Source organism: Halorussus lipolyticus, from assembly GCF_029338375.1.
Taxonomy (GTDB): Archaea; Halobacteriota; Halobacteria; order Halobacteriales; family Haladaptataceae; genus Halorussus; species Halorussus lipolyticus.
This window is the reverse complement of the sequence record NZ_CP119804.1, coordinates 220,751-332,864: the sequence shown is the minus strand read 5'-3', so window position 1 is coordinate 332,864 and position 112,114 is coordinate 220,751. Positions and strand designations below refer to the sequence as shown.

The following is a 112,114-nucleotide window of genomic DNA, read 5'->3' as shown; positions in this document are numbered from 1 at the left end:
CTGCACCGGGAGCATGTTGACGACGCCTGTGACCGCCGCGAGGACGCCGAGGACCGCGAGCGGTCCCTTGACGTTCCAGCGAACGTCGTGGGGGTTGCGCGCGGTGTCGGACCGAGGCTCACCGTGGAAGGTCAGCGCGACCATCCGGAAGGTGTAGAACCCGGTGAAGAACACCGCCAGCAGGCCCATCACGTAGGCCGCGAGCAGAAGCGGCGTGTTCAGGCCGTGGACGAGCGCCTCGTAGAGAATCTCGTCCTTCGACCAGAAGCCCGCGAACGGGACGATGCCCGCCAGCGCGAGCGACCCGGAGAGGAAGGTGTAGTAGGTCACGGGCATCCGGTCTTTGAGACCGCCCATGTCCCACATGTCCTCGTTGTGGTGCATTGCGATGATGACCGACCCTGCACCGAGGAACAACAGCGCCTTGAAGAAGGCGTGGGTCATCAGGTGGAAAGTCGATGCGACGTAGCCGCCAGCGCCCAGTCCGAGCATCATGTAGCCGTACTGGGAGATGGTCGAGTACGCCAGCACCTGCTTGATTTCGCGCTTGACGACGCCCATCGTGGCGGCGAACAGCGCCGTGAAGCCGCCGACGAACGCGATGAACGCGAGTACCTGCGGAAGCAGGGCGTAGAATCCGTAGATTCGCGCGACGAGGTAGACGCCCGCCGCGACCATCGTCGCCGCGTGAATCAGTGCGGAAACGGGGGTCGGACCCTCCATGGCGTCGGGAAGCCACGTGTGCAGGGGGAACTGCGCGGACTTGCCGACGACGCCGCCGAGGATGAGGAGTCCGAGGACCGCGAACCACGCCTGCGGGTCGAGACCGAGGTAGGTCGTCACCTCGGCCGCGCCCTCACCGGCGAGGACTTGCTCGGCGATGTGGGGGAACGATTCGAGGCTCTCGCTACCGATGAACATCGACGTGCCGAAGGTGGCGAAGACGCCGACGAGGCCGACGAGGAAGAAGTAGTCACCGAAGCGGGTGACGAGGAACGCCTTCTTCGCGGCGCTCGGCGGCGCGTCGTCCGTGAACCAGAAGCCGATGAGGAGCCACGAACACAGGCCCACCAGCTCGAAGAACATGAACGCCATCAGCAGGTTGTCCGCGAAGACGAACGACATCATGCTCGCGGTGAACAGGCCGAGACCGGCGTAGTACCGCGGCAGACCGTCTTCGTCCTCGTCGTTCATGTACCCGAGGCTGAAGATGTGGACCAAGAAGGCCACCAGCGAGACGATGACGAGCATCATCGCCGACAGCGGGTCCACGAGGACGCCCAGATGCAGGTCGAAGGTCGCTTCGCCAGCGCCTGCAACCCACGTGACGTACTCGTGGTAGGTCTCGCCGCCCGACACCGTGAGCATCACCCACAGCGACAGCACAAGCGAGCCACCCGTGGCGAGGATGCCGGGAATCGCGCCGCCCTTGGGGAGCAGTCGCGGGGCGAACGCACCGACGAACAACGCGATTAGGAACGATACGAACGGGAGGGCCGCGATGGCCGGAGTCAGTTCGAAGGGGAGTGCTGCCATCGTTTTACCACCTCATCGTAGTCGCTTCGGTTACGTCCACGTCCTTGAAGTTGCGATACAGGACGAGGATGATGCCGATACCGACCGCGACCTCTGCGGCCGCCAGTGCCAGCGTGAACAGGCTGAACGTCTGTCCCGTCAGGTTGCCGTGGAACCGCGAGAACGCGACGAGGTTGATGTTCGCCGCGTTCAGCATTAGCTCGACGCTCATCAGGAACAGCAGTGCGTTCCGGCGGGTCAGGATGCCGAACACGCCGATGCAGAAGACTGCGGCCGACAGCAGGAGATAGTACTCTATCGGTACCATCTACTGGTCACCTCCCTGCTCTCTGCCGCCGTCGGCGACAACCTCGCTCGGTTGGGATTCGTCGGAGTGGGCCCGCAGAGCCGACGTAATCGTGCCGCCCTCGTCGCGGCGGGCCAGCATGACCGCGCCGACGAGTGCGGCGACCAGCACGAGGTCGATGATTTCGAAGGGAATCAGGAACCCTTCGCTCGCAATGGCGTTGTCCGCCGCGATGTTGAACATCGCGTAGCCGATGCTAGCAGTGACGCCCGCGTCACCCGCGAATCCGGACGCGGCCTCGCCGAACTCGGCACCGAGGAAAACCCACGCCATCACCGCGAACAGTCCGAGCGCGGCCACGCCGGGCCACTTCTTGTTGTCGTCTGTATTCATATTCTCGATACCTCCTCTTCGGTCGTAGCCTGGCGCGTCAGCATCACGGCGAACGTGATGAGGATGAGAACCCCGCCAACGTAGACGAGGACCTGCATCGCCGCGAGGAACTCCGCCTGTAACATCACGTAATGAACCGCGACGGAGAGTAGCGCGACACCCAGCAGTAACGCTGACTGCCACACGTCCTGCACCAGGACGACGCCCAGACTGCTCGCTATCGTTACGAGAGCGAACAGCCCGAACGTGAGTAGTTCGTATGCCATCTCAGTCACCTTGAAATTCTGGTAATCGTCCTTTTAACGTTTCGAGACGGACTTACTGGTAGTCCACCTCGCCTTCGCCCTCGCCGATCCACGCGCCTCGGTCGGGTTCCCGCGATTCGAGCGGGTCCATGTCCTTGTACCACGGCACGTTCTTCAACTGCTCTTTGTTGTAGACGAGGTCGCCTTTGGTGTCGCCCGTGAACTCGAAGTTCTCCGTCAGCAGGATGGCGTCCACCGGGCAGACCTCCTCACAGAGCCGACAGTAGATGCACTGTCCGATGTGGAGGTTGTACTGCTCGCCGTTGCGCTGGTCGTCCTGAACGATTTGAATCGTGTCGTTCGGACAGACGTTCTCGCACTGGCGACACCAGATGCAACGCTCTTGGCTGAACTTGTGGACCCCACGGAACCGGGGGCTTACTTCGGGAGCCACGTCAGGGTACTCGACCGTGAACGTGGTCCCGTCCAGTGCGTGCTTCATCGTCGTTGCCATCGATTTCAGTACACCAATCATTAGAGCATCACCCCAACGATGACGGCCGTCAGGACGAGGTTAGCGAAGCTCAACACGAGCATGCCCTTCCAGCCGATCTCGATGAGTTGGTCGATACGGACGCGGGGAACTGCCGACCGCGCCCACTGCGTGAACAGGAAGACCGCCCAAATCTTGACGACGAACCAGACGAAGTTGAGCGACTCGGGAATGAAGGGACCGGTCGGGCCGCCGAGGAACAGCGTGGCGACGATGGCCCCACCGAGGAAGATGTGGATGAACTCGCCGAGGTAGAACAGCACGAAGTACACCGACGAGTACTCGGTCTGGTATCCGGCGACGATTTCGGTCGGGGCTTCGGGGATGTCGAAGGGGTTCCGACCGACTTCCGCGAGGTTCGCCACCATGAACAGGATGAACGCGAAGGGGTTCACGAACGCGAACCACGACGGAATCGTGATGCCCGCGATGGTGAACAGCGGTTCCTGCTGGGCCGCCACGATTTGGCTCATCTGGAGCGTGTCGGTGAACAGCACGACCGACGCCGCCGTGATGACGAGCGGAATCTCGTAGGCGATGTTCTGGGCAATCGCACGCAGACCGCCCATCAGCGAGTACTTGTTACTCGACGCGTAGCCCGCCATCGCCAGTCCCAGCGTGGCGATGGAGGCCACCGCGAACACGTAGGCCATCCCGGTCTCGGGGTCGGCCAGTTGCAGATTGACGCCGAAGATGTGCCCCATCGGGATGACTCCGAAGCCCAACAGCGCCGACGACGCGACCACGAGAGGAGCGAGGTCGAACGCCGGTCGGTCGACGTTATCGGGAATGATGAGTTCCTTCGAGAGGAGTCGAAGCGCGTCCGCCGCGATGATGAGGAGGCCGGCGGGACCGACCCGGTTGACTGCGATTCGGTCGGTGAACGCGGCGGTAATCTTCCGCTTGGCCCACGGGCCAGCGACGGCGGTCATCGTCAGCATGATGTTGCCGACGATGAACGCGGCGATGAAGGCCGCGACGGCCTCCTGCCAGATGGCCATGTTCGAGCCGAACAGCCACTTCCCGATTGTCTCGGGGAGCAGAGGCTCTGCCTGTCCTTGGAGGGGGACGAACATTATCGACCCACCTCCTCGAACGTCGCTCGGTCAGCGCGTACTACCTGCGTCATGATGAATCAGCCCCGTTTGACCGCGGGACGGCCGAGACGGAGGAGTTCTCCGGGCCGGATTCGCGGGAGTTAGTCTGTGGTCCTGTGCGACTGGAAACCGTGTCTCGGGCAACGCCGTTCATTGTTCCACGCTCCGTTGGGAACGGTCGGGGTTGCGGACCCACCGAACGGCACCGTTGCGCCACGCCCATCCGAGACCCACTACGAGAACGCCGATGAAGATCAGCATCGGGAGGAGTGCTCCCGTCAGGCCGACGCCCTCCATCGAGACCGCTCGACGGTAAATAACCGTCCAAGGGAAGATGAGAACGGTCTCGATGTCGAAGACGACGAACAGCAACGCGACCATGTAGTACTGGATGTTGAAACGGATTCGCGTGCCGCCCGTCGGCACTTCACCGCTCTCGTAGGTGGTGGTTTTTCCTTGTTCGGGCACGGAGGGCCGGATTAGGCTGGACACCGCCATCATCCCGAGCGGTATCAACAGCCCCACCAGCGCCAGCGCGCCAATAGCTATCCATGGATTCATGCGGATATTCTCCTACCACGCGGAGATTATGAGCGCACCCCTATAAGCGTTGATTCTTGCGATTCCAACGAATCTGGCCGCCTCAAGCGCGTTTCGCAGGCTTGACGGTTTCTGTCGGGAAACGGAATGTTTCGAGTCGAATCCGACGACTCGCAGGGTTCACAGACGCTACCGAGCGATTGTCAACCCACAGAACTGACGTTAAGCAGATACAACCGGACGAACCCACCGCGAAACGGTCGGAGATGTCGGTTCACGACCGGTTCGGTCGGCCCTCCCGGCCGGTTTCATCGGCGCTACCGGGCGTGGAATTTCGACTGTCGAGCGTTGATTTTACCTCCGACCGGTCCGTGACCGGGGCTGGCCGCGGATGCGCTGTCTCGAAATCCCCGATTGCGTCTGTTCGGCGACTGGAGCCGGAAACAACTCGAAATTGCTAAGGAAAATAAGGAGCGTTCTCTCGCAATTATTTCCAATTTCGAGCGGGGACGACGGAGGCCCGGCACTGGTCGTCGCCAGTCTGCGTCAGTCGCCGTCTGTCACTCGCGCTCGCTTCGGAAACCGGGCGTCCCCTGTTCGTGGAGTCGCCGGGACACGTCGGCCACGCCCGCTTGCAGGTCGTCGTGGTACTCGACCAACTCCTCGCGCAGGTCGTCGTGCTGGCGGGCGAGAATCTGGACTGCCGATAGCGCGGCGTTGAACGACTTGCCCGCGTCCACCGCGACGAGGGGCGCGCCCTGTGGCATCCCGACCACGGAGGGGAGGGACTTCTCTTGGACCGGCACGCCGACGACCGGCAGGGGGTAGGCCAGCGAGGCCGTCATGTTCGGCAGGTCGGCGGACTTCCCGCCAGCGCCCGCGATGATTACGTCGAGGCCGCGGTCCTCGGCAGTTTCCGCGTAGGCGTACATCAACTCGGGCGTCCGGTGGGCCGACACCACGTAGGTCTCGAAGGTGAATCGGGCCTCGGGCGGGTCGTCGTAATCGGTGATTTCCTCGAAACCTAGTTCGGTCAGGGCGTCGTAGGCTCCGGGTCGCCCTTCTTCGGACCCCGCCATCACGTCGAGGTCCGAGTCGCTTCCCATGATGATGCCGATTTCGGGAGTGTCCTCGGGATTTCTGTCGCGCTCTGCCTCCGCTCGGATGTCGTCGATGAGTTGCTGAAGTTCGCTCATTCGAAAGTCACCTCGTCGCGCAAGTCGCGGGCGTCTCGAAGCAGTTCTTCGGTGTCGCTTTCGGCCTCGCCGATTACGGTCAGGTGGCCCATCTTCCGCAGGGGATAGACTTCGTGCTTGCCGTACCAGTGGTAACTCGCGTCGGGATGGGACAGAATCTCCTCGTCGCCCGAGAGGTCGGCGGGTTGGCGCTCCTCGATGTCGCCGAGAATGTTCGCCATCGCAATCGGACTCCGGAGGTCGGTCGCGCCGAGCGGTCGCCCAGTCACGCCGCGAACGTGTTGCTCGAACTGGGAGGTCAGCGCGCCCTCGATGGTGTAGTGGCCCGAGTTGTGGGGTCGCGGGGCGATTTCGTTGACCGAAATCTCCCCGTCGGGAGCCTTGAACATCTCGATACCGTAGACGCCGCGCCCCGACAGCAGGTCCAACACGTCTTCTGCCACCTCGCGGGCGCGCTCGGCGACGGCCTCGTCGGTCCGGGCCGGAACCACCGTCTCGCGCAGAATCTCCTCGCGGTGGACGTTCTCGCCGAGGGGGAAGGTCGCAGTCTCACCCGCTCCCTTCGCGCCAATCACGGACACCTCGCGCTCGAAGTCCACGAACTCCTCGACCATCGCGTTCGCGCCCTCGCCGTCGGTGGTCTCCTCGATTTCGGCCAGCGCCGCCCCGACATCCGCCTCGTCCTCGATGGGGACGTTCCCCCGGCCGTCGTAGCCGCCTTCGCGGGCCTTGAGCATGACCGGATAGCCGAACTCGTCCAGCGCCGCCTCCAAGTCCTCGCGGTCGTCAACCTGCCGGAAGTCGGGCACCGGAATCCCGGCCTCGCGCAGGGCCTCCTTCTGGACCAACTTGTCCTGAATCGTCCGGAGCGTCTCGGGGTCGGGGTGGACCGGCACGTCGAACTCCCAGCCGACCGCCTCCAGCAGGTCGGGGTCGGCCAACTCGATTTCATACGTTAGGTAGTCCGCGCGCGAGGCCAACTCCCGAACGCCCTCCTCGTCGTCGAACTCGCCGACGATTTGGTCGCGGGCGACCGGCGAGGCCGGGCACTCGGGCGTCGGGTCGAGGACCACGACTTCGACGCCGAGGGGTGCGGCCGCCTCCGCCAACATCCGGCCGAGCTGTCCGCCGCCGACGACGCCAAGCGTCTCTGTGTCGCTCATCTACCCGTGAGTTGTGGATAGGTCTGCATAAGATTTGCCAACTCGGACTGGCGATATGCAAGAATGTGGTTACTCGCCCGCCTGTGGTCGGCGGTAGTCCTCGTCGATGAAGAAGACCGTCTCGCTTCCCCACAGGGTCATCTCCTCCTCGTAGGCGCGATAGCCGTCGAGGCGGTCGGCCACCGCGCTCCGGTCGCCAGCACGGGCGATGACGACCGGCGGCGGGTTCGACCCGACCTCGTTCAACTTCACGGTGCTATCGACTTCAGCGCCGTACTTCTCGGTGTACCACGGGAGCGGCAGGCGGTCGTACCAGCCACCGCCCGCAGACCACCGGTCGTTCTCCGTCTCGTCCTCGACGTAGAAGTCGGTCCCGTAGTACAGCACGTCGGTCCCCTCGTTCTGCTTCGAGGCGTAGCGAACTCGTTCGAGCGTGTCCCCGAGGCCGGACGCGGGTTGGCCGTACTGGACCAGTTTGTTCCGCTCGCTCTCGCCGTCGAGGTACTGGTCTGCGGGGTGCTGGTAGGTCGTGGTGACTCCGGTCGCCGCGACCTGTCCGGCGACCAGCAACACCAGCAAGGCCGCCAACGTCGCGCTCACCGCGTCACCATCCGTGATGGCCTCCGCGCCCCATCGGACGAGAATCGCCAACCCGACGCCCGCCGGAATCACCAGCGGCACGACGGCGTGGATGACCTCCCACGGGAAGGCGTTCTCCACGATGACGGGATAGCCCAGCACGCTGACGAAGCCCCAGTAGAAGGTGAACGAAACCACGTCTCGGGGTCGCTCGCCGACGTACCGGTCGGTGACGAACCCCACGACCGACAGCGCCAGCAGTGCGGCCGACCCGGCCCACAGCACCGCGCCGAGCGACTTGAACGTCGAGAGGTACGACTTTTGGTTCCCCTCACCCCACTTGCTGACGAACGACTCCCACGACCCGACAGTGGCCTCCTCGATTACCGCCGGGAACATCCCCGGATTCGAGAAGGCCTTCCAGAGACCGGGGTCGGAGGTGGGTCCTGCCCGCGGCGCGTAGAAGAAAATCACGACCGCGAAGAAGAACAGAATCCCCAGCACGAGGTGGAGACCCCACCGGCCGACCCAGAGCGCGCGCCACGCCTCGCGGGCCTCCTCGCGCAGGAAGGCCTTCCGGTCGTCGGCCCCCGCCACCAACTGAAGTCGGTGGTCGAACAGCAGGACGGCCGCGCCGACCCACGTCACGACGTAGACCAGCACGTTCTCCTTGGTGGTGAACGCCAGCGCGAGCATCAGCGTCCCGAGGTAGAGATACCGCGGTTTCTTCGTGTCGAACAGCCGAGTGTAGAACGCCAGCGCGTACACCATGAACGCCGCCAGCAGAACGTCGTTGCGCATGAACCGCGAGTAGTAGAGGACGACGGGGTTAGCCGCGAAGAAGAGACCGACGGCTATCATCTCGACCCGGCGCAGTCGCTCGCGGAACAGCCACGCGGTCAGCGGCAGTAAGCCCGAAACTACTGCGACTGGGAGGCGAGCGAGGAAGTCGCTCGCGCCGAACCACTGGAACAGGTACTTGTTGACGTGGTAGAGGAAGGGGCCGTGGATGACGGCGTGGTACTCCCAGATGCCGTTTTCGGCGTAGCGCAGAATCCAGTAACCGACCCGTGCCTCGTCCCAGTGAAACGTCCGCGACCCGAGCGCGAACAGTCGGAGCGACAGCGACAACAGCGTCACCGCGAGGACCGCCACGGCAGTCCTCGTGCCGACCGACCGACCGAACGCGCTCGCCGACTCGGGGGTCCACCGCCGAGTCGTCGCGGACTGCTCGTCAGCAGTCATCGTTTCCGGAATCCATCCCGAGGGATACAAGTTTTCCGGAGAACGGTAGTTCTTTTACGCGCCCAAACCTCGGTCCCGACATGGTTTCGCTCGGTCTCGTCGTCTCGCGGTTCAACCGCGAGGTCACCGAACAGATGGAAGAACACGCCCACGAGGCCGCCGCCGACCGCGGTGCCGAGGTGGTCGAGACCCTCCACGTCCCCGGCGCATACGACTCGCCGCTGGCGGCCGACCGACTGGCCCGCCGCGACGAAATCGACGCCGTGGCAGTGGTCGGAACCGTCGTGACCGGTGATACCGACCACGACCAAGTTATCACCGACGCGGCCGCCCAAGGCCTGACCGACGTGAGCCTCGACCGAGACAAACCCGTCACATTTGGGGTCTCCGGACCGGGGATGTCCGGGGCGGAAGCCCGCGAGCGTGTCACCAAGGGCGAAGAAGCAGTAGACGCCGCAATCGAACTCGCGGAGGAACTCTAACATGCACTTCTCAGACAGGATTCAGCGCGTCGAACCGAGCGCAACTCTCGCAATCAGCAACCTCGCCGGCGAACTGGAAGCCGAGGGCGCTGACGTGGTAGACCTGAGCGTCGGCGAACCCGACTTCCCGACGCCCGAGAACATCGTGGACGCCGGACAGGACGCGATGGACGCCGGACACACCGGCTACACGTCCTCGAACGGAATTGCAGAACTCAAAGAAGCCATCGCCGAGAAACTGCAAGCCGACGGCCTCGACCACGAGGCCGAGAACGTCATCGTCACGCCCGGTGCGAAGCAGGCGCTCTACGAGGCCATCCAGACCCTCGTCGACGACGGCGACGAAGTGGTCCTGCTCGACCCGGCGTGGGTCTCCTACGAGGCGATGGTCAAGTTGGCCGGTGGGGACCTCAACCGCGTTGACCTCGCGCCCCACGACTTCCAACTCGAACCCGCGCTGGACGAACTTGGCGAGGAGATTTCCGACGAGACGGAACTCCTCGTGGTCAACTCGCCGAACAACCCCACCGGCGCGGTCTACTCCGATAGCGCGCTAGCGGGCGTTGCCGACCTCGCGGTCGAACACGACGTGACCGTCATCAGCGACGAGATTTACCAGCAAATCACCTACGGCGAGGAGCCGACCAGTCTCGGCACCTTCGAGGGGATGGCCGACCGGACCGTCACGGTCAACGGTTTCTCGAAGGCCTACTCGATGACCGGGTGGCGACTCGGCTACTTCGCCGCGCCCGAGGCGGTCATTTCCCAAGCCGGAAAGCTTCATTCCCACTCGGTCTCTTGTGCGACCAACTTCGTCCAGCACGCGGGCATCGAGGCCCTGCGGAACACCGACGAGTCGGTCTCCGAGATGGTCGAGGCCTTCGCCGAGCGCAGAGAGTTCCTGCTGGACAGACTCGGCGACGAGGACGTAGCGGCCCCCGAACCGGACGGCGCGTTCTACCTGATGATACCCGTCGCTGACGACGACCAGACGTGGTGCGAGGACGCCCTCGAACAGGCCCACGTCGCCACCGTTCCGGGGAGCGCGTTCGGTGCGCCGGGCTACGCCCGCATCTCCTACGCCAACAGCAAGGAGCGTATCGGCGAAGCGGTCGATAGACTCGTGGACGCCGACCTGCTGTAGGCCGGCGTCACGTCACTCCGCGAACGTCGTTCTCGCTTTGTGAGAACTACCAGTTAGATTAAGGGATTTGTCGTCCTATCTACTGGTACGATTCACTATGTACGACACGCTCCTCGTCCCCACTGATGGTAGCGAACACGCCGAGCGCGCCGCCGAACACGCGCTGAACGTGGCCCGCGTATTCGATGCGACAGTCCACCTCGTCAACGTCGTGGACGTGCAGGACGCTGGCGGCCTTTTCAGTGCCGGCGGCGTAGACGAAGCGTTCATCGAACAACTCGAAGACGACGCTCGGGAGACGATTTCGGCAGTCGAGGCACTCGCCGACCCCGGCGACGACGTTCAGACGGCGGTCGTGCGGGGCAAACCCGCCGAGGGTATCCTCGACTACGCCGACGAGAACGACGCGGACCTCGTGTTCATGGGCACTCACGGCCGGACCGGCCTGAACCGATACGTCACCGGGAGCGTCACCGAGCGGGTCGTCCGACTCGCGGACATGCCGGTGTTCACGGTCCGGGCGACCGACCAGAGCGTCGTCGGCGACGGCTACGACGACATCATGATTCCGACCGACGGGAGCGAGTGTGCCGCCACCGCGGTCGCCCACGCCGTCACGCTCGCCGAGAAGTACGACGCCACCATCCACGCGGTCAACGTGATGGACGTGCGAGCGATGACGAGTACCGACGACGTGACGCCCCAGACCACGCTCCTCGACACGTTCGAGGAGCAGGGCGAGACGGCCACCGAGGCCGTCGCCGAACAGGCCCGCGAGGCCGGTCTCGACGCGACTACCGCCGTCCGGAAGGGTATCCCGGCAGTCAGCCTCCTCGACTACGCCGACGAGAACGACATCGACCTCGTTACCATGGGGACCCACGGCCGGAGCGGTTTCGAGCGGTACTTCCTCGGTAGCACCACCGCGAAAATCGTTCGGACCGCGGAGATGCCGGTGCTGTCGGTGCGGTCGCCTGACGCCGACGAGTAGCCCCGTCGGTCACGCTCGTCCGAGGAGCGTCACCCAGTCGTCCTCGCTCACGTCCTCGACTTCGAAGCCCGCGTCGGCGGCCAGTTCTCGCAACTCGTCGCCCCGGTAGAGGGTGAACCGTCGGCGGTCCTCGTCGTACCCGTCGCCCTCCGTCTCGCCGTCGCCCGCCTTGACCGAGAGGAAGACGACGCCGCCCGCTCGGAGGACGCGCCGGAACTCCCGAAGCGTCTCGGCCGCGTCCGCTCTCGGAACGTGGAGAAACGACGCGCAGACCCAGAGACCGTCGAATGAGTCCCGAGGAAAGCCGAGGCTCCGCATGTCCATCCGCGCCACCTCGGCGTCGGGGGCCTCGCTTCGTGCAGACCGGAGGAAGGCGGGCGTGAGGTCCACGCCGACGACTTCGTGACCCCGGTCGGCGAAGGTGGCCGACTCCCAGCCGGGTCCACAGCCAATATCCGCGACTCGGGCGCTCTCGGGGTTGGTTCGGTCGCGCTCGGCGAGAGCGGCGTCGAGATGGTCCAGAAACTGCTCGACTAGCTCCTCGACCACCGAGCGGTCGCCGTGGCGTGCCCGATACTCGTCGGCGACCGACTGGTAGGTGGCGATGGTGTCGGCGTCGGTCATCTATCGGCGGTTCGGCGTTGTGACTCTTGAATCTGGCTCAGCCCTCTCGGGGTAGTCGGACTGGCGGTCCTCGGCCCCGGCACCGGGCGACCACCGGCAGACGGTCCTGCTCGGCCTGTGGCCTGCGCGGGTTGCGACTGCCGAGGTCACACTCGCCCCGCTCGCGTGACCGCGCGAAACGTCCGGGGCGAGTTGGTTCCGTGATGGTAGTTAATTGTTCGCCTCCGAAATCGAGTTCGGGACGCTAGCGAACCTGCGGAGACTCTTAGATAACTATACGTTTGTTTAATAAATATCTTCCATTCTTTTGGGGTTACCGACACCCCGTATCTGCAACGCAGTTTCGGGGCCTACTCCTCCAGACTCAGCCCCGGATGCCATCGCTCAACGCCCGCTTCGGCCTTCTTCTCGTCCATCTTGGCCAGTAGCTTCACCGCGAGGCTGGCGGTTTCGGCGGCGCGGTTCTCGCCCTCGGTCATGAACTCGCCGGTCTCGCGGTTGGCGAACACCGAGCAGACCGCCCCCGACCGAAGCCCGTAGATGTTGGCGAGAGTCATGATTGCGCTGGCCTCCATCTCGATGTTCTTGACGTTGGCGTCCTTCAGGCCCTCCACGAGTTCGTCGCTTCCGGCGGCCTCGAAGCCGTCGTAGCCCGGTCGGCCCTGCCCGGCGTAGAAACTGTCGGCGCTCATAGTGATTCCGGTGTGGTACTCGTAGTCAAGGCGCTCGGCGGCCGCGACCAGTGCAGAGACGACCTCGTAGTCGGCAACCGCGGGGTAGTCTTCCCGGACGTACTCGTCGCTGGTCCCCTCTTGGCGGACCCCGCCGGTCGTGATAACTAAGTCGCCGACCTCCATGCCCTCCTGAATCGCGCCGCAGGACCCGACTCGGATGAACGTCTCCACGCCGACGCGGGCGAGTTCTTCGACCGCGATTGCCGCCGAGGGGCTACCGATGCCGGTCGAGGTCACGCTGATGGGCGTTCCCTCGTAGTCGCCCGTGACGGTCCGGTACTCGCGGTGATGGGCCACCTCGTCGGCGTCGTCCCAGAACTGGGTAATCTTCTCGACGCGCTCGGGGTTGCCCGGCAGGAGAACGGCGTCGGCCACGTCGTCCTCGCCGACCTCGATGTGGTACTGCACGTCGTCGTTGGGGTCTTCGCTGTCACCGGTCATGCCGATTGCTGACTCGGCGGATGCGTATAAAGCCGAGGATGTTGGAAGCGAGGACGCTGGCGGGCGGCGTCTCCGGATAGCGTCGTGTCGCTACTCCAGCATCTCCTCGGTGATGGTGTTGGGCAGGAGTTCGCCGAGTGTGTACTCGGCCGTGTCGTCACCCTCGTCGCAGATGACTGGCATGTCGTCGTCGCAGAACTCCGAGAGGGTCTGTCTGCACATCCCGCAGGGAGTCACACCGTCGCGCCGACCGGAACTCACCGCCAGCGCGTCGAACTCGCGGTGGCCCTCCTTGATGGCCTCGGCGATGGCGACCTCCTCGGCGTGGAGGCTGTTGCTGTAGTTGGCGTTCTCGATGTTACACCCGACGTAGACGCTTCCGTCGGCGGTCAACAGCGCCGCGCCGACCGGGTAGTCGGAGTAGGGTACGTGGGCGTCGGTCTGGGCCTCGCGGGCGACTTCGACGAGTTCGTCCATGGAACCGGACGTTGGGAGGCCCGAGACATATATCTCCCGTCTGAGACCGTAGCGAGGGTTCAAGTGCGAGGACGGGACGAACCCTGTTCGGACGCCTCGTGCGGTCGCTCGGAGTCGGGGCCGAGGACCGCCAGTCCGACTACCCCGAGAGGGCTGAGCCAGATTCAAGAGCTACAGCTCTCTGTCCGCGTGCTGGTCTCGGGCACAATCGGAAAGGCAACGGGACAGCGAACAGTCACAACCTCGCGCAGAACGGAGGACGTCGGGAAGTTACTCCTCGCCGGACTCGTAGTGGTCGCCCGCCGCCGAGGGAATCCGGGTGCGGCCGACGAACGCCAGCACCACGACCACCGTCACGTAGGGGATGATGCCGATGAGTTCGCTCGGGATGTTGTAGCCCAACTGCTGGAGACGAATCTGTAGCGCGTCCAGACTGGCGAACAGGAAGGACGCGCCGAACGCGCCCAGCGGGTTGTAGTTCCCGAACAGGTAGGCCGTGATGCCGATCCATCCCCGGCCGTTGACCATCGTCGCGCCGCCGCCGATGAACTGGCCGACCCGGCCCAAGGCAAGTCCGGCACCGCCGAGGCCCGAGAAGAATCCGGACAGCAGAACGCCTGCGTACCGAACCTTCCGAACGTCAACACCCACGGTGTCGAGCGCCTTCGGGTTCTCGCCGCTGGCCTCTATCCACCGGCCGAACGAGGTCCGATTCAGCGCGTACCACGCCGCCGGGACCGAGACCAGCATCATCACGACCGGCGGGTTGGCCTCGACCACGAGGAGGTCGAAGTTGTTCAGCGTCGCCACCGGTGGACTGTTGACCTGCCCCCAGATGACCTTGCTGGCGAACGGTGCGAGACCGAGGGCGATGAGCCACACCGCCAGTCCCGCGATAATCTGGTCGGCCTTGAACTCGATGCAGATGACCGCGAACAGCAGAGCGAACAACACGCTCGCCAGCACCGCGACGGCGAAGCCAATCCAAAGCTGGAACTGCGTGGGCGTCCCGCCGCTGATGACGCCAGCCACCGCGATGGAGGTGAACGCCGAGATGATGAGCAGGCCTTCGAGACCGATGTTGATGACGCCGCTCTTTTCGGCGAAGATGCCGCCGAGCGCGGCGAACGCGATGGGGACCGTGAGCCGCAGGACCGACCGGATGTAGTTGGCGTCGATGATGTTGACGATTTCGGCGACCGGGCTGGCGGGGAAGAACAGTTCTACCGCTGATAGCGCCGCGACGACGAGGACGCCGACTCCGGCGAGCCAGCGGCGCTTGCGCGAGGGCTCGGCGTAGCTCATCTGTCGTCACCTCCGTGGTCGTCTGCGTCACTTCCATCTGTCGTCTCAGCCCCGCCGTCGGTGGCGACCGAGGGCCGGTCGTCGCCGAACCGGAAGCGTGCGCCGACCATCCGGAAGAACTCCGGCATGGCGATGAACAGGATGATGAGGCCGCGCAGGACCCCGACCAACTGCTTGGGCACCGAAAGCTGGAACTCGATGGCGAGACTGCCGGTCTTGAGCGCGCCGAACAGCAGGGCCGCCGGGACCACGCCGAGCGGGTTGTTGCCCGCCAGAATCGAGACCGTGATGCCGTCGAAGCCCAGCGACGGGATGCCGGTCCGCCAGCGCGAGGCGACCATCAGCACGTAGACCGCGCCGCCGAGGCCGCCGAGCGCGCCCGAAAGCGCCATGCTGGAGACCATCATCTTCTCGGAATCCACCCCGCCGTACTCGGCGGCCTCCGGTTGGACGCCGCTGGTCCGCAGGTCGTAGCCGAACGAGGTTCCGTTGAGCATCCAGTAGATTCCCCCGCCGAGCGCGAGTGCGCCGACCAGTGCCAGCATCGAGAAGACGGTCGTGTCGAAGAACACGGGCTGAAGTTGGGCGAATCCGGGAATCGCCCGAGTCTGGACGGTCTGGCTCTCGGGGTCTTTGAACACCTCCGAGACCAGCGTGAACGCGATGCCGGACGCGACGAAGTTGAGCATGATGGTCGTGATGACCTCGTTGGCGTCGGCGTAGGCCTTCAGCGCGCCCGGAATCGCGCCCCAGAGGCCGCCGACCAGCGCGCCGACCAGCAGGCCCACCGCGATGAGAATCAGTCCGCCGACGACGCCCGCCGGGACGACCGGAGCGACCCAGAGGACCGCCAGCGCGGTGCCGAGCGCGCCCAACACGAGTTGGCCCTGCGTGCCGATGTTGAACATCCCGGCCCGGAAAGCCACTGCGACCGACAGGCCCGTGAACAGCAACAGCGTCGTCTCCTTGAGCGTGATGGCGACGTTGTAGGGCGGCCAGACTGCGCCCTTGAACAGGACGTAGTACACCGAAATCGGGTCGTAGCAGAACGACCCGACTCCCGAGGCCGAGAAGAACGGCGACTGGCAGGTCGCTACCCATCCCGAGACGAGGATGATGAGCGCGCCGACGACGACCGACAGCACCAGCGCCGCGAGGCTGATGAGAATGCGCTCGACGGCCGAGGCGTCCACGAGTCGTTCGAGCGCCCGGTCGGCCCGGCCCTGCCACGAGTCGTCGGGATTGGGGTCGGCCTCGTCGTCGGGTCCGCGGTCGCTCATCGTTCACCCCCCGGAGCGTCGGCGATGCTCGGGGCGTCGTCGGGAATTTCGCCGGCCATCAGCAGGCCGAGTTCCTCCTCGGTGACGCGCTCGGGGTCCACCACGTCCACGATTTCGCCCTCGTGCATGACGCCGAGGCGGTCGGAAAGCTGTTGCACCTCGTCGAGTTTCGACGAGACCAGCAGAACCGTCTTGCCCGCCCGGCGCAGGTCGAGGATGCGCTCGTGGATGAACTCGATGCTCCCCACGTCCACCCCGCGGGTCGGGTGGGAGGCCACCACGACTTCGGGGTCGCGGGCGAACTCCCGGCCGACGATGAACTTCTGCTGGTTCCCGCCGGAGAACGACTCGGCCTCGGCGTCGGCGTTCGGCGGGCGCACGTCGTACTCCTCGATGATGGCCTCGGCGTGGTCGCGGGTGTGGCCCCAGTCGATGCGACCGCCCTCGGCGAACTCGGGGGTGTGTTGGCTTCCGAGCAGGCCGTTCTCCACGAGGTCGAAGTCCATCACGAGGCCGCGCTCTTGGCGGTCCTCGGGAACGTAGGCCAGTCCGGTGTCGATTCGCTCGCGCCGCGAGAGGTCGGTCACGTCCTGCCCTTGGAAGGCGACCCGCCCATCGTCGGGAGCGGTGAGGCCGGTGATGGCCTCCACGAGTTCCGATTGGCCGTTGCCGTCCACCCCGGCGATGCCGAACACCTCGCCCTCGCGGGCCGAGATGTTCACGCCGCTGACCTGCTCGACGCCCCGGTTGTCGGTCACGCGCAGGTCGGAGACTTCCAGCCCCACGTCGCCGACTTCCACGGGGTCCTTGTCGGCTTCCAGCAGGACTTCCCGGCCCACCATCAGCTCGGCGAGCTCCTCCCTGCTGGTACTGTCTGCGTCCACGGTGCCGACGTTCTTGCCGTCCCGGAGGACCGTGATGTCGTCGGCTGACTCCATCGCCTCGCCCAACTTGTGGGTGATGAAGATAATCGTCTTGTCCTCCTCGGCGAGTTCCTCGAACACCTCGAATAGGTCCTCGACCTCTTGGGGGGTCAGGACGGCGGTCGGTTCGTCCAGAATCAGCACGTCGGCCCCGCCGTAGAGTGCTTTGAGGATTTCGACCCGTTGCTGGACCCCCACGCTCACGTCCTCGACGCGGGCGGTGGGGTCCACATCGAAGCCGTAGCGTTCGCTCAACTCCCGAACGTCGCGCTCGGCCTGTTCGCGGTCCATCGCCAGCCCGAACCACTTGCGGGGTTCGTGGCCGAGGACGATGTTCTCGGCCGTGGTGAGTGTATCGACCAGCATGAAGTGCTGGTGAATCATACCGATGCCGGCGTCGATGGCGTCTCGCGGCGTGTCGAACTCCCGAGGCTCCCCGTGGAGGTGGACCGTTCCGCCCTCCGGCTGGTAGAGACCGTACAGCACGTTCATCAGCGTGGTCTTGCCAGCACCGTTCTCGCCGAGGAGGGCGTGGACGCTCCCCTCCTCGACTTCGAGGTCGACCTCGTCGTTGGCGACGACGCCGGGGAATCGCTTGGTAATTCCCTCGAGGTGGACGGCTGTACTCATCTTTTGTCGGTGTTCATGACGTGCCCGCTTAAGCGACCCGGATTCGGGAAGTACGTTTCAGCCGGAAGACGTGTCGTCGGCGTCATAGCCCGACGTTTTCGGCGTCTCACCGCGCGGTTCTGAAATTATACGCCGTTGCTTTATAATTATTTATCTGTCTAAAAGAAATATTTAGTCACTTCTGGGGCGCTATTGCGTCGTCGTGGACGCTTGCCCGACTTGGCTCGGTTCGGTCGGGACTTCGATGTCGCCGCCCACGATTTGCTGTTCGGACTGTTCGAGCGCGGATTTGACTTCCGCCGGAATCTCGCCTGCCAGTCCCTGCCCGTAGACCGCTTCGACCCCGTTCTGTTCGAGGCCGAGGCGGTTGGCCGTCCCGCCCTCGAAGTTGTCGTTGGTCACCCGCCGGATGGACCGAAAGACGGCCTCGTCCACGTGTTTGACCATGCTGGCCAGAATCACGTCGCCGTACTCCGGCAGGCTTTGGCTCTGGTCGGCGTCCACGCCGATGGCGTACCGACCGCTGTTCTGGGCCGCCCGGAACACGCCGTTGCCGGTGCCGCCCGCGGCGTGGTAGATGATGTCCGCGCCGTTGTTGTACATCGAGTTGGCGATAGACTGGCCCTGCGCGGGGTCGCTGAACGACCCGGCGTAGGCCGAGAGGACGTTTACGTCGGCGTTGGCGTGCTGGACGCCCGCCCGGTATCCGGCCTCGAACTTCTTGATGAGGGGAACCTCTTGGCCACCGACGAACCCCACCGTCGTCGCGTCGTTGGTCTGGCCCGCCCCGGCACTGAACTCCATCGTCGTCAGCAGGCCAGCGAGGTGGCCGACTTGGAACGACCCCTGCTGTTCCTTGAAGACGTAACTGGCGACGTTCGGTTGCTCGACCACCGTGTCCACGACCATGAATCGCTGGTCGGAGAACCGCTGGGCGTTGCGCTGGAGTCCGTCGGCCTGCACGAACCCGATGCAACAGATGAGGTCGTAGTCCGGGTTCTGGGACCGGGCGAACCGGCGCTGGAGCGAGGCCACGTCGCTGGGACTGCTCGGTTCGGCGTTCTGGAAAGACACGTCGAACTCCTCGGCGGCGCGCTGGACTCCGGCGTGGGCCATGTCGTTGAACGAGTTGTCACCCAGTCCGCCGGTGGCGTACACCATCCCGACGTTAATCGTCCCGTCCTGCAGGAATCCGGTCGTTCCGACTGCGGCCGCCCCGCCCAATGCTCCCAAAAACTGTCGTCGATTGGTTCTCCCCCACATACCCCGTGAGATTGAGTACCGAACGTGATGAATCCGACGCTTTCTTGCCGGAGAACCCGCGCGAAAACGAGAGTGAGGGTCGAAAGCCGCAGTTTAGACGTTCTCGGGCTTGGTCGGCACTTCGATGTCGCCCGCGACGATTTTCTCTCGGGACGAGTCGAGACTCGACTTGACCGAGTCGGGAATCTCGGACCCGAGGTCCGTGCCGTAGACCGCCGCAACGCCGTCCTTCTCCAGACCGAGCGTGTGGACGGACCCGCCGTCGAAGTTGCCGTTGGTCGTGCGCTCGACCGACCGGTAGACCGCCTCGTCTACGTATTTGACCATGCTGGCCAGAATCACGTCGCTGTACTTGGGCAGACTCTTGGACTGGTCGGAGTCCACGCCGATGGCGAACCGACCCTGACTCTGGGCCGCTTTGAACACACCGTTTCCGGTGCCGCCTGCGGCGTGATAGATGATGTCCGCGCCCTTGTTGTACATCGAGTTGGCGATGGACTGACCCTTGCCGGGGTCGCTCCACGCACCGGCGTAGGCCGAGGAGACCGACACGTCGGAGTTAGCGTGCTTGACGCCCGCTTTGAATCCGGCCTCGAACTTCTTGATGAGGGGGACCTCCTTGCCGCCGACGAAGCCGACTTTCAGGTCGCCGTTGGTCTCGCCGGCACCCGCGCTGAAACTCTCTTTGGAGGTCAGCAGGCCCGCGAGGTGGCCGACTTGGAACGACCCCTGATGCTCCTTGAAGGTGTAACTCGACACGTTGGGCTGTTCGACCACCGTGTCCACGACCATGAAATTCTGGTCGGCGAACCGCTTGGCGTTCTCCTTGAGCGCGCTGGTCTGGACGAACCCGATGCAACTGATGAGGTCGTAATCGGGGTTGTTCGACCGGGCGAACTTGCGCTGGAGGGTGGCCACGTCGCTCGGACTGCTCGGTTCGGCGTTCTTGAACGCGATGTCGAACTCCGACTTGGCCGACTTGATGCCCTTGTGGGCCATGTCGTTGAACGAGTTGTCACCGAGACCACCGGTGGCGTAGACCATCCCCACGTTGGTCGTATCCGACGAGGTGGTGGTCGCGTCCGTGGTGTCGTCGCCGGACTCCGTGGAGTCACCGCCTGATTCGGTGGTCGTCTCGGCTCCACCACTGCCGCCACCGAGACAGCCAGCGAGTCCGGTACCGACGAGACCTGCGCCGCCGATTTTGAGCATCCGCCGTCTGCCATCGTCTATTTTTGCCATCTTACTCTATTGAGTCAGGCAAGACCTGATAAAACCGTCGCTTCAAAACTAAAAACCATGCAAAATACGGGTGGAAATGGATTACAGGTGAAATTTGTGAAGTGGTGGCGCGGGGAAGCAGACCGCGGGACCGGGAGACCCGGAGATTTCAGGCGTGGTCCGCGACTTCGGCCTCCACGACCGCAGAAGCGTCGGCGACCAGCGCGTCCACGTCGTCGCTCTCGGCGTAGATGCGGACGTAGGGTTCGGTCCCGCTCGGTCGGACCAACACCCACGACGAGTCGGGGAAAGTCGCCCGGACGCCGTACTCGGTGGCGACCTCGGCGTCGGGGAACTGTTCGGGAATCGCCGATTCCAGTCGCTCCATCACTGGGACCTTGGCGTCGTCGGGACACGAGACGCTGACCTTTCGGTAGGGGCGCTCGGTGACTGGTTCCCGGAGCGGCGCGAGGCCACCAGCGTCGGCGACGAGTCGAGCGATGACCGCCGCGCTGGTCACGCCGTCTATCCACCCGCCGAACTGGGTGTGGACGTGCTTCCACGGTTCGGCCGCGAAGACGACCTCAGTATTTTCGGTCCCCTCCTCGCGCGCTGTGGCGATGCCCTCGTGGAGCGCACCGAGGCGGACGCGCTCTACTCGACCGCCCGCCGACTCGACCTGCTCGTCGATTCGCCCGGAGGCGTTTGGCGTTGTCACTACTACGGGGTCGTCGGCCTCGCTCTGTCGGGTGTAGTGTGCTGAAAGGACAGCGACCACGGTGTCCTCGTGGACGACCCCACCGTCGCCGTCCACGATGACGATTCGGTCGGCGTCGCCGTCGTGACCGATGCCGAGGTCGGCCTCAGGGTCGTTTTCGAGGAAGTTCCGGAGGTCCGAGAGGGTCTCGGGAGTCGGCTTGCTCTCCCGGCCGGGGAAGTGGCCGTCCACGTTGGCGTTGAGCGTGACGACTTCGGCCCCGAGCGCCCGGAGGACTTGGGGCGTGGCGACGGCGGCCATCCCGTTCCCGCAATCGACCACGACCCGGAGGCCGTCGAGGGGCGCTCCCTGCTGGCGGGCGTAGTCGATGACCGCCTCGCGGTAGGCGTCGAGGACGCCGACCTGCTCGCTTTTGCCCCACTCGTCCCACGCGACCGGCGACTCGTCGGCCTCGACTCGCCGGTCGATTGCCTGCTCGGCCTCCCGGTCGTACTCCTCGCCGTCGGCGAACAGTTTGATGCCGTTGTCGGTCGGCGGGTTGTGACTCGCGGTCAGCATCGCGCCGCGTCGGCCCTGCGAGGCGAACGCGAGAGCAGGCGTCGGGAGTTGGCCCGCCCGGCGCACGTCGGCCCCGGCGCTCTCCAATCCGGCTTCCATCGCGGCCGCCAGTGCGGGGCCGGTCTCCCGACCGTCGCGTGCCACGACGAACTCCTGCCTATCGCGTCCGGCGGCGCGACCCACCGCCAGCGCGAGTTCCGGCGTTACCGTCTCAACCGCGCTTCCGCGGATACCCGCGGTCCCAAAGAGGTCCATACCTGACCTGACGCCCGCGGACACTTAGCTTTCCGCGATTCGACGCTGGCGTCTCGACTCGCCGTCCGTTTCCATGAAAGATAAATCACCGGGGGTGCTACTCGCCGACGTGAACATGGACTACACCGACCCGGAAGGGCTATTCGACATCATCCTCTGGGGTATCGTGCTGATGGCCGCTATCGTTCTCGCGTACCTGCTACTGTTCGGGAGCTTCTGAGTTCGGCCGCGGCTGAATAGTTTCGGTACACCTCGGCAGGTCGAGCAGTCCGGAGTTGTCGGGGTGGAGGAGTTGTCGCCGACGAGCGGCGCGGGGGTCAGAGCTCGACGCCACTCGGGATGAGACTGTGCTGGCGGAGTAGGTTGCCCTCGTTGTTGTAGACGAGGAAAGTACTCTTGTCGTACTCAACAAGGTCGTCGCCGTTGATGCTGATTTCGACGTGGTACCGGCCATCCATGTCGCCGGACTCCTTGCCGTACTCGCGGGCCGCAGTGATGAACTTGAGTACGTCGTCGGCGTCTTGGTTCAGTTCCAGCACGAAGTCACCCGTGATGCGGTTGGTGACGCTGACGACGCCCGCGGTATCGTCGTCGTCCACGGGACCTTGGAGTCTGAACGCCACGTCGGTCTCCTCGGCGTCGAGCAAGTCGTCGTCTGTCCCCGTGAGGCGCTCGCGGAGCGTCGAGGAGGGGCCTTCGAAGTCGATGATTACCGTCGGCTTCTTGGCCTCGTCGTCGTCCTCGACCCAATCGACGTTTCGAACCTCCAGCGTGAAGTAGTCGCGCCTCATTCCGTACGCCCCACTACGTCCCGGCGCGTCATGAACGTAACGCCGCTCCCACGACGCCGCGGCATCGAAGAAAGTCGAACTTACTCGGCCGGGAAGCGGTCGCTCCGGCGATAAATCCGAACGTGAACAGTCCGCTGGTCGAAACGTCCTCACCAAGAGTGACAGGACCTCGGCAGGGGTTCAGTCAATGTCCGGCGCGCGCTGGCGTCTTGCCGAGCGTAGCGAGGCAAGGCTCGTGGGAGCTTGTCTCCCACGGCGCGGCGTTCATGCCGCGCCGAATCGCGCGAGGGATGAGCATCGCAGGTCGGAGCAACGCGGAGACCGAGAAGCGCAGTCGGTTGGGGAGGGTGTGGCCTGTAGTTCCTGTCCGGTGGCGGTGCGGGAACGCCTCGGAGTCGGGAGTAGCTAGCTTCCCGACAACGCCAACAGGACTACTCGCAGAAATCTGTACCAGCGTGCAACAGACGATACCCCGAAATTCAATTTCTCACTCCCTGCGCGCGAGGAGCAACGCCCCGCCGAACAGGTACAGCAGAACCACGCCGACCGGAATCGGCAGGCCGGGGAACCCGCGCGTCCAGAGGAGCCACGTCGCCACGGTCAGCACGCCCCCGGCCAGCGAGAGGAGGACGCCCATCACACCCACCGGGTCGAAGGTCGCGCCAACGCGGTCCTCGAAGCCGTAGAGCGCGAGGCTCAGCAGGAACGCTCCGCCGACGACCACTGCGCCGACCGCCCACGCTTGGTAGGCGACCGCAATCGACTGGCCCTCCTGATACGAGAGGGCACCGAGCGGGGTCATGAGCGTCGTGGCCTTCGAGATGGAGATGCCGAAGACGTACCGGACTTGGAAGAACGGAAAACGAACGAACAGGACGCTACCGACGCCCGAGAGCGTCGAGTAGGTGACGTTCCACGGGAGGAGAACCGAGAACCACGCGAGGACGACGGCTAACTCCTCGGCGTACTCCGAGCGAACCCAGACCATGCGCGAGTGAGCGAAAGCCGGGGAGTAAAAGCTATCGGGACGGGTTAGGGACTACTCCGCATTTGTTTAAAATACATATTTAATTGCTTGGGCAGTGTCTAGGTTGCTCCTCGGTGCTGGGGACGGCTCTAGCATCGTCAAAACGCCTACGGCAGGAATAGAAACACGCCGTAGGCGATGGTCAGCAGGACCGTCGCGTGCTTCGCGCCGTTCTTGATGCTCCCCTCGCCCATCTGGCCCGCCAGCAGACCTGAGAACAGCGCCTGCACCAGCGAGGCGTGGAAAAACAGCAAGGTGTACCCTTCGACGTTGACGCTCGAAATGCCCGAAATCGGGCCGCCACCGCCGACCGGACTCCCGGAGGGCGCGCTCGCGCCGGTCGGCAGGTTCGGGATGAGGATGCTGTTGAGCGCGCCGACGATGACGAGGAAGACGAAAAACGAGAGGTAGATGATGAGGAGATAGGTCAGCATCTCCTGTCGGCGCTGTCGCTTGAGTCGCCGGGTGTCTTGGGCGTCGTCGGCCGCGATGCGAAGGACCCGCGCGATGTCGCCGCTGGCGGCCATCGCGTTGGCGATGAGGGTCACCGTCCGGGTGATGGTCGGCGTGTCGAGGCGGTCCTCGAACCGGTAGAGCGCCGTCTCGGCGTCCACGCCCCACTCGATGTCGGCCCAGAGTTTCTGGACCTCGGCGTCGAGCGCCCCGAGGTCGCTCTCGGTCACTCTGCCCAGACTCTCGACAACCGACATGCCGGCCTCGTTGACGCTGGCGAGGCGGTCCAGAAAGTCGGGCACCCCGGCCTCGATGGCGGCGATGCGCCGCCGATGGAGTTCCTGCACCACCGCGAAGGTGCCGACCACGAACAACACAGCCTGCACCACGAAGTCGTCCACGACCCGGAGCGAGAGCGTCCCGCCGAGGAGATGCGGCCACGCCCGAATCAGAATCGAAAGCAGACCCAGCGGAACCGTCGCGTACAGCACCACGACGGGGTTCTCCCGGAGCGTTCGCGTCGGGTCGACCATCGCCTCCCGAAGCCATCGGACGTTCTCGAAGGCGTCCAAGCGTTCGAAGTTGACTGCGCCCGCGTTTCCGGACTCCGAGGAGCCACGGGACTCCTCGGCGGCGGCGGAGAGCGACCCGCCGTCGGAGCGAACCGAGGACCCGCCGATTGCCCGGTCGCCGGAGTCCGGGCGCTGGATGCCGGTCCGGTCGGACGCCGGGTCGTCGGTCCGGCGGACGCCCGCCAGCGCCACCGCCGAAAGGTCAACGTTCCGGTCCTCTCGGACCGCCCGGAGCGATTCGGTGATGCTGTCGAGGTAGACGACGAACCCGACGTTCGCCAAGGGGATGGCGAAGTAGGTCATCGCCCGGAGGAGCGGCAGGGTGTTGCCCAGCGCCATCAGGCCCATGATGACCAGAATGGTGATGAACAGCAGGGGCGCGACCACGAACACCGAGACGTACCCCTCCGCGAGCGTGGCCAGCAGTTCGAGGAAGGCCTCCTGTTGGGCCTCGGCGTCCTCCTGATAGCGCTCGTACTGGTTTTCGAGGTACGCCGAGATGCTCTGGCCGCTCTGGAGGACGCTGGCGAGGTTGTCGGCGAACTCGCCGAACTTCTCGCTGGGCGTGCGGTCGGCGAGTCGCTCGATGGCCGACAGCATGTCGAGGCCCGCGTAGTCCATCGCCTTGACGACGACCGCAATCTCGCTGGCGGCCTCGCCGTAGACCTTCTGATTCCGGGCCAGCGTCCGCATGATTTCGGGGAAGGCCATCCCGCTCCGCGAGAGGGCGTAGACGAATGCCACGGTCCGGGCGATGCTCTCGTCTATCTTGCGCTCTCGGGCGTTGGCCCGGTAGGTCAGGTTCTCCCACCGGAGCCAGTAGGTCAGGCCGCCCGAGGCCACCCCGAGGGTCGCACTGCTGGTCAACAGGAGCGCGAACAACTGGCCGGCCGAGAGGTCCGGAAACACCAGCAGGCCCGCCAAGAAGTGGATTTGGGAGGGCAAAGTCGCCCGCATCGTCTCGGGGGAAATACGGAGAATCGCCAGCACGCCCGCCACGAGGTAGACCCCGACGACGCTCCCGACCACCGCGGACAGACCGGTGTAGAGCAGGGTCTTCGATGCGAACATCCGGTAGGTCTCCTCGGCGTGGAGCGCCTGCAAGAGTTCCCGGCGTCGGCGCTGTCGCCTGCCGTGGTCCGCTATCCACCCGCCGAACGCGGTCAGCGCGACCCGAGTGACGAACAGGTTGACTCGGGGCGAGATGGGGACGGCCGCGACCGGCGCGAGGAGGGCGGCCACCAGCACGAGCGGCAGGTACGCGAACATCAGTCGAACCCGGTCGAAACCTCGCCGTCGAGGTCCAAGGTGTCCAGCACGCGGTCCGGATGTGAGTAGTACTCGTTTATCATCGCGGTGAACCGCCGATAGTCCGAGACGCCCTGCTCGCGGAGATACTGGAGGACCCGCTTGCGGTCCCGGAGTTCCTCCAAGAGTTCGGCCCGCGACCACCCGCGCTCGTCCTGAATCTCGTCCAGCACGCTACTGTCGTTGCGCCGGAAGGTGTCCTCGTTGGCGTTCCACGAGAAGGTGGTCGAGTAGTCCAAGTCGCCGGTTCGCTGGTCGATGCCCTCGATTTCGGCCAGCACCCGATTCCGGCGGACCCGCTCGTCGCCGACGTAGGTCAGCGTCTGGACCGAGAGGATGTCGAGGCTCTGAATCATCGCCCGCGGGACGTTGATGGGTTCGTTTTCGAGGCGGTTGATGACGGTCTGCACCGAGTCGGCGTGCATCGTCGAATAGGTCGTGTGACCCGTGTTCATCGCCTGAAACAGCGTCATGGCCTCCTCGCCCCGGACCTCGCCGACCACGATGTACTCCGGGCGGTGGCGCAGGGCCGACCGAAGCAGGTCGTACATCGTGATGTTCGCGCCTTCTCCTCTGCGCTCCCGCGTCACCGACGAGAGCCAGTTGTCGTGATAGAGCGCCAACTCGCGGGTGTCCTCGATGGTCAGCACCTTCGAGCGCGGCGGGATGAACATCGAAATCGCGTTCATCGAGGTGGTCTTGCCCGAGGCGGTCCCTCCGGCGAAGATGAGTGACTTGTTCGACTCGATGGCAAGCCAGAGGTACGCCATCTGGTCCAGATTGAACGTGCCGTAGTTCACGAGGTCGATGGGCGTGAACGGTTCGTCGGCGTACTTCCGGATGGTGAACGCAGAGCCTCGGGGCGTGACCTCCTCGCCGAGTGCCAACTCTGCACGCGAGCCATCGGGCAGGGTGGTCTCGACCACGGGGTCGCCGATGCTGACGTGCCTGCCCGACTGCTGGGCGAGGCGGACCACGAGGTTGTCCAACTCCTTCTTGGCGTAGACCACGTTGGTCTCGATGTCGGTGTACTCGTCGTGGTAGACGAACAGCGGGAGGTCGTAACCGTCACACGAGATGTCCTCGATGTGGGGGTCGTGCATCAGGGGGTCCAGTTTGCCGAACCCGCGGAAGGAGCGAAAGAGGTAGTAAAAGAGGCGGTAGAAACTGGCCTCGTCCACCTCGACGCCGTACATCGAGAGGAGTTCGCGTAACTCGTCTTTCAGCACAGTCTCGGGGTCTTTGCTACCGGGGCCGTCGGCGTCTTCGTCCTCGTCGCTCCCGTCGCTTCCCGCCTCGCGGGCCTCGCGGCGGTGGATGAGCGAGTCCCGCATGTCCGAAAAGAGGCGTTCGAGGAGTTCGACTTCGAGGTCGTCCAACTCGGGTTCCACGACGACGTACTGGTACTCGTTCTCCACGTCGTCGTAGTTGATGGAGACGAACGCGAAGGGGGCGTTGACCCAGTAGCGGTCCACCTCGTCGTAGCCGTCGAGACCGGAGAACGACACCAGCGCGCCGTGTTCGGCCGGGTCGTACTCGTCGGCGTCGATGGCCGACCCGCGGAGGACCTCGGCGGTCCGGCGGAGTCGCCGCTCGAACTCCTGAATGCGAACCCGCACGTCGTCGGTCCACTCGGAGAGGGGAGACTGGGACATGGTGAGTCAGGTGCGGGTAGCCGGCGGTCCACCGGCCGCCCGTGACAGTTCACGCGCCACATCACAGCGGGGGTACTTAAATCACCGGTCAGCGGTGCGGGTCGTGTTCGGAGACGCCGTGACGAGACCGACGAGAGGACGGCCTCGCGCAGTTCGCGGTCTCCGACACAACGCGCACGTAGTCACAATTTATAATGCGGTGTAACTTTCATCGGAGTCGTTTTCACGCCCCGTCACCCACCCAAACGCATGGATGGGGCGAACCGAGGCCATCGAGACGACGCCAACGCGACCGAGCGCGCCGACGTACAGGCGACCTACGACTACATCGCCGACCACTTCGCCCAGACCAGAGAGTACGCGTGGCCCGAGGTCGAGGAGTTCGTTTCGAAGCACGCCGAGAGCGCCCCGACGGCGCTCGACCTCGGGTGTGGCAACGGTCGCCACGCCGAACTGCTGGCCGACCACGCCGACCGCGTGGTTGGCGTGGACGTGAGTCGCGGACTCCTCGACACCGCCCGCCAGCGCGCCGCCGACCGGGGTTTCGACGCGGACCTCGTGCAGGCCGACGCCGCGAGGGTTCCGCTCCGGGACGCGACCATCGACCTCGCGGTCTACGTCGCTACCCTCCACCACCTCCCGACTCGGGAGGCCCGCGTCGAAAGCCTGAACGAACTCGGCCGCGTCCTCGGGCCGGATGGCCGGGGCCTCGTCAGCGCGTGGAGTACCGCCCACGACAACTTCGACCGAGAGCGGGGTTTCGACACCACCGTAGACTGGACGCTCCCCGGCGGCGAGACTGTCGAGCGGTTCTACCACATCTACTCGCCCGACGAGTTCGAGGCCGACGTGGCCGCGAGTCTCCTCGAACTGGTCGAGTTCGAGATTTCGAGCGGGAACTGCTACGCGGTGGTTCGCGGGACGAAACAGTAAGGCCCTTATTGCCGGACGGCAAAGGAGGAAATGTAGCTACGCGCCGGTGGTGAGCAAATCCGGAGGATTTGCAAGCCTCGGCGCATAAGCGAACGAAGTGAGCGCAATGCGCCGGTGGTCTAGTGGTATGACTATGGCCTTCCAAGCCATCGACCCGGGTTCAAGTCCCGGCCGGCGCATTTCTGGCGAACGAAGTGAGACGAAATGCACAGAGACTTGAGCCCTGCCAGTCGCATGCTCGCGTAACCGAGCGGAGCGAGGTGAGCAAGAACGTCTGGCTCCGGTTCAAGTCCCGGCCGGCGCATTTCTGCGACGAACTAATCGGCGAGCGACTGCTGATTACGGTGTCCGAATGTCCTGCATCCCGCCACAACCCTTACTCCCTTCTCTCCCGTGGCTCCGACGCCAGCATGCCCGACAATCCCGAGAAACAGACGAGGTGGACCAACAACAACTCGACCTCGCCCGGCAGGTGGGCGACGGGACCTGCACCATCGACGTTCGAGTCGAACCGCCGACATTCAAGCGCCACGACGAGGAGAACGGCGACCGATACGGCGAGTCGGTCGAAGTCAGGTTCGAGGACGTGGACGTGGCAACTGGGCAAGACTAGCCGTCGTGTTCGAAATCTGACGTAAGCCGTACCCTTTTTCCGCTCTAGTCGTCTATTTATAGACGAACTCGTTTCCACATCAGAAACTCGGCCCGGTGCGGTTTCGCCACCGGTCCCGGCAACGACCGTCACACAAGCGATAAACGTGATTCAGGCTACCCAACGATGACTGACGCGGTTCGTGTACTCTACGTCGCCGACAGTGACGCGACGGGCGAGCGACTCGAATCGCTGTTCGAGGACGACCGACCCGCGGTCGAACTCTCCTCGGTCGCCAGTCTCGGGCAGGCGCTCGCCACCCTCGGCGAGGAGGAAATCGATTACATCGTTCTCGACGCGACCGTCGCCGAGGGCGCAAACGGCGACCTTGAATCGATGCTCCGGCGCGAGCAATCGGGCGTCCGCGTCGATGTCGTTCCGGGCGTCGCCACGGAGACCGAAGTCGACGCCACTGTCGAGGTCACGGGCGACCAGTTGCGCCGGGCCGAAACCGAGCAGGTTCGGGCACTGGCCCGGCGAATCGAGAACGCCGTCACCTCCGAGAGCGCCGAGGACGGGGGCGTCGGGGGCGAACACTTCCGGGCGCTCGCCGAGGAGCTTTCTGACGTGGTCCTCGTTATCGACACCGACAGCACCATCCGATTCGCCAACGCCGCCGTGGACGATATTTTCGGCTACGCTCCCGAGGAACTCGTGGGCGAGTCGCTGACCGAACTCATGCCCGAGCGGTTCGCCGAGCGTTATATAGAAGGTCTCCAGCGGTACCTCGACGAGGGTGAGCGCCGCCTCGATTGGGACTACCTCGAACTCTCCGGCGAGCGCCGAGACGGGACCGAAATCCCGCTCGGCATCTCGTTCAGCGAGTTCACCTCGGGCGACAGCGTGCTGTTCACCGGCATCGTCCGGGACATCTCGGGTCGGAAGCGCCAAGAGTCGGAACTCCGCAACCGGATTCGCCAGCAGGAGGCCCTCTCGAAGTTCTCCCGGCACGCGCTCGAAGACCTGTCGGTCCCCGACCTGATGGACGAGGCGACCGAACTCGTGGCTGACGCCCTCGACAACGAGTACGCCGGCGTGCTGGAGTACCGCCCCGACGAGGACGACCTGCTGGCCCGGACCGGCCTCGGGTGGGGCGACGACGTGTGGAACACCGCGACTATCGGCACCGACCGCGACTCGCAGGGAGGGTACACCCTCCTGACCGAGAAACCGGTCGTGGTCGAGGACTTCGAGACCGAAGACCGGTTCGCCGACGACCAACTCCTCGCGTCGGTCGACGTGTCCAGCGGTATCAGCGTCGTCATCGGGTCGCCCGACGAACCGTGGGGCGTGCTGGGTGCCCACGACACTAAGCCCAAGTCCTACAGCGACCACGACGTGCAGTTCGTCCAGAACATCGCCCGCATCCTCACGACCGCCATCCAGCGGAGTGAGCGCGAGCGCCGACTCGAACGCTACGAGGCCATGCTCAACGCGGTGGACGACGGGGTGTACGCCCTCGACGCCGACTCGCGGTTCGTCGCGGTCAACGACGCCTACGTCGAACTCACGGGCTACGACCGCGAGGAACTGCTCGGCGAACACGTCTCGAAGGTCCTGCGCAAACACATCTCCGAGAAGTTGGAGTGGGTTCGGGAGGCCCTCGAAAACGGCGAGGAGGCCGTGACGATGGAGACGGAGATACCGACTGCCGACGGCAGACACGTCCCCGTCGAGGCCAGAATCACGCTCCTCCCGCTGGGCAGTGAGGCCGGGCGAGTCGGCGTGGTCCGGGACGTTTCCGACCGCAAGCGCCGCGAGGAGAAACTCACCTCGCTCAACGAGTTGTTCGAGTCGCTGACCGAGGCCGAGACCCCGACCGAAATCTGCGAGTTGGCGGTGGACGCCGCCGACGAGACGCTGGGCTTCCCGAACGCGGCCGTGGCGCTCTACGACGACGAGAAGGGCGCGCTGGTTTCGACGGTCCGGCGATGGTCGGGCGGGGCCATCGACGACGCGCTCCTCGGAAGCGGGACCGACGACGTGGCGTGGCGGACGTTCGTGGAGGGCGAGTCCAAGACGTTCGACAACCTCGCGGCCGAACTCGGCAAGAGCATCGCGAAGGGGAGCGCGCTGGCGATTCCGCTCGGCAAGTACGGCGTCTTCCTCGCGGCGGCCCCCGAGACGCATCACTTCGACCCGACCGACGCCTCGCTGGCAGACATGCTGTGTTCGAACGTTCGGTCGGCGTTAGACCGGGCCGAACGCGAGGAGACCCTGCGAGACCAGCGCAACGACTTGCAGGAGAAAAACCGGGAGTTGGAGCGGGTCAACCGAATCAACCACGTGATTCGGGAGATTACGAAGGCGCTGACCCAAGCCTCCTCGCAGGACGACGTGATGCAGGCGGTCTGTGACCGACTGACCCAGACCGGTCCCTACCGGTTCGCGTGGTTCGGCAAGCACGACCGGGCGAGCGGCGAGGTCCAACCGCAGGCGTGGGCCGGTGTCGAGGAGGGGTACCTCGAAGACACCATCATGACTGCCGAGGAGGGCGACGCCCACGGCGAGGGACCGGCCGGACGGGCGGTCCGAACGCAGGAGTTGCAGGTCCAGAACGACCTGCTGGGCGACCCGCCGTTCGACCCGTGGCGCGAGCAGGCGCTCAAACGGGGCTATCGGTCGTGTGTCTCGGTGCCGGTGGTCTACGGCGGGGCGCTCCGCGGCGTGTTGATTCTGTACGCCAGCGAGACCGATGTCTTCAACGAGATGGAGCAGGCGGTGCTGACCGAACTCGGCGAGACCATCGGCTACGCGCTCAACTCGCTCGAACAGCGCCAAGCCCTCGTGAGCGAGCGCTCCATCGAACTCGACTTCCGGGTCCGCGGGGTCGACAGTCCCCTGCTGGCGTTCGTGACCCAGACCGACGCCGAATTCGAGTTCGAGAACGCAGTCGAGCGAGAGGACGGCCGCCTCCACGCTTTCTTCACCATTCGGGACCTGCCGCCCGACCGGACCATCGGGTACGTCGAGGACGTGTCGTGGATAGAGAGCGTGCGCCTCATCACCGAGCGCGACGGCGAGTACCTCTACGAGTGTACGCTGGCCCACGACTCCTTCCTCGGGTCGCTGGTTGACCGCGGCGCGATACCCCAGTCGATAACCGCGACCAAGGACGAGACCAGATTCGTGATTCGCCTCCCCCAGAGCGCCGACGTGCGGGCGTTCGTGGACCGCTTCGAGGAGTACTACGACGACGTGGAACTAGTCGCTCGCCGGGAGCGCGACGAACCCGTGATGACCCGCCAAGAGTTCGAGTCGGAACTCACCGAACGTCTCACCGACCGTCAGCGCGAAGTCCTCCGGACGGCCTACCTCAGCGGGTTCTTCGAGTGGCCCCGCGAGAGTACCGCCGAGGACATCGCCGAGGTCCTCGACGTGTCCCAACCGACCGTGAGCCGTCACCTCCGGGCGGCCGAACGCGCCCTGTTCGGCCTGCTATTCGAGGACGACTGATTTCGTCGCGCTCCCGATTTTTCGGGCCGGATTTAGATATATAAATTTCCGGTCGGGGCGTCGGCTATACATCTATCGTGAATCCCTATCCCTCTATCCACCTATAGAATGAAATAGAGAATGAGCACGACAATGCAGGGGAAGACCCACGAAGGGAAGTCTACGAGCCAGCGCGTTATCGAGGCAGTCGCCGACGAGACCGGCAAGGACCCGACCGAAGTCGGACCGCTCTATCACGTCATCGACCCGGACGCGCTCGACCGACTGTTCTCCGCGACCCGCGGTAGCGGCCGGAATCAGGGCTACGTGGAGTTCTCCTTCGCGGGATGCGACGTGGTTGTCAGCGGCGAGGGCGAAGTCGAAGTGACCCAGCAAGACCTCGCTGTTGGCGTCGCCGACGACGCCGAGGCCCGCCGCGCCGGGACCGACCTCTCGTAAGACAAGGAGAGTGAGGCGCTTCTAGAGCCATGCACCGACACCAAACCCAACGGCATGAACCACTGGGGAACTCGAACGACGACAGCGAAGGTGACGGCGACAGCGTGAGCCAGCAGTGTACCCACTGCGACGAGAGCATCGACCGCGAGGAGTGGCATCCGGTCGCTACTCTCCGGGACGACGAGGGCACGGCCGAAATCTACGACTTCTGTAGCGACGACTGCCGGTCGGCGTGGCGAGAAGAGAGCGCGTCGGACGACTGAGCGGGGTACGGATTCAGTTTGCTGTTTCGTTTTCGGTGTTTATCTGGTCCATTAGGATTGTATTTGTTTGCCTAAGCAATAGAAAAATTGCTCCGGGGCGTCGGCGAGGTGCTTCGATTCAGAGCTTCGACTGGTGGACCCGGTAGACGACCACACCCTCGTCGCTGAAGACTCGCTCGACGCCCGGATACTGGCCGAACCGGAGGTCGTCGGCCCCGTAGCGGTCCCGAGCGCGAGGACCGACGTAGACGTATTCCACGTCGTAGCGGTCGAGGAGCGTCGCGCGCCGGTCCCACGACCCAGTAAAGATGGTGTCTACCTCGCTGGCGCGGGCCTTCGCGGCGTCGTGGCCGCGGTAGATGCCTTCGTGGTAGACCCACCCGATGACCGCCGGGAGGCCCGTCAGCGACGACGAGGGACTGGTCCACGAGTAGACTTTCCGCCCCGGCGCGGCGGCGATGTGGGGTTGGCCCTCCCTGTCGTCCAGCCACGCGATGGCCTCGGCCTCCGACGAGTGGTGGTCCTCGACGAACGCCTTGCCGTCGAGCGTCGGGTCGTCGATGCGGTTGTATTCGGAGGTGAAGTGGCCGCCGAGGGCCATCCCGCCGTAGAGTGCCGTCGAGACGACCAGCAGGGCCGCCACGCCGCTCATCGCGCCCGCCCGGTCCACGCCGACCGCCGGGAGTCGCCAGTCGGCGGGACCGACCCGAGAGACCAGCACGCCGAGCGCGGCCCCCGCAGAAGTCGCCCAGAGAATCCACACCTGCATGTAGACCTTGAAGACGGTGTTGAACCGCCCGCCAGCGGCGCTGTCTTGGACGTAGACGAACTCGACCAGCGTGACGAGTCCGGCCCCGGCGACTAGCAGGACCGTCTCGTAGCCCACGTTCGACGCCGAATCGTCGCGGCGGAACCGCGCGCCCTCGGTCCGCAACAGCGCCCATCCGACCGCCAGCAGGGGGACGACCAGCACCAGCACGGGGTAGCTTGCCACCCACGCCAGCACGACTAGCGCACCCGTCAACAGGACTGCCCGGCCGAGGTCAACGTCGAACTCCTCGCGCGCTCTCGGCCAGAGGTACGCCCCGAACACCGCGAGGAAGGTGCCGTGAACCAACAGCAGGCCGACCGCGCTCGCCGGTTCGGGGAAGAAGGCGATGCTCCGGTTGCTCGCCGACTGGAGGAGGATGCCGAAGACGAACGGCGCGACCCACGCTATCGCCAGCGCGCCGACCACGCCGGTCACGGCGAACGCGCCCGCGATGCGTCGGGCCTCGGAACCGAGGAGGTCCTCGACCGACGAAGTGGTCTGCTCGGGAGTGGCGGATTCGCCGCCGTCGGCGACCGGTTCGCCGGTCTCGCCGACGCCGGGGAACAGCGACAGGGGTTGGGCGGGCGCAAACAGGACCGCAAGCCAGACCACGCCGAGACCGGTCGGGAAACTCCAGACGTTGACCAGTCCCAGCAGGCCGACTACGAGGGGAAGACCCCCGAACGCGAGCGCCCGACGACGCCCGAGCGCGCCCGTCCTCGTCCGGTAGTAGGAGTAGCCGAGCGCGGCGACCAACAGCATGAACGGCGTGCTGACCATGTGGGCGTGGAGGTCACCGTTGAGGAACGAGAACAGCGGGAACTCGTTGATGGTGTTGGGAATCACTCGGCTGGGTGCCCAGTAACCGAACTCGTCCAGCCCCGACGAAACGAGGTCGCCGGAGGTCGAGTCCGAAATCGGCTTCGCCACCCAGTTGGCCACGCCTTGGGCCGTCTCGTCGGGCAGGAGCCAGACGAGGCCCGTAATCGCCGTCACGAGGTTGGCCGCGAAACCGACGAAGAAGGCTCCGAGCGCGCCGCCGACGCGGCGCGAGGCTCCGCGGGCGTCGGCCATCGCACCAGCGAGTCCGTAGGCCCCGGTCACGAGTGCGGCGTAAAACCCCGACAGCGCGAGGTTGTACGCGAACTCGGCTTCGGTGCCCGTAAGCTGTGCGAGCAGTGCCGACGCGAGGTGCCCGCCGTAGTAGTACAGAAGGTGTTCGCCCGCCCACCACATGTCCTGTGGCGGCAGGACCTCGGCCCGCAGGAGCGACTGCAGAATCCCGAAGTCGAGGAACTTCTCGCCCCCGCCGGGGTGGACCGAGGGGTCTACGGCCCGGACGGCGACCAACAGGCCGAACGCGACGGCGAATACTACTACTGTCTCCGCGTACGCGCGCGGACGAATTCTCAAACCACTCTCGTCGCTCGCAGTTACCACGTCCGGGCGGAGCGACCGGTCGCTCCACGCGACCAGTCCCGACAGCACCGCGAGGACGCCGACGGCGAGGAAGGCGGTCCAGCGACCGAACCCGAGGTGGCCGACCCAGTAGCCGACGAGGGTCACGACCACCAACGCGACCGGAAGGGCGAACGAGGCTCCTCGGTCCGGAAACCGGGGGAACAGTCGGGCCGCCAGCGGCAACGCGACGAACGCGAGCGCCTGAAACGCCACGAACCACAGCAGGACGAGCGCGTACTCCATTCGATTTGTAGCGTGCGACCGAGCGATAAACCTCTTGGGGTTCACACCGGGTGTAGGCGGTTTTCGGCCGGTAGGGGGCGTCCTCCGGCGGGACGGTCCGGTCTGGGCCTCCGTTATTCCGACAATACCGAGAGAAACTCCCATACGGCGACGGAATCACAACCCTTATTCGTTCGACGGCATTACGTGATGGTAGCGGGATGGGATAGCCAGGAGATTCCGGCGGGCTCATAACCCGCAGACCGGTGGTTCAAATCCACCTCCCGCTACTTCTTCCGTCTTCAACGTTCGGAAGTGGTGACTCTGGCGAGAGATTTTCGGAAACACGGTCCAGAAACCCCAGAATACGTTAGATATTTTTCACTCTGTGGCTGGTCAACACGGATTAATTTACAATATTACGTGAACGGCCGAAGCGACCGAAATCGAACGCTCCGTCTCCCCACGGCTCTATAAATCGGATGAAAATTTACAATTAATTTTGTCCGGGAGTGGAGTCAGTGGCGTCTGCGGGCCAGTGCGCGCCGCGGTATCGGTCGCCGACGACTTCCGGACCGTCGCGTCCATCGGTGGGACCGGTGGCGCACAATCGAGCGACGAGCGCGAATCTCCGTCCCGCTGTCGGCGGGCGATTTCCGACCGACCGGGCCGGCGGCTATCCCTAACAGGCCGAAAGCACACTTTTATACGTCGCGTCTCCCCACCGATAGGTGAGACACGATGGCGTTAGACACTCGCGCAGTCCTTGCGATTATCGCCGGGTTGCTGATGACGGTTGCGCTCGTCGCCGCCCGCACCGAGGAGCGACTCCTCGGGACGTGGATAATGATGCTCGCGTTCGCCGTCGCCTCGCTGTGGTCGGTGATGAGCATCTTCTGGGCCCAGTCGAACCCTAGCGCACTCACGCCGGACCTCTGGATAACGATGGCCTCGATGGCCGGGGCCGCGACAGTCTACTTCGGCTACATGGGCCTTCACGGTGAGGGCCTCGGCGAGTAATACCACGCCGTAACTCCTCCTTACTCCGCTAATCGCAGTACAGAGCCAACCTGTATGAGTGTTCGCTGAACGTACCTATTGAAACGTTACCCTGTACCATTCCGTAACCAGTAGATTTAAATGGATGATTGCATACCACAATGGTATGCCACACCGGCGCAACCGATCGGATGGTACGAACAATAGCCGACGAAAGTTCCTGAAAGCGAGTGGTGCTGGTGCCGTTGCCCTCTCTCTTGCTGGCTGTAGCGGTGGCGGCGATCAGGACTCGACTGAGGAGACGACGACGACGACCGAAGGGTCGGGGACGGTCGCTGGTGACGCCAGCGACATCCCCAAGGGTGGGACGTTGCGGTACGGGATGTCCTCGAAACCCGACTCCGCGAACGTCCTCGTGTCCAGTTCTGTCTACGGCGGCGTCCCGCTGTACCGCGTCTACGAGTTCGGTGTCGCGCTTGACCCCATCTCGAACGAGGTCAAGCCGTGGGTCTTCACTGACTGGACCATCGAGTCCGACTCCGACAAGCCGAGCATCTACTTCAACATGCGGGACGGTCTGAAGTGGAACGACGGCGAGGACTTCACCAAGGAGGACGTGCTGTTCACGTTCCAGTACTGCATGGACCAAGTGCCGGGTCAGTTCGCCAGTATTATCGAACCGATGGAGGAGATCAAGGAGTCCTCCAAGAGCGACTGGGACTTCGAGCTGAAACTCAACAAGCCCATCGGTTACTGGGAGAACGACACCCTCGGCGGTCTTCCGCTCCTGCCCAAGCACAAGTGGGAAGGGAAGAACTACAAGCAGTACGACCCGATGGCGGAGAACCCCGAGAACGGTCCGGTCGGTCTCGGTCCGGGACGACTCACGAAGTTCAACCCGGACACCTCGATGCAACTCAAGCTCGACAACGAACACTACTACGACACCCTCAGCCAACTCGACTGGCGGAAGGAACACGACCAGATCATCGCCGGCGGTCCCTTCCTCGACAAGGTTAACTTCAAAATCTACGGTAGCCAGACCGCGATGACGCAGGCCTTCCTGCAGGGTGAAATCGACACCCACTACGGTAGCATGAAGTCCGCGAAGCAGTCGGAGGTCAAGAAGACCGAGGGGATGGGCCTCATCAACGGTGTCGACAGTGGGTTCTCGTACCTCGGCTTCAACGGTCGCCGGAAGCCCCTCGACGACGTTGCGTTCAAGCAGGCGATGGGCTTCATGTTCGACGAGTACTTCTGGATTCAGCGGCTCCTCGAGAACAACGCCATCAAGGGCGACTTCGCCCAGACGCCGGGGTATCCCGCCCCGCGTCCGGACTACCAGTTCGCCGAGGAGGGCGAGATGTCTACCCACCCGGCCACCAACGCCTTCGACTTCCGGTCGGAGGAGGCCGCAATCCCGAACGTGGAGGCCGTCCGCAAGTTCCTCACCGACGGGCAGGTCATCGACGGCTCCGAGGGCACCTACGCCGGCAAGGAGTACCCCGGCAGTCTCTCCGGTGTCAAAGCGAGCCAGTCCGAATCCAAACACGAGTACACCTTCGGCGAGGTCAAGTCCTCGGCGCTTAAGGACAGCGACAACGCCGACAAGGAAATCCGCGTGGACGGCAAGACCATCCCCGAAGTGATGGACGGCGACGCGATTAACATCTTCATCGACCCGCCGAAGAACACGCCCAAGGAGGCCAAGGCCATCAAGCGGTGGGCCAAGAACCTCAAGAGCCTCGGCATCCCGGTCAAGACCCAGACGGTGTCGTTCAACACGATGGTCTCGAAGGTCTACCAGCAGGAGGACTTCGACATCTACCCGATGGGCTGGGGCGGCACCGGTCCGTTCGGTTCCTCGGCCTACGCCTTCTTCCACTCGGACAACGCCGACGACCTCTCGAAGAAGGACCACGACGCCGAGAAGAAGAACGTCTCGACGACGTTGTACAACGGCGTGGGCTACGGTCTGGCCGGCGGCAGTGCCGACGAACTCCTCTCGAAGGCCCGAACCGAACTCGACCCCAAGAAGCGTAACGAGTTCAGCGCGAAGGCCCTAGAGCGCATCTACCTCGACATGCCGTACTTCGTCATGGACTACGACAAGATGCGCTGGCCGGTCAACACCGAGAAGTTCGACGGCTTCATCGAGGGCCTCGTGGACCCGCCGTACGCGAGTTTCGGCACCGCCCTCAACAACATCCACCTGAAGGAATAGCGACCTAACTCCTTCCCTCTCGCACGTCGTTTTCGTACGTCGAAACGCGAGTACTTCCGAGTAGTCGAATCGAATGGGGCGGTCCGTGACGTGGTAAATCATCACATTCATAACGAACCTCCCCCATGAACAGCACGTATTTGCCAGAGTCGCAATGGCAGTAACTAATCACACCGTAACCGAAGCAAAACTATGACACGAATTAGCGCACGATACTTAGGCAAGCGGTTGGTGGTGTCTTACCTGACCCTGCTTGTCATCATGTCGCTACTGTTCGTCCTCATCCGGAGCATGCCGGGGTCGTTCATCGGCTCGATGATTACTCCGGAACTCGGTCAGGAGGACATCAGAAGGCTGAGAGAGACATGGGGCCTCAACGAACCGATTTGGAGACAGTACATCGACTTCATGGTCAACTACCAGACCGGGCAGTTCGGCCGGTCGCCGACGTACAAAGAACCCGTGTGGGACATCATCGTCCGCCGGTTCCCGCGGACCGTCGTGCTGTTCGGCGGGGCGTTCATCGTCCAGTTCATCGTCGGACCGCTCGTGGGCATGTACCTCGGCTGGTGGCGCGGAACCCGGAGGGACAAGAGCATCTTCACGTCTAGTCTGGCCGTGTATTCGATGCCCGCCTTCTGGATTTCGTGGTTGTTCATCTGGCTGTTCAACTACGAACTCGGGTGGCTACCGAGTACCTACATGTTCACCAAGTTCGCCGAGTTCGAGTGGACCACCGTGAACATCATCATCGACGTGCTCAGTCACATCGCCCTGCCGCTGTTCAGCATCGCCTTCGTCTCGTGGGTCGGCGCGATGCTGGTCATGCGCCCGGCGATGAACAACGTCACCAGCGAGGACTACGTGTTCCTCGCGCAGGCGAAGGGACTGAGCGAGCGGACCGTGATGATAAAGCACGCCGCGCGAAACGCGCTCATCCCAGTGGCGACGCAGGCCATCGTCGGACTGGCCTTCCTGCTCGACGGCAGTGTCATCATCGAGAACGTCTTCAGTTGGCCGGGACTGGGACAGGTCATCGTCTCGTCGGTGCTGAGTCGAGACTACCCCGTCTCGCAAGCGGCGTTCTTCATGCTCGCCGTCCTCATCATCGTCATGCGACTCGTAACCGACATCGCGTACACGTATCTCGACCCGCGGATCAAGTTCGGGGGTGACTAGTAATGTCTACGGAAACTGAAAGCGGTTCACAATTCGACTCGTTCAAAGAACGCTGGCGGCCACGCATCGAGCGGTTCCGACGCGGCTGGGACCGATTCACCGAGGAGAAGATGGGCGTCCTCGGCATCGTCATCATGGTGATGTTCATCCTCTGGGCGCTGTTCCCCGACTTCTTCGCGCCCCACTCGATGGAGTGGCGCGCGTACCTCGGAACCGAACCGGGGCGGCTGACTGCCGAGCAGGCAGACACGCTACCCCATCCGCCGGCGTTCGGCGACCCGTTCTGGGCACCGTTCGGGACGAACTACCTCGGACAGGGCATCCTGTCGCTCATCGTCCACGCCGCCGACGACGCGCTCTACATCGGCTTCGCGGCCGGTCTGCTGTCGAGCCTCGTCGGCGTCCCGCTCGGACTCATCAGTGGGTTCTACGGCGACACGTGGATAGACGAGACCATCCAGCGCGTCGTCGACGTGATGTACGGGCTTCCCTTCCTGCCCTTCCTCATCGTCCTCGTGGCGATTCGGGGCATCACGACCACGAACATCATCCTCGGCATCGCCGTGACCTCGTGGCTGAACAACTGCATCCTCATCCGAGGAGAAACCCTGTCGCTGAAGGAACGCTCCTACGTCGAGTCCGCGAAGGTCGCGGGCGCGAGCGACACTCGAATCGTGTTCCGCCACATCATGCCCAACGTCCTGCCGCTGGCGTTCGTCTTCCTCGCGCAGGACGCCGCGTCCGCCATCATCGCCCAAGCGTCGCTGGCGTACCTCGGGCTCGCGGACTTCACCGCCAACTCGTGGGGCCTGATGCTCCAGAACATCAAGTCGAACGGGTACGTCTTCGAGGCGTGGTGGTGGCTCATCCCGCCGGGCGTCTGTATCATGCTGTTGGCGGCCGCGTTCTACTTCGTCGGCTTCTCGATGGAGGACGTGACCAACCCGCAGGAGGACAACTAACATGTCACTACTCGAAGTCAACGACCTCTCGGTGCGCTACGACGCAGGCGATTCGCAGGTCCACGCGGTAGACGGCGTGAGTTTCAGCGTCGAACACGGCGAGACGTTCGGACTGGTCGGCGAATCCGGCTGTGGCAAGACCACGCTCGGCAAGTCGCTCATCCACTTGCTGGACGCGAACGGCTACGTCGAGCAAGGAGAAGTCTGGTTCAACGGCACCCTTCCCCGATGGGAGGGCGAGAACGGCGAACCCCGACGCGAAATCATCGAGGGCGACCAGTATCCCGTCCGCGAAGACGGGATGACCGACCTCACGGAACTCGACGACGAGGACATCCGGGACATCCGCTGGCGGAACATCGCGCTGATTCCCCAGAGCGCGATGAACGCGCTGAACCCGGTCTACAAGGTCGGCGACCAAATCATCGAGGCCATTCTGCGCCACGAACCCGACACGACGAGGAAGGAGGCCGACGAGCGAGCGCGCGACCTCCTCGAACGTGTGGGTATCGAACCCGAGCGGGCCGACGACTACGCCCACGAGTACTCGGGCGGGATGAAACAGCGCGCGGTCATCGCCATGGCGATGGCGTGCAATCCCGATATGCTCATCGCCGACGAACCGACCACCGCGCTCGACGTGATTATTCAGGACCGCATCCTCGAAGAAATCGAGGAGCTACAGGACGAGTTCGACGTCTCCATCCTCGTCGTCAGTCACGACATCAGCGTCATGGCCGAGATTTGCGACAAACTCGGCGTGATGTACGGCGGCAAGATGATGGAGAGCGGTCCGAAGGAGGCGGTGCTTCAGGACGCCGCAAACCCCTACACGCTCGGGTTGAAGAACTCCTTCCCGACGGTCAAGCAGGAACAGGAGCAGTTGGTCTCGATTCCGGGGTCGCCGCCGACCCTGCTAGACCCGAACGATGGCTGTCGATTCGCCGACCGGTGTCCGTTCGTGGTGGACGAGTGTCATACCGAGCATCCGCCGATGTACGACGTGCCGGCGGCAGAGTCCGGCACGCGGACCGAGGCCACCGACCGCCACGAGCATCGCTCGGCGTGTTACCGTGTGAACGAACTCGAAATGATGCGCGAACAAGCAGGTAAGGAGGAAACATGGACCGAAACGCAGACCCACTAGTCGAAGTCGAGAACCTCTCGAAGTGGTTCGACATGTCGCAGGGGGTCATGGACCGCCTGATGGGTCGGGAACCGACCCCGGTGAAAGCCGTCAACGACGTGTCGTTCACCATCAACGAGGGAGACATCATGGGCATCGCAGGCGAGTCCGGGTGTGGCAAGACCACCCTCGGCAAACTGCTGGTGCAACTCCACGAACCGACGAAGGGGTCCATCCACTTCGACGGGAAGGACATCACCGACATGTCCAACAGCGAGGAGCAGGAGTTCCGCAAGCGGGTCCAGATGATTTTCCAAGACCCCTTCGAGAGCCTGAACCCGCGGATGACGGTGTTCCAGTCCGTCGTGGAACCGCTCCGCATCAACGACATGTACGGCGGGTACAACGAGCGCCGCGAGCGCGTCATCGAGGTGCTGAACGAGGTCGGTCTGTCGCCGGCCGAGGCCTACCTCAACGAGTTCCCCAAGGAACTGTCTGGCGGGGAACTCCAGCGTGTCGCAATCGCTCGCGCCCTCGTCGTCAATCCCGACTTCATCGTCTGCGACGAACCCGTCTCGATGCTCGACGTGTCCATCCGGGCGGGCGTCCTGAACCTGATGAAGGACCTGCAGGACGAGTACGGCCTGACCTACGTGTTCATCAGCCACGACCTCTCGCTCATCCGGTACATGTGCGACCGGACCGCCATCATGTACCTCGGCGACATCATCGAGCAGGGGCCGACCGACGACGTGGTGATGGACCCCAAACACCCCTACACGGAAGCGCTGTTCGACGCGGTGCCCGAAGTCGCGCCCGACGCAGAGCGCCACCGCGCGAACGTCACCGGCGAGGTGCCCAACCCGCGGAACCCGCCGTCCGGGTGTCGGTTCCACCCCCGGTGTTCGGAGATTATTCCGCCCTCGGACTGGACCGGGAGCCAACCGGCCTTCCGCCGGGCCTTCCAGTTCAAGCGCAAGATTCTGACCGAACAGCTCGGTCCCGAGGACGTACAAACCAGCGCGGAGACCGCCGGCGACCGGGCGACCGAGGAGCTACTCGAACACGGTCTGACCCTCGAAATCCCGGAGGAGCATCGCCCCGACGTGGCGACCGGCGCGGACGTGGACCTGCGCCAACTCGAACTCCCGAGTGACGCCGAGCAGACCCTGCGCGAGGCCGCAGAGCGAGTCGTCAACGAGGACATGGACGGCGCGCGCGAGGTCTTGGACGGCGAGTTCCCGACCGTCTGCGAGCAGGACCACCCCGAACTCCGCACGGCGGGCGACCAGATTACCGCCTGCCACCTCTACGAGGGCGAGGAGCGAAAGACCCGGAAGGCCAGCGCCGACGACTGACGCCTCGGTGCGCTTCGATTTTTCTTCGGCTCGTCGTGTGATGAGTTCCCGTATCAGTACATTCTTTTGCGGTGGTGACAACTGGTGGAGTACATGACCGACCGCACGCGATTCGTCCCCCGGAAGCCGATTACGATGGGGTCGTTTCTCGTCGTCGCGCTGGTCGCGGCGGCGCTGTTCGTGCCCACGTTCTCTGCACACGTCGCCGTGATGAACGCGGTGACTATCGACGCGACGCCGACCGACTACGCCCTCTCGGACGACGGCGACCACGTTGTCGTCGAGATTCGCGTCCACAATCCCACTCGGAGCGCGTTCACGCCGCGCTCGACCGACCTCTACGGCGACGTGGACGGCGAGCAAGTCACCGGGTTCGGCGACGACATCGAGGAGGTGACGATTCCCGCGGGCGAGACCAAGACCGTCACCGGCCGCGTCTCCATCAAGGACGAAAAGCGCGAGGCGGCCGCAGACGCCATCGAAGCGGGCACCCTCCGGGTGAGCGGTATCATCCGGGGGAGTATCACGGACAAACAGGTCGAAATCGAGGTGACGGAGGCCGACGATGGCTGAGCACACGCTCTCGACCAATCGGTTCGGCAGTCGGACGACTCGTTACCGACTCCGCCTGCTGGCGCTGGCGACGCTGACCGGCGGTGTCGCCGGGATGGGGACGTTCATGTACATCAAAGAACAGCTCCTGCCGTGGGGCGTCGAACCGACGTGGGCGCTGGTGTTGGTCGGTCTCGCCGGCGCGTACACCCACTTTCTCGCCGAGGACCTCGCCGAGAGCATCAGTCTCTCGCTGGTCGCGGTCGTAGTCGGATTCGCGGTCCACGTCGGGGCGTGGATAGCGCCGCTGTGGATTCTCTCGTACCCGCCGGGTGCGCGTGACCTCGTTCTGCGGGGGATGGTGGGCCGAGCGGTCACCAGCGGGATTCTGGCGTACCTGATGACGTTCTACGGGTCGTACTTCGGCGCGGTGCTGGTCGGGGGCTTTCTCGAACCGTAGCCCGGTCGTCGCCGACCGCGTTCGCTCGTCCGCTTCCAACCGCGTCGTTTATGGGCCGGCCTACGCTACGTCAACCCGTGCCGAAGGACACCCCGAACCCCGACAAGCCGGTGCGCGAGCGGGGCACGTTCGCCAACCACAACGAGGACCCCACGCTCGCCAGTTACCTCTCGTCGCTGTTCTTGGTGCTTTCCGTCCCCGCCTTCCTCGTGGCGGCCTACGGCGGCCACTGGGTCGGCCTCTACGGCTACGGCGGCATCCTCCCGGCGTTCGCGGGCCTCCTCGTCGGGTCGATTGCGGTCGCGTTCGGCCTGATGCACGTGCTGACCGGGCGGTAGCGACCCTGCCGACCCGTCGAATGGAATCGTATAGTTGCTTCTAAGCACTCGATATATTGCTCAGAGAAACGTATTTGTTTCTCTGCGGTCAGTACGTGTTCGTCCGGAGCGACATGTAGAACACGACGACCATCGCAGACACGAGAAGAACGAACTGTGTCCGAGTCGGCGAGTCCGACGCACCCGTGATGAAAAACAGCAGGCTACTCAGACCCAACCCGGACGCCAGCGCGAACAGCAGTATCGTCCGGTTGCCCTCGTCGGTCAACCAGACGTACATCGCCTCCTTCAGGTCGTCCATAACGCCGTCAGTACCAGATGTCCTTGAAATCGCACTCGACGGGTTGGCTCGTGACGTTCTGGGCGAGCGCCATCGTGGTGAGCGCCACGTCCGCGTCGGCGGTGAACTCGTCGTCCTCGTCGCGCCACTCGCAGATGCCGACGCCGACTTCGAGTTCCCAGTCCCGAATCGTCATCAGCCATTCGTCGGGAAGGTCCGCTACGTCGTCTTCGAGTTGGACGTGAAAGAGGTACTTGTAGGTCGTCTCGTAGCGGTCGCTGATGTCTTCGCCCGCCATGTACTCGGGGAAAGGCGGGGTGCCGAACAGTTGGGTCAGTCGGTAGAGTGCGGTACCCACGTCGCCCTCGACCGGTTCGCCCGGTTCGTCGCTCATCGGAGCGCGCACGTCGAGGTCCTCGCGCTGGTTCACGACGTCCTCGACCAACACCTCGCCGTCGTCCCGTCTGCGCCGAATCTCGTCCTGCGAAACCGGTTCGAGGACGAGGTTCTGCAACTTCTCCAAATCCGGCGTGTCGGGGTGGGAACGTACGTCGATAGGCATGATTAGTAGGCGAAGTAGTTGAAGCCCTTCCAGCCGAGATAGCCGACGACGAGCGAAACGACGCCGACGCCCATGACGCTAATCGACTCGGTGGTGCTGATAGCGCCCTGCTCGATGGGATGGAGGCCGAAAAACAGGGTGAGGCCGACGGTGATGAGGATGTAACCGACGACGATGCCGAGTAGCATGACTGCCAACGACGTGAAACCCGCAGGACCACGAAGCGGTTTGGGTACTTGTTCGCGTATCGCCATGGTTTGTGGTATTATTCGCCAAGGTTAAAAGTTCCGCACTTTCAGTCGCGGATTACTCGCCCCGGTCGTCGCCCGCGTCGCGCCGGTCCCCATCGACGTGTTCGAGTCCGTCGCCACCGAGCGGCGACATCTCCGGGTCGAACTCGCCGGTCTGGTCGGGGTCGGGTGAGTCGTCCTCTCGGTCGGACCGAGTTGGCTGGTCGGAGGGCGTCGAGACGTACTCCTCGGCGGGCGTCTTGAACCGGTAGCCCAGCGCGATGAAGATACTCCCGAGTATCACCCGCAGGACGACGTAGGGCGAGGTCAGCCTGTAGGTGCCCTGCACGACCCCGCCGTGGAGGGCCTCGCCCACGAGGAGCGCGCCGACCACGAGCAGGACCGTACTCAGCATCGCCAAGAACCGTACTGAAATCACGCACGGGGGTTGCGAGTCCCGGAAGTTACACCTTCCGGTTCGGGTCCGATTCCCGAGGTATCGCGTCCCGAGGGACGTGCGCTCGGTGTGTGTCCTCGGTAGAAACGTCTCGATACTCCGAGGCCGGCCCGCGACCGAGTGTCACCTACCATACCGACCCCTGAAAGCGCCGGTTCGTCTCCTCGGTGCCGGGGGCGACTGGACCCGGCGTATCAACGTTTCATCCTCTCGGCCAAAATTTTCATTATGGCTCCATTGACCATGTAAGATAAACTATGACGACGTATCTATTCTCTGTTACAAGGTTTTTTGCGTCATTAGGCGAGGGGAATAGTCAATGAGCGACGAACGGGACGCGGAGGACGTGGCCTCCGACGAAGAACCACGCGGGGGCGACGCCAGTCCGGACGACGACGTGCCGGACGAACCGACCGGGAGCGACGACGCGCGCGCCGACGATTCCGAGGCCGACGACGCCGAGGCCGACGACAAACCGACCGAGGACAACCCGGAGGAGTCCGCGGAAAAACTGGCGGAGACCGGGGACCAGTCGGGAGAGACCGCGGACCAACTAGAAGACGACGAATCGGACGACACAACCGAGAGCGAGGACGAATCCGAGACGGAGGCCGAAGACGAATCCGAGGCCGAGGTCGAGGACACCCCCGAAACGGAGACCGACGAGACCGACGAAACTGAACAGGCCACTGACGAGTCCGAGACCGAGGACGACGCCGACGCTGAGAGCGACGCCGACACCGAGGACGCCGAAGACGAACTCAACACTGAAGACACCGACGCGGGACCGGACTCCCTCGACATCTCCGACGACGAGTTAGCCAGCGCGGGCGTCAGCGTCGGCGAGTACGACTGGGACGAGTTCAAAGAGGAGTTCTTTTACGAGAACGGTAGCCCGCCGACCAACTGGCGGGGCAAAGCCCTCCCCTTCGAACCGGACGAGTATCTGGGCCACGACCCCGCCGAAACCGGCGAGTTGGTCGAGGAGGGTGCCGAAACCGCCGAGGGCCTGAGCGCCTACTTCGAGGACTTCCTCGACCCCAAGGAGACGCCCGTGGCCCTCGGCGAGTATCTCTGGGAACACTTTCGCTACGAGTACTACTACGACGAGGACGACGACGAAAAAGTCCTGCCCCGCGACGAGTCGGGCGAAGTCGTCCCCTTCGACCGGAGCGAATGGCTCGGCCACGACGATTTCCCGGCCAGCGTCTTCGAGGCCGGTACCGCCGTCACGGACCTCAGCGCCAGTTTCGAGGAGTGGCTGAACCCCGAGACCACGCCTGTCGTCAAGGGCGAGTACTACTGGGAACACTTCAAGTACGAGTACTACTACACCGACACCGACGTTACCGCCCCGGAGCGACCCCGCGACGACGAGGGCGACATCGACCGCTTCGACAAGGAGGACTGGCTTGGCTTCCCCGAGGACGACATCGAGGAACTGCTGGCCGAGGGCGCACACGACGCCAGAAAGCTCCTCCAAATCGAGGACGAGCGAACGCTCGACGTGCCCGAGGATTTGGACGAGGACGCCTTCTTCTCGACCGTCGAGGGCCACACCACGGTCGTCAATCGCTACGACCTCGAAAAGGAGGTCGCGCTCCCCAAGAAACAGCACTTCCGGGAGGTGGACCGCTACTGGGTCAACAAGCCCTTCTCGTTCGTTGTCATCTTCCACTCCGAGAAGGAAAACGAGACCAAGTACTACCTCGTGGAACCCTACTGCACCCCCATCGAGGAGGACCTCAAAGAGTTCCTGACCAAGAAGCTCCGGTCGTCCATCAAGTACTCCAGCGACGAGGTGGTCGTGGAGGCCGACGAGGCGGAACGCGAGGAGGTCATCGAGCGCGAGACCCTCGAACTGCTGGCACGCTACGACCTCTACGCCGAGAACGACGGCGAGCGCGCGGACCAACTCAAGGAACTCCTCGAACGCTACGACGAGACCAAGGACGCGGTGTCGGCCTACGTCGAGCGACTCCGCGAGGAGACCACCGAGGCGGTCGAACCCATCCGCGAGGCCCTCGAAAACCGGCGAGACGACGAGGACGACGCGACCGGTGCAGAAACCCCCGAAGAAGACGAGGCGGAACGCGACGACGAGCCAGAAACCGAGGCCGACGAGTCAGAAATCGACGCCGAACCCTCGCCGGAAGCCGACCCCGAATCCGAGGAGGTCGCCGCGGACGGTGGAGCAGTCGAGGACGAAGATGCCGAGTCGCCCGCGGCCGGACCTGAAAGTCCGGAGGCACCCGAGACGCCCGAGGAACCAGACGCGACCGGTGACGAATCCGCCGACCTGCCAGCGACGACCGATGCCGAGGGCGAGGAGAACGCCGACCTCCCGGCAAAAACTGACGAGGACGACCCCGAACCCCGAATCCGACTGGACGAGTACCTCGACCTCGATTTCGACGCCGAGGGAAGTCTGCGCGAGCAGGTTCGGTCTGCGTTCGAGGCCAAAATCGAAGAACTGGAACCCGACGAGTCGGGGGGCCTCGACGGCATCATGGTTCGGCCAGAGCCGGTCCTCATCGAGGAGGACAACGACGACCTCTCGGAGTATCAGGCCGAGAAACTGCTGTACTACCTCAAGCGGGACTTCACCGGTTACGAGCGCATCGACGGTATCAAACACGACATCAACGTCGAGGACATCTCCTGCGACGGCTACAACTCGCCGGTGTTCGTCTACCACACCGACTACGAGCAGGTCATCAGCAACGTCTACCACGGCGAGGACGAACTCGACGACTTCGTGGTCAAGATGGCCCAGCGGTCGGGCAAGGGCATCAGCAAGCGCCAACCGCAGGTGGACGCCACCCTGCCCGACGGCTCTCGCGCCCAACTCACCCTCGGCCGGGAAGTCTCGGACCACGGGACCAACTACACCATCCGGCAGTTCAAGGACGTGCCGTTCACGCCAATCGACCTCGTGAACTGGAACACCTTCTCGCTGGAAGAGATGGCCTTCATGTGGCTCGCCATCGAGAACCACAAGTCGCTCATCTTCGCCGGGGGGACCGCCTCGGGCAAGACCACCTCACTCAACGCCGTCTCGCTGTTCATCCCCAGCAACTCCAAAATCGTCTCCATCGAGGACACCCGCGAGGTCGAACTGCCTCAGCGAAACTGGATTGCCTCGGTCACTCGACCCTCTTTCTCCGACGACGACAAGGGCGACGTGGACGAGTTCGACCTGCTGGAGGCCGCGCTCCGCCAGCGCCCCGACTACATCGTGATGGGCGAGATTCGGGGCGAGGAGGGCCGGACCCTGTTCCAAGTCATGTCAACCGGCCACACGACCTACACCACCTTCCACGCAGACACGGTGGGCGAGGTCCTCAAGCGATTCACGACCGAACCCATCAACGTCTCCAAGACCCTGTTCACCGCGCTCGATTTGGTCTCCATCCAGACCCAGACCCGAGTGCAGGGGAGCAAGGTGCGCCGGAACAAGTCGCTCACCGAAATCAACGAGTACAACGCCGAGAACGACGAAATCAACGTCCAAGACATCTTCCAGTGGCGCGCCGAGGACGACGAGTTCATGCGCTTGTCCGGTTCCAACACGATGGACGAAATCATGTTCGACCGCGGGTGGTCTCGGGACCAACTCGAACGCGAAATCCTCAAGCGCCGGGTCATCCTCGCGTACCTCATCAAGAACGGCCTCAACAAGTACGCGCAGGTCGCCGCCACGGTCCAAGCGTTCATCAACGACCCCGACACCATCCTGACGCTGGTGGCCAACGAGAAACTGGAGGAGAGCCTCCAAGACCTCCGGGAGATGGAGAGCGTCCAAATCAACGTGGACCCCAAGAAAGAGGAGATGGTGCCCCGGCCCGACCCCGGCGAGGAGACCTACGAACTCGCCAAGGGCATCCTCGCGGAGGCCGAGGACCGCCTGCTGGACGACTACCGCGGGGCGGACGCCGACGTGGAGGGACTGGCAGTCGCGCTGGCCGAATCTGCCGAACCCACCGACGCGCCTGACGAAATCGAGGCCGAACCCGGCGAGGGCGACCAACCGGATGCCCCCTTCGGCGGCGACATGCTCGACCCCGAGGAGGTCGCCGACGAGGGAGTCGGCGGCGAAGATGTCGGCGCGGAAGGCACCGACGACGAGCGCGGTCGGTTCCGAGACACCGAGTCGGTCGGCCCGGAGGACAGCGTTCGGAACCCCAACGACGCCGGGGAACTGGGTAGCTTCCCCGAGGTCTACGACGAGACCGGCGACAGCGACGGCGAGGACGCCGAACCGAGAACTCCCGAAAGCGACGGCGAGGACGGTTCGTTCGGCGACTTCGAGGCCGCCTTCGATGCCGAGGGCGACGAACGCGACCGGAGAGACGACACCTCCGAGGAGGACGCCACATGAGTCACGGGAGCGCCGACAACCCCGAGCGGTCGGCCGACTCGCTGGCCGACGCTTTCTACCCCCTGTTCGACTACCTGTTCGACGAGGACGGCGACTTCGTGGACGACGTGGAGACCAAACTCGCCGAGGCCCGGATGACCGACACCGTGGAGTTGTACCTCTCGCGGGGACTGGCAATCGGCGTGCTGGCCGGCGTGGTCCTCTGGTTGCTGGGCCTGTTCGTGGGCTACGCGCTGTTCATGACCGGCATCGTGGAGGTGGGCGTCCTCATCGGCGTGCCGGTGCCAAACGAGACGGTGCTTCGCCTCATCGAGATGCTGAAGGTCCCGGCGCTGGTCGTGGTCAGCGGGTTCGTCTTCGGCGCAATCGGGTTCGCCATCGGGTTCGGCGTCGTCGTCGGTATCCCCTACATGCGGGCCAGCGAGCGAGAGCGAGAAATCAACATGCTCCTGCCCGACGCCATCTCGTTCATGTACGCCCTCTCCATCGGGGGCCTGAACCAGTTGGAGATTCTAGAGGCCATGGCGAAGGCCGACGACACCTACGGCGAGGTGGCCCGCGAGTTCCAGTCCATCGTCCAAGAGACCGAGTACTTCGACACCGACTACCGGACCGCGATTCGCAAGCGGTCGCTGGAGACGCCCAGCGACGAGTTGGGCCAGTTTCTGACCGACATGCTCTCCATCGTCAACTCCGGCGGGGACATGAGCGACTTCTTGGACGACAAGAAGGACAAGCACATGCGGACCGCCAAGCAGGAACAGGAGATGACCTTGGAGACGCTGGAGTTGTTCGGCGAGATGTACATGACTCTCTCGCTGTTTCCGCTCCTGCTCATCATCATCCTCGTCATCATGTCGATGCTCGGGCAGGCCAAGGAGTCGATGCTCTACGCGACCGTCTACGGCCTGATTCCCTTGACCGGCGTGGGCTTTCTGGTGCTGGTCTCGACGGTCAAGCAGGACGACCCCGGCGACGGCTACCTCAACCCCTCCGACGGCGGAGACCGCCTCGAAGCCACGACCGGCGCGGGTCTGCTCCACCTCGGTCTCATCGAGAAGTACGTCGGCGAGTTCTCGGTGTTCGACCGCATCAAGAGCCGAGAGGGAACTTACGAGACCATCGCCCTGCTGAAGCAACCCCACATCTTCTTCCGGGAACACCCGCTTTTCATCCTCGGGTTGACGGTCCCGGCGTCGCTGGTGCTGGTCGGCAACGCGGTCTGGTCCGGCGCGGCACCCCGGACCTTCGACCAGATGGTCTCCCGGCCCATCTGGGGGACGTTCATCTACGTCTACGTCCCGGTGTACGTCAACTTCCTGCCGCTGTCGATTTTCCACCTCTGGAACGTCCGGTCCCGGAAGGCGGTGGTGGACAAGCTTTCGGACAACCTCCGGAAGCTATCCTCTGCCAACGACACCGGCCTGACCCTGCTCGAATCCATCCGAACCGTGGCCGACACCTCGTCGGGCAAACTGGCCGACGAGTTCGACGTGATTCACGCCAAGGTCGAGTACGGGATGAGCCTGAAGGCGGCGCTCATCGAGTTCAACAACCGGTATCACATCCCGCGACTGGCCCGGACCGTCAAACTGGTTTCCAAAGCACAGGAGGCCTCCAGTCAGATTACGGCGGTCCTCACGACCGCCGCGCAGGCCAGCGAGAATCAGGACGACATCGCCCGCGAGCGCCGGTCCCGGTCCCGGATGCAGGTCGTCATCATCATCATGACCTACCTGACCCTGCTGGCGGTGATGGCCATCCTGAAGGTCAAGTTCCTCGACGTGATGGCCGGACTGTCGAGTCAGGCCTCGTCGTCGGGCGGGGCCGGGGCGGCCCAGTTCGGAGGCGGCATCGACACCAACCTGCTGGCGATGCTGTTCTTCCACGCCGTGACCTTGCAGGCTCTCCTCTCGGGCTTCATCGCGGGCTACATCCGCGACGCCTCGCTTCTGTCGGGCGTGAAGTTCGCCGTCGTCCTGCCGACCGTCGCACTCGCCGTGTTCATCTTCATCTAACCATGCGCGCACAAACCACTCTGGACTTCGCCATCGGGATGAGCGTCTTCCTGCTGACCGTCGCGTTCGTCGTCAGCTTCCTGCCGGGGATGTTCCAACCGTTCGACGCCGGCGACGGCGACGAAATCGTCGCTGGCGACCGCGTGGCCAACCAACTCAGCCGACGGCTCCTCGCCGGGGGTGTCGAGCCGTTCGTCCTCGGCGACTCGTGTACCACGTCGTTCTTCGCGCTCGCCGGGCCGCCCGCCGAGTCGTCGCCACCGGACTGCCGGTTCGACGGGACGACGCTTCAGGAACGGCTTGGACTGGCCGACGACGCGAACGTCAACGTCCGACTCGTGGGCGAGGACGCCGACGGCGATGGCGACCCCGACCTACTCTGTGACGACGGCACGGGCATCATCGACGAGGAGACCGACCAGTCGTGCGCCACCACGTTCGCGGCCGGTGGGACGCCGCCCGACGAAACCGGGTCGGTCGTGGTCGCTCGGCGAGTGGTGTCGATTCAGAACCGCGAGGCGACGCTTCTCGTGAGGATGTGGTGACGATGCGGGCACAGGCACACACGTTGGAAGGCGTCGTGGCCGGACTGCTCCTCATCAGCGCGCTCGTCTTCGCCTATCAGGTGACGGCGGTCACGCCGCTGTCGGGGAGTACGTCGAGCCAGCACATCGAGAACCAACAGCGAGCGACGGCGGAGGGCGCGCTCCAGACGACCGCCGAGTCCGGGGCGCTCCGCCGGGCGGTCCTGTTCTGGGACGCCAGCAAGAAGCGGTTCCACGGCGCGGACAACGGCCAGCACTACACCAACACGAACGACCCGCCCAACCGATTCCTCGACGCGCTGACCCGGACGTTCGACGAGCGCGGCATCGCGCTCAACGTCCACGTCGTCTACGTCGATTCGAGCGGAACCCGCCGGAAACAGCCGATGGTCTACCGCGGCGAACCCAGCGACAACGCGGCGACGGCCACGACCATGCTCACGCTGTACGACGACGACGTTCGTTACGCCGACCCCGACGGCGACGACGTGGCCGAACCGACCGGCGACGAACTCGGCGACGGGGCAACGGGCTTCTACGTCCCCGACTCGGGGTCGGGCAGTAGCGTCTACAACGTCGTCACGGTGGAGGTGACGGTATGGCGACAATAGACGGACTCGCCGAGCGCGTCCGACGCTGGACAAACGAAAACCATTCTAAAGCGATGAATAAAAATGCTCAAACGAAGCGTGGCCGGGCGAGAGACGCCCGCACCGATGCCGACCGCAATCAGCGCGCCACCGCCGACCGAGGCCAACTCGTGCTGGTCGGGGCGCTCGCGCTCGCCGTCTCGCTGGTCGTGCTGGCGGTGGTTCTCAACTCCGCCATCTACACCCAGAATCTGGCGAGTCGAAGCAGTGAGGCCGGTACCGGCGCGGCGGTGGACGTTCGAGAGAGCGTCCGCGACGGCGTGGGCGGCGTGGCCGACAGCGTGAATCGGAACCGCGCCGGCGCGGACTACGCTGTGCTGTCCGGGACCCACCTCCCGACTGCGCTGGCCGACTGGCGACCGATGGCGGTCCGCCAGCAGGTGGTCTCGGGCCGGACGGTCAGCGTCGCCACCGCCGGAACCACGGAGGGGACCAGAATCGCCGACGAGTCCGCCGGGGAGTTCCGACCGCAGTCCGCTGGTGCCACCCCGCTGGGCTACGCCGAACCCCACTGGATGGTTGCGGCCGACGCCGAGGTCCGAAACTTCCGACTCTCGGGGGTCTCATCAGCCGACTTGGTGAGCGCGACGGCCTCCTTCGACCCGAAAGCGAAGGGCACCTTCTTCGTGGAGGTCCGCGAGGCCGACGGGTCCCAGAAATGGCAGGTCGGCGTCTACGATGCCGGCGGGAGCGTCGGCGTGATGGTCTGGGACGAGGAGACCGAGACCTCAATCGGGTCGTGTCAAGCCACCGGTGGTTCCGCCGTCGTGGACCTCACTGACGCCACCATCGGCGGCCAGCACTGCGAGGCCCTGTCGTTCTTCGCGGAGGCCGACGGTCCGCTCAACGTCTACTACGTCAACGGCGACGACGTAATCGGGACCTACGAACTCACCGTGGACCGGGCAGGCCACGCGACCGGCGACACGCTCAAGAACCGCGTCGATAGCGCGAACTACGGCCGCCACTGCGCGGGACCGACCTACGCCGATAGTCCCGGAAGCGGACCCTACGCCGCGGCGGCGGTCTACTCGACCGCTGTGGACTTCCGGTTCGTCAGCGAGTCGGTGACCTACGAGACCGACCTCCGGTCCGCCCCCGGCGAACCCGGACCCGCCCCGGAGCATCCCCGAATCACCGACTTCAGCGTGACCGACGACAGTGGAACCGACGCCTCCTTCGACGTGTCGTGGGCGGTCACGGACCCGAACGCCGACCTCGACAGCGTGACCGTCGAGTTGAAGCAGAGCGGAACCACGGTTGCCGGACCGACCACGGTCGGCGTCGGCGGCGCGACCGACTCGGGGACTGTGACGGTCTCGGACTCGAACGGCGGTAGTGAGACCTACACGGTCGTCGTCACCGTGACCGACGACGCGGGCCACGCACGAACCGACGCCGAGACCCACGCCGCGGACGGCACGACCGGAACGGGGTGTCCGCAATGAGTCGTGACCGAACCGCGCCGAAATCCGGTCACGGCGGCCTCGCCGACCGATTTCGCCGGGACGACCGCGGGGTCTCGACCACGCTCGGTTACGTCCTGAACCTCACGGTGGCGACCCTCGTCGTCACCGGACTGCTGGTCGCGGGCGGCGACATCGTGGCCGACCAGCGCGAACAGACCGTCCGGTCGGAACTCCAAGTCATCGGCCAGCAACTCGCCGCCGACTTGGTGGCGGCCGACGAACTCGCTGTGACCGCAGACGGCGGCGCGGGCGACACCCTCCGAATCGAGCGCCAGTTACCCCGAGAGGTCGCGGGCCGGACCTACAGCATCGACCTGCGAAACCCCGGTTCCGACCAGCCATACCTCCGACTGTCGGCGACCGACACCGACCTGACCGTCAGGGTCGAACTCACGCTGGAGACTCCGCTGGCCGAGTCGTCGGTCAGGGGCCAACAGATTCTGATTCGATACGCCGACCCCGACGGTGATTCGACCTCCGAGTTGGTGGTGGAAGATGCCTGACCGGAAACGCACCGCCGAGCGCGGCGTCAGCGACGTTATCGGCTTCGTGCTGATATTCGCGCTCATCACCTCGACGGCGGCCATCGTCTACACCGTTGGCTTCTCCGGACTGCAGGACGCCCGCCAAGAGGAGCGCGTCTCGAACGCCGAGCGCGTCTTCGACATCTTGGCCGACAACGTGGGCGACCTCCAACACCGAGGCGCACCCAGTCGCGCCACCGAAATCAAACTCTCCGAGGCCTCGCTGGGCTACGACGACGAGACCACGCTGACGGTCGAAGTCACCAACGCGCCCGCGACGCCCCGGTACAGCACCAATCTCGACCCCATCACCTACTCGCCGACCGACTCGGCGGTGCAGTTGGTCTATGAGAACGGGGCGGTCTTCCGGGAACAGCGGTCGGGCGGCGTCGTCCTCGAACGACCGGGGTCGGTGTTCCGGACGGACGGCGCGACCAAGACCGCGGTGATTCCGTTCGTCCAGACGCGCCGGACCGGGAGTAGCGGAGTCGGTGGCTCCTCGACGGTCCGGATTCGCACCGAAAATCTCGGGTCGGAGGTCCTCGGCGCGCTCGCAACCCCCTCCGACGCCACGGCCGACCCCGACGGCGACGGCACCGACGAGGCCGACCCGGACCCCGACAACGACGGGAGCGACGAGTATCGAATCACCTACACCATCCGGACCTCGCCGACGCGCGCGCCGGTCTGGGAGGAAAGTCTGGAAGAACGCATCCCCGACTCGTGGAAGGCCGACGCCTGTTCGGTCTCCGGTGGCACCGTCACGTGTTCCCTCGGCGTCGAGCGACTCTACGTCACCGCGACTCGGGTGGACGTGTCGTTCAGTTAGTCACGCTCACGCCGTCTCGACTTCGATTTCGTTGTCGGTGACGTGGAGGTAGGTGATGTATCGTCCGCCACCGCCGTACTCGATTCGGCCGTAGGACGCACCCTCGTTGACGGTGTTACTGCTCTTGTCGTCGATTGTCAGGGCGAACCCGCCGATTTCGGAGGTGTAGTGGTTGACCACTCGGTCCAGCGTCTCTCGGTCACCGTCGTCCGGTTCGTAGTTCTTCGATTCCCAACTCGCGGGCGGGTTGTGGCCATCCAAGGTCACGGGGTCCCGTGGGGTGCCCTTGGGTTTGAAATTCATGACCTGACTGTTGCTGAGGTCGGTGTATGTCAGTCGAGGGTCGTCGGATTCGGCGTCGTGGACGCTCCCGTCGCCGTCGTCGTCGTCCACCAAGTCTATCACCATCCGAACCTCGTCGTCGCCGTCGCCGTTGTAGTCGCCGCACTCGGCCTCGAAGGCGTCGCCGTCGTACCACCCCTGCTCGTGTGCGCCGTCGTCCGACGAGTAGTAGACGGTCGCCGAGGCGACGGCGTTACACCCGCTTCCGCCGTTCTGGCGGACGTGAATCTCGAACTGGGTGGTCCCCTTGTCCACGTACATCGACCACTTGAGGTTCGCAAAGTTGGCGCTGTCGGTGTCGTCGGGCCGAACCGTAATCTCGAAGTCGGTCATGCTGTGGCCCGCGATGCCCCGCACGTCCACCGACCCGTCCTCGCCCGGCATCTCGAAGTAACCGGTGTTGCCCGTACTGATTAGCTCGACGGTGACCTCCCGGTCGGCGTCGTCCACGTCCACCTTGGCGTTGGTCCGCTCGCGGAAGTAGTCGGCCCACCCCTCGTAGTAGGCGCTCTCGACCACGATTTGGACCTTTCCGTTTTCCGAGGGGTTGGTGTACGTCGGCTCCGAGGAGTCGTCGTCGTAGTGTTGGGAGGCGTCGGGGAAGACGTGTTTCATCGCGGCTCCTCGGGTGACTCGGACTTTCGCCCCGCCAGCAGACCCGCCGGACCCGGTGACCCGGACGAGGGGCAGGGTCAGGGTCGAACCCCGGTAGTGGAACTCGGGGGGCGAGACCATCGAGACGCCACCCTTCCCGTCCCGTCGCCAGACGCCGCCGCCCTGATAGACGAGTTCGGTGTCGTCGTTCTCGTAGACCAGCGACCCGAGAGAGTTCTGATACAGAATCTCGTCACTGCCGGTACCGTCGTAATCGACGTGCTTGATGGTAATTCTCCCGTCTCCGGGTTTCGGGCGGAGGGTTCCGGTGGTGCCCCCGAAATCGACGGTCTGCACGTCGGAGTCGCCGAGCGCGACCTTCGCGGCCCGAGAGTCGAACACCGTCATGGCGAGTTCGGCCTGCTGGATTTCGGTCGAGGACCGAGTGTCTTCGAACGCCGCGTCGCCGAACCCGAGGATGAGGCCCGTCCCGGCGATGGTGATGGCCAACAGCAAGACGACCCCGAGGGTCTCGGACTGGCCTCTCGCCGACGACTCAGAAGCGCGCCACATTTTCCGCTTGCTTTCGAGGCCGATAGCATAAATCTGATGGGCGGATACCTGCCGAATCTGTAAGCCGAACCCCGGACTGCACCGACGACTTCGAAGGCTCTCGGCCGGGGCCTCGGACCGACTCGACCCGCGCCACAAGCCCTACACTGATGGCTCCCGTCCCTCCCGTATGCCACAACTCTCGACCGTCGTGATGCTCGTCGGGGCGGGACTGTTCGTACTCCCGATACCCGGCACGTTCATCCTCGGCGGACTGGTGATGTTCCTCGGCATCGGACTCTACCTATTCCGCGGGAGCTAACCATCTCCGAACCCCGATAGGTTCGCGTCTCGATGCTTCTACCGGCCGTTTCGCTATCGGAAAACCTATGTACACCGCTCCCTGATAAGGTATAGCAACCAGTATGAGTATGTCGAGAAAAAACATCGACCCCGTCGAAATCGAATCTACGTCTGCGGACGGCGATTCGACCTCTACCTACGTCTTCGATATTAGCCATCACATGCTCGATGGCGAAGTCTGCACGGGCCTCGCGCTCGCACTCTCGGAAGTCCTCGAACGCGACCCCGCACAGATGACGCCACTGAGTTCGGTCGTGGACTGCGACGCGCTCCAACTACTGTTCCACACTCGACGCTACGGCGACCTGCGAGACGAGGTGTCGGTCTCTTTCCCCTACGACATCTACGAGGTCACGATTCACTCGGGCGGTCGGGTCGTCGTGCAGGGGTAGCCTGATTTTCCTCCGAGAGAGCGTCCGTGGGGTCGGCGATACAACTACGTCCCTTCGACTACTGTGGTAGCATATGGCAACCGCGTCGCACAGGTTCGACTGGCGACTCGCCGCGCTCGTCGTCGTCCTCGTCGGGGCCGGGGCGCTCCAAGTGGTCGCCGCAATCGGCGGCAACGGCGAGGACGCGCAACTCGTGGTTATCGGCACCTCCAGTATCGTCATGCTGTTGGCCATCGGCGTCGTGATGTTACTTGTCCGCTCGCGGACGAATCCGTGAGGAGGCCTCGATGCGTGACCTCCTCGGGCCGTCGTCTCGGAACGTCCTCGCGTTGGTCATAGTTGGGGCACTGGTCGGCGGAGCGTATCTCCTCGTGTCCAACCCGCTGGTTCGGTACGGCGTCTGGCTATTGGTGTTCGCAATCTGGATGGCGTGGTTCGTCGCCGTCGCGCGCGAGTGGATTTCGCGGGCCGACTTCTGAACCCGCGAGCGAGGCGACGAGTTCGGGGCGAGAGTCTCTGCCACGCACGATGAAACCTTTTAAAAGGCCACGACTCGTATGTAGGTTGTGAGTGAAGATTCTGGGCGACGGAACCTCCGCATGCCCGACGATTCAGAGCAGTTTGCCATCGTAACCGAGATGCTCGGTAAGAACCGCGTGCGCCTCCGCTGTAACGACGGCGTAGAGCGCATGGGCCGAATTCCGGGCCGAATGCGCAAGCGAATCTGGATTCGACGCGACGACATCGTGCTGTGCGAACCGTGGGACTGGCAGGACGAGAAGGCCGACATCGAATGGCGCTACGACGGGTCCGCGCAGGACCAACTGCGACGCGAAGGCCACATCAACGTCTAACGCGATTATTTTGCGATTCCGCTCTCGCTGTTTCAGTCAGTGGATAGGCGCACCTCTGCTTTCCAAGGACGAGTGAAGCGAGTAGGCAGGTAAAAGGTCGCGGTGGACTCGTCGGGACCGAGCAAACGCGATTTGTTTGCGAGGGTCGACGAGTCCACGACTTTTCGACTGAACGAAGTGAAGGAGGAAAGGAAGTGGACTCGTCGGGATTTGAACCCGAGGCCTTCCCCGTGCCAGGGGGATGATCTACCGCTGATCTACGAGCCCTCGAACGCATTTCTTCGTTGGCCGGGGTGATTGATAAACCTCTCGGATTCCGATTACCACCGGGAACAGGTGACGCACCACGCGACAGCTCGACGGTCGTGGGTGGTTTGTGGTCGGGCTTCGTTGTACTTCGTAGTTGTAGAGGTTTCTTTAACACCTCTATCTATTTCTTTTGAATAGATTATTATTTCTTAGCGGTTGCTGGTGGTGTTCGGAAGGGAAGTCGTAGAACGACGAGCAAGACCGGCGAGAAGCTAGCTTCAGGCTTGAGCAAAGCCGTCTACCGCACCGCAACCGCGGGCCACGTCCTCCCCAACCGATTGCGTTGCTCGTCGCTTCGCTCCTGCGCTACTCATCCACCGGCAGACAAACCGCGTCTGCCGAGCAGTCGGTCGTCGTCCGAGAGCGACGCTCTCGTGATCACGAAAATCTTCGATTTTCGAACGACTACGCTCTCGACGACCTCGCGCGGTTCGGCGCGGCGAACAAGCCGCCGGCGGACAAACCGCGTCCGCCGAGCCGTCGGTCGCTTCGCTCCCGACGACGCCGCGCCAGCACGCGCCGAATCGATTGTGAGAGTCTCGAACCCGGTATAATATAGTAAAGCTTTACCCTCCGACGCGCATCCGATGGACTACGGGAACAGCACAGCCGCAAATCTGACTCGTCGGGTGATTGCCCGACTCGGGATTGCGGACGTGCGCCGCGTCACCCAGACGCAACAGCACGCGACGTCCCTCTGGTTGCGACGAGCGGCCTGTGCAGTTCCAATCAGCTAACAATGGCACGAATGCACACCCGCCGCCGTGGCTCGTCCGACTCGGACAAGCCGGTGGCAGACGAACCCCCGGAGTGGAGCGACGTAGACGAGGACGCCATCGAGGAGCGCGTCGTCGAACTGGCAGAGCAGGGCCACAGCCCGAGCCAAATCGGCCTCAAACTGCGCGACGAGGGCGTGAAGGGCACGCCGATTCCGGACGTCAAGCTGGCGACCGGCAAGAAGGTCACCGAGATTCTCGAGGACAACGACGCCGAGGACGACATCCCCGAGGACCTCTACAACCTGCTCGAGCGCGCCGTCCGACTGCGAGAGCACATGGACGAGAACCCGCAGGACGCTCAGAACAAGCGCGCGCTCCAGAACACTCAGTCGAAGGTCCGTCGCCTCATCGACTACTACCGCGGTGACGAACTCGACGCCGACTTCACCTACTCCTACGAGACCGCCAAGGAACTCACCGAATAGATGTCTACCTCGGGTCGAACGAACGGCGGGGACGAGCATCCCACGGCGAGCGACGTCGCTGTGAGTCTGCGCGAGGCCGACTTCGTTCGGGTCCTCGCGCGGGCCGACGGCGACTGTCTGGCCGCCGCTGGCCTGCTGGCACGCGCACTCACCGAGTGCGGTGTGCCCTATCAGGTCCGGGTCGGTCGGTTCGGCGAGACGCTGGCCGACGACCCCGCCGCCGACGACACGACTGTCGGCGTGGGTCTCGACCCCTCTGCGGACGCTCACCTGCCCGCCGACGAGACGCCCGCGAGTGTCACCGCCTTCGACGCGGCGCGGGACCTCGGCGCGTCCCCCGACCCGACGCTCGCACTCGCAGGTGTCGCCGCCGGGGGATACCCGGTCGGTGGCGGCGAGAGTGCCCACCTCCTCGAATCGGCCCGCGACGAGGGCGTCGAGCGCCGACCCGGCGTCGGAATTCCGACCGCGGACCTCGCGGACGGTCTCGCCCACTCGACGCTGGCGCACGCCGGCTACTCGGGTGATACCGGGGCCGTGCAGGCCGCGCTGGCCGAACTCGGCTTGCCCGCCGAACTCGACGACGAGGCCCACCGCAGGGTCGCCTCCGAGTTCGCGCTGGCGGTCACCGGAGCAGACGCCGCGACCGACCGTTCTGCCGAGGCAGTCGAGCGTGCGCTCCGGCCTCACACTACGCCCGATGCACCCTTCGCCACAGTCGAAGGCTACGCCGACGTGCTGGAAGCGGTCGCCCGCGAGCGACCCGGCACCGGCGTCGCAGTCGCGCTCGGTCACGACGCTCGCGCCGATGCACTCGATGCGTGGCGCGACCACGCCGAGCGAGTCCACGCCGTCCTCCGGAACGGGACCACGGGCCGGTACGACGGCTTGTTCGCGCTCCGGACCGACGACGCGCCCGCGGAGACGGTCGCCCGCCTCCTGCGGGACTTCCGGTCGCCCGAACCGGTCGCGCTCGTCGTGAGCGAGGAGTCGGCCGGAGCGGCCGCAGTCGAAGCGTCCGGCGTCGGCACGGCGATGGAGACGGCCGCGAGAGCAGTCGGCGGGACAGGCGGTGGGACGGCGACCCGCGGTTACGCCGAGTTCGACCCCGAGACGGACACCAAAGAGTTCCTGTCTGCCTTCCGGGAGGCCAGAGCATGAGTCGGTCGGCGACGATTCGGACCGAGACCGACGACGCCGAGACGCTTGCGTCCTCGGTCCGGCCGGACAACACGCCCCAAATCGACACGCGAGTCGAGGACGGCGCAGTTGTCACCGCTATCGAGCGCGAGACGACCGGCGGCCTCCGGACCACGGTGGACGACTACGTTGTGAACCTCACGGTGGCACAGGAAGTCGTACAGACAGCCAAACGACACGCAGATGCGAACGCAGACACCGATACACACTAACTATGAGTGAACGCTCAGTATCCAAGCAGAAACAGGAAAAGCGGTGGTACACCATCCACGCTCCCCAGCAGTTCGACCGACAGGAGCTTGGCGGCACCCCCGCAGACGAACCGGAAAAAGTGCTCGGCAGAAACGTCGAGACCACGCTCGGCGAGCTGAAAGGCGACGCCAGCGAGAACAACACCAAGCTCACGTTCAAAATCAACGACGTGGGTAGCGACTCGGCCTACACCGAGTTCATCAAGCACGAACTCACCCGCGACTACCTGCGGAGTCTCGTGCGACGCGGGGCCTCCAAAATCGAGGCCTACATCACGGTCCTGACGACCGACGACTACCGCGTCCAGATTCAGCCCGTCGCGTTCACGACCAAGAGCGCCGACGCCAGCCAAGAGCAGGCCATCCGCCGGACGATGATCGACATCGTGGAGGAGGCCGCCGAGGACCGCACCTTCGAGGACCTCATCGACAGCGTGGTCGAGGGTCGCCTCTCGTCGGCCATCTACGGCGAGGCCAAGACCATCTACCCGCTCCGCAGAGTCGAGATTCAGAAGGCGACGATGGAAGCCCGTCCCGAAGAGGTCGCCGCCGAGGAGGAGACCTCCGTGGACGTGGACGACGAAGAAGTCGAAGTCTGAGCGCGGACTTCGGAGTTCGACTCGACTTTCCGTTTTCTTGCAGATGCGAAGTCGGCAAGCGGTCGTGCCGTCTCGCCGAGAGATAACTACTCACGTCTGAGGAAAACAAGAATCAGTTCTAAAGAAACAGCAACAGTTCCATAGACAGTACAGTGCATACTGCTCGACGCGAGCTATCGACTACGTTCGTGCCGGAGGCGATTGGACGACGGTTGACCCGAGACAGACCGTCATTCCGTCACGACGATTTTCCCGACCATCCCCGATGGCTCGTGCGGGATGCAGAAGTAGTGATATTCGCCCGGAATATCGAATGTCACCTCGTAGGTCTCGCCCGACTCGATCCGCCCCTCGAAGTTGCCCATCCAGCCATCGCGGGCGGCCTCCTCCGATTCGAACCCGCCGGAGGCGAAGTACTCGGCGTCGTCGGGAATCTGGTCCTCGTAGGCCGTGACGGTGTGTCTGCGGTTGCCCGTGTTGGCCCAGACGACCGTTTCGCCCGCGGAAATCTCGAACTCGGCCGGTCGGAAGAACGCCGACCCCATGCCGATGTCGTACTCGCCCTGCTCGACGTTCGCGCTCCCTGTCTGGAGGGCACTGCACCCCGAGAGACCGACTGCTGTGACGGTCGCGCTCCCGGCGAGGAAAGTTCGGCGGTCCATGTCCGACCCTCGGGACGCGAGCGATTTAGGTCATGCGGAAGGTCGCGCGGGAACCGTCTCCAAGCACACCCGGAAACGAAAAAACGTATCAACGGCCGTCGCCCACCCCGCATGTATGCAACCCCGGTTCGTCGGTCGGTTGGGTGTCGCCGACGCGGTGACGGTCACGAACGCCGCGCTCGGCTTTCTCGCCGTCGTCGTCGCCACCATCGAACCGGAGCTATCGGCGCGGTTGATTCTGCTGGCGGCAGTCGCCGACGGCCTCGACGGGGTTATCGCCAAGAAACTCGGTAGCACCCCGGCGGGCGAGTATCTGGACTCGCTGGCCGACGTGGCCTCGTTCGGGGTCGCTCCCGCAGTGTTGGTGTTCGTCGTCGCTCGCGGGCACTGGGGGCTGACCGACCCCTCCGCGAGGACCATCGCGGCGTTCTGCGTGCCCGCGATTTTCGTGGCGATGGCGGTCGTTCGCTTGGGCCTCTACACCGCCTACGACGTGGGAAACGGCCACACCGAGGGCGTGCCGAGTACGCTCTCAGCGACGATACTCGCGGCGACGGTGGTCGCGGGCGTCGGTAACGCCGCAGTCCTGCTGGTGACTACCGGCGCGTTCGCCTATCTGATGGTGACGCGCGTGACGTACCCCGACCTCTATCCGCGGGACGCGCTGGCGATGGGCGGCGTGCAGGCGCTGGCCATCCTCGCACCGACCGCGTTCGGGCGTGCTTTCCCCAAACTCCTGCTTGGGGCCGCGCTGGCCTATCTCCTGCTCGGCCCGCGATTCTACTGGCGGGACGCCGACTGTGACCTCGACGCCCACGAGGTCGAGGCCCCGCGGACGTGACGGTTCCCGAGAATATGGCGGCCCCGAGAACATGGTGGCCCCCGACGAGGTGACTCCCCCGAGGAGGCCGAGTCCCGCGAGGTGGAAGGGAAACGCTCTTGAAGTGTACGCCCGGAGTTTTCACCATATGAGTCCGGTAAGCCTTGCGGGGTGGGACGAATGAGCGACGAGGAGGAAGCGGGCGACGAGACCGACGCCGAGGAACCGGCCGAGGAAGCCGAGACCGAGGAACTCGAAACAGTCCTCTCCGAGGAGGAACTCGACGAGGAACTCGATTCTGCGGAGGCCGACCTCGAAGCGGCCGAGACCGAGGCCGACTTGGACGAGGTTGAGGCCCAGCTAGACGACATCGAGGACCACATCGAGAACGCCGACCTCCCCGAACCCGATGAGGACGACGAGGACGCAGAGGACCCGCGAGAGCGACTCGAAGACCGCCTCGCGGATCTCCGGAGCGAACTCGAAGCCGAGCGCGGCCCCTACGCCGAGGATGTCGTGGAGGAAATCGAGGGTGCCAAGTCCACCGTCGAGAGCGCCGAGTGGACCGACGACGGCCGCGAGGAACTCGCCGAGACCGTCGAGGCCTTCGTCGCGGACGTCGAGGAGACCCTCGGGACCGACGTGTCGGCAACGATTTCGACCGACACCGACGACCTCGCAGGGACCCTCGATGCGGCCGTTTCGGCAGTCGAGGCCGCGGGTCTGGACCCCGACGACGACGCCGAGACCATCGCGGAACTGCTGGAGGCGACCGACAACTTGGAGGCGGGCGTCGAGGACGCCGAGGAGTGGGACGACCTCGAAACCCGCGAGCAGTTGCAGGCCCAAGGCTTCTACGAACACGTCGATAACACCAAAGACTACCCGCCGGAGTGGCACGCCGTCAAGACGTGGGAACAGCGCGGCCGGGTTGACATGGTGGTCCTCGCGCTGGAGAACTTCCAGTCGAACTTCATGGAGGAACACTGCATGGAGTCGCTCGAACGCATGGGCCACCCCGACTCGCTCGACAAGATGAAGGAGAAGGCCCAGCGCCGCGACGAGGCCGCCATTCGAACCATCGGCAACATCGGCGACGAGGAGGGTCTGGACGCGGTGCTGGACTACGTGGATTCCGACCCCGGTCTCGCCAAGCCCGCGCTGAAGTCGGTCGGCAAAATCGGTAGCGACGAGGCCACCCAAGACGTGGCCGACCGACTCGACGCCGACGACTCGTCGGTCCGGAGTCTGGCCGCCCGGTCGCTCGGTCTCATCGGCGACACGCGGGCCATCGACCCGCTGGCCGACACGCTCGAAAACGACGAGACCGACGAGGTGCGGGCCAGCGCGGCGTGGGCGCTCAACCAAATCGGCACCGAGCGCGCGCTGGAAGCGGTTCGGTCCTACGCCGACGACAACGTCTACCTCGTGCAGGCCGAGGCCGAGAAGGCCGTCGAGAATCAGGCGGAACCGACCGCGTAGGCCTCCTGCGGGCCGTCGAGGCCCTCACCGGCCCGTCGCGTGGTAACGCCGCATTACTACTTGTTAGATTCCGGATAACAAAGCCAGTCGTGTCCGTTCACCCGAGTAGTCGCATGTCACCCGCATCGACGCTCGGGCGGTGTCCGAACTGCGGCGAAGCCATCACCCGCGACTGCGTTCTCATCGAGTACGAGTCGAAGGGCAGGCCCGCGGCGTTCGCCGAGTGTCCCGACTGTCGGGACGTGGTTCACCCCTCAGGCGAGTAGCGCCGCCAGAAATTCGAGTGCGAACGCGACGATGAGGAGAAAGGCCCCGATGCGGCCAATCCACGTGTGTTCGGTCACTTCCATCGGCGAGATGTCCACGCTGTAGTCGTTGTACTCCTCGCTGTACTCGACGTAACTCGGGAGTTGGAAGAACTCGAAGAAGACCAACGCCGCGCCGAGCGCGCCGAGTGCGTATCCCGCTAGTTCGAGTGCCAGCGCCAAGTCCACCATATCCACACGGCCGAACGTAGCCAGCAAAAAGCCACCGGTCCCCGAGGGTTTAAGTCCGAAAGCGCGGCCAACCCTGCGCGTGTCGCCCCCTATTTCGTCCTCCTCGGTAGTACTGGTCGCGGTCGTCCTGCTCGCGGTCGTCGCGCCGGCGACTGCACCGCCAGCGACCGCGACTGACGGGAACACGCCCACGGACACCCCGAACGCGGACGCGACTCCCGAAATCGTCGCGGTCTACCCGAACCCCGTGGCCGACGGCGATTCTGGCGAGTTCGTGGTCGTGCGCTTCCCGGAGAGTCCGACCAACGCCTCCCACTGGTCGCTCGCCGACGGCGAATCGACAGTCTCGATTCCGAACGCGACCGTCTCGGGCCGGGTCGCGTTCTCGCCCGACCCCGAGGACGCCCGGAACCTGACCGACGTGACGGTCCTCGGCCTCGCGGGCGACCTCTCGCTGGCCAACGGCGGCGAACTCCTCCGACTCGTTCGGGGGAACGCGACGGCCTCGACCGCAACCTACGAGGACGCCCCGGAAGGCGAACGCTGGCACCGCGTCGAGACCCGGACCGCGAGCGCCGACGCTCGCTGGCGGTGGACGCCCCTCGGCGCGACCGACTTCGGGGTCCGCCACGCCGGCCCGACCGAGGCCCGCGCCTTCGTCCTGCCCGACGCGCCCGCGGTCCCGCTCGAAACCATCCGGGAGGCCGACCGGCGCGTCCTGCTGGCGGGCTACACCTTCTCCTCGCCCAGAGTCGCCGACGCGCTCGCCGCCGCCGTCCGGCGCGGCGTCTCCGTTCGCGTGCTGGTGGACGGCGCACCCGTGGGTGGGCTTTCGCGGCGCTCGGCCAAACTTCTGGACTCGCTGGTGGCCCGAGGAGTCGAGGTCCGGGTCGTCGGCGGCCCCCGAGCGCGCTACGACTTCCACCACGCGAAGTACGCCGTCGCGGACGACCGGGCGCTCGTGATGACCGAGAACTGGAAGCCCTCAGGCACCGGCGGTAACGCCAGCCGTGGGTGGGGCGCGGTGGTCCGGAGCGAGGAGACCGCCGACCAGCTCGCGGGAGTCTTCCGCGCGGACGCCGGATGGCGCGGCGCGACGCCGTGGTCGGCGTTCAGTCGCGGCCAAAGCTTCACCCCCGCCGACGGCGCACCCGCGAACGGTTCGTACCCCGCCAAAATCCCAGCGGAAAACGTAGACGTTGCTCAAAGTAGTGTAATTATTGCTCCAGACAACGCAGAGAATGCTCTGGTTCGCCTACTCGACTCCGCCGACGAGTCGGTGCGCGTCCAACAGGTTTCCATCGGCGGGAAGCGCCACTCGCTTCTGCGGGCAACCCTCGGAGCCGCGCGTCGAGAAGTCTCGGTCGAAATCCTGCTGTCCAGCGCGTGGTACGTCGAGGAGGACAACCGAAAACTAGTCGAGTGGCTAAACGACCGCGCCGAGGCCGAGAACCTCCCCCTCGACGCCCGGATGGCCGACCCCCGCGGGCGCTACGAGAAGATTCACGCCAAGGGCGTGGTCGTGGACGGCGAGGCCGCAGTCGTCGGCAGTCTGAACTGGAACAACCATTCGGCGCGGAAGAACCGGGAAGTCGCCGTGATTTTGCGCGGCGAGGAGGTCGGCGGATTCTACGCCGGGGCCTTCGATAGCGACTGGAAAGCCAGCGCGGGCGGGCCGGGCGGCGGAGCGAGTCGGCTACCGGTCGGACTACTCGGCGCTGTCGCTGTCGGGGCTATCGTGGCGCTCGCCGTCGCAAAACGAGAGGTGATTTTCGAGAAACGTCGCTGAATCAGTCGTCCTGCTCGTGGCCGACCGTCGTACTCTGCAGTTCCTCGTCGATTTCGGCGTCGGCCATCTTCTCGACCAGCGCGTCCAGCACTTCCTCGCGCATGCCGGGGACGAACTTGATGGACCCGACCACGAGGTGGCCGCCGCCGGAGACGCCGCCGCCGACGATTTCCTCGTTGAGTTCCGTCACCATCTCGGGGATGTCGAGACGCACGCCGTCAGACCGCAGGACCGCGAAGTCCGGGCCGTAGCCGATGGTGATGACCGGTTCGCCGGTCTGCTGGACCTTCCGGTCGTGGATTTCGCCCGTCGTCTTGCCCGGCGCGGGGTAAGTGAATCGGTGGGCGTGGTTCTCCACGTCGATGCGGTAGAGGTTGGCCTCGCTGTCGAGTCGCTCGTGTTCGACGTGGGGCATCGCGGCGTCGAGTTGGTCCTCGACCTCGGACTCGGCGGTGTCGGCGAGGAACGAGACCAGTTCGCGGTGGCGCTGTTCGTCGTCACTGCCGACGTTCAACACGTCGTTGATGAGGTTGCGCCCGGCGTCGTACTTCAGCCAGTGGGCCTCGTAGTCCAGCGCCTCGCCGATGTCGCGGAGGGTGGACTCCTCGTAGCCTTCCTCCTCGGCGAGGTCCACGTAGTCGGCCATCACGTCGGCCTTCGACCGGTCGCAGAGACCGGCGACGGCGGGGACGTGCTGGAGTTCCTCGGTAATCGGCGGCCAAATCATCCGGGCCAACTCGACGCACATCATCCCGGTCGTGATGCGGTAGTCCTCGTCGTAGAGGTACGGGTTTACGTGGTTGTCCACGTAGGGTTCGACCGCCTCGGGGTCGGGGTGGTGGTGGTCAACGACCACGATGGGGATGTCGTAGTGGGCCAGATTCTCGTAGGCGGGCACGTCCTCGGCGGTACTCCCGTTGTCGAGCATCAGCAGGAGCGGGAGTTTCTGGCCGTGGCGGGCTTGGTCTTCGAGCGCGAAGTTGAGGTCCCGCGTCACGTCCTCCATCTCGTAGAAGGGAGCCTTCGAGGGCAGGCGCTTGAACAGGTGGCGCTTGGCCTCGGGGTCTTGGTGGGTGTCCTCGATGAACTGCTCCAAGGCGTACTGGACCGGAATCGAGGCGCACATCCCGTCGCCGTCGGCGTGGTGGCGGACCCGAATCGGCCGGCTTTCGAGGACGGTCCGGCGAAGTTGCGCGGCGACCTGCTTCAGGTCGGGGAACATCTGGGTCAGCGCGGGCCACTCCACGAGCGGTTCGGGGTCGTGGGGTTCGGCGCGCTCCTCGAAGGCCGCTTCGAGGCGCTCGCGCACGTCGTCGGCGTCGCCGTCGGCCAGCACGTCGAGCGAATCGACCTCGACCTGTAGGGCGTTGTCGCGCTCCTCGACCGTGCCGGTCACGCGAATCACGTCGTCGATTTCGACCTCGGGGTAGGCCCGGACGCCGGCCTCCTCGAAGGCGGCGCAGGGGATGACTCCCGTCTCGTCGCTGACGTGGAAGATGGTCGGGCCGCCGGTCTGCTTGATTTGGACGACCTCGCCTTCGAGGTGGACGGTCTCGCCGATTTCGTCGCCGAGTTCGCCAGCGTCGGCGATGTCGTAGTCGTGACCGACCTCGACGGTCTCGTACTCGTCGAGTTCCACGGGGTCGAAGCTCAGGTCGCCATTCTCCCGAATCTCGGTCAACTCGACCACGAGGTCGTCGCCGACCTCGTAGCTTCCCTCGTAGTTCGACTCGTGAGCGAGTCCGGAGACCGATTCGGAGAGGTCCACGAACACGCCGTAGTCCACCACGCCGTTGACGGTGGCGTGGTAGTAGTTACCCTCTGCTACGTCTTCGAGGGTGCAGTCCGGGTCGAGGTCGTAGACGACAGTCTCCTCGCCCGAGTCAGCAGTAGATGTCATTCTTGCCCGTGGTTTCGGTTCGGCCGAGTTTAAGAGTTTGCAACTGGATTCGTGTGTCGTTCGGAGAGCCGTCTCGGTCATCGGCGCGCAAACTTTGCTAGTAAAAAAGCGTCTCAGCACACCCCTCACCGGGTGTGGGGTCGGGTCGAACTGCTATCAGACGGACCGTCCGAGCCGTCTACCGCCGGCGTTCGGTCGGCAGACGTCTACTGACGACCTTCGCAGTAGGTCGTCCACTTGCAATCGTAGAATCCGCTCCGGTCTCTCGCCTGCCGAGTTACGGTCGTCGCGTTCAGCGACTGTCGGCCCTGCGTACCGTTCGCGTCCAGCGTCGCCGAGAACTCGCCTGCCGGACCCTTATCGACGCCGCCGGTCTCCGGACCGAACGTGGCGTCCTTGACGTAGACCTCTCCGGAGATGCCGAACTCTGCACCGCCGTACCCGACGGTTACGCCGACGCTCTTCTGGCGACCGTTGAGGTCGCTCGTAGAGGAGGGCGAAACGTCCGTGACCTCTTCGTCGGTACTGCGGATGTTCAGCTTGTTCCGCATGAACTTGAGGTGGGTCTCGTCGTGCCAGTAGTCGCTGTTGGTCTCGGTCTGCGACCAGTGCCAGTAGAAGTAGTGGTAGCGACCTTGGTCGTCCTTCTCGTTCGACTTGTAGACCGAGAGGAAGTGGTCGGTCGTCAGCAGGAGTCGTTCCGGCGTTCCACCGCGGACCTTGTAGTCCTGATTCCAGCTTTTCAAGTAGTTGAGGTTCTGGGTGTTGCTCGGTCCGCTACCGGAGGTAGTCATTACGTCGTCGCCGAACGCGCCGCTCTGGGTATCGACAGGCCCGGCGACGATACCCTTGGCGCTCTCCTCGCCGTACTTCTGGGCGAGACGTTGGATTTCGTCTTCGACTTCGCTCCGGCTGAGCGCGTTCTCATCCGACAGTCGGGTCGTTTTCGACTTCGCCCCGACCTTCTTCTCGCTCGCCTTCTCTGACGACGCGGCTTGTGCAGACCCAGCGACACCGAGAATTGTCGCCGAACCGGCTATCGTTTTTATCACGTTTCTTCGACTTGATGTGGTATCTTTTCTATCCACAAATAATATAAAAATTCCAACTGCATTAAGTTCTTTGTAAGTTAGTAATAATAAAATATTTTATACTTTGGTGGCGAATATATGCGGCACTCTGTCGTCGTTTCGGCTATCGTCGGCGTAACAGCGACAAAACGAGGACCACGAGAGAGTTGCGGTATCGCACGCCCCGATAGCGACTGCTACGAAGTGGTCGCCCCGCTACTACCGGTCGTCTGCGAGGAGCATCTCGAGTAGAATCGTGCCGAATCGATGACCGACCCGTCTCCGTCCAAGACGGTGATGTCGAACGTCGTCGCGTCGTCCACTGCGAAGGTTATCTTTTGTCTCCCTTCCGTCACGCTCGAAACTGCGTGAACCGTCTCACCGTCCGAGCTAATTTCGATGCGTTCGACGTTCTCGCTTTTCACCTCGATGTGGAGTTCTACCTCCTCGAACTGGAGGATGTTGACGAACTCGAACGTCCCGTTCGCTGGGCGCTGTTCCACACCGCTCCGGCATCCATTACCTTGGCCGCCCGTCTCCATCGTGCCTTCGTTCGACCCGGAGCGCGTCAGAGCGACGTATCCGCCACCTGCCAGACAGCATGATACTCCCGCAAGGACCGACCTTCTTTTCACCATATTAACATTATTACTTATCCGGGGTGCAAAAACATTGTGGCTCGCTGAAACGAGTGGGTCGGGCGTCGCGCACCGGACTCCACGCGCAACGCAACCTTTAGAACGCGCCCGCCCGGAGTTTTGGCCATGCGGCTCTTTCGGTCGAGCGAAATCCTCGGTATCGCCGAGGAGGCCCTTCAGTTCGCCCTCGCGGCCTCCGAGGACGCTCACCCTCACGAGTACATGGGCTTTCTCCGGGGCGAGGACGCCAAGGCGCTCGGACTCGAACGCGACGGGACCGTCATCACCGACGTACTCGTCATCCCCGGCACCGAGTCCAACAGCGTGAGCGCCACGGTCAAGACCAGTCAAGTCCCCAATGACTTCAACTCGGTCGGGTCGGTCCACTCCCACCCGAACGGCGTCCTCAAGCCCAGCGACGCCGACCTCGCCACCTTCGGCAAGGGAAAGGTCCACATCATCATCGGCTACCCCTACGGCGACGACGACTGGAAGGCCTTCGACCGAGAGGGGAAGCCTCGGGAGTTGGACGTCCTCGACGTGTCGCTCCCGGAGGGCGAATCGTTCTTCGACTTCACGCAGGCCGACATCGACGCCGAACTTGACTACGACTTCGACGACGAGGAATTCACATGACGCACGTTATCGCACAGGGAACCTTCGACATCCTTCACCCCGGCCACGTCCACTATCTCCGGGACGCCAAGGCGTTCGGCGACCGACTCACGGTCATCGTCGCCCGCCGGGAGAACGTCACGCACAAGGAACCGCCGATTCTGCCCAACCGCCAGCGCCGGGACATGGTGTCCGCACTCGACCCGGTTGACGACGCCCGCGTCGGCCACCCCGACGACATCTTCGCGCCAATCGAGGAGATGGAACCGGACGTCATCGCGTTGGGCCACGACCAGCACCACGACGAGACCGCAATCGAGGAGGAACTCGCCCGGCGCGGCGTCGAGTGTACGGTCCGGCGTGCGGGACCGCGGGACCCCGAGTACGAGGGCGAACTCCTCTCTACTGGGCGGATTATCGACCGGATTCTGGAAGAACGCGGATAGAAACGGACTGTCTTCTTAGAGCGTTACAGCGAGTCCCACGCCTTCAGCGCCTTGGGGAGCGAACTCATGTCCGCAATCCAGCGCGCGGCGATGGCCTTCTTGAGGAACTGGGCGGGGTAGGAGTTGAACGTCCGGACCGGGAAGGTCATCCCGCCGGCCTTCACGTTGTGGGCGACTGCCGTCTCGCCGATGGAGACGACCGTCCCCTTGTCCTCGTGGGTCCACGTCTCCAGCGGTTGGTCGTTGATAGCGCGGGCGATGTTCTCGGCGACGACATCAGCGGCCTGCCACGCGGCCTGTGCAGTCGGCGGGGCGGGGTTGTCGCCTTGGTCGATGACGGCCGAGTCGCCGACAGCGAAGACGTTCTCGTCGCTGGTCTGGAAGTCCGACTCGCAGGTGACGCGGTTGTGTTCGTTGTCGAGGTTGCAGTCGTCCAGCGCGTCCTGCCCGGTGATACCGCCGGTCCAGACGAACACGTCGTAGTCGAGGGGTTCGCCCTCGTCGAAGTGGATGGTGTCCTCGTCGGCCTCCGTGATGGGGTCGTTGGTCATAATCTCGATGTCGGCCTCCTCGAGGTGGCGTCGGACCGCACCCTGCAGTTCGGAGTCCTGACCGGGCATGATTTCTTCGAGGGCCTCCACGAGGTAGATGTCTATGGGGGCGCGGCGCTCGTCGCGGAACTCGGCGACTTCGCCCGCGCTCTGGATGCCCGACAGACCGGCACCGCCGATGACGACCTTCGCGGGGTCGTTGCGCGAGGCCTGCGAGGCGGCCTCCTTGACCTGTTCGTGAATCTCGCGGGCGTCGTCCAGACCCTTGAGCGTCAGCGCGTTCTCCTCCATGCCGGGGATGCCGTAGTAGGCGGTCTGGCTACCGAGCGCGACCAGCAGGTAGTCGTAGTCCACCGTGTCGCCGTCGTCGAGTTCGACCGACTCGTCGTCGGTGTCCACGCCCTCGACTCGGGCCTGAATGAATTCGGTGCTGGGACTGGCGATTTCGCCGACCGGAATCGTAATGTCGTTCTCGACGCTCGGGTCGCTGATGACCCGGTGAGACTCGTGGAGAACGAGGTGGTAGTTGTTTTCCGAAATCCACGTGATTTCGGCGTCCGCATGTTCAAGTTCCTCTTCGAGCGTCTGGACCGCGCCTGCACCGGCGTAACCCGCGCCGAGTACGACGACCTTCTCAGTCATATCGGAAACTCCGGAGGCAGGGGATACAAAGGCTTTGAAACCCTGAAGGAGATGAGTGTGAGTATCTAGCACGAAAGCGGGCGAAAAACCGAGAATCGCCGGTGGAGATATTGAGAAGCTGAAAAGAGGGCTAGTGGTCTGGCTCCTCGGCGGGGGCTTCCATCGACTCGATTTTCAGGATGAGGATGTTGTTGGTATCGTCTTTCCCATCGACGGTCCCCTCGACGACGAGTTTCGACATCGGGGTGGGACCCACGCGAACCGAATCGCCCTCGTGGAACTCCCGGACCGACCCGCGGACGTGAATCTCGGCGCGACAGAGTTCGGGGTGGTGAACGCTTGCGAGGTCGATTTCTTCGACGTTGGCGTCCTCGACAACTTCGCCTTCGTGGTGGAGGAGGACCTCGGCCTCTTGGTCCATATCTTGAACGCCGAGGGCGTCGAAGGCGTTGGCGGTCGGCTTGTACCCCCCTTTCGGACCGGGCACGCCTTCGACCAGTTGGAGGGCCTTCAGGCTCTGCATCTGATTGCGGATAGTACCGGGATTGCGGTCTACTTCGTCGGCGATGTCCTCGCCTTTGACCGCGTCCTCGGTTTCGCGGTGGAGGTCTACGAGTGCGCGGAGAATCTTCTTCTGGCTGGCGGTCAGCTCGATAGTGGACATTGCCGAATCCTTGGCAATTGATTGCCTTAAATGGCACGAACCGGGAGAAGGCGTGCGGTCGGAGCACACTCTTACCCCCGGCTACAGTTAACCCCCTCGCATTCAGACGGCCTGCGCCGGAGTCGCCCGGAGTCCGGTCCAGACCTACCGAGAGAACGACACCGATTTCACGGTGGCCGAGGTGAATCGAACTATGAACGGCAAGCGCGTGCTGGTAACCGGCGGTGCAGGCTTCATCGGGTCGAATCTGGCGAACCGACTCGCCGAGGACAACGACGTAATCGCGGTGGACGACCTCTATCTCGGCACGCCCGAGAATCTGGCCGACTCGGTGGAGTTCCACGACGTGAGCGTCGTCGAGGACGACCTGCCGACCGAGGAGGTAGACGTGCTGTTCCACCTCGCCGCGCTCTCGTCGTATCCCATGCACGAGGAGGACCCTGCCAAGGGCGCACGAGTCAACGTCGAGGGGTTCGTCAACACCGTCGAGCAAGTCCGAGAGGACGGGTGTGACACCGTGGTCTACGCCTCGACCTCCTCTATCTACGGCGACCGGACCGAACCCTCGCCCGAGGAGATGGACGTGAAAGCCCGAACCGGCTACGAGGCGTCGAAACTCGCCCGCGAACGCTACGCCGAGTACTTCGCGTACCACTACGACATGAACATGGCAGGCATGCGCTTTTTCAGCGTCTACGAGGGCTTCGGCGGCGCGGAGGAACACAAAGACGAGTACGCCAACCTCATCGCCCAGTTCGCCGACGAACTCGCCAACGGGGAATCCCCGGTCATCTACGGCGACGGCACTCAGACGCGGGACTTCACCCACGTCTCGGACATCGCTCGCGGTCTGGAACTCGCCGCCGACCACGAACTCACCGGCATCTACAACCTCGGCACCGGCGAGTCCTACAGCCTCAACACGCTGGTAGAGCGCCTCAACGACGAACTTGGCACCGACATCGAACCCGAGTACGTCGAGAACCCCATCCCCGAGAAGGTCTACGTCCACGACACGATGGCCGACTCCTCGAAGATGAAGGACGCGACCGGGTGGGAACCCGAAATCAGCTTCGACGAGGGCCTGAAGCGGGTCTGCTCGTACTACGAATAAGCAAGCACTCGACTTCTCGACCTACCGCCGATTTCGACATCTCGACCGACCACTCGCGTCACTCGGTGAACCACTCCCCTTCCTTGGCGGACTGAAAGGGCGAGCGGGGTTCGCGTTTACGTGGTCGTCTCAGCGACCCCTATCCGAAGGTGAGCCGTCAGGCGAACCGAGGATATGTCGCTGAGAGACCGCGAACCGCGCGAGGGCTTTCGAGACCACGACCTCTACGGTCCGTCTCCGACCGACTATCACGACTCTCACACGCAAGTGTAGCGCCGACCGAAAAGCACGTCTTCTTTATCCGGGGGTTTCGAAATTCCAAGCATGACCGAACAGGTGCGAATCATCGGCGTCCCGATGGACCTCGGCGCGGACCGACGCGGCGTGGACATGGGGTCGTCCACCATCCGCTACGCCGGACTGGCCGACGAACTCGACGCCCTCGGCTTCGACGTGACCGACGCGGGCGACCTGCACGTCCCGCGGGCCGAGGAGCGCGACCCAGAGGCCGAGCAACCCACCGAGGGCCACGCCAAGTTCCTGCGAGAGACCGCGGAGGTCTGCACGAACCTCGCCGACGAGGTGGCCGACGCCCTCGATTCGGGGGAGTTCCCGCTGGTGCTGGGCGGCGACCACTCCATCGCCATCGGGACCGTCACGGGGTCGGCGCGCGACGCCGACATCGGCGTGGTCTGGTTCGACGCTCACGGCGACTTCAATACGCCCGCGACCTCGCCCTCGGGCAACGTCCACGGGATGCCCTTGGCGGCGCTCCTCGGCATCGGCGACTTCGCCGATACCGAGTGGGCCAACGCGCCGAATCTCAGCGAGGAGAACGTCGCCATCGTCGGCCTCCGGAGTCTGGACGACGACGAGCGCAAGGCCATCCGAAACAGCGACGTGACCGCCTACACCATGTCGGACATCGACGAGCGCGGCGTCACTCCGGTCGTGGAGGACGCCCTCGACGTGGCCACCGACGGCACCGACGGTATCCACGTCAGCCTCGACATGGACTGGCTCGACCCGAAGGAGGCACCCGGCGTCGGGACGCCGGTCCGGGGCGGCGTCAACTATCGGGAGGCCCACACTGCCCTCGAAAAAGTGGCCGAGCGCGACGAGGCCGACGACGTTCTGCGGACCCTCGAAGTCGTGGAGGTCAACGCGATTCTGGACGAACACAACGAGACGGCGGAACTCGCTACCGAACTGGCCGCCAGTGGACTCGGGAAGCGTATCCTGTAGAACGACCTTTTTATTGCGAGCGAGGCCGCCGACAGCCGGCCTCGCTCGCGGTGAAACGGCGCAGAGCGCCGTATGCTGATTTTCGGCGGTTGGTCAGTTGGGTAGTCGCAGGTGACGACTGGCCGCTCGTTCGTCCGTGTGCTTGGGCGGAGTGTCGCCTCGTTCCGGGGGTACGAGCGCGGTTCAGGGCCAAGACCGGCATCGAGTGTGTGCAAACACATACATTCACTAAAGAAACATAAATAATTGTTAAAGAAATAAATAATTGTCTTTAGGCGGAGTACGAGACCAACGCCGGAAGCACCAACCGACGCGGAACCCCACGGAAAACCGACACTCCCAAGTCCGCCCGGCGCGCCCTGAGAGAGGGATGACCGACTACGACGCGATTCTGTTCGACAACGACGGCGTGCTGGTCGAACCCCCCTCGGACGAGACCCTGCGCCGGGCGGCCGAGGACGCCTTCCGCGCGGTGGGCGTCGAGGACCCCGAGGAGGCCCACGTCGCCGACGTTCTCCGAGGAGTAACCCCCGAAAGCCTACAGGCGGTCTGCGACCCCTACGACCTCGACCCCCACGAGTTCTGGTCGGCGCGGGACCGCCACGCCTCGGCGGCCCAGCGCGAGGAGTTCCGGGACGGCGACCGAGCGCGCTACGACGACGTGTCTGCCGTCACCGACTTGCCCCACGACTTCGGCATCGTGAGTTCCAACCAGCACGCGACCATCGAGTTCCTGCTGGACTTTTGCGAGTTCGCGGACCACTTCGACACCTACTACGGCCGCCAGATGGGCGTCGAGAGTCTGGACAAGAAGAAACCCGACCCGCACTTCCTCGAACTGGCGCTGGCGGACCTCGGGGCGGAGTCGGCGCTGTTCGTCGGCGACAGCGAGAGCGACGTGGAGGCGGCCCACCGCGCTGACCTCGATTCGGTCTTCATCCGGCGCGACCACTGCGAGGACGTGTCGCTCTCGGTCGAACCGACCTACGAGGTCCGAGACCTTCACGGAATCGCAGAAATCGTGCGGTAGCTACTCGCCGCTCTCGGCGTTCGCTACGTCTTCTGCGCTCTCTACGTCTTCAACGCTGTCCACCGCCTCTGCGCTCCCGTCTGGCGTCTCGGCGGGTAGCACGTCCACGCTGGCCACGCTGTCGCCGTCTTCGACTTCCATCACTTTCACGCCCATCGTGTTCCGGCCGACCTGCGAGATGTCCTCGGCCCGGATGCGCATGATTTGGCCGCCCTCGCTCATGATGACGAGGTGGTCGGCGGGACCGACCGACTTGACCGACGTGACGTCGCCGTTCCGGTCGCCGGTCTTGATGTCCACCAGACCCTTGCCGTTACGCGACTGCTTGCGGTACTCCGTGAGAGCGGTCCGCTTGCCGTATCCGCACTCGGTCACGGTCAGCAGGTCGCGGTCGGTCTCCGCGCCGACCGCAACCATCCCGGCCACTTGGTCGTCACCTTCGAGTCGGATACCCCGGACGCCCCGAGCGTTGCGGCCCATCTCGCGGGCCTCGTCCTCGTCGAACCGAATCGACATGCCCTCGCGGGTGGCGACCAGCAGGTCCGCCGACCCGTCGGTGACTTTCACGTCCACGAGTTCGTCACCGTCCTCCAACTTCGCGGCGATGATACCGGTCGAGAGGATGTTGTCGAACTCCGACGCAGAGGTCCGCTTGACGTACCCGTCTCGCGTGACCATACTCAGCGACTCGTCGTCCTCGAAGTCGTCGGTGTTGACCACCGCGGTAATCTCCTCGCCGTCGTCCAACTCCAGCAGGTTGATTGCCGACTTGCCCCGCGCCGTCCGGGACATCTCGGGAATCTCGTAGGTCTTCAGGCGGTAGACCTGCCCTTGGTTGGTGAAACAGAGGAGATAGTCGTGAGTGTTCGCGCGGAACACCTTCGACACCCTGTCGCCCTCCTTGATGTCGCCGCCGATGATGCCCTTGCCGCCGCGGTTCTGGGCGTCGAACTGGGCCACCGGCATGCGTTTCACGTAGTCCTGCTCGGTGACGACGACCACCACGTCCTCCTCGGGAATCAGGTCCTCGCGCGTCACCTCGTCGGTGTTCTCGATGAACGAGGTCCGGCGCTCGTCGGCGTACTCGTCCTTGATTTCGAGGAGTTCCTCCTCGATGACCGCCAGCAGTTCCGACTCGGAGTCCAGAATCTCGTTCAGACGCTCGATTCGGGCTTGGACCTCCTCGTACTCGTCTTCGATTTCCGCGGACTCCATCGAGGTCAGACTCCCCAACTGCATCCGGACGATGTGGTCCACTTGGTCGCCCGAGAAGTCGTAGGCTTCCCGCAAGTCGGCCTTGGCGTCGTCGCGGTCCTCGGCGTCTCGGATGATGTCCACCACGTCGTCGGCGTGTTCGAGCGCCGTCAACCGGCCTTCGAGGATGTGGGCGCGGTCCTGCTTCTCTCGGAGTTCGTACTCGCTCCGGCGCCGGACGACCTCTTTCCGGTGGTCGAGGTAGTGGGCCAGCGTCTCCTTCAGCGAGAGGACCCGCGGTTGGCCGTCAACCAGCGCGAGGTTGATGACGCCGAAAGTCTTCTCCAAGAAACTCTCCAGAAGCTGATTTTTGACGACCTCGGCCATCGCGTTCTGCTTCAGTTCCACGACGATGCGAATGCCGTCGCGGTCGGACTCGTCGCGCAGGTCCCGAATCCCCTCGATAGAGCCGTCGTTGACCGCGTTCGCAATCTTCTCGACCATCCGGGCCTTGTTGGTCTGGAAGGGCAGTTCCGTGATGATGATGCGGTCCGAACCCTTCTCGCGCTCCTCGATTTCGTACTCGGCGCGAACCCGGATTCGGCCGCGTCCGGTCTTGTAGGCCGCGTGAACCGCGTTCTTTCCGACGATGTTCGCGCCGGTCGGGAAGTCCGGTCCCTTCACGTGTTCCATCAGGTCCTCGACCGTCGCGTCGGGATTCTCGATGAGTTCGACCGTCGCGTCGATGACCTCACCGAGGTTGTGGGGCGGGATGTTCGTGGACATTCCGACCGCGATGCCCGACGACCCGTTCACCAGCAGGTTGGGGAACGCCGACGGAAGCACGTCGGGTTCGGTCAGTCGGTCGTCGTAGTTGGCCGAGAAGTCCACGGTGTCCATCTCGATGTCGGCCAGCAGTTCCTCGGCGATGGGGGCCATCCGGGCCTCTGTGTACCGCATCGCGGCGGCGGGGTCGCCGTCCACGGACCCGAAGTTCCCCTGTCCGTCCACGAGGGGATAGCGCATCGAGAAGTCCTGTGCCATCCGGACCAGCGAGTCGTAGATGGCGCTGTCGCCGTGGGGGTGGAAGTTACCCATCGTCTCGCCAACGATGGACGACGACTTGCGGTGGCCCGAGCCGCTGGTGACGCCCTCCTCGTGCATCGCGTAGAGGATGCGTCGGTGGACCGGTTTCAACCCGTCCCGAACGTCCGGGAGGGCGCGACCCGCGATGACGGACATCGCGTAATCGATGTAACTCTGCTCCATCTCGTCTTCGATGCGGGCGGTTTCGACGCGCGCCGCATCTACGTCAGTCGGTTCTGGTACGTCTGAACTCATATGTTGTGTCGGTGGTGTTTCTCGACTGCCGACGGTTAGATGTCTACCCACTCGGCTTCCGTCGCGTGTTCCTTGATGAACTCCTTGCGGGGTTCGACCGCATCACCCATCAGGACCGAGAACATCTTGTCCGCGGCCGCGGCGTCCTCGACGGTGATTCGCTTGAGAATCCGGTTCTCGGGGTCCATCGTGGTCTCCCATAGCTGGTCGGGGTTCATCTCGCCAAGCCCCTTGAATCGCTGGACCTGCGTGGGGGTACCGTCGCACTTCTCCTCGATGATTCGCTCGCGTTCCTCCTCGGTCATGGCGTCGTAGGTGTTACCGCGATACCTGACCCGGTAGAGGGGCGGTTGGGCGGCGTAGACGTATCCGGCCTCGATGAGGGGCTTCATGTGCCGGTAGAGGAGCGTCAACAGAAGCGTCCGGATGTGCGCGCCGTCCACGTCGGCGTCGGTCATGACGATAATCTTCTGGTAGCGCGCTTCTTCGATGTCGAACTCCTCGCCGATGCCGGTGCCGATGGCGGTGATGAGCGACCGAATCTCGTCGTTCTCCAAGATGCGGTCGAGGCGGTGTTTCTCGACGTTCAGAATCTTCCCCTTGATGGGAAGGATGGCCTGATTCTCGCGGTTTCTGCCCTGTTTGGCTGAACCGCCAGCTGAGTCGCCCTCCACCACGAATAGCTCCGAATCGCTTGGGTCTCGGGACTGACAGTCCGCCAACTTGCCGGGGAGCGCGGTCGATTCCAGCGCGTTCTTTCGCCGGGTTAGCTCCTCGGCCTTCTGGGCGGCCTTCCGGGCCTTGGCGGCCTCGACGGCCTTCGAGACGATGGCCTCGGCGGTGGTCGGGTTCTCCTCGAAGTAGGTCGCCAGTCCGTCGTGGACCGCCGACTCCACGATGCCCCGGACCTCGCTGTTGCCGAGTTTGGTCTTGGTCTGGCCCTCGAACTGCGGGTCGGGGTGTTTGACCGAGATGACTGCAGTGAGGCCCTCGCGAACGTCCTCGCCCTTCAGGTTCTCGTCCAAGTCACCCAAGAGGTTGTTCTCGTTGGCGTAGTCGTTTACGAACCGCGTCAGGGCGGTCTTGAACCCGGTGAGGTGGGTCCCACCCTCGCGGGTGTTGATGTTGTTGGCGAAGGCGTGGATGGACCCTTGCAGTTCGTCGGTAGCCTGCATCGCCACCTCGACTTGGATGTTCTGGTCCTCGTCCTCGAAGTAGATGACCTCTTGGTGGAGGGGGGTTTTGGTCTCGTTCAGATACTCGACGAACTCCCGGATTCCGCCCTCGTACTCGAAGGTGTCGGACTTCCCGTCATCTCCTCGCAAGTCGGCCAGCGAGATGCCGACCCCGGAGTTGAGGAAGGCCAGTTCGCGCAGGCGACTCTCCAGCGTCGAGTAAGTGAACTCGGTGGTCTCGAAGATGTCGCTGTCGGGCCAGAACCGGATTTCGGTGCCGGTCTCCTCGTCGTCCTCGAGGTCCCGAACGCGCTCCAGTTCGGTGGTCGGTTCGCCGCCCTCGAACTCCTGATGCCAGAGCGCGCCGTCGCGCTTGACCTCGACTTCGAGGAGTTCCGAGAGGGCGTTGACGACACTCACGCCGACGCCGTGGAGGCCGCCGGAGACCTGATAGGACTTGTTGTCGAACTTGCCGCCCGCGTGGAGGACGGTCAGAATGACTTCGACCGCGGGCTTGTCGTACTCGTCGTGAGTGTCCACGGGGATACCCCGCCCGTCGTCGGCGATGGAGACCGACCCGTCGTCGTGGATGCTCACATCAATCGAGTCACAGTAACCGGCGAGTGCCTCGTCGATAGAATTGTCAACGACTTCGAACACGAGGTGGTGTAACCCTCGTGCGTCGGTAGAACCGATATACATCGCCGGGCGTTTTCGGACGGCCTGTAAGCCTTCGAGAACCTGAATTTGCCCGGCCCCGTATTCACTTTCCTGACTCATAAAACCTGATTCAGGATAGCGGTTCCGCATTGATAAATCCCTCGCACACGCGCGCGCGAAACCGGTGTCACGATTCCGAGAAAATGCCCGGAATCCTGACCTTTCGTCGCGGGTCGTCGCTAATCGCCGGTCACGTCCGCTTGGTCGAGTTCGCCCATCTCCTCGATGGAGATGCCGCCGGTGAGTTGCCGGTAGGGGTAGGGCATGTCGATGCCTTCGGCGTCGAATCGCTCCTTGACGCCCTTGACGTGTTCGGAGAGGACCGACTTGAACTTGCCCCGTTCGGGGTTGGCTATCCAGATTCTGGATTCGAGGCCGACGTAGGAGTCGGCGAGTTCCGTGGTCCGGACCGAGGGTTCGGGGTCGTCCAGCACGTCCGGGAGCGAGCGAGCGTCTTCGAGGATGATGTCGGCGGCCTCGTCGATGTCGTCGTCGTACCCGATACCGAAGACGAACTGGAGGCGGAGTTTGTCGTTGGCCATCGGGTTCGTGACCGCGTTGTTGGCGAGTTCGGAGTTGGGAACCGTGACCACCTCGTTGTTGAACGTTTCGAGTTTCGAGACCCGGAGGTCGATTTCCCGGACCACGCCCGACTGGCCGTTCCATTCTATCCAGTCGCCGACCTCGAAGGGCTTGTCCTTGAGAATGAATATCCCCGCGACGAAGTTTGAGATGAGGTCTTGGGCGGCGAACCCGAGTGCTAACGCGAGGGCACCGCCGAGCGTGGCGAAGGCCGCGAGAAAGCTTCCGAACCCGGCGACCGTGAACGCGACTGCGATGGCGACGAACAAGGCGAGCGCTCTGGCGGTGTTGGCCGCGAGTTGGACGACGGTTCGGTCGAACCCGCGGGCCGACAGCGACCCGCGGACGAGTTTCACCAGCACGTATCGCACCAGAAGGTAGACCACCACGAAGGCGACCACGAACGAGACGACCGCCCAGAGGAGGTCCCCGAACTGCGCGACGAACTCCTCGATGGTGGTCGGCCAGTCGAACTGTTGGAGCGGTAGCATGCTCCTGCCATATCGGCGACATTCGACAAATGAGTTCGGGTCGAAACAAGCGATTACTAGTCGGCGGATACCCGCGAGGAGTGATACCGACGAGTAAGCACCACCAAACCGTCCGGGGAGCGTCAGGCTTGCGTCGAGGAGTCCATCGTCCGCACCCTCCGAACCGATTGGGTCCTCGGTCGCGCCAGCAGGGTGACCGCGACCGAACGTCCCCGAACGATTATGACACTGATAGTCGTGTTCCCCGACGGGATAACGATGGGGGAGACACGACGGCAGTTCCTTCGAGCGACGGGAGCCACAGCACTCGCAAGTCAACTCGGCATCACTGCGACCGCCCAATCCGACGGGGTACGCCTCCTGCTGAATTGGAAGCCTAACGGACTTCACGTGCCCTACTACGCCGCCAAAGCGCGGGGCTACTACGACCAGCAGGGCGTGACCCTCGCCGAGATTCAGTCCGGGCAGGGGTCGGACTTCGCGGCCAAGCAGGTCGGCCTCGGCAACACCGAGTTCGCCATCACCGGCGCGAGCCAGATACTCAACATCAACACCCGCGGACTGAATCCCCAATCGGTCGGCGTCGTGATGCAGAAAAGCCCGGTGGTGGTGTTCACGACCCGAGACGCCTTCGGCAGTGAGATGGAGCGCATCGACCAACTCGCGGGCAAGACGGTCGGCACCGGTCCCGGCATGGTCCGGATTCTCACCAAACTCCTGCTGGAGGAGCAAGGCGTACTCTCAGAGGTCGAACTCGTGGATACGGGCTTCGACACGGTGCAACAGCTCTTAGGGGGCAAAATCGACGCCGCCGGAGGAGTGTTCGCCGACGCGGTGGTGGCGCGCCAGTCCGCGGAGACAGTCTACTCGATTCCGGTGGCCGAGACCATCCCCTCCTACGGCCACGTCGTCGGCACGAATCCGGAGTTCGCCGAGGCCAACCCCAATGTCGTCCGGGGGTTCCTGAACGCCACCGCCCGCGGAGCGGCGTGGGCCACCGACAACCCCGACGAGGCCACCGACATGCTGGTCGCGGCCAACCCCGCGCTCGAAGAAACTGCCGAGACCCAGCGCGCGAAGTGGGTCGAGATGGCCAGCGACTACGTTCTCTCCGAATCGGTCCGCCAGCACGGGTGGGGATGGAGCGACGCCCAACCGTGGGAGACGATGTATCGGGCGCTTCTGGACGCCGACCTCCTCGGCGGTGAGACCGACCCCGCGTCGGTCTGGACCAACGACCACCTCGATACGGACTACCAGTTCGTCGGCGAGTACGCCGAACAGGTCACGCCGTCCGAATCGACCGCCACGACCACCGGAACCGACGCGGAGACGACGACCGAGGACAGGAGCAACTGATGGCCAAACCGGGGTCGCCGGCGTCCGGCGCGGGCCGGTCGGATGCGAGCGGACCGAACACCACTCCGGCGCGAGCGTCCGGTTCGCGGTCCCTCACCGAGTCCGCATCCGCGTTCGTCGGGCGGGCTGTCCCGCCGGTTGGTGTGGCAGTAGTCCTCGTCGTCGGGTGGTGGGCGACTGCCCGGACCGCCGAAGTCCCGAGCGTGGTCTTCCCGAGTCCGGGCGACGTGGCCGGGGCGCTCGCCGAGAATTGGCCCGAACTGGTCGAGGCCGCCGGCGTCACGGCGCTGACCGCCGGGAGTGGACTGGTGGCGGGGGCGCTGGTCGGTGGCGTCCTCGCTGTGGCGATGTCGGCGTCCGAGACGACCCGCGCGGTGGTCCGACCCTACGTGGTCGCCCTCCGGGTGGTCCCCGTCGTCGCAGTCGCGCCGCTCCTCTTTCGGTGGTTCGGCGACGGGGTGCCGGCGCGGGCCTTGCTCGCCGGCACGCTGGCCGTCTTCCCGGTGACGATAGCGACGTATCAGGGGTTGTCCGCGACTCCCGAGGAGTTCGTGGCGCTGGCGCGGTCGGTCGGGGCCTCGGAACTCAGCCAGTACCTCTGGGTTCGCCTCCCGTCTGCCGCACCGCAGGCGTTCGCCGGTCTGCAAATCGCGGCCGCCGTGAGCGTCGTCGGCGCGGTGGTCGCCGAGTTCCTGACGCTGAAGGCGGGTATCGGCTATCGGGTGTTTCGGGCCTCGACGCGACTGCAGACCGCCCGGATGGTCGCCGCGCTCGGCGTGCTGGCGGTGTTGGGGGTCGGGTTCTATCTGGTGCCCGCGCTGGTCGAGCGTCGGGCCGACTGGGGGTAGGCCGCTACGAGTCCGACTCGACTTCCTTCCGCCCCGTCAGCGTCTCGGGATTGAGGCGGAACTGCCGGAACTCGACTTCTTCGGGCGGCCGGTCGAACACGTCCACCTCCGGGATGTCCACCGCCCACATCCCCTGCACCGCGGCCGAATCGTAGTCCATGTCGGACACGTCTTCGAGTCCGCCGGTAGCGACGACGCTCCGCCATCGCCCATCGGTTCGGGCGTGGGTGACGAACGTGACCGGGTTGTCGAGGAGGCCCGCCTTCCTGCTCCCGTCCGGGAAGGCGAGACGGAAGTAGAGGTGCCCGTCGCCGTCGTAGCCGTAGGAGACGGGCAGGGAGAAGGGTGGCTCCTCGATTTCGGTCGAGAACGAGAGGGTCCCCGTGCCGCCGTCTCCGAGAAAATCGTCCAGTTCCTGTTCGCTCAGTTGCACCCACCGAAGCCCTTCCATGCGTGGCGCTACGACGCCGGGAGAGAAAACGGCTTGGGGGCGCGGCGTTGCGCGCTGGCGACGGGAGGGTCCTGCCCGAAAGCAATATCCACATTCTTAAAAGACAGATTGTTAGATGTCTAAGCGTCTTTAAGATGTTCTTCGGACAACGATACAATTCCTTAGTCGAGTCGCCACGAAACCCGATTTTCGACTGCGACCACCGCGCCGTAGACCGCCATCCCCTCGGCGAACAGCACCGCGACAGCGGCCAGCACCATGTCGGTCTGGACGTTCTCCGCGCCGATGAGGACCAGATACCCAAGTCCGGCGTCGGTCAGAATCCACTCGGCGACTACCGCGCCGACCACCGCGAGGGCCGCCGACTGCTTGAGACCGGCGAACACCGAGGGGAGCGCGGCCGGAATCCGGACGAACAGGACGGTCCGGACTGGACCGGCCTCGACCGACCGGAGCAAATCGAGGTACTCGTCGGGGGTCTCGGCCAACCCCGAGGCGGAACTCACGAACGTCGGGAAGAACGCGACCAGCGCGACGAACACTGAGGCGGTCCTCGCCCCGGTTCCGAGATAGACCAGCAGGAGCGGCGCGACGGCGATTTTCGGGAGGACCCGCGCGGTCACCAGATACGGCGAGAGCGCCCGCCGGAGGAGCGTCGAGTGGGCCACAATCGCGGCCACGCCGAACCCGCCGACGACGCCCATCGCCCCGCCGACCAGAATCCGCCGGAGCGTAATCGCCCCGTTCCGGAGGTAGAGGCCCGGCCGGTCGGCGAGTCGCTCGGCGACGGCCACCGGCGTCGGAAGCAGGTAGGCCGGAATCCCCGCCAGCGCGACGACCGCCCACCACGCCAGCAGGCCCACCGCGAGCGCCCCAATCGGAAGCGAGAGACCGGCGGCCGGGATGCGGTCGGCGTAACTCATCGCCCTCGGAACGACGCCGCCATCAGCGTTCGTACCCCTCGTGGAGCGCAGTTCTGACCTGCGCGACCTGCTCCTGAAAGGCGGTGGTCCCGTACACCGATTCGTCGCGGGGCCGGGGCAGTTCCACGTCGAAGACGGCCTCGATTTCGCCGGGATTGGCGCTCATCACGACGCACCTGTCGGCGAGGAAGACCGCTTCGGGCACGCTGTGGGTCACGAACAGCACGGTCTTGCGCTGGTCGCGCCACACCCGCCGGACCTCGACGCCCATCTCCTCGCGGGTCAACTCGTCGAGTTCGCCGAACGGTTCGTCCATCAGCAGGACCGACGCCCCGAGGTGGAGCGCCCGAGCGATGGCGACCCGCTGGGCCATCCCGCCCGAGAGTTCGGCGGGCCGGGCCTCCTCGAACCCCTCTAACCCGACCGTCGCCAGCAACTCGCGGGCCTGCTGGCGGTCCGCTGATTTCCCGGCCATCTTCCGGAGGAAGACCACGTTTTCGAGCGCCGACTTCCACGGGAGGAGGGCGTGGCGCTGGAAGACGAAGCCGAACTCGCCGTCCTCTCTCGCACGGTCCGGCGGGTCGCCCTCGACTCTGACCGTCCCCTCGGTGGGGTCCTGTAACCCGCCGACCGTCCGGAGCATCGTGGTCTTCCCGCACCCGGAGGGACCGATGACCGTCACGAACTCGCCTTCGGCCACGTCGAGGTCCACGTCGGCCAAGGCCCGAACCGCCTCGAAATCGACCCCTACGCCGTCGAGTCGGATGGCCGTCCCGCGGCGCTCGGGGCGCTCGGGACGCTCTCGACTCGACTCGTCGGTCGCCCGCGCACCGGTTTCGTCCCCCACCATCGAGTTGTGACTACTGACGGCCCCGAACCATAGGTGGTTTACGCCTGTCTCGGCCCGCCACCGCCGAGGAGACCACGGTCGAACCGAGGAGTCGAGACGCGAAAACGAACCGCGGAGCTGACCGAATCTCGTCATGAACGTCGTGCAATATGACAATCGAGACGAGATACCTTAATAATTGATTATGTAGAACTATCTGGTTGGGTGACTGGCATGACTACTCCCGAGATACGTGGAGCGGTCCGAGACCGCTCCGGAAACCCGATACCGAACGCCGAAGTTCATCTGCGGCCCCCTGCAGACGACTCCACCGAAGCACGCGCCGAACGAATCGAACGAACCGAAACGACCGCCGACGGCCGATTCTCGCTCGGACTTCCGGGCGAGGCGGCCTCGCCGGAGACTCGCGCGACGGTCGAAGTGGTCCTCGCAGGTGAGGTCGTCTCCGAGGAGACCGCCCGCGTCGGCGACGACGTGACGCTCGAAATCGAGGCTCCTCGGAGCGCGGCGAACCGACCGACGCCTACCGCGATTCCCGACGGCGGGATGCCCTCGTTCAGCATGGAGACGATGATGAAACCGATGTCGAGGACGATGCCCCATCACGGGATGGCGGCCGAGCGCGGGATGCTCAACGTTCCCCGTACGCCGAGTCATCCGGGCCACGGCCGGTTCGGTCGGCTATTTCCGTACCTGAGTCCCGCCGACCACCCGCCGGAGTTTCTGGCCCACGTCGGACGCGACGGCGGACCGATGGAGGAGTCCGACGACCCGGACGAGCAGTCCGACGACATCTCGGTGTCCTCGGGCATCGTCTTCCTCGGGCAGTTCATCGACCACGACATCACGCTGGACCCGCTTTCGAGCCTCTCGCGCCAGAACGACCCCGACGCGCTCCGGAACTTCCGGACGCCCAGACTCGACCTCGACTCGGTGTACGGGTCGGGTCCCGAGGGGAGTCCCTTCCTCTACCAGCGCGCGCCGATGCCGGGGACCCCGAGTTCGGAGATGGACGACCCCGAGAAGTTCCTCCTCGGCGAGAACGACGCCGGGGACTTCGAGGACCTCCCGCGGAACTCCCAAGGCGTGGCGCTCATCGGCGACCCGCGAAACGACGAGAACCTCGTCATCTCGCAGTTACAGCACGCCTTCCACCGGTTTCACAACGCGGTCGTGGACGAAATTCGGGACGCCCCCGACGAGGAGGTCTTCGAGGAGGCCCAGCAGTTGGTTCGCTGGCACTACCACTGGATAGTGCTGAACGAGTTCCTGCCCGCGGTCTGCGACACGGACGTTCTCAGCGACGTGCTGGCCGAGCGCCGATACTTCCTCACCGAGCGCGACGACGAACCCTACATCCCGGTGGAGTTCGCCGGGGCGGTCTATCGATTCGGCCACGGGATGATTCGCCGCGAGTACGACGTGAACGACAGTTCCGGCAGTCTCCCGCTATTCGGGCAGGATATGGCTAACAGTCTGGGCGCGGGGTTCCAGCCGGTTTCGTCGGATAACGTCGTGGACTGGCGGTACTTCTTCGACATCAATAGCTCGGGGAAAGTCGAGCAGAGCCGACCCATCGAGCCGAAACTGATGGCCGAACTGCTGAACCTGCCGTTCTTCCAGATGGCCGAGGGTCCGGACTTCGCGGCGTCGCTGGCATCCCGGAACCTCGTCCGAGGACGCCGACTCGACCTGCCCTCGGGGCAAGCCGTCGCCCGTGCGCTCGGCGAGGACCCCCTGTCGAACCAGCAAATCGGGTTCGACAAACTCATCCACGATTACAACGGCCAAGCCGGGTCGGGCCAGCAAGTGTCCGAGGAGACCGAGGCCCCGCTGTGGTACTACACGCTCGGAGAGGCCGACGAACTGGCCGACGGCGAACACCTCGGCCCGGTCGGCAGTCGCATCGTCGCCGAGGTGCTGGTCGGCCTCGTCGAGACCGACCCGAGTTCCTATCACGTCGTCCAACCGGAGTGGGACCCGACGCTTCCGACCTCCGACGCGGGGTCTGGCGTCTACACGATGGCCGACATGCTGGACTTCACGTTCGACTACACCGGCACGGTCTGAAATCTTTCGAGAAGTCCCGAACCGATGAAAAGACGGGAAACTCGACCGGGAAAAGTCGATTGGCGAAGTGGGTTTAGGCGAGGCGTCCCAAGTACGGACGCATGCCTTCTGCACTATTCGTCGTCAGCGAGGAGGGGTACTGGGGAGAAGAATGCGTCGAGCCACTACAGACGCTCGACGGGGAGGGATTCGACATCACGGTCGCTACGCCGAGCGGGTCGCCGCCGGTCCTCGACCCGACCTCGACCGACACGGACCAGCAGTTCGTAGACGAGGAGACCGCCGAGCGCGTGAAAGACGCTCACGAGAACGACGAGCGTCTCAACAACCCGGAACCGGTCGCCAGCGTCTCGGCCGACGACTACGACGCCGTGGTGTTCCCCGGCGGCCACGGCACCGAGTGGGACGTGAATCAGGACAAACACGCCCGCCAGTTGCTCAGCGAGGCCGTCTCGGGCGAGGATGGTAAGGCGATGGTCGTCTGCCACGCCGTCGCCCTACTGGCGTTCGCCGACGACGAGGACGGCGAGCCAATCGCCTCGGGCCGGGACGTGACCGGGTTCCCGAACGAGTGGGACGAGGCCATCGTGGACGACAACGACGTGCTTCCCGACGGCCGGAAGATGCCCTACTGGGTCGAGGACGAAGTGAAAGCCGCGGGCGGCAACTGGGACGCCGAGGTCGATTCCGACGTGAGCGTGAAAGTGGACGGCGACCTCGTGACCGCGCGAGGCCCCGAATCGTCTCACGAGGGCGCGACGACTCTACTGGACGAACTCGGCGTCGAGTCGTCGGCGTAAACGCTTCTCGGCTTTTCTCTGCGGTTCATTTTCCGAGTCGCCGGTTCGGCGACGCCAGAACGTCCACGCCCGGACTGTAGTAGCAGACGGGTTCGCTGTCGGGATGGGCGAACCCGTCGGCCCGAAAGAGGGTGTTCTCCTCGATTTCGGCGGTCGCGTCTGAGAGTGGCCACCGCTCGTGGCGGATGTCGGCGTAGCGAAGCCCACCGCGCGGGTCCTCGGTGTAGAACCGATAGCGTTCGGTCAGGAACTCTGCGAGCGAACCGGGATTGGGGCGGAACCGGTCGCCGGTCGGCCCGTAGGTCGCACGGAACCGGACCGGGCGCGCGCCGGGGTGGCGGCGTCTGCTCTCGAAACTGATGGAGCCATCCCTCGCCACGCAGTCGATGTCGGCGTAGTAGTACGGCAGGGCGTGGAGGAGGCGCGCGCCGAGGACGCTCGCCAGTCCGACCCCCGGCAGGCCGTCGGCGTCGAGGCTGAAGAAGTAGACGCCGGGGTCCTCGTCGCCGAATCGGTCCTCGTCGGGGCGGACGTAGGTCCGCAGGTTGAGTTCCGGCAGGCGGACGCCGGTGCCGGCGGGTAGCTGTTTCGGTCGCACGTCCACGTTGACGTAGGGCACGACCGAAAGCCACGCATCGCCGTCGTAGGTGTCCACGTCGAGCGCGTCGGGGATTCGGGGGGCCACGATTTCCGCGGGAACGGGCCAGTTGGCGAACAGCAGGTGTCGCCAGCCCATGTGGAGGGTGAGCATATCCGGAGGTTAGGAGTCGTCACTAAAGGGTTCGGGGGTGGTTTCGGTCGCCCGTCGCTCCTCGGCGGCGTCTACGATGTCGTAGGCCAGCCAACTGACCGCCGCGGCAATGGTCGCAGAGACGAGGCCTGCTGTGATGCCGGTTCGGCGGTCTTTGAGGGCGCTTCCGACGAGACACGCAACGACGAACGAACTCAGCCAACTCAGGAGAACGCTCAGTGTTCGACTCACGATTTGGGTTACGTGGGCAAGCGTCAAAAGCGTCGTCTCGTTCGTCAATCGCTATGAGTCTGAACTGCGGTATCTGACTGTGGGCGTGAACCCAGAACTGCGATGGCGTCGGCTTGACTCTCCACCCACGGCTATTGGCTCTCTAAGCATTGTTTTTGAATGCTAAATATAAAAATACATTTTTAAGAGAAACCTATACGATTCTTAGTCCGCTCCTCTCGATAGTGCCGGTTCGAACTCCCGAAAACCGTAGTAGGTGATTAGCACCGCGCCGAGGCCGGTCACGACGAGCAAGAACTGAGCGACAGCGCCGAGGAGGGGCACCCGACCGAGCAAATCCAAGCCCACGACGAAGGCCGCGGTGCCGACCCCGGCGGACAAATCCTGCTGGTCGATGGGGAGTCTCTGGCCGACCAGATAGCCGTAGGCGAGCGACGAGTATCCGACCGACAGCAGGCCCACGGCCATCCCGAACAGGCTGACCGGAATCAGAATCAGGGTGAACGCCATGAAGACGAACAGCGCGAGGGCCGTCGCGCCGGTGAACGCGCCGACGACGGTGCTAACGACCGAGTGGTGGACGATGGAGTCCCCGACGTTGCGCAGGAGTTCGGGCCGACGCCGGGTGAGGAGCGCCCCGACGATGGCGAGGCCCAGCGCCTGCACGGCCAGAAAGCCCCAATCGGCGACCGGCGACGCCTCGCGCTGGACGAACTGGACCCGCGAGCGCGACCCAATCGCCGCGCCCGGCGCAATCGAGGCGTTGCCGGCGACGGTCTGGAACTCGCCGGCAATCCCGCCGCCGTCTGCGACCGAGACGTTGCCCGCGAGTTGGGTCACGTCGCCGTCGAACTCGCCCCGGACGCGGAACTCGCCGCCGACGACGTAGACGGTCCCGTTGGAGGACGCTTCCGCCGGAATCGTCGCGCGTCCGCCGCCCACGACCAGTACCTCCTCGACCTGCGTGACCTGCCGGTCGCCGTCGAAGTGGACCGTCATCCGGTCGGGATGCTGTCCGCTGGCAGTCATCAGCAGGACCACGACCACCAGCAGGGGCAGGACCTCGGCGGGGTCGGCCATCAGCGACGCACCCCCGAACTCGGGTCCGTGCTACGTGCCGCCGAAATCAGTCGCCGGAGGTAGATTGCCACCACCAACCCCGTGAACAGCAACAGCGCCAGCGCGTTCACCACGTTGAGGTGCGACAGGAGCGTCACCTCGGCCGTCTCGAAGTAGAGCGCCAGCGCCGTGCTGAGAAAGGTCGCCAGCCACCCCGCCAGACCCACCCCGACCGCGGTGTGAGTCCCAATCGTCTCCGGCGTCGAGAGGTCGGGCCAGAGCGCGAAGTTGAGCGTGGTGTAGAAACTGACCGCCACGGCGTAGACCGCCGAGTTGAGCGGTGATGCCGGGCCACCCGCCAACTGCGGGAACCACGCCGCGGTCCGCACGTCGGTCGTGTAGAACAGGTGGGTCAGCGAGAACAGGCCGAACACCCACAGGAACAGCCAGTTTCGCTCGAAGTTGGTGTAGAGGACCCCCGCGACCAGCGCAGACGCGACGTGGACCACGCCGATGGCGAGGTGGTCGGAAAACTCCGGGGACTGCCACGCGTTCAGCACGAACGAGGGCGTCTCGATGATTCGCAGGAAGCCCAGACTGTCCACGAAAAACACCCCGAACATCAACACCACGGGCCCCCAGAACGCGACACTCCGGGTCCGGACCGGTCCCGACTCGCCCCGACAGAACCGCCCGACGCCGAACTCGTCGTGCTGGTCCGCGAGTCGTGCTACGACGCGATTCACCGGCCCGACTCGCCCCGACGCCAGCACGCCGAGCGCCGCCACTCCCGGAACCATCGCGGTCACCATCACCGCGCTGAAGACCTCGATTTGCCAGTCGAGGGGGTAGACGTTCGCCGTGAAGTACGCCAGCGCCGTAATCGCGGCTGAAACGTACCCTCGGTCCTCGACCGGTACGAGGTCGATTGCGAGGCCGAACGACGCCGGAATCCCCACCCCGAGCGCGACCGACCCCGCCAGAATCCACGCGCCGAAGGCCGGGACGGTCCGAATCCACGGCGCGACCAGCGTGAGAACCAACTGGAGCGCGACCACGCCGAACAGCAGTCGGAACTTGACCAGCAGGTCGGAACTCCACGCCTTCCGGTCCATCGTGACTCCGGAAACGACCGCGACGAACAGCGTCAGGAGAGCGAGCGCGGCCATCCAGAGAGAGACTTGCTCCTCGGTCATGCCCACCAACCGCGTCCCCAAGTCAAGCAGACCTAACTGGACGAAGGTGACGTTGTAGTAGTACCCGACCGCCATGAACCCGACGAACAGGCCGTAACCGAGCATCGGCGTCCACTCTCGTCGGCGAGCGTAGGTGACGAACCGCATTCCTCTCGGAAATCGACGGTTTCGCCCTTCAAACCTCGCGTCGAACCTGCCGGTACTCCGACCGGAGAGTCTCTACGCGAGGCTGACGGACCGAGATTCGATATATCGATTTATGGTTTACGGCTATCGCACCCCGGCGACAGCTATCACTTTCACTTTCACCGTGGTTCACCGAGAAGCCTTTAACATCCACGCGGTTACGGGCTACTACAGAATGCCATCTATCCAGTCGACCCTCGGCGACGATGAGGGGATTGCCGAAGAACTGGCCGAGAGCCAGCGGCAAATCTCCATCGCCGAGTTCTTCGAGAAGAACAAGCACATGCTCGGGTTCGACAGCGGTGCCCGAGGATTGGTGACGGCTGTGAAGGAGGCGGTGGACAACGCGCTCGACGCGACCGAGGAGGCTGGCATCCTCCCCGACATCTACGTGGAAATCGACGACGAGGGCGACTACTACACCCTCATCGTCGAGGACAACGGCCCCGGCATCACGAAAGAGCAGGTCCCCAAAGTGTTCGGGAAGCTCCTCTACGGGTCCCGTTTTCACGCCCGAGAACAGTCCCGCGGCCAGCAGGGGATTGGGATTTCGGCCGCGGTCCTCCACTCTCAGCTCACCTCCGGCAAGCCCGCCAGAATCACCAGTCGGACGAAAGGGAGCGCCGAAGCCGAGTACTTCGAGCTAATCATCGACACCGACGAGAACGAACCCGAAATCAAGAACTCGGGGACGACCTCTTGGGACCGGACCCACGGCACCCGCATCGAGTTGGAGATGGAGGCCAACATGCGGGCCCGGTCTCAGTTGGTCAAGTACATCCAACACACCGCGGTCGTCAACCCCCACGCTCGCCTGACGTTCAAGGAACCGAGCATGGACGAACCTCGCCAGTACGAGCGAGCGACCGACGAACTCCCCGCCGAGACCGAGGAGATACGCCCCCATCCCCACGGCGTCGAACTCGGCACGGTCCTGAAGATGCTCGTGGCGACCGACTCCCACAGCGTCTCGGGGTTCGTCCAAGAGGAGTTCACCCGCGTCGGCCGCAAGACTGCCGACTCCATCCTCGACAACTTCCGGGACCGCCACTTCGGTCGGGAGGCCGCGTGGCAACCGCCCCAGAAACACGAGAAATCCGACCTCGCCCGTACAGTCGCCAACGCAGTTTCGAACAAAACTGCTGACGCGACCAAGGCGTTCGGTGACGAAGTAGCCGATGCAATCGTCGCCCGGAATCGACTCGCTCACCACGAACTGGTCGAAATCGTGGCCGAGACCGCCGAGGAGGTCGGCGACGGCGAGACGTTCAACGTGACGTTCGGCGACACGGTACAGGAGAACGTGGTCGAAGCCGCGTGGGAGCAACTCACCGACGACAGGGCGGGCGACCTCTACCAACTCGTGGACAAGGCGACCAGCACTCGGAAGGACGACGAGACGGTCCGCGGACTGGCCGAGCGCCTCGAAAAGCGATTCGAGAAGGGCAACGACCGCGACAGAGCCACTCACGACGAACTTCGGGAGTACGTGGACCGGTCAGCCGACCAGACCGAGGAGTACGACGACGCCACCATCGGCGACACGGCCCGCGAGAACATCGTCATGGAGGTCTGGAACACGATGATGACGGTCCCCGACGCGGTACCCAAAGTTCGGGAGTTCGTGGACAACCGCGACATGGCCAGCGACCTGCTGGAGGCCATGAAGGAGACCGACATCATCTCCCCGCCGACCAATTGCCTGTCGCCCATCACCGACAGTCTCGTCGAGGCCGGACTCAAGAAGGAGTTCGACGCCGACTTCTACGCGGCCTCGACCCGTGACGCCGACGTTCACGGCGGCGACCCCTTCATCGTGGAGGCCGGCATCGCCTACGGCGGCGAGTTGGACGAGGACGGACAGGCCGACGTGCTCCGGTTCGCCAACCGGGTCCCGCTGGTCTACCAGCGCGGGGCCTGTGCCACGACCGACGTGGTGAAATCCATCGGGTGGCGCAACTACAACCTGAGCCAACCCGGCGGGTCGGGCATCCCGACAGGCCCGGCCGTCATCATGGTTCATGTCGCCTCGACCAACGTCCCGTTCACCAGCGAATCGAAGGACGCGGTGGCCAACGTCCCCGAAATCGAGGACGAAATCGAGTTGGCGATTCGGGAGGCCGCGAGGGAACTCAAATCCTACCTCAACAAGCGCAAGTCCCTCCAGAAGCGCAAGAAGAAGCAGAACGTCATCGCCTCCATCCTGCCCGAGATGGCCGAGAAGTTGGCGGACGTGACCGACCAGAGCGAACCCCAGTACGAGGACGCGCTGGCCCGAATCATGAACAACGTGCTGGTCGAGCGCGAAGTTGAGGACGGGAAGGTCCGCCTCGCGGTCGAGAACAACTCCAGCACGAACGAAGAACCCGAAATCACCGAAATCGTGAGCGCAGAGCCACGGAACCTCTCGAACGGTGCGACCGCTGTGGACATGGACGGCGAGTGGTTCGTCAAGTGGTCGCCGACTGTCGGGAGCGGCGACGAAGCAGTGCTGGAGTACGAAATCGAAGGCGAAGCAGAGTTCGACGTTAGCGTCGAAGGAATCGAGGACCCCAAACTCACCGTCAACCAATGAGCGCAGACAACGAAGCCAAAGCCCAAGAGAAACTCATCGACCTCGCCGCGGAGTTCTACGACCAGTTCGACCGGGGCGAAATCCCCGAGATGTCGGTCCCGACCCGGACCAAGAGCAACATCGTCTTCGACGAGGACGAGGAGGTCTGGGTCTACGGCGACCGGGAAAGCACCCGGAGCGCCAACAGCGTCCGGGGCGCTCGGAAACTCCTGAAGGCAATCTACACCATCGACTTCCTCTCCGAGCAGTTGCAGGAGGACCGGTCGTCCACCCTGCGTGAACTCTACTACCTCAGCGAGAGTTGGGACGTGGACGAAGCCCAGTTCTCGTCGCAGGACGAGTCGAATCAGTTGGTCGAGGACTTGGAAATCGTCTCGGAGGTTACCCGCGAGGACTTCCACATGCGCCCCGAGGAGTCGGGCGCGACCATCATGGGACCGCTCCACATCCGCGAGCAGACCCGGCGAGGCGAACGCGAGATTCACTGTCAGGAGGACGTGGGCGAAGGGGGCTACCAGATTCCGAACAACCCCGACACCATCGAGTTCCTCGACAACGACGCCGATTTCGTCCTCTGCGTGGAGACCGGTGGCATGCGCGACCGGTTGGTCGAAAACGGCTTCGACGAGGAGTACAACACCATCATCGTCCACCTCAAGGGCCAACCCGCCAGAGCGACACGGCGCATCACCAAGCGCCTCCACGACGAACTCGACCTGCCGGTGACGGTGTTCGCCGACGGTGACCCGTGGTCGTACCGCATCTTCAGTTCGGTGGCCTACGGGTCCATCAAGTCGGCCCACCTCAGCGAGTATCTGGCCACGCCGCAGGCCCAGTTCATCGGCATCCAACCCGAAGACATCGTGGAGTACGACCTGCCGACCGACCCCCTGTCGGACTCCGACATCAACGCGCTCGAATCGGAACTGGAGGACCCGCGCTTCCAGACCGACTACTGGGAGGAGCAAATTGAGATTCAGTTGGACATCGGCAAGAAGTCCGAACAGCAGTCGCTGGCGTCTCACGGACTGGACTTCGTGACCGAAACCTATCTGCCCGAGCGTCTGACCGAGATGGGCGTGCTGTAATCAGGCGAACTCGGCGCTCTTTTCCCGTTCCTCTCGGTTTCCGGCGTTTCGCTCGAACGGGTCGCCGTTCGCGCAGGTCCGACAGTAGCAGTTCTCGCCCTCGTTGAGCGTCTCGACCGGGATTCCGGCGACGTATCTGCACTCGGCGTAGGTCCGCCGGACGCCGGTTCCGACCGGCCGCGAGCAGGCCGAGCAGGGTCGGTTCGGTGCGTTGGCGACCGTCGAGTCCGTCGTGCGACGCCGGCCGAACGTGGTCGGCGACTCGAACCCCGGCGCGAACTGGGTTCCGAAGGGGACCGAGACGAGGCCCGCCAGCAGGAAGGCGAGGGAGAGACCGGTCATGACGAGCGAGGAGGTGACCCAGAGCAACAGGAGGCCAGCGAGCGCGAAGGTGGCCGCGAGCGTCAGGCCGCCAGCGACGCCGATGGCGGACTTGAGGTCCCACTCGGTCGGGGTGTCGTAGTCGTCCGACGAGTAGCGTTCGGTGCCGTCGGCCCGGAGTTCGACGCGCTCGGCACCGAGCGAATAGCTGTACCACGCGTACAGCAGGTTGCCGACCCCGCTGGTGGTCACGAACAGCAGGGCGTGCATCGGGACCGACCCGATGCCCCGGTTCACCATCACCACCCGGTCGCCGTAGTCGTGTTTCACGTCCCACCCATCGACCGCGAGGTCCTCGACGCGGCGGCGGAAGTCGCGCCGACCGCGGGCGGTCTTCGAACTGGGACCGCTGGCGGTTGTGTCGGCGGTCGTTTCCCCACTCGTCGCGCCGTCGCCGACGGCGGTTCCGCACGACGAGCAGAACGCGTCGCTAGGCGACAGCGACGCCCCGCACTGCGAACAGAAGTTCGGAGTGGTGCGAGAACTCACGTTCACAAGTTTTCGGCGGGATAACAAGTAGATTGCGCTGGATTTCCGGACGCGGTTCGGGGAAGGAATCGGGCGGACGCGAGGACCCGCGCTACGACCCGACGTAAACTCCATACGGCGATAGAGATTTGGCGGTGAGCGTCGTACCCCGGCCGATGGCACTCAGCGCACGCAATCGACTCTCGGGAACGGTGAAATCGCTCGATACGCAGGGTCTGATGGCCGAAGTCGTCGTAGAGACCGATGGCGGGCAGGAGATTACGGCGGTCATCACCAGCAGTTCGGCGGAGAGACTCGGATTGGCGGAGGGCGAGGAGGTCGATGCGGTGGTCAAGGCGACCGAGGTGATGATAGAGAACGCGTAGCGAATCGAACAGCGAACCGGGCCGTCACTCGCAGGCGAACCACGCTTCCAGCAGTGACTCGACGGCCTCGTCCTGCGACCGGACGTGTTCGCGCTCCGGGTCGCTTCGGAACTCCAGCGGTCGGAACGTGGCGATAGCGACCCGCTCGGCGTCAAGTTTGGCCGCCGCGGCGGTCTTCTCGTTGTCCAGCGCCAGCGGTCGGCCGGAGCGTCCGCGGCCCTCGCGTGCGACGAGGGTCTGGGCCTCCTCTAGCGCGTTGATACTCTCCGAGAGCCAGCAGTCGTGGCAGACCCGAAACTCGAACGTGCCCGAGTAGTCGCCCACGTCGGTCGGCGGGAGGCCGCCGTCCATCGCACCGCCCCAGACGAGACCGAGCGATTCGACGGTGATGTGGCGGTCGTCGTCGGTCCCGCAGACGGCGCAGGCGGTCGGTTCGTCGGCGTAGGGCCAGTCGTCAGGCGGGGTTTCCATACGCCAGAAATGAATATGAAGTAACATATAACTCCCGTCTCCGGTCCGACGAGACGCGGGCACCGCCTGTCGATAAGGAAACAAATAATGTGCTTAGAGCAATATTTGCATTTTCATCCACAATGTTTCCATTTCCAGATGCGCTCGGCCGTCACGAAAAGAAACAGCGCCGGTCGGCCGACTCCGAGGACGGGTCAGGCGGGCAACTGGCGGGCTACCGGAGGAGAATCGCCATTCCGGCGATACCCCAGACCAGCAGGCCGAGACCGTAGAACAGCAACTTGGCCCGGAGCGAGTAGTTCGACCCCGAACCCGACCCGACGCCCGGAACCAACTCCATCCCCTCCTCGACGGCCCCCATGCCGCCGGAATCGATGCTTCCCACGTCGCCGGACTCAGCGGCACCGACGCCGGCGGCAGGCGCGGCCCCGGCCTCCGCCGCGCCGAGGACCACCAAGATGACGCCGGCCCCCGAGAGCAGGAGGAGCGTGAGTCCCGAACTGAACGCGAGATACGCCGCGCCGACCGTCACGAGCGCCGCGACGACGGTGTACCGAACGACGGGCGCGACGAGGGCGTTCCAATCCATACCCCGGATTACAGCGAGCTGACAGGTAAAGGTTCGCGTCGCTTCGGGGTCCTACTCGTCCAGCACGACCGGGACGCCGCGCTTGGCCACGTCGCCAGCGAACGCGCCCGAATCGGACTCGATGGCCTCGAAGGTGTTGTAGTGGACCGGGAGCACGAGGTCCGGGTCCATCTCCTCGGCGAGGGCCGCGGCGTCGTGGCGATCCATCGTGAACGCCCCACCGATGGGCGGGCAGAACAGCGACACGTCGAGTTCGGCGTGGCCGTCGAGCGCGTCGGAGTCGCCGGGGTAGAACACCGACACGTCTTCGCCGCCCTTGCCGGGGAGCGTGACGTGGTAGCCCACGCCGAAGCCCTCGGGGTGGTAGGGTTCGCCGCCGGCGTCGGTCCGCGGACCGTCGGGGCGGTTGTACCCCGCCACCGACCGGACGATGGCCTCGCCGAACAGTTCGTCCTCGGCGTCACCGAGTCGGACCGTCTCGTAGGGCAGGTCCCGCAACTCCTCCACGTCGCGGTCGATTTTCGGCGGGTAGACTGCCTCGTAGACCACGACAGTCGCGTCGTCGCCCGCCACGCGCCGGATAGCGTCGGAATCGTAGTGGTGGTCGTGAGTCACGAGAATCAGGTCGCCGTCCTCGGGGCGGTAGTCGCGGGCCGGAGGATGTCCCACGTCCGAACTGTCGGGTCGCCACTCGCCGGTCAGGGTGCCGTACCGGCCGGGGTCGATGTAGACCACGGTGCCCTCGGACGCTTCGAGGCGCAGGCCGGCGTAGCCGAGCCACGTCGCGCGGAGTCCATCGTGTCGAATCGTCATGTCCGGGGGTTGGAACCGGGTTACTTAAACCGTTCGACCTCGCTCCCCTCCGGCGTCGTCGGGTCAGTCCTCTCGGCGGAACGCCCGGAGGGTGTCGCGCTTGGTCGGCTGGCACTCGGCCTCCTCGAACCCGAGTTCGGTGAAGATGCGGTTCCAGTCGCGGTAGTAGAGCGGGACCTCCTCGCGGACGTAGTTGACTCCTCGCCGGGCCGCGGCCTCGGTGCTTTCGGCGTCGTCTGCGCTCGCCGGCGACGCTTCGTCGCGTTCGCCGTCGTCTCCCCGCTCCCGATTCCCGTCGCGGTCCTCGTTCTCGACCGTCACGAGGAGGTCGCCGGTAATCCGGGCCAACTCGCCGAAGACCGCCTCGTCGTCGGGGTGGATGTGCTGAAGGGTTTCGACCGAGAAGACGGCGTCGAAGCGATTGGCGTCGAACTCCTCGGCGACCTCCTCGATGGCGTCGTTGTAGAAGGTGCCGGCGTCGGCGAGGTCGGGGTAGGCGTCGGCCATCACGTCGAATGCCTCGTCGTTGATTTCGACGCCGTGGATGTCGTCGTAGCCGTGGTCGTGGAGGTGCGCGAGGTGGCGGCCCGAACTGCACCCCAGCTCCAGCACGGCCGCGTCCGACCCGACGAGCGAGTCGAGGAGGTCCAGAATCATGTCGCTCGTCTCGTCGGGACCGTAGTGGGCGTAGTAGGTCGGCGAGTACTCTCCCGAGCGCTCTGCCCACCGTTCCCGTACTTCGTCAGAATTCACTAATAGCGAAACGAACCGCGGCCGTAAAACCCCACCGGCCTCGGGACGCGAGGACAGCGACTGCCGGTCGTCGCGCCCGGCGGCTTTATCCGCCTCGCCGGCGAATTCCGAGGGCGCATGGTCTCGTCGCCGGTCGTGCCGGTTCTGGCCTTCCTCGTGGGCATCGCCGTCGTGGTCTGGAGCGTCGAGGTCTTCGTCGAACACGTCGCCGAGGCCGCGGTGGACCTCGGGGTCTCGACCTTCCTGCTCACGGTGGCGCTGGCCGGTATCGACCTCGAAAACGCGGTCCTCGGCATCGCGGCCGCGGCGGGCGACCTGCCGGACGTTGCGCTTGGCACTGTCTTCGGCGAAGCCCTGTTCATCCTCGGCGCGGCGGTGGGTCTGGCCGGCGTGGTGGTCCCCTTCGAGGAGTCCACGCCGCGGGAGTATCTGGCCCTGACCGCGATGTCGCCCGCGCTGTTGGCGGTCCTCGGTGCCGACGAGCGACTGTCGCGGCCGGATAGGGCGATGCTGGTTGTGGCGTTCGTCTCGCTCCTCTGGGCGGTCTACCGCTTGGAGTCCCAGCAGGCGACCCGGTTTCTGGAGAGCGAGGAGGCCGACGAAATCGAGGACGAGCGACCGGCGGACGACGCCGACGACGAGGACCGCGAACTGGTCGAGTTGGGTCTCGTCCTGCTGGCGGTCTACGCGGGCTACTGGGTGGCGAACTACGCGATTTGACGGCGAGCGGATGCGACGTAGCGCCGGTAGTGGTACGCCACGCCGACGGGCACCATCGCCACCGCGAGCGACAGCGCCGGTTCCAGCAGGCCGAACACCGCGCCGTCGTAGGTGCCGTGGTACGCGAGGACCGCCGCGAGGGTGACTGCGGCGAGGGCGTAGCGCCGCCATCGAGGCCCAGCGTCGGCGGCGATGGTATCGTCGGACCTCCTCGGCCGACTTCGACCGTCGAGCCACAGGCCGACCAGCGACAGCGGGCCGGTGAGCAGTACGCCGTAGAGGAGTCCGAGCGCCAGCGCGGCCGTCACCGGATGTCCCGGACCCAGCACCCGACCGGCGAGCATCGCAACCGGGACCGCGAGCGACTGGAGCGCGGGCAGGACGACGAGATACCGCAGACGCGAGGAGGACGGGCATTCGGCGGGTTTCCCGGCCGACTCGGCGGCCGTCGCCGATTCTGTCATACCAAGAACAGTCTCGGTCGCGTCAAAAATATCTTCGGTGGGCGAACGTCCGGAGGAACGGACCACGAGCAAGCGCCTTGCAGACCAATCCTCAGGGTCGGATGAAGGGTGGCCCGGTCGGGGGCGTCAGAAGCGTTCCTCGCTCGCTGTCGTTACGCTCCGATTTTTAGACATACAAATATTCCTTTGAGAAATAGAGCTGTTCATTAAACACGCAAATAGATGGTTCGAACTTACGACTCACCCGGCGCGACGACCGCCACCGAAAGCCCGCGCTCCCGAAGCAGTTCCTTCGCGCGCTCGAACTCCGAATCGCCGTAGGACAGCAGGCCGGAGGGCATCATCACGTGGCGGCGTTTCACCCCGTCACCGCGCCAGTAGTGGACCACGAATCGGGGGCGCGTCAGCCAGTCGTCGCCCTCGATTGCTTCGACGCGCTCCACGTCGTGGAAAGCGATGCGGTCGTCGCCGGTCACGTCGCGGCGGCGGTTGAGGACCCGACCGACCACCAGCAGGACCGCGACTGCGCCCACGCCGACCCCGAGCGCGTCCCAACTGTCGCCGTCGGCGAGAATCGAGGCGCTCGCGCCGAGGAGGACCCCGTAGACCCCGAGGTAGGCGACCAGCAGGAGTCGGTTGCCCTCCCAGTAACGCCGGGCGTGGCTGACCAGTCCCGACTCGATTCGAAGTTCGTCGTCGGTTAGCACGCACCGGCCGCGCTTGGTGCGGAAACTCGCCACGGGCGTTCTGTCAACTCCGAGGGCGGAAAATGTACCGCTGTTCGTCGTTCTGTCGGGTCAAATCAGGGACGAGAATTCCGAGATGTCGAGATGGCACGATTCTGGCGAGATTTCGTGGTCGGTGTTCGGGCCCGTTGAAGCTATCTTCAGACTTGAACACGGGCGTTTCCCGCACCGCTCCGCACAGCACGGCCCTCACGCCTCCCCAACCTCGTCGGCCGCCTCCGGCGGCCGACTCCACCGTCAGAGGCAAGCTCTGACGAGCCTCGCTTCACTACGCTCAGCGAGACCTCGCGCGGTAGGCGCGCGCAGAACCGCGCGCGCCGTCGCGCGCCGGAGTAGAGTAGGTATCTCTGCACGCCTCCCGCAAATCGAGCGTCAAGACCCGACTTACTGCTCGTCGGCCAGTCGTTCGACGCGCTCCAGCGAGTCGGCGCTCTCGGGGGTCTTGTCGTCCCGAACGCTCACGAACCGCGGGAAGCGCAGGGCGTAGCCGGACGAGTAGGTCGGCGACTCCTGAATCTCCTCGTAGCCCACCTCGAAGACGACCTCCGGGGCGATTTCGACCTGCTGGCCGTCCTCGGTCCTGACGTGGGGTTCCAGCAGGTCGGTCAGGTCGGCCAGTTTCTCGTCGGTGATGCCGGTGGCGACCTTGCCGAGAGTCTCGAACTCGTCGCCAGCGTCGTCAGCGCGGGCAGACAGCAGGAAGGTCCCCAGAAAGCTCGCCCGCCTGCCCTCGCCCCACTCGGCACCCGTGACGACCAAATCCAGCGTCTCTACGTCGGGTTTGCGCTTGAGCCAGTTCTTCCCCCGGCGACCCGGCGAGTAGTCCGAGTCGGGATTCTTGAGCATGATACCCTCGTGGCCCGATTCGAGGGCTTGGGTCTCGATGTCGGCGATTTCCTCGGGGTCGTCCGAAATCTGGAGTTCGGAGACTCCAGCGTCGAGAACGTCCTCGAGTCTCTCGTGGCGCTCTGGCAGGGGCGTCCGGAGGAGGTCCCGCCCGTCAGCGTGGAGACAATCGAAGGCGAACAGGTCGAGTTCGACCTCCTCGCGGGCGCGCTCCACGTCGTGTTTCCGGCGGAAGCGCCGCAGGACCTCTTGGAAGGGCAGGGGATTCCCGTCGTCGGTGGCCACGACTTCGCCGTCGAGAATCGCCGGTGCGTTCAGATGCTGTTCGACGTGTTCCACGACTTCGGGGAGCGCGTCGGTCACGTCCTCCATGTTCCGGGAGAAGACGGCGGTCTCGCGCGGTTCGGAGTCGTTCGCGCCGGTTTCGTCGCTGGCGGCCCAGTCGAGGCCCGCGGGGTCGTGGTGAATCTGGACGCGCGCGCCGTCGTACTTGATTTCTACGGCGGCCCCGTCCCAGTCGTCCAGCGCGTCGCCGACGGTCCCGGCCTGCGCGAGCATCGCTTGGACTGGACGACCGAGTTCGAGGTCCATCGAATCGAGGCCGTCCTCGCCCTCGTCGCGGGCCACGCGGGCGACTTCGCCGTAGTCGTTCGAGACCTGCAGGGCGCGCTCGACCGACTCGACCGGCACGTCGAAGGCCTGCGCTGTCGCGTCCCGGACGGTGCCCTCGCCGACGCCGATGCGCATCTCCGAGAGGACGAGGCGGGCCAGATACCGGGCCTCGTCGCCGTCGGCGCGGTTGAACAGGCCGAACAGGATGTCTATCTTCTTGTCCTGACTGCCCGACCCCTCGGCGTCCGCGAGCGCGTCGAGTTCGTCGGCGACTTCTGCGACCGTGAGGTCCCCACCTGCGCCCGACCCACCGCCGAACGCGCCGAGGCCCTGCTGGCCGCCGAAGTCGTAACTCGCGGCGACCTCGCCGATGTCGCCCACCTCGGCCAGTTTCTCCTCTACGTCGTCGGCCGAGACGTTGGTCCCGGCCGCTCTGGCGATGGCCTCGTAGCAGTAGTTCGGCCCGATGTCGAGGGTTCGGGACGACCACGCCGGAAAGACGCGGCCCTGCACGAACCGGGCCAGCACGAGGAGGTCGCTGTCGGCCTGCTCGAAAAGCGTCGTCACTCGCTCTGCGATTTCGGTGTCGGCGCTCAACTCCTCGATTTCGGCCGCTGTGTCGGCGAACTCCCCGAAATTCATCGGTCGAGAGTAGTGACTGTCGGGAGTTAAACCGACCGACTCTCGGCGCGGGGGCCGGTGGCGGCGCGTTCGACGCTCGGGGCAGTATCGCCGGTCGGGATACCTACGTATTGCTTAGGAAACTACATGAATTTCTAAAACAACGGATTTCGTTTACTTGACCGGGACTGTCGGGCCTGCCGACCGTTCGTCGCCTACCTCTCCGCGGAGCAACACTTTTCGCGCCGGAGCGTGCTACTCCGAACGATGCCCTCCCTCCACACCCACGAATCCGGTGCGGCCGCGAGTCACGTCGAAAGCGCCCGAGAGCTACGTTGCGCGGCTTTCTCGACCACTCCGGAGGAGGACTGATGCTCGCGGTTCGCCTGCTCCACGTCCTCGCCATGGCGCTGGCGGTCGGCGGCGCAGTTGCGGTCTGGTGGCTGGTCCGCCGGTCCGAGGCCCGCGCGTCGGCGGTCGGCCCCGAGACGGCGGTCGAGACCGCAGTCGCCTACGAGGCCGGATTCTGGGCCACAGCGGGTCTCCTCGTGATGACCGGCGTCGGCAACCTCGGGAGTCTCGCGCCTGCGGTACCACCGGCCGAGAGTTTCTGGGGCACCGTCTTCGCTGTCAAACTCCTGTTGGTCCTCGGTCTGCTGGCGGCGTCGCTCGTCCGGACGCTGGTCGTGGCTCGCTGTCGGCGTGCGAACCGCCCTGAATCTGCCGGGGCGACCCGCACGCTCCGGGTCGGCTACGGGGCGACCGCGCTCTCGCTGGCGGTCCTCGTCGCACTCGCGGAGGTACTGGCTCATGGCTGAGGAGGCCGAGACGACCGGACCGCCCGTCGCGTCCGGAGTGGCCGGAGCCACCGAGGACCCCGACCCGAACGCTTTCCACCGGGTGTGCGACGACTCGCTCGTGGTCTGGGCGCTGGCCTCGTTCCACACTGCTGGACTGGTCGCGCTACTGGTGGTCGCGCTCTACCTCGCCGGACCGCTCGGCGACCTGCTCTCGGGCCTCGATACGGTCGTCGGTCTCGCGCTCTATCTGGGACTCTGGGCGGCGACGTGGTGGACCAATCGCCGGGCGTTCCGCGCAATCGCCGACGCCGGAGACGACGCGGAGTCGGTCTCGGCGTCGGTCGTGGTCGGAACCGGCGGAAAGTGGGCCGGTGTCGATGGCGTGCTGTTCCTCTGGATGCTCCTGCTGGCGGCCGTCTTCCCGCCCTCGTCGGTGACGCTCGCGGGCGTCGCCTACTTCCTCGCGTTCGGCGGTATCGCCTCGCTCCTCGCGTTCGTCGTCGGGGCAATCGTCGGCAGTCTATTTGCCCTGCTGGACCTCGCGCTGTTCCGGGCCGCGGGCGGTCTCGTGCCGAAGCTGACACGCCGAAAACACGAAGCGGGCGAGTCGGACGATACCGCGTGACGAACGCTGGCCCGTGCTTTCAAGGCAACCGCGTTCGACGTACCGCGTATGCCTGAGTCCGACCTCGCAGGGCAGGTCGAGGACGTGCTTTCGGTTGACCCCGACGAGTTCCAAGCGCGGGTCGAGGAGGACGCCGAGGTCATCGTCGAGGAGGTAGACGAAGGGACCTTCGACAACCCGCAGGCCATCATCGGCTTCGAATACGAGTTCTACGCCGTGGACGCCGAGACGGCCGCGCTGAGACGGGTCCCCCGACGACTGCTCGACCTCATCGGCTTCGAGAAGGAACTGGGACTGCACAACGCCGAGATGTCCACGAGTCCCCAACCGCTGAACACCCACGGACTGGCCGCGCAGGAGGCCGAGGTCAAGGCCCGACTCTCGGCCGCGCAGGACCGAACGAGGGCCGAGGAGATGCAACTGGTCAGCGACGCGATGTGGACCATCTCTCCGGAGGGCGAGACAACCCGACAGTACCTGACCGATAGCGTCGAGGACCGCGGGATTCGCATCTCCTCGAACATGAGCGACTCGGTGCGCTATCACGCGATGGCCAACACCGACGCCCACGCCGGGATGAAACTCGACGCGCCCCACGTTGACCTCGAAGCCGACACGGTGATGCCCGAGAGCCTCATCACCTCGATTCAACCCCACTATCAAGTTCCTCACGCGCGGGACCTGCCGACCTACTTCCAGTACGCGATTCGGATGGCCGGTCCCCTGCTGGCGCTCGGGGTCAACTCGCCGTTTTTCCCGCCGGACCTCTACGACGCCGACGCCGACCCCGACGAGATTCTGGCCGACGGGTGGGACGAGCATCGCATCAGCGTCTTCGAGACGGTCCTCAACCGGGCGGGCGACGACCCCGACAAGGTTCGATTCCCGCGAGATGTTGGAAGCGTCGAGGAGGCCGTCGAACGAATCGCCGAGGACCGAACCATCGTCCCGATGCCGGTCCAGACCGCCGACCGCTTCGACGACGAGTTCGCCTACTTCCGGCGCAAACACGGCACCTATTGGCGGTGGGTTCGCCCGGTCTTCGGCGGTGCAACCCGGTCGGCCGCCAACGCCCGCATCGAGTTCCGCCCCATCGCGGCCCAACCCACAGTTCGGGACTCAATCGCGTTTCAGGCCGCCTTCGCCGGCCTGCTGGAATCCATGTTCCGGCGCGAACACCCGGTCCGGCACCTCGACTGGGTGGTCGCCAAGGACAACTTCTACGACGCCATGCGCGAGGGGATGGACGCCGACCTCTACTGGATTACCAACAACGGTCGAGAGACCACCGACCACGAAACCATCTACGAGGACATCTTCGCCCACGCCAAGGACGGCCTGCAACTCCGGGGCCTCAGCGACCAAGAGGCCGCCAAGTACCTCTACCCGCTCCGCCAGCGCGCCCGTCACCAGTTGACCCCCGCGAGTTGGAAGCGAGAGCGCGTCCGGGAGCGACTGAACGACGGCGAGAGCTTCGAAGACGCAGTTCACGGGATGCAGAAGCGATACATCGAGAAGCAGTCCGAGACCCTGCTGGACGGAACCTTCGCCAACTGGGTCGGCCGCGGGGATACCGAGTTGGAGCGCGAGGACTGACCCGCGGTTCCGATTTTTCGTCCTGTTTGGACCGGTCGCTACCGACCGGCGAGAAATGGAGAACATTCTGGGGGCGCGAGACGCCCGACCGAATCCAGATTACAGCGGGGCGTCGTAGTCCTCGTAGTCCGAAATCTCGGCACCGTCCTCGGTGATTTCGGCGAGCCACATGCCGTTCCCGGAGGCGGTGTCACGCTCGACTGCGCTCTTGAGGGCGCGGATGGCGACTTCGCGGCCCTCCTCGAGGCTGAGGTCCTCGTGGTAGTCCTGTTCGAGGACACCGAGGGCGAACTGGGAGCCAGACCCGGAGACGCTGTAGGTCTCCTCGGTCACGCCGCCGAGCGCGTCGTAGGAGTAGATGTGGCTTCCCTCGTCGTCCACGCCGCCGAGAACCGGCACCGTGATGAGGAACCCGCCCGAGCGCAGGAGGTTGCTCGTCAGCGTCGAGAGTGCCTGCATGCTCATGACCTCGCCCCGCCGGGTGTCGTAGAGGTTGTTCTCGACTTCCAGCGTCCGGATGAGCGACTGGGCCGCCGAGACGGAGCCAGAAATGGTGAGCGCGGCGCTCGGGTGAATCTGCTCGACCTTCTGGGCGGTCTTGGACGAAACCATGTTGCCGAGGCTAGCGCGCTTGTCCGTGACCATCACGACGCCGTCGGCGGTGGTCAGACCGATGGTCGTGGTACCGGTCTTCAGCTCTTGGATGTCCTCGGTATCGACCGACCGGTCCGGAAGCGAGCCGAGTTCCGGCTCGTAGGGATTCGTGTCGGGTTCGAGACGCGAGACGTTCTGGGAGAACTCGGAACCTTGCATTGGGCCAGACATTACCCGACTGTAGTCCGCCAGCACGGATAAAACCCACTCTTGCGGACGACTTTGAAGCATATCGGGCGAAACGCCGGGACAGCAATCTCTCTGGCGACAAATTTCCCGAGAAAGAGCCGTCTCTTAGACCGTCGTATCGTAGGCTTGCTCCAGTCGCTTCACCACCCGGTGGGCCGGGAGCGTGACGCCTGCTTGTCTGGTCATGATTGCCAGCGGAAGCAGTAGGATGCTTGCCGCGACGCTCGTCTGGTACAGGGCGAACAGGATTGCACGGGTGAGCCGTGTGGGCATCGGAGTTCGTACCTCAAGCGAGGGTGGGCCAACCGGGTATAAAAGCATTATTGAAAAATATATTTCATAATGGTCTATATTCTGGTTCCACCCCTTCGCCTGCTTGCGATTCAAGCGTGCTTGCGTTATGTCCAAGAGAACACGAGTGCCGACCCGCGCGAACGTAGGCACCGGCTTGGCGACGCCGGGCGTACGCATAACTTATGAGAATTATCCGGCTCACGTCCGCACCTCAGGCGCGGTGAGGAGTCCTTTGCAACTGCGCTCCACGGTGGCACATCCCGTTCTTCGCGCGCTACGACGTCCCAAAACCGAAAGACACGAAACATCACGGAACGACTCCCGGATATGAGCAACTATCTCGTTGCGATGGAGGCGGCTTGGTTGGTACGCGACGTAGAGGACATCGACGACGCCATCGGCGTCGCGGTCAGTGAGGCCGGCAAACGGCTGAACGACCGCGAGATGGACTACGTGGAGGTCGAAGTGGGCGCGACGACGTGCCCCGCCTGCGCGGAACCGTTCGACTCGGCGTTCATCGCGGCCGGAACCGCCCTCGTGGGCCTCCTGCTGGAGATGAAGGTCTTCAACGCCGACAGCGAGGAGCACGCCCAGCGCATCGCCAAGAGCGAGGTCGGCGGCGCGCTCCGCGACGTGCCCCTCGAAGTCGTGGAGACAATCGAGTACGAGGAGGACGAAGACATCGAACTCGGCGGTAGCGAGTAGTCAGCGCGAACTCCTTCCTGCTGGCGTTCCGAAGCTTTATCTATAACCAATAGTTATCCGTGGACATGGAACTACCGACGCCCCAAGACATCCGGGAGCGCCGGAACGAACTCGGGCTAACGCAGAGCGAGTTGGCCGACCGGGCGGGCGTCTCGCAACCGCTCATCGCTCGCATCGAAGGCGGCGACGTGGACCCGCGACTCTCGACGCTTCGGGAAATCGTGGACGCGCTGGACGAGTCGGAGGGCGACATCGTTCGCGCTGGCGACCTGATGCACGAGGACGTCGCCAGCGTCGGCCCCGACCAGTCGGTCAGCGAGGCCGTTTCGAAGATGCAGGACGAGGGCTTCTCCCAACTGCCCGTCATCAAAGACGGCGTGCCCGTCGGCTCTATCAGCTTCGAGGACCTGATGAGCGTCGGCGAGGACGCCCGCGACCAACCGGTCAGCGAGTTCATGGGCGAGAGCTTCCCCACCAAATCCCGGACCGCGACCTTGGACGAGTTGAGTACCGACCTCGGCCACAACAAGGCCGTTATCGTCACCGAGCGCGGGAACACGGTCGGAATTATTACGGAAGCGGACATCGCGGCGCGACTGTCC

The 112,114-nt window shown here is 64.6% G+C and carries 112 protein-coding genes and 3 tRNA genes (2 of these 115 cut by a window edge); 58 read left to right on the top strand and 57 right to left on the bottom strand.

Going from position 1 to position 112,114, the window contains the following annotated elements:
- From nuoL to P2T57_RS01685, 10 genes are all read right to left on the bottom strand, one after another.
- Positions 1–1,536 carry the 5' portion of an NADH-quinone oxidoreductase subunit L gene (nuoL, locus tag P2T57_RS01730; RefSeq protein ID WP_276300752.1) on the bottom strand. The gene continues 525 nt to the left of window position 1, outside the view, so only the first 1,536 of its 2,061 coding nucleotides appear in the window; its start codon is at positions 1,534–1,536; its stop codon lies beyond the left edge, outside the window.
- Positions 1,537–1,540: 4 nt separating this feature from the next.
- Entirely contained in the window at positions 1,541–1,843 is a 303-nt protein-coding gene (nuoK, locus tag P2T57_RS01725; RefSeq protein WP_276300751.1) for an NADH-quinone oxidoreductase subunit NuoK, read from the bottom strand.
- Complete coding sequence (locus P2T57_RS01720; RefSeq protein WP_276300750.1) at positions 1,844–2,215, bottom strand: NADH-quinone oxidoreductase subunit J family protein; 372 nt, start codon at positions 2,213–2,215, stop codon at positions 1,844–1,846.
- Positions 2,212–2,481, bottom strand: a complete 270-nt coding sequence (locus P2T57_RS01715; RefSeq protein ID WP_276302135.1) for an NADH-quinone oxidoreductase subunit J — start codon at positions 2,479–2,481, stop codon at positions 2,212–2,214. Before P2T57_RS01715 ends, P2T57_RS01720 begins: the two co-directional genes overlap by 4 nt.
- A gap of 52 nt (positions 2,482–2,533) precedes the next feature.
- Positions 2,534–2,995, bottom strand: coding sequence for a NuoI/complex I 23 kDa subunit family protein (locus P2T57_RS01710; RefSeq protein ID WP_276300749.1), 462 nt, complete (start codon positions 2,993–2,995; stop codon positions 2,534–2,536).
- Positions 2,995–4,089: a complex I subunit 1/NuoH family protein gene (locus P2T57_RS01705; RefSeq protein ID WP_420028507.1), complete on the bottom strand. Its 1,095-nt coding sequence runs from the start codon at positions 4,087–4,089 to the stop codon at positions 2,995–2,997. Before P2T57_RS01705 ends, P2T57_RS01710 begins: the two co-directional genes overlap by 1 nt.
- A 171-nt stretch (positions 4,090–4,260) precedes the next feature.
- On the bottom strand, positions 4,261–4,671 hold the full coding sequence (locus P2T57_RS01700; protein ID WP_276300748.1) for an NADH-quinone oxidoreductase subunit A: 411 nt from the start codon (positions 4,669–4,671) through the stop codon (positions 4,261–4,263).
- A gap of 539 nt (positions 4,672–5,210) precedes the next feature.
- Positions 5,211–5,846 carry a 5-(carboxyamino)imidazole ribonucleotide mutase gene (gene purE / locus P2T57_RS01695; RefSeq protein WP_276300747.1) on the bottom strand — a complete coding sequence of 212 codons (636 nt, stop codon included), beginning with the start codon at positions 5,844–5,846 and terminating at the stop codon, positions 5,211–5,213.
- Positions 5,843–7,009: a 5-(carboxyamino)imidazole ribonucleotide synthase gene (locus P2T57_RS01690; protein WP_276300746.1), complete on the bottom strand. Its 1,167-nt coding sequence runs from the start codon at positions 7,007–7,009 to the stop codon at positions 5,843–5,845. Before P2T57_RS01690 ends, purE begins: the two co-directional genes overlap by 4 nt.
- Positions 7,010–7,078: 69 nt before the next feature.
- Positions 7,079–8,833, bottom strand: coding sequence for a flippase activity-associated protein Agl23 (locus P2T57_RS01685; protein ID WP_276300745.1), 1,755 nt, complete (start codon positions 8,831–8,833; stop codon positions 7,079–7,081).
- 80 nt (positions 8,834–8,913) lie between these two features.
- Here P2T57_RS01685 and ribH point away from each other — a divergent pair, with 80 nt between their 5' ends.
- The 3 genes from ribH to P2T57_RS01670 all read left to right on the top strand — a co-directional run bounded on the left by ribH (position 8,914) and on the right by P2T57_RS01670 (position 11,450).
- Positions 8,914–9,315, top strand: a complete 402-nt coding sequence (ribH, locus tag P2T57_RS01680) for a 6,7-dimethyl-8-ribityllumazine synthase (RefSeq protein ID WP_276300744.1) — start codon at positions 8,914–8,916, stop codon at positions 9,313–9,315.
- 1 nt (position 9,316) lies between these two features.
- Entirely contained in the window at positions 9,317–10,459 is a 1,143-nt protein-coding gene (locus P2T57_RS01675) for a pyridoxal phosphate-dependent aminotransferase (protein ID WP_276300743.1), read from the top strand.
- Positions 10,460–10,556: 97 nt separating this feature from the next.
- Positions 10,557–11,450 carry a universal stress protein gene (locus P2T57_RS01670; protein ID WP_276300742.1) on the top strand — a complete coding sequence of 298 codons (894 nt, stop codon included), beginning with the start codon at positions 10,557–10,559 and terminating at the stop codon, positions 11,448–11,450.
- Positions 11,451–11,459: 9 nt separating this feature from the next.
- Here P2T57_RS01670 and P2T57_RS01665 read toward each other — a convergent pair whose 3' ends face one another.
- The 9 genes from P2T57_RS01665 to P2T57_RS01625 form a co-directional block, all read right to left on the bottom strand.
- Positions 11,460–12,074 (bottom strand): class I SAM-dependent methyltransferase, encoded by a 615-nt coding sequence (locus tag P2T57_RS01665; RefSeq protein ID WP_276300741.1) that lies wholly within the window; start codon positions 12,072–12,074, stop codon positions 11,460–11,462.
- Positions 12,075–12,424: 350 nt separating this feature from the next.
- The gene (locus P2T57_RS01660; RefSeq protein WP_276300740.1) at positions 12,425–13,249 is read right to left on the bottom strand and encodes a nucleoside phosphorylase; all 825 of its coding nucleotides are present in this window, start codon (positions 13,247–13,249) and stop codon (positions 12,425–12,427) included.
- A 90-nt stretch (positions 13,250–13,339) separates the two neighbouring features.
- On the bottom strand, positions 13,340–13,726 hold the full coding sequence (cdd, locus tag P2T57_RS01655) for a cytidine deaminase (RefSeq protein ID WP_276300739.1): 387 nt from the start codon (positions 13,724–13,726) through the stop codon (positions 13,340–13,342).
- A gap of 270 nt (positions 13,727–13,996) precedes the next feature.
- Positions 13,997–15,031: an ABC transporter permease gene (locus tag P2T57_RS01650; protein WP_276300738.1), complete on the bottom strand. Its 1,035-nt coding sequence runs from the start codon at positions 15,029–15,031 to the stop codon at positions 13,997–13,999.
- A complete protein-coding gene (locus tag P2T57_RS01645; protein WP_276300737.1) occupies positions 15,028–16,311 on the bottom strand; it encodes an ABC transporter permease in 1,284 nt (427 codons plus the stop codon). The genes P2T57_RS01650 and P2T57_RS01645 overlap by 4 nt, the downstream gene beginning before the upstream one ends.
- Positions 16,308–17,864 carry an ABC transporter ATP-binding protein gene (locus tag P2T57_RS01640; RefSeq protein WP_276300736.1) on the bottom strand — a complete coding sequence of 519 codons (1,557 nt, stop codon included), beginning with the start codon at positions 17,862–17,864 and terminating at the stop codon, positions 16,308–16,310. Before P2T57_RS01640 ends, P2T57_RS01645 begins: the two co-directional genes overlap by 4 nt.
- 189 nt (positions 17,865–18,053) lie before the next feature.
- Entirely contained in the window at positions 18,054–19,127 is a 1,074-nt protein-coding gene (locus P2T57_RS01635) for a BMP family lipoprotein (protein ID WP_420028506.1), read from the bottom strand.
- A 93-nt stretch (positions 19,128–19,220) separates the two neighbouring features.
- Positions 19,221–20,369 (bottom strand): BMP family lipoprotein, encoded by a 1,149-nt coding sequence (locus P2T57_RS01630; RefSeq protein ID WP_276300734.1) that lies wholly within the window; start codon positions 20,367–20,369, stop codon positions 19,221–19,223.
- Between the two features lie 148 nt (positions 20,370–20,517).
- On the bottom strand, positions 20,518–21,879 hold the full coding sequence (locus tag P2T57_RS01625; protein WP_276300733.1) for a phosphopentomutase/phosphoglucosamine mutase: 1,362 nt from the start codon (positions 21,877–21,879) through the stop codon (positions 20,518–20,520).
- A gap of 73 nt (positions 21,880–21,952) precedes the next feature.
- Between P2T57_RS01625 and P2T57_RS01620 the strand changes: the two genes are divergently transcribed.
- Positions 21,953–22,099, top strand: coding sequence for a hypothetical protein (locus P2T57_RS01620; RefSeq protein WP_276300732.1), 147 nt, complete (start codon positions 21,953–21,955; stop codon positions 22,097–22,099).
- A 97-nt stretch (positions 22,100–22,196) separates the two neighbouring features.
- On the opposite strand, the gene P2T57_RS01615 is transcribed toward P2T57_RS01620, so the two are convergent.
- From P2T57_RS01615 to P2T57_RS01600, 4 genes are all read right to left on the bottom strand, one after another.
- A complete protein-coding gene (locus P2T57_RS01615) occupies positions 22,197–22,670 on the bottom strand; it encodes a DUF5793 family protein (RefSeq protein ID WP_276300731.1) in 474 nt (157 codons plus the stop codon).
- 487 nt (positions 22,671–23,157) lie between these two features.
- Positions 23,158–23,658, bottom strand: coding sequence for a DUF7549 family protein (locus P2T57_RS01610; protein ID WP_276300730.1), 501 nt, complete (start codon positions 23,656–23,658; stop codon positions 23,158–23,160).
- 146 nt (positions 23,659–23,804) lie between these two features.
- Entirely contained in the window at positions 23,805–25,991 is a 2,187-nt protein-coding gene (locus P2T57_RS01605) for a type II secretion system F family protein (protein ID WP_276300729.1), read from the bottom strand.
- Positions 25,991–27,685: a type II/IV secretion system ATPase subunit gene (locus P2T57_RS01600; protein WP_276300728.1), complete on the bottom strand. Its 1,695-nt coding sequence runs from the start codon at positions 27,683–27,685 to the stop codon at positions 25,991–25,993. Before P2T57_RS01600 ends, P2T57_RS01605 begins: the two co-directional genes overlap by 1 nt.
- Positions 27,686–27,934: 249 nt before the next feature.
- Here P2T57_RS01600 and P2T57_RS01595 point away from each other — a divergent pair, with 249 nt between their 5' ends.
- From P2T57_RS01595 to P2T57_RS01570, 6 genes are all read left to right on the top strand, one after another.
- A complete protein-coding gene (locus tag P2T57_RS01595; protein ID WP_276300727.1) occupies positions 27,935–28,618 on the top strand; it encodes a class I SAM-dependent methyltransferase in 684 nt (227 codons plus the stop codon).
- Between the two features lie 108 nt (positions 28,619–28,726).
- Positions 28,727–28,797: transfer RNA gene (locus P2T57_RS01590), tRNA-Gly, on the top strand.
- A gap of 260 nt (positions 28,798–29,057) precedes the next feature.
- Positions 29,058–29,231, top strand: a complete 174-nt coding sequence (locus P2T57_RS01585; protein ID WP_276300726.1) for a hypothetical protein — start codon at positions 29,058–29,060, stop codon at positions 29,229–29,231.
- A gap of 165 nt (positions 29,232–29,396) precedes the next feature.
- Entirely contained in the window at positions 29,397–32,726 is a 3,330-nt protein-coding gene (locus P2T57_RS01580; RefSeq protein WP_276300725.1) for a PAS domain S-box protein, read from the top strand.
- Positions 32,727–32,846: 120 nt separating this feature from the next.
- Positions 32,847–33,164, top strand: a complete 318-nt coding sequence (locus tag P2T57_RS01575) for a DdfA family disk-determining factor (protein WP_276300724.1) — start codon at positions 32,847–32,849, stop codon at positions 33,162–33,164.
- 29 nt (positions 33,165–33,193) lie between these two features.
- On the top strand, positions 33,194–33,427 hold the full coding sequence (locus P2T57_RS01570; RefSeq protein WP_276300723.1) for a DUF7576 family protein: 234 nt from the start codon (positions 33,194–33,196) through the stop codon (positions 33,425–33,427).
- Between the two features lie 118 nt (positions 33,428–33,545).
- Here the strand turns inward: P2T57_RS01570 and P2T57_RS01565 are convergent, their stop codons facing one another.
- Positions 33,546–35,942: a DUF2298 domain-containing protein gene (locus P2T57_RS01565; RefSeq protein ID WP_276300722.1), complete on the bottom strand. Its 2,397-nt coding sequence runs from the start codon at positions 35,940–35,942 to the stop codon at positions 33,546–33,548.
- Positions 35,943–36,136: 194 nt separating this feature from the next.
- On the opposite strand from P2T57_RS01565, the gene P2T57_RS01560 reads away from it, so the two are divergent.
- The 10 genes from P2T57_RS01560 (at position 36,137) to P2T57_RS01515 (ending at position 45,119) form a co-directional block, all read left to right on the top strand.
- Positions 36,137–36,211: transfer RNA gene (locus P2T57_RS01560), tRNA-Met, on the top strand.
- A 451-nt stretch (positions 36,212–36,662) separates the two neighbouring features.
- The gene (locus tag P2T57_RS01555; protein WP_276300721.1) at positions 36,663–36,941 is read left to right on the top strand and encodes a hypothetical protein; all 279 of its coding nucleotides are present in this window, start codon (positions 36,663–36,665) and stop codon (positions 36,939–36,941) included.
- 145 nt (positions 36,942–37,086) lie between these two features.
- The gene (locus tag P2T57_RS01550; RefSeq protein WP_276300720.1) at positions 37,087–39,144 is read left to right on the top strand and encodes an ABC transporter substrate-binding protein; all 2,058 of its coding nucleotides are present in this window, start codon (positions 37,087–37,089) and stop codon (positions 39,142–39,144) included.
- A gap of 192 nt (positions 39,145–39,336) precedes the next feature.
- A complete protein-coding gene (locus P2T57_RS01545) occupies positions 39,337–40,323 on the top strand; it encodes an ABC transporter permease (RefSeq protein WP_276300719.1) in 987 nt (328 codons plus the stop codon).
- 2 nt (positions 40,324–40,325) lie between these two features.
- On the top strand, positions 40,326–41,285 hold the full coding sequence (locus P2T57_RS01540) for an ABC transporter permease (RefSeq protein ID WP_276300718.1): 960 nt from the start codon (positions 40,326–40,328) through the stop codon (positions 41,283–41,285).
- A 1-nt stretch (position 41,286) separates the two neighbouring features.
- Complete coding sequence (locus P2T57_RS01535) at positions 41,287–42,432, top strand: ABC transporter ATP-binding protein (RefSeq protein WP_276300717.1); 1,146 nt, start codon at positions 41,287–41,289, stop codon at positions 42,430–42,432.
- Positions 42,408–43,769 (top strand): ABC transporter ATP-binding protein, encoded by a 1,362-nt coding sequence (locus P2T57_RS01530; protein WP_276300716.1) that lies wholly within the window; start codon positions 42,408–42,410, stop codon positions 43,767–43,769. The genes P2T57_RS01535 and P2T57_RS01530 overlap by 25 nt, the downstream gene beginning before the upstream one ends.
- 93 nt (positions 43,770–43,862) lie before the next feature.
- Positions 43,863–44,342 (top strand): hypothetical protein, encoded by a 480-nt coding sequence (locus tag P2T57_RS01525; protein ID WP_276300715.1) that lies wholly within the window; start codon positions 43,863–43,865, stop codon positions 44,340–44,342.
- A complete protein-coding gene (locus P2T57_RS01520; protein ID WP_276300714.1) occupies positions 44,335–44,781 on the top strand; it encodes a hypothetical protein in 447 nt (148 codons plus the stop codon). The genes P2T57_RS01525 and P2T57_RS01520 overlap by 8 nt, the downstream gene beginning before the upstream one ends.
- 77 nt (positions 44,782–44,858) lie before the next feature.
- The gene (locus tag P2T57_RS01515; RefSeq protein WP_276300713.1) at positions 44,859–45,119 is read left to right on the top strand and encodes a hypothetical protein; all 261 of its coding nucleotides are present in this window, start codon (positions 44,859–44,861) and stop codon (positions 45,117–45,119) included.
- 88 nt (positions 45,120–45,207) lie between these two features.
- Here the strand turns inward: P2T57_RS01515 and P2T57_RS01510 are convergent, their stop codons facing one another.
- From P2T57_RS01510 to P2T57_RS01495, 4 genes are all read right to left on the bottom strand, one after another.
- Positions 45,208–45,420, bottom strand: a complete 213-nt coding sequence (locus P2T57_RS01510) for a hypothetical protein (protein ID WP_276300712.1) — start codon at positions 45,418–45,420, stop codon at positions 45,208–45,210.
- A 7-nt stretch (positions 45,421–45,427) separates the two neighbouring features.
- The gene (locus P2T57_RS01505) at positions 45,428–45,961 is read right to left on the bottom strand and encodes a hypothetical protein (protein WP_276300711.1); all 534 of its coding nucleotides are present in this window, start codon (positions 45,959–45,961) and stop codon (positions 45,428–45,430) included.
- 2 nt (positions 45,962–45,963) lie between these two features.
- Entirely contained in the window at positions 45,964–46,149 is a 186-nt protein-coding gene (locus P2T57_RS01500; RefSeq protein WP_276300710.1) for a hypothetical protein, read from the bottom strand.
- 118 nt (positions 46,150–46,267) lie between these two features.
- On the bottom strand, positions 46,268–46,630 hold the full coding sequence (locus tag P2T57_RS01495; protein WP_276300709.1) for a hypothetical protein: 363 nt from the start codon (positions 46,628–46,630) through the stop codon (positions 46,268–46,270).
- 337 nt (positions 46,631–46,967) lie between these two features.
- Here P2T57_RS01495 and P2T57_RS20325 point away from each other — a divergent pair, with 337 nt between their 5' ends.
- Genes P2T57_RS20325 through P2T57_RS01460 form a run of 7 tightly spaced genes read left to right on the top strand, consistent with a single transcriptional unit; the run spans position 46,968 to position 57,064 of the window.
- Positions 46,968–51,029: an ATPase, T2SS/T4P/T4SS family gene (locus tag P2T57_RS20325; protein WP_276300708.1), complete on the top strand. Its 4,062-nt coding sequence runs from the start codon at positions 46,968–46,970 to the stop codon at positions 51,027–51,029.
- Positions 51,026–53,047 carry a type II secretion system F family protein gene (locus P2T57_RS01485; protein ID WP_276300707.1) on the top strand — a complete coding sequence of 674 codons (2,022 nt, stop codon included), beginning with the start codon at positions 51,026–51,028 and terminating at the stop codon, positions 53,045–53,047. Before P2T57_RS20325 ends, P2T57_RS01485 begins: the two co-directional genes overlap by 4 nt.
- 2 nt (positions 53,048–53,049) lie before the next feature.
- Entirely contained in the window at positions 53,050–53,592 is a 543-nt protein-coding gene (locus P2T57_RS01480) for a DUF7287 family protein (RefSeq protein WP_276300706.1), read from the top strand.
- 2 nt (positions 53,593–53,594) lie between these two features.
- Positions 53,595–54,203, top strand: coding sequence for a DUF7288 family protein (locus tag P2T57_RS01475; RefSeq protein WP_276300705.1), 609 nt, complete (start codon positions 53,595–53,597; stop codon positions 54,201–54,203).
- Positions 54,191–55,690 carry a DUF7261 family protein gene (locus tag P2T57_RS01470; RefSeq protein ID WP_276300704.1) on the top strand — a complete coding sequence of 500 codons (1,500 nt, stop codon included), beginning with the start codon at positions 54,191–54,193 and terminating at the stop codon, positions 55,688–55,690. The genes P2T57_RS01475 and P2T57_RS01470 overlap by 13 nt, the downstream gene beginning before the upstream one ends.
- Positions 55,687–56,214: a DUF7266 family protein gene (locus P2T57_RS01465; protein WP_276300703.1), complete on the top strand. Its 528-nt coding sequence runs from the start codon at positions 55,687–55,689 to the stop codon at positions 56,212–56,214. The genes P2T57_RS01470 and P2T57_RS01465 overlap by 4 nt, the downstream gene beginning before the upstream one ends.
- Positions 56,207–57,064, top strand: a complete 858-nt coding sequence (locus P2T57_RS01460; RefSeq protein ID WP_276300702.1) for a DUF7289 family protein — start codon at positions 56,207–56,209, stop codon at positions 57,062–57,064. The genes P2T57_RS01465 and P2T57_RS01460 overlap by 8 nt, the downstream gene beginning before the upstream one ends.
- A 6-nt stretch (positions 57,065–57,070) precedes the next feature.
- On the opposite strand, the gene P2T57_RS01455 is transcribed toward P2T57_RS01460, so the two are convergent.
- Positions 57,071–58,573, bottom strand: coding sequence for a DUF7289 family protein (locus tag P2T57_RS01455; RefSeq protein ID WP_276300701.1), 1,503 nt, complete (start codon positions 58,571–58,573; stop codon positions 57,071–57,073).
- Positions 58,574–58,742: 169 nt separating this feature from the next.
- Here P2T57_RS01455 and P2T57_RS01450 point away from each other — a divergent pair, with 169 nt between their 5' ends.
- From P2T57_RS01450 to eif1A, 5 genes are all read left to right on the top strand, one after another.
- Positions 58,743–58,874, top strand: a complete 132-nt coding sequence (locus P2T57_RS01450; RefSeq protein ID WP_276300700.1) for a hypothetical protein — start codon at positions 58,743–58,745, stop codon at positions 58,872–58,874.
- A gap of 109 nt (positions 58,875–58,983) precedes the next feature.
- Positions 58,984–59,307, top strand: a complete 324-nt coding sequence (locus tag P2T57_RS01445) for a HalOD1 output domain-containing protein (protein WP_276300699.1) — start codon at positions 58,984–58,986, stop codon at positions 59,305–59,307.
- Positions 59,308–59,380: 73 nt separating this feature from the next.
- Positions 59,381–59,584 (top strand): hypothetical protein, encoded by a 204-nt coding sequence (locus tag P2T57_RS01440; RefSeq protein WP_276300698.1) that lies wholly within the window; start codon positions 59,381–59,383, stop codon positions 59,582–59,584.
- Between the two features lie 10 nt (positions 59,585–59,594).
- Positions 59,595–59,786: a hypothetical protein gene (locus P2T57_RS01435; protein WP_276300697.1), complete on the top strand. Its 192-nt coding sequence runs from the start codon at positions 59,595–59,597 to the stop codon at positions 59,784–59,786.
- Positions 59,787–59,873: 87 nt separating this feature from the next.
- Positions 59,874–60,161: a translation initiation factor eIF-1A gene (gene eif1A / locus P2T57_RS01430; RefSeq protein ID WP_135826953.1), complete on the top strand. Its 288-nt coding sequence runs from the start codon at positions 59,874–59,876 to the stop codon at positions 60,159–60,161.
- A gap of 195 nt (positions 60,162–60,356) precedes the next feature.
- Here the strand turns inward: eif1A and P2T57_RS01425 are convergent.
- Positions 60,357–60,428: transfer RNA gene (locus P2T57_RS01425), tRNA-Ala, on the bottom strand.
- 781 nt (positions 60,429–61,209) lie between these two features.
- Between P2T57_RS01425 and P2T57_RS01420 the strand changes: the two genes are divergently transcribed.
- From P2T57_RS01420 to P2T57_RS01405, 4 genes are read left to right on the top strand one after another with little or no spacing between them, the layout of a single operon-like run.
- A complete protein-coding gene (locus P2T57_RS01420) occupies positions 61,210–61,674 on the top strand; it encodes a 30S ribosomal protein S15 (protein ID WP_276300696.1) in 465 nt (154 codons plus the stop codon).
- Positions 61,675–62,835 (top strand): exonuclease RecJ, encoded by a 1,161-nt coding sequence (locus P2T57_RS01415; RefSeq protein ID WP_276300695.1) that lies wholly within the window; start codon positions 61,675–61,677, stop codon positions 62,833–62,835.
- Positions 62,832–63,086 carry a KEOPS complex subunit Pcc1 gene (locus P2T57_RS01410; RefSeq protein WP_276300694.1) on the top strand — a complete coding sequence of 85 codons (255 nt, stop codon included), beginning with the start codon at positions 62,832–62,834 and terminating at the stop codon, positions 63,084–63,086. The genes P2T57_RS01415 and P2T57_RS01410 overlap by 4 nt, the downstream gene beginning before the upstream one ends.
- A gap of 2 nt (positions 63,087–63,088) precedes the next feature.
- Positions 63,089–63,724 (top strand): 30S ribosomal protein S3ae, encoded by a 636-nt coding sequence (locus P2T57_RS01405; protein WP_276300693.1) that lies wholly within the window; start codon positions 63,089–63,091, stop codon positions 63,722–63,724.
- Positions 63,725–63,954: 230 nt separating this feature from the next.
- Here the strand turns inward: P2T57_RS01405 and P2T57_RS01400 are convergent, their stop codons facing one another.
- Positions 63,955–64,386 carry a plastocyanin/azurin family copper-binding protein gene (locus tag P2T57_RS01400; RefSeq protein ID WP_276300692.1) on the bottom strand — a complete coding sequence of 144 codons (432 nt, stop codon included), beginning with the start codon at positions 64,384–64,386 and terminating at the stop codon, positions 63,955–63,957.
- A gap of 115 nt (positions 64,387–64,501) precedes the next feature.
- On the opposite strand from P2T57_RS01400, the gene P2T57_RS01395 reads away from it, so the two are divergent.
- From P2T57_RS01395 to P2T57_RS01385, 3 genes are all read left to right on the top strand, one after another.
- Entirely contained in the window at positions 64,502–65,227 is a 726-nt protein-coding gene (locus tag P2T57_RS01395; protein ID WP_276300691.1) for a protein sorting system archaetidylserine synthase, read from the top strand.
- Between the two features lie 159 nt (positions 65,228–65,386).
- Entirely contained in the window at positions 65,387–66,688 is a 1,302-nt protein-coding gene (locus tag P2T57_RS01390) for a HEAT repeat domain-containing protein (protein ID WP_276300690.1), read from the top strand.
- 113 nt (positions 66,689–66,801) lie between these two features.
- A complete protein-coding gene (locus P2T57_RS01385) occupies positions 66,802–66,954 on the top strand; it encodes a DUF7837 family putative zinc-binding protein (protein WP_276300689.1) in 153 nt (50 codons plus the stop codon).
- Here the strand turns inward: P2T57_RS01385 and P2T57_RS01380 are convergent.
- Positions 66,943–67,185 carry a hypothetical protein gene (locus P2T57_RS01380; RefSeq protein WP_276300688.1) on the bottom strand — a complete coding sequence of 81 codons (243 nt, stop codon included), beginning with the start codon at positions 67,183–67,185 and terminating at the stop codon, positions 66,943–66,945. The two genes, P2T57_RS01385 and P2T57_RS01380, sit on opposite strands and share 12 nt — an antisense overlap.
- A 79-nt stretch (positions 67,186–67,264) precedes the next feature.
- Between P2T57_RS01380 and P2T57_RS01375 the strand changes: the two genes are divergently transcribed.
- A complete protein-coding gene (locus P2T57_RS01375; RefSeq protein WP_276300687.1) occupies positions 67,265–68,974 on the top strand; it encodes a phospholipase D-like domain-containing protein in 1,710 nt (569 codons plus the stop codon).
- A gap of 1 nt (position 68,975) precedes the next feature.
- On the opposite strand, the gene P2T57_RS01370 is transcribed toward P2T57_RS01375, so the two are convergent.
- From P2T57_RS01370 to P2T57_RS01360, 3 genes are all read right to left on the bottom strand, one after another.
- Entirely contained in the window at positions 68,976–70,874 is a 1,899-nt protein-coding gene (locus P2T57_RS01370; RefSeq protein WP_276300686.1) for a Hef-associated nuclease, read from the bottom strand.
- A 206-nt stretch (positions 70,875–71,080) separates the two neighbouring features.
- Complete coding sequence (locus tag P2T57_RS01365; RefSeq protein ID WP_276300685.1) at positions 71,081–71,926, bottom strand: hypothetical protein; 846 nt, start codon at positions 71,924–71,926, stop codon at positions 71,081–71,083.
- Between the two features lie 215 nt (positions 71,927–72,141).
- Positions 72,142–72,447, bottom strand: a complete 306-nt coding sequence (locus P2T57_RS01360; protein WP_276300684.1) for a hypothetical protein — start codon at positions 72,445–72,447, stop codon at positions 72,142–72,144.
- Positions 72,448–72,708: 261 nt separating this feature from the next.
- On the opposite strand from P2T57_RS01360, the gene P2T57_RS01355 reads away from it, so the two are divergent.
- On the top strand, positions 72,709–73,218 hold the full coding sequence (locus tag P2T57_RS01355; protein WP_276300683.1) for a Mov34/MPN/PAD-1 family protein: 510 nt from the start codon (positions 72,709–72,711) through the stop codon (positions 73,216–73,218).
- Positions 73,215–73,643 (top strand): FAD synthase family protein, encoded by a 429-nt coding sequence (locus tag P2T57_RS01350; protein WP_276300682.1) that lies wholly within the window; start codon positions 73,215–73,217, stop codon positions 73,641–73,643. Before P2T57_RS01355 ends, P2T57_RS01350 begins: the two co-directional genes overlap by 4 nt.
- A 23-nt stretch (positions 73,644–73,666) precedes the next feature.
- Here P2T57_RS01350 and P2T57_RS01345 read toward each other — a convergent pair whose 3' ends face one another.
- Together P2T57_RS01345 and P2T57_RS01340 are read right to left on the bottom strand one after the other, a co-directional pair.
- Positions 73,667–74,836 (bottom strand): NAD(P)/FAD-dependent oxidoreductase, encoded by a 1,170-nt coding sequence (locus tag P2T57_RS01345; RefSeq protein WP_276300681.1) that lies wholly within the window; start codon positions 74,834–74,836, stop codon positions 73,667–73,669.
- A 130-nt stretch (positions 74,837–74,966) separates the two neighbouring features.
- Positions 74,967–75,500, bottom strand: coding sequence for an Rrf2 family transcriptional regulator (locus P2T57_RS01340; RefSeq protein ID WP_276300680.1), 534 nt, complete (start codon positions 75,498–75,500; stop codon positions 74,967–74,969).
- A 193-nt stretch (positions 75,501–75,693) separates the two neighbouring features.
- Between P2T57_RS01340 and P2T57_RS01335 the strand changes: the two genes are divergently transcribed.
- From P2T57_RS01335 to P2T57_RS01325, 3 genes are all read left to right on the top strand, one after another.
- Positions 75,694–76,614 carry an NAD-dependent epimerase/dehydratase family protein gene (locus P2T57_RS01335; protein ID WP_276300679.1) on the top strand — a complete coding sequence of 307 codons (921 nt, stop codon included), beginning with the start codon at positions 75,694–75,696 and terminating at the stop codon, positions 76,612–76,614.
- A 324-nt stretch (positions 76,615–76,938) separates the two neighbouring features.
- A complete protein-coding gene (gene rocF, locus P2T57_RS01330; RefSeq protein ID WP_276300678.1) occupies positions 76,939–77,859 on the top strand; it encodes an arginase in 921 nt (306 codons plus the stop codon).
- A gap of 370 nt (positions 77,860–78,229) precedes the next feature.
- A complete protein-coding gene (locus P2T57_RS01325) occupies positions 78,230–78,889 on the top strand; it encodes an HAD family hydrolase (protein ID WP_276300677.1) in 660 nt (219 codons plus the stop codon).
- Here P2T57_RS01325 and gyrA read toward each other — a convergent pair whose 3' ends face one another.
- The 3 genes from gyrA to P2T57_RS01310 all read right to left on the bottom strand — a co-directional run bounded on the left by gyrA (position 78,890) and on the right by P2T57_RS01310 (position 84,392).
- Positions 78,890–81,424, bottom strand: a complete 2,535-nt coding sequence (gene gyrA / locus P2T57_RS01320; protein WP_276300676.1) for a DNA gyrase subunit A — start codon at positions 81,422–81,424, stop codon at positions 78,890–78,892.
- A gap of 35 nt (positions 81,425–81,459) precedes the next feature.
- Positions 81,460–83,379, bottom strand: coding sequence for a DNA topoisomerase (ATP-hydrolyzing) subunit B (gene gyrB / locus P2T57_RS01315; RefSeq protein ID WP_276300675.1), 1,920 nt, complete (start codon positions 83,377–83,379; stop codon positions 81,460–81,462).
- Positions 83,380–83,498: 119 nt separating this feature from the next.
- Positions 83,499–84,392: a mechanosensitive ion channel family protein gene (locus P2T57_RS01310; protein WP_276300674.1), complete on the bottom strand. Its 894-nt coding sequence runs from the start codon at positions 84,390–84,392 to the stop codon at positions 83,499–83,501.
- Between the two features lie 222 nt (positions 84,393–84,614).
- Between P2T57_RS01310 and P2T57_RS01305 the strand changes: the two genes are divergently transcribed.
- Entirely contained in the window at positions 84,615–85,751 is a 1,137-nt protein-coding gene (locus tag P2T57_RS01305) for an ABC transporter substrate-binding protein (protein ID WP_276300673.1), read from the top strand.
- A complete protein-coding gene (locus tag P2T57_RS01300; protein ID WP_276300672.1) occupies positions 85,751–86,599 on the top strand; it encodes an ABC transporter permease in 849 nt (282 codons plus the stop codon). The genes P2T57_RS01305 and P2T57_RS01300 overlap by 1 nt, the downstream gene beginning before the upstream one ends.
- Positions 86,600–86,603: 4 nt before the next feature.
- Here P2T57_RS01300 and P2T57_RS01295 read toward each other — a convergent pair whose 3' ends face one another.
- From P2T57_RS01295 to P2T57_RS01285, 3 genes are all read right to left on the bottom strand, one after another.
- The gene (locus P2T57_RS01295; protein WP_276300671.1) at positions 86,604–87,050 is read right to left on the bottom strand and encodes a pyridoxamine 5'-phosphate oxidase family protein; all 447 of its coding nucleotides are present in this window, start codon (positions 87,048–87,050) and stop codon (positions 86,604–86,606) included.
- Between the two features lie 161 nt (positions 87,051–87,211).
- Entirely contained in the window at positions 87,212–87,973 is a 762-nt protein-coding gene (locus P2T57_RS01290; protein ID WP_276300670.1) for an ABC transporter permease, read from the bottom strand.
- A 22-nt stretch (positions 87,974–87,995) separates the two neighbouring features.
- Positions 87,996–88,823, bottom strand: coding sequence for an ABC transporter ATP-binding protein (locus P2T57_RS01285; protein ID WP_276300669.1), 828 nt, complete (start codon positions 88,821–88,823; stop codon positions 87,996–87,998).
- A gap of 213 nt (positions 88,824–89,036) precedes the next feature.
- On the opposite strand from P2T57_RS01285, the gene P2T57_RS01280 reads away from it, so the two are divergent.
- Together P2T57_RS01280 and P2T57_RS01275 are read left to right on the top strand one after the other, a co-directional pair.
- Entirely contained in the window at positions 89,037–90,893 is a 1,857-nt protein-coding gene (locus P2T57_RS01280; protein WP_276300668.1) for a peroxidase family protein, read from the top strand.
- A 101-nt stretch (positions 90,894–90,994) separates the two neighbouring features.
- Positions 90,995–91,693, top strand: a complete 699-nt coding sequence (locus tag P2T57_RS01275) for a type 1 glutamine amidotransferase domain-containing protein (protein ID WP_276300667.1) — start codon at positions 90,995–90,997, stop codon at positions 91,691–91,693.
- A gap of 25 nt (positions 91,694–91,718) precedes the next feature.
- Here the strand turns inward: P2T57_RS01275 and P2T57_RS01270 are convergent, their stop codons facing one another.
- The 4 genes from P2T57_RS01270 to P2T57_RS01255 all read right to left on the bottom strand — a co-directional run bounded on the left by P2T57_RS01270 (position 91,719) and on the right by P2T57_RS01255 (position 95,077).
- Positions 91,719–92,429: a YqjF family protein gene (locus P2T57_RS01270; RefSeq protein ID WP_420028550.1), complete on the bottom strand. Its 711-nt coding sequence runs from the start codon at positions 92,427–92,429 to the stop codon at positions 91,719–91,721.
- A gap of 24 nt (positions 92,430–92,453) precedes the next feature.
- Positions 92,454–92,675, bottom strand: a complete 222-nt coding sequence (locus P2T57_RS01265; protein ID WP_276300665.1) for a hypothetical protein — start codon at positions 92,673–92,675, stop codon at positions 92,454–92,456.
- A 204-nt stretch (positions 92,676–92,879) separates the two neighbouring features.
- Complete coding sequence (locus P2T57_RS01260) at positions 92,880–93,755, bottom strand: DUF8173 domain-containing protein (protein ID WP_276300664.1); 876 nt, start codon at positions 93,753–93,755, stop codon at positions 92,880–92,882.
- The gene (locus P2T57_RS01255; RefSeq protein WP_276300663.1) at positions 93,755–95,077 is read right to left on the bottom strand and encodes an MFS transporter; all 1,323 of its coding nucleotides are present in this window, start codon (positions 95,075–95,077) and stop codon (positions 93,755–93,757) included. Before P2T57_RS01255 ends, P2T57_RS01260 begins: the two co-directional genes overlap by 1 nt.
- A 214-nt stretch (positions 95,078–95,291) precedes the next feature.
- On the opposite strand from P2T57_RS01255, the gene P2T57_RS01250 reads away from it, so the two are divergent.
- Together P2T57_RS01250 and P2T57_RS01245 are read left to right on the top strand one after the other, a co-directional pair.
- Positions 95,292–97,691 carry a DNA topoisomerase VI subunit B gene (locus P2T57_RS01250; protein ID WP_276300661.1) on the top strand — a complete coding sequence of 800 codons (2,400 nt, stop codon included), beginning with the start codon at positions 95,292–95,294 and terminating at the stop codon, positions 97,689–97,691.
- Positions 97,688–98,779, top strand: a complete 1,092-nt coding sequence (locus tag P2T57_RS01245) for a DNA topoisomerase IV subunit A (protein ID WP_276300660.1) — start codon at positions 97,688–97,690, stop codon at positions 98,777–98,779. The genes P2T57_RS01250 and P2T57_RS01245 overlap by 4 nt, the downstream gene beginning before the upstream one ends.
- On the opposite strand, the gene P2T57_RS01240 is transcribed toward P2T57_RS01245, so the two are convergent.
- A complete protein-coding gene (locus tag P2T57_RS01240) occupies positions 98,780–99,649 on the bottom strand; it encodes a zinc ribbon domain-containing protein (RefSeq protein WP_276300659.1) in 870 nt (289 codons plus the stop codon).
- 155 nt (positions 99,650–99,804) lie between these two features.
- Between P2T57_RS01240 and P2T57_RS01235 the strand changes: the two genes are divergently transcribed.
- Positions 99,805–100,014: a TOBE domain-containing protein gene (locus P2T57_RS01235; protein ID WP_276300658.1), complete on the top strand. Its 210-nt coding sequence runs from the start codon at positions 99,805–99,807 to the stop codon at positions 100,012–100,014.
- 24 nt (positions 100,015–100,038) lie between these two features.
- Here P2T57_RS01235 and P2T57_RS01230 read toward each other — a convergent pair whose 3' ends face one another.
- The 4 genes from P2T57_RS01230 to P2T57_RS01215 all read right to left on the bottom strand — a co-directional run bounded on the left by P2T57_RS01230 (position 100,039) and on the right by P2T57_RS01215 (position 102,640).
- A complete protein-coding gene (locus P2T57_RS01230; protein ID WP_276300657.1) occupies positions 100,039–100,485 on the bottom strand; it encodes a hypothetical protein in 447 nt (148 codons plus the stop codon).
- A 214-nt stretch (positions 100,486–100,699) separates the two neighbouring features.
- Positions 100,700–101,074: a DUF8070 family membrane protein gene (locus P2T57_RS01225; RefSeq protein WP_276300656.1), complete on the bottom strand. Its 375-nt coding sequence runs from the start codon at positions 101,072–101,074 to the stop codon at positions 100,700–100,702.
- A gap of 51 nt (positions 101,075–101,125) precedes the next feature.
- Positions 101,126–101,887: an MBL fold metallo-hydrolase gene (locus P2T57_RS01220; protein ID WP_276300655.1), complete on the bottom strand. Its 762-nt coding sequence runs from the start codon at positions 101,885–101,887 to the stop codon at positions 101,126–101,128.
- Between the two features lie 63 nt (positions 101,888–101,950).
- Positions 101,951–102,640 (bottom strand): class I SAM-dependent methyltransferase, encoded by a 690-nt coding sequence (locus P2T57_RS01215; RefSeq protein WP_276300654.1) that lies wholly within the window; start codon positions 102,638–102,640, stop codon positions 101,951–101,953.
- A gap of 117 nt (positions 102,641–102,757) precedes the next feature.
- Between P2T57_RS01215 and P2T57_RS01210 the strand changes: the two genes are divergently transcribed.
- Positions 102,758–103,360: a hypothetical protein gene (locus tag P2T57_RS01210; RefSeq protein ID WP_276300653.1), complete on the top strand. Its 603-nt coding sequence runs from the start codon at positions 102,758–102,760 to the stop codon at positions 103,358–103,360.
- Here the strand turns inward: P2T57_RS01210 and P2T57_RS01205 are convergent.
- From P2T57_RS01205 to ligA, 3 genes are all read right to left on the bottom strand, one after another.
- Complete coding sequence (locus tag P2T57_RS01205) at positions 103,348–103,824, bottom strand: hypothetical protein (protein ID WP_276300652.1); 477 nt, start codon at positions 103,822–103,824, stop codon at positions 103,348–103,350. The genes P2T57_RS01210 and P2T57_RS01205 overlap by 13 nt on opposite strands.
- A gap of 233 nt (positions 103,825–104,057) precedes the next feature.
- Positions 104,058–104,564 (bottom strand): hypothetical protein, encoded by a 507-nt coding sequence (locus tag P2T57_RS01200; RefSeq protein ID WP_276300651.1) that lies wholly within the window; start codon positions 104,562–104,564, stop codon positions 104,058–104,060.
- 390 nt (positions 104,565–104,954) lie between these two features.
- Complete coding sequence (ligA, locus tag P2T57_RS01195; RefSeq protein WP_276300650.1) at positions 104,955–106,670, bottom strand: ATP-dependent DNA ligase LigA; 1,716 nt, start codon at positions 106,668–106,670, stop codon at positions 104,955–104,957.
- 350 nt (positions 106,671–107,020) lie between these two features.
- Between ligA and P2T57_RS01190 the strand changes: the two genes are divergently transcribed.
- The 3 genes from P2T57_RS01190 to P2T57_RS01180 are packed head-to-tail and all read left to right on the top strand — an operon-like array spanning position 107,021 to position 109,670.
- On the top strand, positions 107,021–107,467 hold the full coding sequence (locus tag P2T57_RS01190) for a hypothetical protein (RefSeq protein WP_276300649.1): 447 nt from the start codon (positions 107,021–107,023) through the stop codon (positions 107,465–107,467).
- Positions 107,460–108,074, top strand: coding sequence for a DUF7965 family protein (locus tag P2T57_RS01185; protein WP_276300648.1), 615 nt, complete (start codon positions 107,460–107,462; stop codon positions 108,072–108,074). Before P2T57_RS01190 ends, P2T57_RS01185 begins: the two co-directional genes overlap by 8 nt.
- A 48-nt stretch (positions 108,075–108,122) precedes the next feature.
- Positions 108,123–109,670, top strand: a complete 1,548-nt coding sequence (locus P2T57_RS01180; RefSeq protein ID WP_276300647.1) for a glutamate-cysteine ligase family protein — start codon at positions 108,123–108,125, stop codon at positions 109,668–109,670.
- 99 nt (positions 109,671–109,769) lie between these two features.
- Here the strand turns inward: P2T57_RS01180 and psmB are convergent, their stop codons facing one another.
- Together psmB and P2T57_RS01170 are read right to left on the bottom strand one after the other, a co-directional pair.
- A complete protein-coding gene (gene psmB, locus P2T57_RS01175; protein WP_276300646.1) occupies positions 109,770–110,483 on the bottom strand; it encodes an archaeal proteasome endopeptidase complex subunit beta in 714 nt (237 codons plus the stop codon).
- A gap of 135 nt (positions 110,484–110,618) precedes the next feature.
- Positions 110,619–110,786 carry a hypothetical protein gene (locus P2T57_RS01170; RefSeq protein WP_276300645.1) on the bottom strand — a complete coding sequence of 56 codons (168 nt, stop codon included), beginning with the start codon at positions 110,784–110,786 and terminating at the stop codon, positions 110,619–110,621.
- A gap of 348 nt (positions 110,787–111,134) precedes the next feature.
- Here P2T57_RS01170 and P2T57_RS01165 point away from each other — a divergent pair, with 348 nt between their 5' ends.
- The gene (locus P2T57_RS01165; RefSeq protein ID WP_135825683.1) at positions 111,135–111,512 is read left to right on the top strand and encodes a DUF555 domain-containing protein; all 378 of its coding nucleotides are present in this window, start codon (positions 111,135–111,137) and stop codon (positions 111,510–111,512) included.
- Between the two features lie 65 nt (positions 111,513–111,577).
- Positions 111,578–112,114, top strand: partial view of a CBS domain-containing protein gene (locus tag P2T57_RS01160; protein ID WP_276300644.1) — the 5' portion only. The gene runs 3 nt beyond the window's last position; 537 of the gene's 540 nt are visible here — the first part of the coding sequence; the start codon lies at positions 111,578–111,580; its stop codon lies off the right edge, out of view.

What these genes read in the sequence shown, in the direction of transcription:
- P2T57_RS01380 (WP_276300688.1), bottom strand. Translation starts at nt 67,185, where the DNA reads ATGGTGGACTTGGCGCTGGCACTCGAACTAGCGGGATACGCACTCGGC.
- P2T57_RS01500 (WP_276300710.1), bottom strand. Translation starts at nt 46,149, where the DNA reads ATGCTACTCGGCATCGTCGTCGGTTACATCCTCATCACCGTCGGCCTC.
- P2T57_RS01435 (WP_276300697.1), top strand. Translation starts at nt 59,595, where the DNA reads ATGCGTGACCTCCTCGGGCCGTCGTCTCGGAACGTCCTCGCGTTGGTC.
- P2T57_RS01635 (WP_420028506.1), bottom strand. Translation starts at nt 19,127, where the DNA reads ATGTGGGGGAGAACCAATCGACGACAGTTTTTGGGAGCATTGGGCGGG.
- P2T57_RS01415 (WP_276300695.1), top strand. Translation starts at nt 61,675, where the DNA reads ATGTCTACCTCGGGTCGAACGAACGGCGGGGACGAGCATCCCACGGCG.
- P2T57_RS01470 (WP_276300704.1), top strand. Translation starts at nt 54,191, where the DNA reads ATGGCGACAATAGACGGACTCGCCGAGCGCGTCCGACGCTGGACAAAC.
- P2T57_RS01400 (WP_276300692.1), bottom strand. Translation starts at nt 64,386, where the DNA reads ATGGACCGCCGAACTTTCCTCGCCGGGAGCGCGACCGTCACAGCAGTC.
- P2T57_RS01550 (WP_276300720.1), top strand. Translation starts at nt 37,087, where the DNA reads ATGCCACACCGGCGCAACCGATCGGATGGTACGAACAATAGCCGACGA.
- purE (WP_276300747.1), bottom strand. Translation starts at nt 5,846, where the DNA reads ATGAGCGAACTTCAGCAACTCATCGACGACATCCGAGCGGAGGCAGAG.
- P2T57_RS01530 (WP_276300716.1), top strand. Translation starts at nt 42,408, where the DNA reads ATGGACCGAAACGCAGACCCACTAGTCGAAGTCGAGAACCTCTCGAAG.
- P2T57_RS01225 (WP_276300656.1), bottom strand. Translation starts at nt 101,074, where the DNA reads ATGGATTGGAACGCCCTCGTCGCGCCCGTCGTTCGGTACACCGTCGTC.
- P2T57_RS01670 (WP_276300742.1), top strand. Translation starts at nt 10,557, where the DNA reads ATGTACGACACGCTCCTCGTCCCCACTGATGGTAGCGAACACGCCGAG.
- ribH (WP_276300744.1), top strand. Translation starts at nt 8,914, where the DNA reads ATGGTTTCGCTCGGTCTCGTCGTCTCGCGGTTCAACCGCGAGGTCACC.
- P2T57_RS01325 (WP_276300677.1), top strand. Translation starts at nt 78,230, where the DNA reads ATGACCGACTACGACGCGATTCTGTTCGACAACGACGGCGTGCTGGTC.
- P2T57_RS01610 (WP_276300730.1), bottom strand. Translation starts at nt 23,658, where the DNA reads ATGGTCTGGGTTCGCTCGGAGTACGCCGAGGAGTTAGCCGTCGTCCTC.
- P2T57_RS01210 (WP_276300653.1), top strand. Translation starts at nt 102,758, where the DNA reads ATGGTCTCGTCGCCGGTCGTGCCGGTTCTGGCCTTCCTCGTGGGCATC.
- P2T57_RS01255 (WP_276300663.1), bottom strand. Translation starts at nt 95,077, where the DNA reads ATGCGGTTCGTCACCTACGCTCGCCGACGAGAGTGGACGCCGATGCTC.
- P2T57_RS01710 (WP_276300749.1), bottom strand. Translation starts at nt 2,995, where the DNA reads ATGATTGGTGTACTGAAATCGATGGCAACGACGATGAAGCACGCACTG.
- P2T57_RS01685 (WP_276300745.1), bottom strand. Translation starts at nt 8,833, where the DNA reads ATGACTGCTGACGAGCAGTCCGCGACGACTCGGCGGTGGACCCCCGAG.
- P2T57_RS01450 (WP_276300700.1), top strand. Translation starts at nt 58,743, where the DNA reads ATGCCACAACTCTCGACCGTCGTGATGCTCGTCGGGGCGGGACTGTTC.
- P2T57_RS01390 (WP_276300690.1), top strand. Translation starts at nt 65,387, where the DNA reads ATGAGCGACGAGGAGGAAGCGGGCGACGAGACCGACGCCGAGGAACCG.
- gyrB (WP_276300675.1), bottom strand. Translation starts at nt 83,379, where the DNA reads ATGAGTCAGGAAAGTGAATACGGGGCCGGGCAAATTCAGGTTCTCGAA.
- P2T57_RS01345 (WP_276300681.1), bottom strand. Translation starts at nt 74,836, where the DNA reads ATGACTGAGAAGGTCGTCGTACTCGGCGCGGGTTACGCCGGTGCAGGC.
- P2T57_RS01475 (WP_276300705.1), top strand. Translation starts at nt 53,595, where the DNA reads ATGCGGGCACAGGCACACACGTTGGAAGGCGTCGTGGCCGGACTGCTC.
- ligA (WP_276300650.1), bottom strand. Translation starts at nt 106,670, where the DNA reads ATGAATTTCGGGGAGTTCGCCGACACAGCGGCCGAAATCGAGGAGTTG.
- P2T57_RS01510 (WP_276300712.1), bottom strand. Translation starts at nt 45,420, where the DNA reads ATGGACGACCTGAAGGAGGCGATGTACGTCTGGTTGACCGACGAGGGC.
- P2T57_RS01525 (WP_276300715.1), top strand. Translation starts at nt 43,863, where the DNA reads ATGACCGACCGCACGCGATTCGTCCCCCGGAAGCCGATTACGATGGGG.
- P2T57_RS01385 (WP_276300689.1), top strand. Translation starts at nt 66,802, where the DNA reads ATGTCACCCGCATCGACGCTCGGGCGGTGTCCGAACTGCGGCGAAGCC.
- P2T57_RS01485 (WP_276300707.1), top strand. Translation starts at nt 51,026, where the DNA reads ATGAGTCACGGGAGCGCCGACAACCCCGAGCGGTCGGCCGACTCGCTG.
- P2T57_RS01715 (WP_276302135.1), bottom strand. Translation starts at nt 2,481, where the DNA reads ATGGCATACGAACTACTCACGTTCGGGCTGTTCGCTCTCGTAACGATA.
- P2T57_RS01645 (WP_276300737.1), bottom strand. Translation starts at nt 16,311, where the DNA reads ATGAGCGACCGCGGACCCGACGACGAGGCCGACCCCAATCCCGACGAC.
- P2T57_RS01370 (WP_276300686.1), bottom strand. Translation starts at nt 70,874, where the DNA reads ATGACATCTACTGCTGACTCGGGCGAGGAGACTGTCGTCTACGACCTC.
- P2T57_RS01605 (WP_276300729.1), bottom strand. Translation starts at nt 25,991, where the DNA reads ATGTTCGCGTACCTGCCGCTCGTGCTGGTGGCCGCCCTCCTCGCGCCG.
- P2T57_RS01640 (WP_276300736.1), bottom strand. Translation starts at nt 17,864, where the DNA reads ATGAGTACAGCCGTCCACCTCGAGGGAATTACCAAGCGATTCCCCGGC.
- gyrA (WP_276300676.1), bottom strand. Translation starts at nt 81,424, where the DNA reads ATGAGTTCAGACGTACCAGAACCGACTGACGTAGATGCGGCGCGCGTC.
- P2T57_RS01295 (WP_276300671.1), bottom strand. Translation starts at nt 87,050, where the DNA reads ATGGAAGGGCTTCGGTGGGTGCAACTGAGCGAACAGGAACTGGACGAT.
- P2T57_RS01305 (WP_276300673.1), top strand. Translation starts at nt 84,615, where the DNA reads ATGACACTGATAGTCGTGTTCCCCGACGGGATAACGATGGGGGAGACA.
- P2T57_RS01205 (WP_276300652.1), bottom strand. Translation starts at nt 103,824, where the DNA reads ATGACAGAATCGGCGACGGCCGCCGAGTCGGCCGGGAAACCCGCCGAA.
- P2T57_RS01675 (WP_276300743.1), top strand. Translation starts at nt 9,317, where the DNA reads ATGCACTTCTCAGACAGGATTCAGCGCGTCGAACCGAGCGCAACTCTC.
- P2T57_RS01595 (WP_276300727.1), top strand. Translation starts at nt 27,935, where the DNA reads ATGGATGGGGCGAACCGAGGCCATCGAGACGACGCCAACGCGACCGAG.
- P2T57_RS01275 (WP_276300667.1), top strand. Translation starts at nt 90,995, where the DNA reads ATGCCTTCTGCACTATTCGTCGTCAGCGAGGAGGGGTACTGGGGAGAA.
- P2T57_RS01570 (WP_276300723.1), top strand. Translation starts at nt 33,194, where the DNA reads ATGCACCGACACCAAACCCAACGGCATGAACCACTGGGGAACTCGAAC.
- P2T57_RS01280 (WP_276300668.1), top strand. Translation starts at nt 89,037, where the DNA reads ATGACTACTCCCGAGATACGTGGAGCGGTCCGAGACCGCTCCGGAAAC.
- P2T57_RS01705 (WP_420028507.1), bottom strand. Translation starts at nt 4,089, where the DNA reads ATGTTCGTCCCCCTCCAAGGACAGGCAGAGCCTCTGCTCCCCGAGACA.
- P2T57_RS01185 (WP_276300648.1), top strand. Translation starts at nt 107,460, where the DNA reads ATGGCTGAGGAGGCCGAGACGACCGGACCGCCCGTCGCGTCCGGAGTG.
- P2T57_RS01290 (WP_276300670.1), bottom strand. Translation starts at nt 87,973, where the DNA reads ATGAGTTACGCCGACCGCATCCCGGCCGCCGGTCTCTCGCTTCCGATT.
- P2T57_RS01230 (WP_276300657.1), bottom strand. Translation starts at nt 100,485, where the DNA reads ATGGAAACCCCGCCTGACGACTGGCCCTACGCCGACGAACCGACCGCC.
- P2T57_RS01600 (WP_276300728.1), bottom strand. Translation starts at nt 27,685, where the DNA reads ATGTCCCAGTCTCCCCTCTCCGAGTGGACCGACGACGTGCGGGTTCGC.
- P2T57_RS01190 (WP_276300649.1), top strand. Translation starts at nt 107,021, where the DNA reads ATGCTCGCGGTTCGCCTGCTCCACGTCCTCGCCATGGCGCTGGCGGTC.
- P2T57_RS01575 (WP_276300724.1), top strand. Translation starts at nt 32,847, where the DNA reads ATGAGCACGACAATGCAGGGGAAGACCCACGAAGGGAAGTCTACGAGC.
- P2T57_RS01505 (WP_276300711.1), bottom strand. Translation starts at nt 45,961, where the DNA reads ATGCCTATCGACGTACGTTCCCACCCCGACACGCCGGATTTGGAGAAG.
- P2T57_RS01395 (WP_276300691.1), top strand. Translation starts at nt 64,502, where the DNA reads ATGCAACCCCGGTTCGTCGGTCGGTTGGGTGTCGCCGACGCGGTGACG.
- P2T57_RS01480 (WP_276300706.1), top strand. Translation starts at nt 53,050, where the DNA reads ATGCGCGCACAAACCACTCTGGACTTCGCCATCGGGATGAGCGTCTTC.
- P2T57_RS01650 (WP_276300738.1), bottom strand. Translation starts at nt 15,031, where the DNA reads ATGAGCTACGCCGAGCCCTCGCGCAAGCGCCGCTGGCTCGCCGGAGTC.
- P2T57_RS01580 (WP_276300725.1), top strand. Translation starts at nt 29,397, where the DNA reads ATGACTGACGCGGTTCGTGTACTCTACGTCGCCGACAGTGACGCGACG.
- psmB (WP_276300646.1), bottom strand. Translation starts at nt 110,483, where the DNA reads ATGCAAGGTTCCGAGTTCTCCCAGAACGTCTCGCGTCTCGAACCCGAC.
- P2T57_RS01335 (WP_276300679.1), top strand. Translation starts at nt 75,694, where the DNA reads ATGAACGGCAAGCGCGTGCTGGTAACCGGCGGTGCAGGCTTCATCGGG.
- rocF (WP_276300678.1), top strand. Translation starts at nt 76,939, where the DNA reads ATGACCGAACAGGTGCGAATCATCGGCGTCCCGATGGACCTCGGCGCG.
- P2T57_RS01245 (WP_276300660.1), top strand. Translation starts at nt 97,688, where the DNA reads ATGAGCGCAGACAACGAAGCCAAAGCCCAAGAGAAACTCATCGACCTC.
- P2T57_RS01250 (WP_276300661.1), top strand. Translation starts at nt 95,292, where the DNA reads ATGCCATCTATCCAGTCGACCCTCGGCGACGATGAGGGGATTGCCGAA.
- P2T57_RS01405 (WP_276300693.1), top strand. Translation starts at nt 63,089, where the DNA reads ATGAGTGAACGCTCAGTATCCAAGCAGAAACAGGAAAAGCGGTGGTAC.
- P2T57_RS01720 (WP_276300750.1), bottom strand. Translation starts at nt 2,215, where the DNA reads ATGAATACAGACGACAACAAGAAGTGGCCCGGCGTGGCCGCGCTCGGA.
- P2T57_RS20325 (WP_276300708.1), top strand. Translation starts at nt 46,968, where the DNA reads ATGAGCGACGAACGGGACGCGGAGGACGTGGCCTCCGACGAAGAACCA.
- P2T57_RS01270 (WP_420028550.1), bottom strand. Translation starts at nt 92,429, where the DNA reads ATGGGCTGGCGACACCTGCTGTTCGCCAACTGGCCCGTTCCCGCGGAA.
- P2T57_RS01625 (WP_276300733.1), bottom strand. Translation starts at nt 21,879, where the DNA reads ATGGACCTCTTTGGGACCGCGGGTATCCGCGGAAGCGCGGTTGAGACG.
- P2T57_RS01420 (WP_276300696.1), top strand. Translation starts at nt 61,210, where the DNA reads ATGGCACGAATGCACACCCGCCGCCGTGGCTCGTCCGACTCGGACAAG.
- P2T57_RS01565 (WP_276300722.1), bottom strand. Translation starts at nt 35,942, where the DNA reads ATGGAGTACGCGCTCGTCCTGCTGTGGTTCGTGGCGTTTCAGGCGCTC.
- P2T57_RS01545 (WP_276300719.1), top strand. Translation starts at nt 39,337, where the DNA reads ATGACACGAATTAGCGCACGATACTTAGGCAAGCGGTTGGTGGTGTCT.
- P2T57_RS01340 (WP_276300680.1), bottom strand. Translation starts at nt 75,500, where the DNA reads ATGTCCACTATCGAGCTGACCGCCAGCCAGAAGAAGATTCTCCGCGCA.
- P2T57_RS01355 (WP_276300683.1), top strand. Translation starts at nt 72,709, where the DNA reads ATGCGGCTCTTTCGGTCGAGCGAAATCCTCGGTATCGCCGAGGAGGCC.
- P2T57_RS01235 (WP_276300658.1), top strand. Translation starts at nt 99,805, where the DNA reads ATGGCACTCAGCGCACGCAATCGACTCTCGGGAACGGTGAAATCGCTC.
- P2T57_RS01285 (WP_276300669.1), bottom strand. Translation starts at nt 88,823, where the DNA reads ATGGTGGGGGACGAAACCGGTGCGCGGGCGACCGACGAGTCGAGTCGA.
- P2T57_RS01455 (WP_276300701.1), bottom strand. Translation starts at nt 58,573, where the DNA reads ATGTGGCGCGCTTCTGAGTCGTCGGCGAGAGGCCAGTCCGAGACCCTC.
- P2T57_RS01460 (WP_276300702.1), top strand. Translation starts at nt 56,207, where the DNA reads ATGCCTGACCGGAAACGCACCGCCGAGCGCGGCGTCAGCGACGTTATC.
- P2T57_RS01440 (WP_276300698.1), top strand. Translation starts at nt 59,381, where the DNA reads ATGGCAACCGCGTCGCACAGGTTCGACTGGCGACTCGCCGCGCTCGTC.
- P2T57_RS01310 (WP_276300674.1), bottom strand. Translation starts at nt 84,392, where the DNA reads ATGCTACCGCTCCAACAGTTCGACTGGCCGACCACCATCGAGGAGTTC.
- P2T57_RS01165 (WP_135825683.1), top strand. Translation starts at nt 111,135, where the DNA reads ATGAGCAACTATCTCGTTGCGATGGAGGCGGCTTGGTTGGTACGCGAC.
- P2T57_RS01540 (WP_276300718.1), top strand. Translation starts at nt 40,326, where the DNA reads ATGTCTACGGAAACTGAAAGCGGTTCACAATTCGACTCGTTCAAAGAA.
- P2T57_RS01700 (WP_276300748.1), bottom strand. Translation starts at nt 4,671, where the DNA reads ATGAATCCATGGATAGCTATTGGCGCGCTGGCGCTGGTGGGGCTGTTG.
- nuoK (WP_276300751.1), bottom strand. Translation starts at nt 1,843, where the DNA reads ATGGTACCGATAGAGTACTATCTCCTGCTGTCGGCCGCAGTCTTCTGC.
- P2T57_RS01520 (WP_276300714.1), top strand. Translation starts at nt 44,335, where the DNA reads ATGGCTGAGCACACGCTCTCGACCAATCGGTTCGGCAGTCGGACGACT.
- P2T57_RS01535 (WP_276300717.1), top strand. Translation starts at nt 41,287, where the DNA reads ATGTCACTACTCGAAGTCAACGACCTCTCGGTGCGCTACGACGCAGGC.
- P2T57_RS01170 (WP_276300645.1), bottom strand. Translation starts at nt 110,786, where the DNA reads ATGCCCACACGGCTCACCCGTGCAATCCTGTTCGCCCTGTACCAGACG.
- P2T57_RS01300 (WP_276300672.1), top strand. Translation starts at nt 85,751, where the DNA reads ATGGCCAAACCGGGGTCGCCGGCGTCCGGCGCGGGCCGGTCGGATGCG.
- P2T57_RS01665 (WP_276300741.1), bottom strand. Translation starts at nt 12,074, where the DNA reads ATGACCGACGCCGACACCATCGCCACCTACCAGTCGGTCGCCGACGAG.
- P2T57_RS01350 (WP_276300682.1), top strand. Translation starts at nt 73,215, where the DNA reads ATGACGCACGTTATCGCACAGGGAACCTTCGACATCCTTCACCCCGGC.
- P2T57_RS01220 (WP_276300655.1), bottom strand. Translation starts at nt 101,887, where the DNA reads ATGACGATTCGACACGATGGACTCCGCGCGACGTGGCTCGGCTACGCC.
- P2T57_RS01615 (WP_276300731.1), bottom strand. Translation starts at nt 22,670, where the DNA reads ATGAGGCGCGACTACTTCACGCTGGAGGTTCGAAACGTCGATTGGGTC.
- P2T57_RS01410 (WP_276300694.1), top strand. Translation starts at nt 62,832, where the DNA reads ATGAGTCGGTCGGCGACGATTCGGACCGAGACCGACGACGCCGAGACG.
- P2T57_RS01445 (WP_276300699.1), top strand. Translation starts at nt 58,984, where the DNA reads ATGTCGAGAAAAAACATCGACCCCGTCGAAATCGAATCTACGTCTGCG.
- P2T57_RS01260 (WP_276300664.1), bottom strand. Translation starts at nt 93,755, where the DNA reads ATGGCCGACCCCGCCGAGGTCCTGCCCCTGCTGGTGGTCGTGGTCCTG.
- P2T57_RS01660 (WP_276300740.1), bottom strand. Translation starts at nt 13,249, where the DNA reads ATGACCGGTGACAGCGAAGACCCCAACGACGACGTGCAGTACCACATC.
- P2T57_RS01465 (WP_276300703.1), top strand. Translation starts at nt 55,687, where the DNA reads ATGAGTCGTGACCGAACCGCGCCGAAATCCGGTCACGGCGGCCTCGCC.
- P2T57_RS01620 (WP_276300732.1), top strand. Translation starts at nt 21,953, where the DNA reads ATGAAAGATAAATCACCGGGGGTGCTACTCGCCGACGTGAACATGGAC.
- P2T57_RS01630 (WP_276300734.1), bottom strand. Translation starts at nt 20,369, where the DNA reads ATGGCAAAAATAGACGATGGCAGACGGCGGATGCTCAAAATCGGCGGC.
- P2T57_RS01690 (WP_276300746.1), bottom strand. Translation starts at nt 7,009, where the DNA reads ATGAGCGACACAGAGACGCTTGGCGTCGTCGGCGGCGGACAGCTCGGC.
- P2T57_RS01180 (WP_276300647.1), top strand. Translation starts at nt 108,123, where the DNA reads ATGCCTGAGTCCGACCTCGCAGGGCAGGTCGAGGACGTGCTTTCGGTT.
- cdd (WP_276300739.1), bottom strand. Translation starts at nt 13,726, where the DNA reads ATGGACGAACTCGTCGAAGTCGCCCGCGAGGCCCAGACCGACGCCCAC.
- P2T57_RS01555 (WP_276300721.1), top strand. Translation starts at nt 36,663, where the DNA reads ATGGCGTTAGACACTCGCGCAGTCCTTGCGATTATCGCCGGGTTGCTG.